Origin of the sequence: Acidovorax sp. FHTAMBA (assembly GCF_038958875.1) — a bacterium.
Classification (GTDB): Bacteria; Pseudomonadota; Gammaproteobacteria; order Burkholderiales; family Burkholderiaceae_C; genus Acidovorax.
On the sequence record NZ_CP152407.1, the window covers coordinates 460359 to 575701 of the forward strand.

At 62.4% G+C, this 115343-nt stretch carries 101 protein-coding genes, 4 pseudogenes and 1 riboswitch (1 of these 106 only partly in view); of the genes and pseudogenes, 59 read left to right on the forward strand and 46 right to left on the reverse strand.

The features are described from left to right. Positions 1–123: 123 nt before the first annotated feature. The 5 genes from AAFF19_RS02100 to AAFF19_RS02120 all read left to right on the forward strand — a co-directional run bounded on the left by AAFF19_RS02100 (position 124) and on the right by AAFF19_RS02120 (position 6381). On the forward strand, positions 124–1392 hold the full coding sequence (locus AAFF19_RS02100) for a hypothetical protein (RefSeq protein ID WP_342721171.1): 1269 nt from the start codon (positions 124–126) through the stop codon (positions 1390–1392). Positions 1393–1438: 46 nt separating this feature from the next. Continuing rightward, positions 1439–2503: a homocysteine S-methyltransferase family protein gene (locus AAFF19_RS02105; protein ID WP_342721172.1), complete on the forward strand. Its 1065-nt coding sequence runs from the start codon at positions 1439–1441 to the stop codon at positions 2501–2503. Between the two features lie 284 nt (positions 2504–2787). Continuing rightward, positions 2788–3732: a tRNA 2-thiocytidine(32) synthetase TtcA gene (gene ttcA / locus AAFF19_RS02110; RefSeq protein ID WP_342721173.1), complete on the forward strand. Its 945-nt coding sequence runs from the start codon at positions 2788–2790 to the stop codon at positions 3730–3732. 35 nt (positions 3733–3767) lie between these two features. Then, entirely contained in the window at positions 3768–5207 is a 1440-nt protein-coding gene (gene yegQ / locus AAFF19_RS02115) for a tRNA 5-hydroxyuridine modification protein YegQ (RefSeq protein ID WP_342721174.1), read from the forward strand. Between the two features lie 40 nt (positions 5208–5247). Next, on the forward strand, positions 5248–6381 hold the full coding sequence (locus AAFF19_RS02120; RefSeq protein WP_342721175.1) for a hypothetical protein: 1134 nt from the start codon (positions 5248–5250) through the stop codon (positions 6379–6381). A gap of 300 nt (positions 6382–6681) precedes the next feature. Here AAFF19_RS02120 and AAFF19_RS02125 read toward each other — a convergent pair whose 3' ends face one another. Then, positions 6682–8001 (reverse strand): Glu/Leu/Phe/Val dehydrogenase, encoded by a 1320-nt coding sequence (locus tag AAFF19_RS02125; RefSeq protein ID WP_182119295.1) that lies wholly within the window; start codon positions 7999–8001, stop codon positions 6682–6684. A gap of 361 nt (positions 8002–8362) precedes the next feature. Here AAFF19_RS02125 and AAFF19_RS02130 point away from each other — a divergent pair, with 361 nt between their 5' ends. Beyond that, positions 8363–9262, forward strand: a complete 900-nt coding sequence (locus AAFF19_RS02130; protein ID WP_342721176.1) for a hypothetical protein — start codon at positions 8363–8365, stop codon at positions 9260–9262. A gap of 40 nt (positions 9263–9302) precedes the next feature. Further along, a complete protein-coding gene (locus AAFF19_RS02135; RefSeq protein ID WP_342721177.1) occupies positions 9303–10466 on the forward strand; it encodes a zinc ribbon domain-containing protein in 1164 nt (387 codons plus the stop codon). Between the two features lie 54 nt (positions 10467–10520). Here AAFF19_RS02135 and AAFF19_RS02140 read toward each other — a convergent pair whose 3' ends face one another. Together AAFF19_RS02140 and AAFF19_RS02145 are read right to left on the reverse strand one after the other, a co-directional pair. Next, the gene (locus AAFF19_RS02140) at positions 10521–11417 is read right to left on the reverse strand and encodes a PPK2 family polyphosphate kinase (protein ID WP_182119292.1); all 897 of its coding nucleotides are present in this window, start codon (positions 11415–11417) and stop codon (positions 10521–10523) included. Positions 11418–11620: 203 nt separating this feature from the next. Beyond that, entirely contained in the window at positions 11621–12574 is a 954-nt protein-coding gene (locus AAFF19_RS02145; RefSeq protein ID WP_182119291.1) for a LysR family transcriptional regulator, read from the reverse strand. A gap of 74 nt (positions 12575–12648) precedes the next feature. Between AAFF19_RS02145 and AAFF19_RS02150 the strand changes: the two genes are divergently transcribed. The 4 genes from AAFF19_RS02150 (at position 12649) to AAFF19_RS02165 (ending at position 17966) form a co-directional block, all read left to right on the forward strand. Beyond that, complete coding sequence (locus tag AAFF19_RS02150) at positions 12649–13104, forward strand: PACE efflux transporter (protein ID WP_008903710.1); 456 nt, start codon at positions 12649–12651, stop codon at positions 13102–13104. A gap of 58 nt (positions 13105–13162) precedes the next feature. After that, a riboswitch (S-adenosyl-L-homocysteine riboswitch) is annotated at positions 13163–13262 on the forward strand. Between the two features lie 27 nt (positions 13263–13289). Continuing rightward, positions 13290–16031 carry a methionine synthase gene (gene metH / locus AAFF19_RS02155; protein WP_342721178.1) on the forward strand — a complete coding sequence of 914 codons (2742 nt, stop codon included), beginning with the start codon at positions 13290–13292 and terminating at the stop codon, positions 16029–16031. Positions 16032–16331: 300 nt separating this feature from the next. Next, positions 16332–16616, forward strand: coding sequence for a helix-turn-helix transcriptional regulator (locus tag AAFF19_RS02160; RefSeq protein ID WP_008903708.1), 285 nt, complete (start codon positions 16332–16334; stop codon positions 16614–16616). 3 nt (positions 16617–16619) lie between these two features. Beyond that, positions 16620–17966 (forward strand): type II toxin-antitoxin system HipA family toxin, encoded by a 1347-nt coding sequence (locus AAFF19_RS02165; protein WP_237707200.1) that lies wholly within the window; start codon positions 16620–16622, stop codon positions 17964–17966. A 216-nt stretch (positions 17967–18182) separates the two neighbouring features. On the opposite strand, the gene AAFF19_RS02170 is transcribed toward AAFF19_RS02165, so the two are convergent. From AAFF19_RS02170 to AAFF19_RS02180, 3 genes are all read right to left on the reverse strand, one after another. After that, entirely contained in the window at positions 18183–20309 is a 2127-nt protein-coding gene (locus AAFF19_RS02170; RefSeq protein ID WP_342721179.1) for a TonB-dependent receptor, read from the reverse strand. Further along, a complete protein-coding gene (locus AAFF19_RS02175; protein WP_182119289.1) occupies positions 20306–20836 on the reverse strand; it encodes a shikimate kinase in 531 nt (176 codons plus the stop codon). The genes AAFF19_RS02170 and AAFF19_RS02175 overlap by 4 nt, the downstream gene beginning before the upstream one ends. A gap of 105 nt (positions 20837–20941) precedes the next feature. After that, a complete protein-coding gene (locus tag AAFF19_RS02180; RefSeq protein WP_342721180.1) occupies positions 20942–22087 on the reverse strand; it encodes a serine hydrolase domain-containing protein in 1146 nt (381 codons plus the stop codon). Positions 22088–22350: 263 nt separating this feature from the next. Between AAFF19_RS02180 and AAFF19_RS02185 the strand changes: the two genes are divergently transcribed. Further along, positions 22351–23280 (forward strand): YihY/virulence factor BrkB family protein, encoded by a 930-nt coding sequence (locus tag AAFF19_RS02185; RefSeq protein WP_342721181.1) that lies wholly within the window; start codon positions 22351–22353, stop codon positions 23278–23280. Between the two features lie 54 nt (positions 23281–23334). Here AAFF19_RS02185 and AAFF19_RS02190 read toward each other — a convergent pair whose 3' ends face one another. Further along, entirely contained in the window at positions 23335–24111 is a 777-nt protein-coding gene (locus AAFF19_RS02190; protein ID WP_008903702.1) for a ferredoxin--NADP reductase, read from the reverse strand. A 246-nt stretch (positions 24112–24357) separates the two neighbouring features. On the opposite strand from AAFF19_RS02190, the gene AAFF19_RS02195 reads away from it, so the two are divergent. The 4 genes from AAFF19_RS02195 (at position 24358) to AAFF19_RS02210 (ending at position 29137) form a co-directional block, all read left to right on the forward strand. Next, positions 24358–25563: an ABC transporter substrate-binding protein gene (locus AAFF19_RS02195; RefSeq protein WP_342721815.1), complete on the forward strand. Its 1206-nt coding sequence runs from the start codon at positions 24358–24360 to the stop codon at positions 25561–25563. Positions 25564–25695: 132 nt separating this feature from the next. Further along, a complete protein-coding gene (locus AAFF19_RS02200) occupies positions 25696–27603 on the forward strand; it encodes an ABC transporter permease (protein WP_342721182.1) in 1908 nt (635 codons plus the stop codon). After that, positions 27600–28385, forward strand: a complete 786-nt coding sequence (locus AAFF19_RS02205; protein WP_342721183.1) for an ABC transporter ATP-binding protein — start codon at positions 27600–27602, stop codon at positions 28383–28385. Before AAFF19_RS02200 ends, AAFF19_RS02205 begins: the two co-directional genes overlap by 4 nt. Positions 28386–28387: 2 nt before the next feature. Then, complete coding sequence (locus tag AAFF19_RS02210; protein ID WP_342721184.1) at positions 28388–29137, forward strand: ABC transporter ATP-binding protein; 750 nt, start codon at positions 28388–28390, stop codon at positions 29135–29137. 507 nt (positions 29138–29644) lie between these two features. On the opposite strand, the pseudogene AAFF19_RS02215 reads toward AAFF19_RS02210, so the two are convergent. From AAFF19_RS02215 to AAFF19_RS02230, 4 genes and pseudogenes are all read right to left on the reverse strand, one after another. Beyond that, positions 29645–29755: pseudogene (locus tag AAFF19_RS02215) on the reverse strand (glyoxalase); the annotation flags it as partial. A 124-nt stretch (positions 29756–29879) separates the two neighbouring features. After that, positions 29880–30341 (reverse strand): VOC family protein, encoded by a 462-nt coding sequence (locus tag AAFF19_RS02220; RefSeq protein WP_342721185.1) that lies wholly within the window; start codon positions 30339–30341, stop codon positions 29880–29882. 14 nt (positions 30342–30355) lie between these two features. After that, positions 30356–30733, reverse strand: coding sequence for a VOC family protein (locus tag AAFF19_RS02225; protein WP_342721186.1), 378 nt, complete (start codon positions 30731–30733; stop codon positions 30356–30358). 93 nt (positions 30734–30826) lie between these two features. Continuing rightward, positions 30827–31708, reverse strand: coding sequence for a helix-turn-helix domain-containing protein (locus AAFF19_RS02230; RefSeq protein WP_342721187.1), 882 nt, complete (start codon positions 31706–31708; stop codon positions 30827–30829). Between the two features lie 100 nt (positions 31709–31808). Here AAFF19_RS02230 and pobA point away from each other — a divergent pair, with 100 nt between their 5' ends. The 5 genes from pobA (at position 31809) to AAFF19_RS02255 (ending at position 35990) form a co-directional block, all read left to right on the forward strand. Further along, entirely contained in the window at positions 31809–32981 is a 1173-nt protein-coding gene (pobA, locus tag AAFF19_RS02235) for a 4-hydroxybenzoate 3-monooxygenase (protein ID WP_342721188.1), read from the forward strand. Positions 32982–33507: 526 nt separating this feature from the next. Beyond that, a complete protein-coding gene (locus AAFF19_RS02240) occupies positions 33508–33798 on the forward strand; it encodes a hypothetical protein (RefSeq protein WP_342721189.1) in 291 nt (96 codons plus the stop codon). A 118-nt stretch (positions 33799–33916) separates the two neighbouring features. Beyond that, a complete protein-coding gene (locus tag AAFF19_RS02245; protein WP_008903690.1) occupies positions 33917–34276 on the forward strand; it encodes a helix-turn-helix domain-containing protein in 360 nt (119 codons plus the stop codon). Further along, complete coding sequence (locus AAFF19_RS02250) at positions 34273–35589, forward strand: HipA domain-containing protein (RefSeq protein ID WP_008903689.1); 1317 nt, start codon at positions 34273–34275, stop codon at positions 35587–35589. Before AAFF19_RS02245 ends, AAFF19_RS02250 begins: the two co-directional genes overlap by 4 nt. A gap of 239 nt (positions 35590–35828) precedes the next feature. Further along, positions 35829–35990, forward strand: a complete 162-nt coding sequence (locus tag AAFF19_RS02255; protein WP_342721190.1) for a hypothetical protein — start codon at positions 35829–35831, stop codon at positions 35988–35990. Positions 35991–36108: 118 nt separating this feature from the next. Here AAFF19_RS02255 and AAFF19_RS02260 read toward each other — a convergent pair. From AAFF19_RS02260 to AAFF19_RS02285, 6 genes and pseudogenes are all read right to left on the reverse strand, one after another. Beyond that, positions 36109–36288: pseudogene (locus tag AAFF19_RS02260) on the reverse strand (tannase/feruloyl esterase family alpha/beta hydrolase); the annotation flags it as partial. 106 nt (positions 36289–36394) lie between these two features. Next, entirely contained in the window at positions 36395–38113 is a 1719-nt protein-coding gene (locus AAFF19_RS02265) for an acyl-CoA dehydrogenase family protein (RefSeq protein WP_342721191.1), read from the reverse strand. 281 nt (positions 38114–38394) lie between these two features. Further along, a complete protein-coding gene (locus AAFF19_RS02270) occupies positions 38395–39387 on the reverse strand; it encodes a tripartite tricarboxylate transporter substrate-binding protein (RefSeq protein ID WP_342721192.1) in 993 nt (330 codons plus the stop codon). A gap of 71 nt (positions 39388–39458) precedes the next feature. Further along, positions 39459–40244 (reverse strand): SDR family NAD(P)-dependent oxidoreductase, encoded by a 786-nt coding sequence (locus AAFF19_RS02275; protein ID WP_342721193.1) that lies wholly within the window; start codon positions 40242–40244, stop codon positions 39459–39461. Between the two features lie 22 nt (positions 40245–40266). Beyond that, a complete protein-coding gene (locus tag AAFF19_RS02280) occupies positions 40267–42162 on the reverse strand; it encodes a feruloyl-CoA synthase (protein ID WP_342721194.1) in 1896 nt (631 codons plus the stop codon). A gap of 164 nt (positions 42163–42326) precedes the next feature. Then, positions 42327–43112, reverse strand: a complete 786-nt coding sequence (locus AAFF19_RS02285) for a crotonase/enoyl-CoA hydratase family protein (RefSeq protein ID WP_342721195.1) — start codon at positions 43110–43112, stop codon at positions 42327–42329. 160 nt (positions 43113–43272) lie between these two features. Between AAFF19_RS02285 and AAFF19_RS02290 the strand changes: the two genes are divergently transcribed. Then, on the forward strand, positions 43273–44196 hold the full coding sequence (locus AAFF19_RS02290; RefSeq protein WP_342721196.1) for an amidohydrolase family protein: 924 nt from the start codon (positions 43273–43275) through the stop codon (positions 44194–44196). On the opposite strand, the gene AAFF19_RS02295 is transcribed toward AAFF19_RS02290, so the two are convergent. Both AAFF19_RS02295 and AAFF19_RS02300 read right to left on the reverse strand, forming a co-directional pair. After that, positions 44197–44706, reverse strand: a complete 510-nt coding sequence (locus AAFF19_RS02295) for a MarR family transcriptional regulator (RefSeq protein WP_342721197.1) — start codon at positions 44704–44706, stop codon at positions 44197–44199. It abuts the gene before it with no gap. 161 nt (positions 44707–44867) lie between these two features. Continuing rightward, positions 44868–46259, reverse strand: a complete 1392-nt coding sequence (locus AAFF19_RS02300) for a YifB family Mg chelatase-like AAA ATPase (protein WP_342721198.1) — start codon at positions 46257–46259, stop codon at positions 44868–44870. Between the two features lie 40 nt (positions 46260–46299). Between AAFF19_RS02300 and AAFF19_RS02305 the strand changes: the two genes are divergently transcribed. From AAFF19_RS02305 to AAFF19_RS02320, 4 genes are all read left to right on the forward strand, one after another. Further along, positions 46300–48192, forward strand: a complete 1893-nt coding sequence (locus AAFF19_RS02305) for a hypothetical protein (RefSeq protein WP_342721199.1) — start codon at positions 46300–46302, stop codon at positions 48190–48192. Then, positions 48119–50470, forward strand: coding sequence for a hypothetical protein (locus tag AAFF19_RS02310; protein WP_342721200.1), 2352 nt, complete (start codon positions 48119–48121; stop codon positions 50468–50470). Before AAFF19_RS02305 ends, AAFF19_RS02310 begins: the two co-directional genes overlap by 74 nt. Then, positions 50460–51170 carry a hypothetical protein gene (locus AAFF19_RS02315; protein WP_342721201.1) on the forward strand — a complete coding sequence of 237 codons (711 nt, stop codon included), beginning with the start codon at positions 50460–50462 and terminating at the stop codon, positions 51168–51170. The genes AAFF19_RS02310 and AAFF19_RS02315 overlap by 11 nt, the downstream gene beginning before the upstream one ends. Before the next feature lie 389 nt (positions 51171–51559). Then, positions 51560–52420: a site-specific integrase gene (locus tag AAFF19_RS02320; RefSeq protein WP_342721202.1), complete on the forward strand. Its 861-nt coding sequence runs from the start codon at positions 51560–51562 to the stop codon at positions 52418–52420. 393 nt (positions 52421–52813) lie between these two features. Here AAFF19_RS02320 and AAFF19_RS02325 read toward each other — a convergent pair whose 3' ends face one another. Continuing rightward, positions 52814–54751, reverse strand: coding sequence for a phospholipase D-like domain-containing protein (locus AAFF19_RS02325; protein ID WP_342721203.1), 1938 nt, complete (start codon positions 54749–54751; stop codon positions 52814–52816). Positions 54752–55203: 452 nt separating this feature from the next. Between AAFF19_RS02325 and AAFF19_RS02330 the strand changes: the two genes are divergently transcribed. The 5 genes from AAFF19_RS02330 to AAFF19_RS02350 all read left to right on the forward strand — a co-directional run bounded on the left by AAFF19_RS02330 (position 55204) and on the right by AAFF19_RS02350 (position 59892). Continuing rightward, positions 55204–56709, forward strand: coding sequence for an AAA family ATPase (locus AAFF19_RS02330; RefSeq protein ID WP_342721816.1), 1506 nt, complete (start codon positions 55204–55206; stop codon positions 56707–56709). 1 nt (position 56710) lies between these two features. Then, a complete protein-coding gene (locus tag AAFF19_RS02335; RefSeq protein ID WP_342721204.1) occupies positions 56711–57691 on the forward strand; it encodes a hypothetical protein in 981 nt (326 codons plus the stop codon). Positions 57692–58257: 566 nt separating this feature from the next. Beyond that, the gene (locus AAFF19_RS02340) at positions 58258–58482 is read left to right on the forward strand and encodes a hypothetical protein (protein ID WP_342721205.1); all 225 of its coding nucleotides are present in this window, start codon (positions 58258–58260) and stop codon (positions 58480–58482) included. 53 nt (positions 58483–58535) lie between these two features. Further along, positions 58536–58862, forward strand: a complete 327-nt coding sequence (locus tag AAFF19_RS02345) for a helix-turn-helix transcriptional regulator (protein WP_342721206.1) — start codon at positions 58536–58538, stop codon at positions 58860–58862. After that, positions 58807–59892, forward strand: coding sequence for a reverse transcriptase family protein (locus AAFF19_RS02350; protein WP_342721207.1), 1086 nt, complete (start codon positions 58807–58809; stop codon positions 59890–59892). The genes AAFF19_RS02345 and AAFF19_RS02350 overlap by 56 nt, the downstream gene beginning before the upstream one ends. Before the next feature lie 217 nt (positions 59893–60109). On the opposite strand, the gene AAFF19_RS02355 is transcribed toward AAFF19_RS02350, so the two are convergent. Beyond that, positions 60110–62860 carry a DNA methyltransferase gene (locus AAFF19_RS02355; RefSeq protein WP_342721208.1) on the reverse strand — a complete coding sequence of 917 codons (2751 nt, stop codon included), beginning with the start codon at positions 62858–62860 and terminating at the stop codon, positions 60110–60112. Positions 62861–63103: 243 nt separating this feature from the next. Here AAFF19_RS02355 and AAFF19_RS02360 point away from each other — a divergent pair, with 243 nt between their 5' ends. Continuing rightward, positions 63104–63283, forward strand: coding sequence for a hypothetical protein (locus AAFF19_RS02360; RefSeq protein WP_342721209.1), 180 nt, complete (start codon positions 63104–63106; stop codon positions 63281–63283). 423 nt (positions 63284–63706) lie between these two features. Here AAFF19_RS02360 and AAFF19_RS02365 read toward each other — a convergent pair whose 3' ends face one another. Continuing rightward, positions 63707–64516, reverse strand: coding sequence for a helix-turn-helix domain-containing protein (locus tag AAFF19_RS02365; protein ID WP_342721817.1), 810 nt, complete (start codon positions 64514–64516; stop codon positions 63707–63709). Positions 64517–64708: 192 nt separating this feature from the next. Next, a complete protein-coding gene (locus tag AAFF19_RS02370) occupies positions 64709–65086 on the reverse strand; it encodes a helix-turn-helix transcriptional regulator (protein WP_342721210.1) in 378 nt (125 codons plus the stop codon). Positions 65087–65133: 47 nt separating this feature from the next. Between AAFF19_RS02370 and AAFF19_RS02375 the strand changes: the two genes are divergently transcribed. Genes AAFF19_RS02375 through AAFF19_RS02385 form a run of 3 tightly spaced genes read left to right on the forward strand, consistent with a single transcriptional unit; the run spans position 65134 to position 67347 of the window. Then, positions 65134–65451, forward strand: coding sequence for a DUF4031 domain-containing protein (locus AAFF19_RS02375; protein ID WP_342721211.1), 318 nt, complete (start codon positions 65134–65136; stop codon positions 65449–65451). Between the two features lies 1 nt (position 65452). Then, positions 65453–66676 (forward strand): nucleoside triphosphate pyrophosphohydrolase family protein, encoded by a 1224-nt coding sequence (locus AAFF19_RS02380; RefSeq protein ID WP_342721212.1) that lies wholly within the window; start codon positions 65453–65455, stop codon positions 66674–66676. After that, a complete protein-coding gene (locus AAFF19_RS02385) occupies positions 66673–67347 on the forward strand; it encodes a uracil-DNA glycosylase (protein ID WP_342721213.1) in 675 nt (224 codons plus the stop codon). Before AAFF19_RS02380 ends, AAFF19_RS02385 begins: the two co-directional genes overlap by 4 nt. Here the strand turns inward: AAFF19_RS02385 and AAFF19_RS02390 are convergent. From AAFF19_RS02390 to AAFF19_RS02430, 9 genes are all read right to left on the reverse strand, one after another. Then, on the reverse strand, positions 67317–68180 hold the full coding sequence (locus tag AAFF19_RS02390; RefSeq protein WP_342721214.1) for a hypothetical protein: 864 nt from the start codon (positions 68178–68180) through the stop codon (positions 67317–67319). The genes AAFF19_RS02385 and AAFF19_RS02390 overlap by 31 nt on opposite strands. A 3-nt stretch (positions 68181–68183) precedes the next feature. Then, positions 68184–68822 carry a C1 family peptidase gene (locus tag AAFF19_RS02395; protein WP_342721215.1) on the reverse strand — a complete coding sequence of 213 codons (639 nt, stop codon included), beginning with the start codon at positions 68820–68822 and terminating at the stop codon, positions 68184–68186. Continuing rightward, positions 68819–69853: an ImmA/IrrE family metallo-endopeptidase gene (locus AAFF19_RS02400; protein ID WP_342721216.1), complete on the reverse strand. Its 1035-nt coding sequence runs from the start codon at positions 69851–69853 to the stop codon at positions 68819–68821. The genes AAFF19_RS02395 and AAFF19_RS02400 overlap by 4 nt, the downstream gene beginning before the upstream one ends. Beyond that, on the reverse strand, positions 69850–70215 hold the full coding sequence (locus AAFF19_RS02405; protein ID WP_342721217.1) for a helix-turn-helix transcriptional regulator: 366 nt from the start codon (positions 70213–70215) through the stop codon (positions 69850–69852). The genes AAFF19_RS02400 and AAFF19_RS02405 overlap by 4 nt, the downstream gene beginning before the upstream one ends. After that, positions 70212–70493, reverse strand: coding sequence for a hypothetical protein (locus AAFF19_RS02410; protein ID WP_342721218.1), 282 nt, complete (start codon positions 70491–70493; stop codon positions 70212–70214). Before AAFF19_RS02410 ends, AAFF19_RS02405 begins: the two co-directional genes overlap by 4 nt. Positions 70494–71322: 829 nt before the next feature. Further along, positions 71323–71595, reverse strand: a complete 273-nt coding sequence (xseB, locus tag AAFF19_RS02415; protein ID WP_342721219.1) for an exodeoxyribonuclease VII small subunit — start codon at positions 71593–71595, stop codon at positions 71323–71325. Beyond that, positions 71592–73316 (reverse strand): exodeoxyribonuclease VII large subunit, encoded by a 1725-nt coding sequence (xseA, locus tag AAFF19_RS02420; RefSeq protein ID WP_342721220.1) that lies wholly within the window; start codon positions 73314–73316, stop codon positions 71592–71594. The genes xseB and xseA overlap by 4 nt, the downstream gene beginning before the upstream one ends. 625 nt (positions 73317–73941) lie before the next feature. Further along, positions 73942–74391 (reverse strand): HAD domain-containing protein, encoded by a 450-nt coding sequence (locus AAFF19_RS02425; protein WP_342721221.1) that lies wholly within the window; start codon positions 74389–74391, stop codon positions 73942–73944. Positions 74392–74468: 77 nt separating this feature from the next. After that, positions 74469–74975: a hypothetical protein gene (locus AAFF19_RS02430; protein WP_342721223.1), complete on the reverse strand. Its 507-nt coding sequence runs from the start codon at positions 74973–74975 to the stop codon at positions 74469–74471. Between the two features lie 66 nt (positions 74976–75041). Here AAFF19_RS02430 and AAFF19_RS02435 point away from each other — a divergent pair, with 66 nt between their 5' ends. Continuing rightward, on the forward strand, positions 75042–75344 hold the full coding sequence (locus AAFF19_RS02435; RefSeq protein WP_342721224.1) for a helix-turn-helix transcriptional regulator: 303 nt from the start codon (positions 75042–75044) through the stop codon (positions 75342–75344). Between the two features lie 182 nt (positions 75345–75526). Here the strand turns inward: AAFF19_RS02435 and AAFF19_RS02440 are convergent. Further along, positions 75527–75724: pseudogene (locus AAFF19_RS02440) on the reverse strand (magnesium chelatase domain-containing protein); the annotation flags it as partial. Between the two features lie 213 nt (positions 75725–75937). Here AAFF19_RS02440 and AAFF19_RS02445 point away from each other — a divergent pair. The 6 genes from AAFF19_RS02445 (at position 75938) to glcF (ending at position 82033) form a co-directional block, all read left to right on the forward strand. Continuing rightward, on the forward strand, positions 75938–76669 hold the full coding sequence (locus AAFF19_RS02445; protein WP_008903678.1) for a TorF family putative porin: 732 nt from the start codon (positions 75938–75940) through the stop codon (positions 76667–76669). A 44-nt stretch (positions 76670–76713) separates the two neighbouring features. After that, positions 76714–77052, forward strand: coding sequence for a P-II family nitrogen regulator (gene glnK, locus AAFF19_RS02450; protein ID WP_008903677.1), 339 nt, complete (start codon positions 76714–76716; stop codon positions 77050–77052). Between the two features lie 36 nt (positions 77053–77088). Further along, positions 77089–78519 carry an ammonium transporter gene (gene amt, locus AAFF19_RS02455; RefSeq protein WP_182120902.1) on the forward strand — a complete coding sequence of 477 codons (1431 nt, stop codon included), beginning with the start codon at positions 77089–77091 and terminating at the stop codon, positions 78517–78519. 212 nt (positions 78520–78731) lie between these two features. After that, entirely contained in the window at positions 78732–79874 is a 1143-nt protein-coding gene (glcE, locus tag AAFF19_RS02460; protein WP_342721225.1) for a glycolate oxidase subunit GlcE, read from the forward strand. A 41-nt stretch (positions 79875–79915) separates the two neighbouring features. After that, positions 79916–80725, forward strand: a complete 810-nt coding sequence (locus AAFF19_RS02465) for a YoaK family protein (RefSeq protein ID WP_342721226.1) — start codon at positions 79916–79918, stop codon at positions 80723–80725. Between the two features lie 45 nt (positions 80726–80770). Continuing rightward, positions 80771–82033, forward strand: a complete 1263-nt coding sequence (gene glcF, locus AAFF19_RS02470; RefSeq protein WP_342721227.1) for a glycolate oxidase subunit GlcF — start codon at positions 80771–80773, stop codon at positions 82031–82033. Positions 82034–82046: 13 nt separating this feature from the next. Here glcF and AAFF19_RS02475 read toward each other — a convergent pair whose 3' ends face one another. From AAFF19_RS02475 to AAFF19_RS02485, 3 genes and pseudogenes are all read right to left on the reverse strand, one after another. Beyond that, positions 82047–83789 carry an EAL domain-containing protein gene (locus AAFF19_RS02475; protein WP_342721818.1) on the reverse strand — a complete coding sequence of 581 codons (1743 nt, stop codon included), beginning with the start codon at positions 83787–83789 and terminating at the stop codon, positions 82047–82049. Positions 83790–83822: 33 nt separating this feature from the next. Next, positions 83823–83870: pseudogene (locus AAFF19_RS02480) on the reverse strand (hypothetical protein); the annotation flags it as partial. 682 nt (positions 83871–84552) lie between these two features. Then, positions 84553–85566: an ABC transporter substrate-binding protein gene (locus AAFF19_RS02485; RefSeq protein WP_342721228.1), complete on the reverse strand. Its 1014-nt coding sequence runs from the start codon at positions 85564–85566 to the stop codon at positions 84553–84555. A 152-nt stretch (positions 85567–85718) separates the two neighbouring features. Here AAFF19_RS02485 and AAFF19_RS02490 point away from each other — a divergent pair, with 152 nt between their 5' ends. From AAFF19_RS02490 to AAFF19_RS02545, 12 genes are all read left to right on the forward strand, one after another. Then, positions 85719–86537, forward strand: a complete 819-nt coding sequence (locus AAFF19_RS02490; protein WP_342721229.1) for a ProQ/FINO family protein — start codon at positions 85719–85721, stop codon at positions 86535–86537. Positions 86538–86681: 144 nt separating this feature from the next. Further along, positions 86682–87323 carry a GyrI-like domain-containing protein gene (locus tag AAFF19_RS02495; protein ID WP_342721230.1) on the forward strand — a complete coding sequence of 214 codons (642 nt, stop codon included), beginning with the start codon at positions 86682–86684 and terminating at the stop codon, positions 87321–87323. Positions 87324–87371: 48 nt separating this feature from the next. After that, complete coding sequence (locus AAFF19_RS02500) at positions 87372–88106, forward strand: YafY family protein (protein WP_342721231.1); 735 nt, start codon at positions 87372–87374, stop codon at positions 88104–88106. Positions 88107–88181: 75 nt separating this feature from the next. Further along, complete coding sequence (locus AAFF19_RS02505; protein ID WP_342721232.1) at positions 88182–88421, forward strand: hypothetical protein; 240 nt, start codon at positions 88182–88184, stop codon at positions 88419–88421. Between the two features lie 197 nt (positions 88422–88618). After that, positions 88619–91171: a type VI secretion system tip protein TssI/VgrG gene (tssI, locus tag AAFF19_RS02510; protein WP_342721233.1), complete on the forward strand. Its 2553-nt coding sequence runs from the start codon at positions 88619–88621 to the stop codon at positions 91169–91171. 10 nt (positions 91172–91181) lie between these two features. Further along, the gene (locus AAFF19_RS02515; RefSeq protein WP_342721234.1) at positions 91182–91652 is read left to right on the forward strand and encodes a DcrB-related protein; all 471 of its coding nucleotides are present in this window, start codon (positions 91182–91184) and stop codon (positions 91650–91652) included. Positions 91653–91793: 141 nt separating this feature from the next. Continuing rightward, positions 91794–96488: an RHS repeat-associated core domain-containing protein gene (locus AAFF19_RS02520; protein WP_342721235.1), complete on the forward strand. Its 4695-nt coding sequence runs from the start codon at positions 91794–91796 to the stop codon at positions 96486–96488. A gap of 4 nt (positions 96489–96492) precedes the next feature. Further along, on the forward strand, positions 96493–96813 hold the full coding sequence (gene imm45, locus AAFF19_RS02525) for an Imm45 family immunity protein (RefSeq protein ID WP_342721236.1): 321 nt from the start codon (positions 96493–96495) through the stop codon (positions 96811–96813). A 225-nt stretch (positions 96814–97038) separates the two neighbouring features. Continuing rightward, positions 97039–97848, forward strand: coding sequence for an RHS repeat-associated core domain-containing protein (locus AAFF19_RS02530; RefSeq protein ID WP_342721237.1), 810 nt, complete (start codon positions 97039–97041; stop codon positions 97846–97848). Positions 97849–98156: 308 nt separating this feature from the next. Beyond that, positions 98157–98576: a hypothetical protein gene (locus tag AAFF19_RS02535; RefSeq protein WP_342721238.1), complete on the forward strand. Its 420-nt coding sequence runs from the start codon at positions 98157–98159 to the stop codon at positions 98574–98576. Between the two features lie 50 nt (positions 98577–98626). Then, positions 98627–101095 (forward strand): RHS repeat-associated core domain-containing protein, encoded by a 2469-nt coding sequence (locus AAFF19_RS02540; RefSeq protein ID WP_342721239.1) that lies wholly within the window; start codon positions 98627–98629, stop codon positions 101093–101095. Positions 101096–101105: 10 nt separating this feature from the next. Next, on the forward strand, positions 101106–101426 hold the full coding sequence (locus tag AAFF19_RS02545; protein ID WP_342721240.1) for a hypothetical protein: 321 nt from the start codon (positions 101106–101108) through the stop codon (positions 101424–101426). 651 nt (positions 101427–102077) lie between these two features. Here AAFF19_RS02545 and AAFF19_RS02550 read toward each other — a convergent pair. The 6 genes from AAFF19_RS02550 to lplT form a co-directional block, all read right to left on the reverse strand. Then, on the reverse strand, positions 102078–102560 hold the full coding sequence (locus AAFF19_RS02550; RefSeq protein WP_342721241.1) for an OmpA family protein: 483 nt from the start codon (positions 102558–102560) through the stop codon (positions 102078–102080). A gap of 68 nt (positions 102561–102628) precedes the next feature. Continuing rightward, complete coding sequence (locus tag AAFF19_RS02555; RefSeq protein ID WP_342721242.1) at positions 102629–103117, reverse strand: hypothetical protein; 489 nt, start codon at positions 103115–103117, stop codon at positions 102629–102631. Further along, on the reverse strand, positions 103108–103659 hold the full coding sequence (locus AAFF19_RS02560) for a hypothetical protein (RefSeq protein WP_342721243.1): 552 nt from the start codon (positions 103657–103659) through the stop codon (positions 103108–103110). Before AAFF19_RS02560 ends, AAFF19_RS02555 begins: the two co-directional genes overlap by 10 nt. Positions 103660–103883: 224 nt before the next feature. After that, positions 103884–104369 carry a glutathione peroxidase gene (locus tag AAFF19_RS02565; protein WP_342721244.1) on the reverse strand — a complete coding sequence of 162 codons (486 nt, stop codon included), beginning with the start codon at positions 104367–104369 and terminating at the stop codon, positions 103884–103886. Positions 104370–104422: 53 nt separating this feature from the next. Then, positions 104423–105319, reverse strand: a complete 897-nt coding sequence (locus tag AAFF19_RS02570) for a DMT family transporter (RefSeq protein ID WP_008903664.1) — start codon at positions 105317–105319, stop codon at positions 104423–104425. A 287-nt stretch (positions 105320–105606) separates the two neighbouring features. Then, complete coding sequence (lplT, locus tag AAFF19_RS02575; protein WP_342721245.1) at positions 105607–106911, reverse strand: lysophospholipid transporter LplT; 1305 nt, start codon at positions 106909–106911, stop codon at positions 105607–105609. Between the two features lie 157 nt (positions 106912–107068). Between lplT and alr the strand changes: the two genes are divergently transcribed. Next, complete coding sequence (gene alr / locus AAFF19_RS02580; RefSeq protein WP_342721246.1) at positions 107069–108184, forward strand: alanine racemase; 1116 nt, start codon at positions 107069–107071, stop codon at positions 108182–108184. A gap of 226 nt (positions 108185–108410) precedes the next feature. After that, positions 108411–109232 (forward strand): hypothetical protein, encoded by an 822-nt coding sequence (locus AAFF19_RS02585; RefSeq protein ID WP_342721819.1) that lies wholly within the window; start codon positions 108411–108413, stop codon positions 109230–109232. On the opposite strand, the gene AAFF19_RS02590 is transcribed toward AAFF19_RS02585, so the two are convergent. Continuing rightward, positions 109221–110108, reverse strand: a complete 888-nt coding sequence (locus AAFF19_RS02590; RefSeq protein WP_342721247.1) for a LysR family transcriptional regulator ArgP — start codon at positions 110106–110108, stop codon at positions 109221–109223. The two genes, AAFF19_RS02585 and AAFF19_RS02590, sit on opposite strands and share 12 nt — an antisense overlap. 77 nt (positions 110109–110185) lie before the next feature. On the opposite strand from AAFF19_RS02590, the gene AAFF19_RS02595 reads away from it, so the two are divergent. Beyond that, the gene (locus AAFF19_RS02595; RefSeq protein WP_342721248.1) at positions 110186–110794 is read left to right on the forward strand and encodes a LysE/ArgO family amino acid transporter; all 609 of its coding nucleotides are present in this window, start codon (positions 110186–110188) and stop codon (positions 110792–110794) included. 88 nt (positions 110795–110882) lie between these two features. Next, the gene (locus AAFF19_RS02600) at positions 110883–112463 is read left to right on the forward strand and encodes an ABC transporter substrate-binding protein (RefSeq protein WP_342721249.1); all 1581 of its coding nucleotides are present in this window, start codon (positions 110883–110885) and stop codon (positions 112461–112463) included. 75 nt (positions 112464–112538) lie between these two features. Here the strand turns inward: AAFF19_RS02600 and AAFF19_RS02605 are convergent, their stop codons facing one another. The 3 genes from AAFF19_RS02605 to hpaI form a co-directional block, all read right to left on the reverse strand. Continuing rightward, positions 112539–113162 carry a glutathione S-transferase family protein gene (locus tag AAFF19_RS02605; protein WP_342721250.1) on the reverse strand — a complete coding sequence of 208 codons (624 nt, stop codon included), beginning with the start codon at positions 113160–113162 and terminating at the stop codon, positions 112539–112541. A 73-nt stretch (positions 113163–113235) separates the two neighbouring features. Continuing rightward, positions 113236–114213 carry a 2-dehydropantoate 2-reductase gene (locus tag AAFF19_RS02610; protein WP_182121047.1) on the reverse strand — a complete coding sequence of 326 codons (978 nt, stop codon included), beginning with the start codon at positions 114211–114213 and terminating at the stop codon, positions 113236–113238. Between the two features lie 42 nt (positions 114214–114255). After that, a complete protein-coding gene (gene hpaI / locus AAFF19_RS02615) occupies positions 114256–115086 on the reverse strand; it encodes a 4-hydroxy-2-oxoheptanedioate aldolase (protein ID WP_182121046.1) in 831 nt (276 codons plus the stop codon). A 115-nt stretch (positions 115087–115201) separates the two neighbouring features. Here hpaI and radA point away from each other — a divergent pair, with 115 nt between their 5' ends. Continuing rightward, positions 115202–115343 carry the 5' end (the start) of a DNA repair protein RadA gene (radA, locus tag AAFF19_RS02620; RefSeq protein ID WP_008903653.1) on the forward strand. It continues 1238 nt past the right edge of the window, so 142 of the gene's 1380 nt are visible here — the first part of the coding sequence; the start codon lies at positions 115202–115204; its stop codon lies off the right edge, out of view.

Below are 115343 nucleotides of genomic sequence, written 5' to 3' on the forward strand. Positions count from 1 at the left end.
AGCAAAAAAAGGCTCTTCTTCCTCTTCATTGATTTCATGCGGCCTCTATTCACAGAGTGCGCTGCCGTGGCTTAAACGTGTGCACTTTCCCGGCGTTGCGCGCTCGCTGAAGAAAGGTTTCACATGAACAACATCGCTTCGTTTGCGCGTCAGGCGCAAACCCACCTTCAAACGATTGCAGGCGCCGACCGTGCCAACGTCAAGCGGTCTCACGTCTATGAACTGATGGCCGCTGCGCTGGGGCTCGGCTCCCATGCCGCGCTGAAGGCACATGGTCTGCTGTGTCCCCTGCCATCGCAGCCGCTGCTGGCGCACTACGGCAACTTGCATCCCGGGCCTTGCGCGGCGCGGGCCGAGGCGTTGGGCATGGCCCGTGAGCGCAGCGGACCATTGGCACAGGCCCTGTGCGCGGACATGGCAGCGCATGCGCTGGGCCTGGTGCCATGGGAAGACATCCTGGAGGCCCTGCTTTCTGGCAGCCGAGAGTTGTACCGCGAAACGCCGCGCGACGATGCGTACTACGAGGCACTGGAAGCAGCGCTGGAGAACGACCCCCACGCCTGGCCAGAAGATCCGGAACCCTTGCGCCTAAATAGCCCCTTCGTGTGCCAGGCCTTGCAAAAGGCAGCTGAGCAGGGCGAGGGGCGCGCCCACTTGGCGCTGGGTCTTCTGATCGAGCGCGGTGCCCGGCTGGACGCAGGGCACCACGACGGATGTGACGATCAGGATGACGATGACTATGAAGACATGGACGACGTCCCCGATTCGCGGGCTGGCTTGTATTGGTACGAACGCCAGCAAAAGGGCGAGGTACTGACAGGCGTCGAGTTGGAATGGGCCGAGGGTTATGCAGAGCGCGTCCAGCGTCGCGCTGCGGCGTCGCGCGAGCGGGCCGCGCGCAGCAGCTCTGCCCGGGACCACTTCAACGCCGCGGCCGCATTGGGCCAGCACGATGCGTTGCTGTTGCTGGCGGACCGCTATGGCGACGACAGCTTCTTTGATCTGCAGGCGCCGCAGGTTCGTGCCGACCCTTTGTGGATCGCCGACCTCGCGCAGCGCGTAGGCCGCTACGAATGGACGTCTGCCTGGGTGACCTTGGCGGCCGAGCGTGGCGACATGCGGGCCATGCGCGAGCTGATGGAATCGTGGCACGCGGACGATCCGCTCAAGGTATGGACTTGGTTTCACTACGCCAAGTTGCTGGGTAAGGATCTCACCCAAGGCGACTACCGGGCTATTCACGAGGATGGCTCCAGCTACGACGACGATGTGGGTGGTCCCATGTTCGTAGACGGGGTGGATGGCATCGAACTCCCCACGGCGGATGAATCCGTGCGCCAAGAAGCTCTGCGGGCGGTGCATTCCTTGTTCGCACACATGAAGGCAAATTAGTCCAGGGTAGAAAGCCGTTTAGCCCGGCTTTCTACAATAGCGCCCTATGCAAGCCCTTCACTACACGCGCGCCGCGCAACTGCCCGCCATCCTCGCCCAACGCATCGTCATCCTCGACGGCGCCATGGGCACCATGATCCAGCGCTTCAAGCTGGGCGAGGCGCAGTACCGGGGCGAGGGCTACAGCGGGCCCGATGGCGCGGGCGACCGGTTCAAGGACTTTCCGCGCGATGTGAAGGGCAACAACGAGCTGCTCAGCATCACGCGGCCTGACGTGATCCGTGACATCCACGAGCGCTATCTGGCCGCCGGCGCCGACCTGATCGAAACCAACACCTTCGGCGCTACCACCGTGGCGCAAGAAGACTACAAGATGGCCCACCTGGCGCGCGAGATGAACCTGCGCTCGGCCCAGCTGGCGCGTGCCGCCTGCGACAAATACAGCACGCCCGACAAGCCCCGCTTCGTGGCCGGCGCCCTGGGCCCCACGCCCAAGACGGCCAGCATCAGCCCCGACGTGAACGACCCCGGCGCGCGCAATGTCGACTTTGAGCAGCTGCGTGCGGCCTATTACGAGCAGGTCGAGGCGCTGGTGGAAGGCGGCGCCGACGTGCTGCTGGTCGAGACGATTTTTGACACGCTCAACGCCAAGGCCGCGCTGTTCGCCATCGACGAATTTTTTGAAAACAGCGGCGAGCGTCTGCCGCTCATCATCAGCGGCACGGTCACTGATGCCTCGGGCCGCATCCTCTCGGGCCAGACGGTCACGGCCTTCTGGCACAGCGTGCGCCATTCCCGCCCGCTGGCCATTGGCCTCAATTGCGCCCTGGGTGCCACGCTGATGCGCCCCTACATCCAGGAACTGAACCGCGTGGCCGAGGACACCTTCATCAGCTGCTACCCCAACGCCGGCCTGCCCAACCCCATGAGCGACACCGGTTTTGACGAAACGCCCGAAATCACCAGCCGCCTGGTGCACGAGTTCGCCGCCGAGGGGCTGGTGAACATTCTGGGCGGCTGCTGCGGCACCACGCCGGACCATATTGGGGCGATTGCGAAGGCGGTAGAGAACGTGCCCACGCGCAAGATGTTCTATCCCGCCGAAGCCTAGAGTAGCTGCCCCCCTGAGTCGCCTGCGGCGCCTTCCCCCAAGGGGGACGCCGCCAGCGCGGCGGGGCGGCCCTTGCGCGGCGGCCTTTGGTCTGGGCCGCGCCGGTTTCGCGCGCTGCAGGTTTTGCAACGCCCACCCAAGGGTGAGAGATTCGCGCTGAATGAACGGTTTGTAGGAAAATTGGCACCTGGCGCTTGATGGTCAAGCGCCAGGTGCTATCTAATTAATAGCAATTGTTGCCGCTCTGAAGTGCGGCAACGCAGTGCCGTTCCAGGCAGCCCACCATGATCGACAACGCTATCTTGCCCGCCGACACGGCACCTGCCGACGATGCTGCTCAAAAAGCCGCCGCCCACGCCGCGCTCAAGCTTGAAAAGCGCCTGGTTCGCCAGGTCGCCCAGTCCATCACGGATTTCGGCCTGATCGAAGACGGCGACAAGGTGATGGTGTGTGTGTCTGGCGGTAAGGACAGCTACGCCATGCTGGACGTGCTGCGGATGCTGCAGCAGCGCAACGGCCACAAGTTCGAGCTGATCGCCGTCAACCTGGACCAGAAGCAGCCGGGCTTTCCGGCCCATGTGCTGCCCGAGTATTTGACCCAGGTCGGCGTGCCTTTCCACATCGAAACGCAGGACACCTACAGCGTCGTCAAGGAGCACATCCCCGAAGGCAAGACCATGTGCAGCCTGTGCAGCCGCCTGCGCCGGGGCATTCTGTACCGCGTGGCCGACGAGCTGGGTGCCACCAAGATCGCCCTGGGCCACCACCGCGACGACATGCTGCAGACGTTCTTCCTCAACATGTTCTTTGGCGGCAAGCTCAAGGGCATGCCGCCCAAGGTGCAAAGCGACCGGGGCGACCACCTCATCATCCGCCCGCTGGCCTACGTGGCCGAAGACGACCTGACCCGCTGGGCCGAGATCCGCAACTTCCCCATCATTCCCTGCACGCTGTGCGGCAGCCAGGAGAACCTGCAGCGCAAGCAGATCGGCCAGATGCTGCGCGACTGGCAGCAGCTCTACCCTGGCCGCATCGAGAACATGGCGGTGGCGCTGCGCAACCTGGTGCCCTCGCACTTCATGGACCCGCGCCAGTTCGACTTCAAGGGCCTGGTGCCCAACGGAGTGCAGGACGCCGATGGCGACAAGGCGTTTGATGCCGAAGAGTTCCCTGCGCAGGCCGTGGGCATGCTGGCGGGCTTGCCGCTGATGCCCGCCATGCCCCGCTGAACCTGACACCGACGATTTTTAGATTGGGCCACCCCATGACCACGCTCAAAGCCCCCGAACTCCTCCTGCCCGCTGGCTCGCTCGACAAGATGCGCGCCGCCTACGACTTTGGCGCCGACGCGGTGTACGCAGGCCAGCCGCGCTATTCCTTGCGTGCGCGCAACAACGAGTTCCGCCTGGAGCAGATCAAGCAAGGCATTGACGAGGCGCACGCGCGCGGCAAGAAGTTCTTTGTCACCAGCAACCTGATCGCGCACAACGACAAGATCCGCACCTACCTGCGCGACATCGAACCCGTGATCGACTGCCAACCCGACGCCCTCATCATGGCCGACGCGGGCCTGATCATGATGGTCAAGGAAAAGTGGCCCGAGCAGGTGGTGCACCTATCGGTGCAGGCCAACACCACCAACTGGGCGGCGGTGAAGTTCTGGCAGAAGATGGGCGTGGAGCGCATCATCCTCTCGCGCGAACTGAGCCTGGACGAGATCGAAAAAATCCGCCAGGAATGCCCCGACATGGAGCTGGAAGTGTTCGTGCACGGCGCGCTGTGCATTGCGTATTCGGGCCGCTGTTTGCTGAGTGGCTACTTCAACCACCGCGACCCCAACCAGGGCACCTGCACCAACGCCTGCCGCTGGAACTACGCCACGCACGACGCCGACATCGACCCCACCACGGGCGAGGCCATTGCGCAAAAGATGGAAGGCGACTTCAACTTCGAAGCCGCGCAGCAAAAGGCCGAACAAGCCTTTGCATCGACCACCGGCAGCGGCGAGCGCCACCCCAAGGCCGACAAGGTGTACCTGATCGAAGAGGCGGGCCGCCCAGGGCAAATGATGCCCATCATGGAAGACGAGCACGGCACCTACATCATGAACAGCAAGGACCTGCGCGCGGTGGAGCATGTGGCGCGCCTGGCGCAGATCGGCGTGGACTCGCTCAAGATCGAAGGCCGCACCAAGAGCCTGTACTACGTGGCCCGCACCGCCCAGGTGTACCGTCGCGCGATTGACGACGCTGTGGCCGGCCGCCCCTTCAACCCCGAGCTGCTGATTGAGCTGGAAGGCCTGTCCAACCGCGGCTATACCGGCGGCCTGCTGGAGCGCCGCCCGAGCAACGACTACCAGAACTACATCAACGGCCACTCGGCCACGCAGCGCAGCCAGTATGTGGGCGAAGTGCTGAGTGCCGAGGGTCAGGCCGAAGTGGGTTTGCAGGGCGACTGGGTGCAGGTGGAGACCAAGAACCACTTTGCCGTGGGCGACCTGATTGAGGTGGTGCACCCGAGTGGGAATGTCACTGTGCGGCTGCAGGAGATGCGCAACGTGGAAGGCCAGAGCGTGGCCGTGGCGCAGGGCAGCCCGGTGCGAGTGTGGATACCGCTGGCTGGGCGGTATAGCGGGGCGTTGTTGGCGAAGGTGATGGAGTCGCAGCCTGTTGTGGGGAATACTGAGCCTGCGATGTTGGCCTGAACGGTCTGTTCACTGCGGTTGATTCGCTTCAGAATCCCGCATGGCCCTCCCCATCGACCCCTCTCGCTCCGCCTTGCCTCCCGTGGCCCAGTTCCTCGCCGAGGCGGCGTCGCAGCGGCAGTCTGCTTTGCTGGGGCCGGATAAACCCGGGCCTGTCGCAGCGCCCGCTCCGCTTTCGGGGGCCGACCCCAGCGCTCCGCCGCCTTCGGTCGCATCCCCCAGTCCGCCCGCCGGGCCGCTGCCCACACCGGCCGACAAGGCAAGCATTTCACCGCAGGCGCGCGAGCAGTTGGCTGCGGGGTTTGACCCACGGGGTGGCGGCGCAGCCAATAGCGGTTTGCAGGGCGCGCGGGGTGATGGCGCGTTGCGGGCGGCACCTCCGGCGCTGCCCAGCGGTGCTCAAGCCGCGTCGCAGCCTTCAGGTTCGGCCACCACGTCGGGTGCGTCGGCGCTGCGCGGTGCGGCCTGGCCCACGTCAGGGCTGGGCGCACCGCTGCTGCGTCTGGTCAGCACGCTGGTGGCGCAGGTGACGGCGCAGGCGGGCGTTCCGCAGCGCGTGGTGGCTGCGCAGCCCTGGCCCATCGGGATGGCCCAGGCGCTGGAGAGTGGCGCGCTGGATGCCGATCAGCCCCCGCTGCAGACCTGGCTGGTGCGCCAGGGCGTGGTGTTGACGCCCGAGGGGCCACGTGGCATGGCGCTCACCTTGCGCGCACCGGTCCCGTGGCTCGCTGCGCAGCAGGCGCAGACTGCAGGGTTGGGGGCAGCGGCGCAGACCAGCGCCGCGGGTGCGTTGCAAGTGCCCTTTGCCGGTGGCGGGCAGGCGCTGCAATCCAGCGTGATGGCCCTGGTGCTGCAGGGCATGGAGGCGGCTGCGCCGCGCACCAGTGCGCTGCTGGTGCTGGACCTGCAACCGCAACTCGCCGCCACCGTTTATGGGCGCGAGATGCTGCAGCAGGCGACCACAGGCCGGCTGGACCCCTGGACGCAGATGGCCGTGCTGCAAGCCAGCGGCCAGGTGCCGCGCGAGGACGAGCGTGCGCGCAATGGTGCGTCGGGCCTGTGCGATACAGTGGGCTGCCCTTACGCCGCGCGGGCTGCGTGCGTGCAGCCGTTCTGCCTGGCGATGCACGGGGTTCTGCCGCCCGAGCCGGTGGGGCCGGTGCTGCCGGCCTGACCACGCAACAAACAACCGTGCCCACAAAAAACCGCCAGGGCCGGATCGCGGCGGCTGACGGTGGTTTGTGGTCCTGTCTGCCTGAATGAGGTGATAGACCCCTCCTGATGCATATCCCTACCGTTCGGGCTGAGCCCGTCGAAGCCTTGCGCGGCGCTTCGACAAGCTCAGCGTGAGCGGTTTGTGTGGCGCTGACAACGCAAAGGGAGCGTCGCCAAAACCAGCGCACCCGTGGAACTGGCTCTGCCAGGCCACCGGGTGCGTCCTCCTCCGGGGGAAGCGGCGCAGCCGCTCAGGGGGTCAGGGATACAGCCCGCGCATTTCGCGCGCATGCAGGATGCGCTGGCAGGCCACGATGAAGGTGGCGGTGCGCAGGCTCACCTTGTGCTCCTGCGCCACATTCCATACGCCCGCGAAAGCCTCTTGCATGATGCGCACCAGGCGCGCGTTGATCTCGTCCTCGCTCCAGAAGAAGCTGGAGAAATCCTGCACCCATTCGAAGTAGCTCACCGTCACGCCGCCCGCGTTGGCGATCACGTCGGGCAGCACCAGCACGCCCTTGTCGTGCAGGATGTCGTCGGCCTCGGTGGTGGTGGGGCCGTTGGCGCCTTCGATCACCATCCTGGCCTTGATCTTGCCCGCGTTGTCCTTGGTGATCTGGCCTTCCAGCGCGGCGGGGATCAGGATCTCGCAGTCCACCGCCCAGAAGTCGTCATTGGCCAGCGCCTCTGCGCCGGCAAAGCCGCCCACGCCCCCGCGTTGCTTCACGTGGTCCAGCAGGGCGGCAACGTCGAGGCCGTTCTTGTTGATGATGGTGCCGGTGTGGTCCTGCACGGCCACCACCTTGGCGCCCGCATCGGCAAACAGCTTGCCCGCAGTACCGCCCACGTTGCCAAAGCCCTGCACGGCGATGCGCGCGCCTTCAATGGGCAGGCCGGTCAGCTTGGCGGCTTCCACACCCACGGTGTACACCCCTCGGCCCGTGGCCTCCACGCGCCCCAGCGAGCCGCCCAGGTCCACCGGCTTGCCGGTGACCACGCCGGTGGCGGTGGCGCCCACGTTCATGGAGTAGGTGTCCATCATCCAGGCCATGATCTGGCCGTTGGTGTTCACGTCGGGTGCGGGGATGTCCTTGGAGGGGCCGATGAGCAGGCCGATCTCGCTGGTGTAGCGGCGCGTCAGGCGCTCCAGCTCACCCATCGACAGCTTCTTGGGGTCCACACGGATACCGCCCTTGGCGCCGCCGTAGGGCACGTTCACCGCCGCGTTCTTGATCGACATCCAGGCCGACAGGGCCATCACTTCCGACAGCGTCACGTCCTGGTGAAAACGCACGCCGCCCTTGCCGGGCCCACGGCTCAGGTTGTGCTGCACGCGGTAGCCCTCGAAGTGTGCGATGGTGCCGTTGTCCATCTCGATCGGTACGTCCACGATCAGGATGCGCTTGGGGCGCTTGAGCGTCTCCACCCAGCGGGCCAGATTGCCCAGGTACGGCGTGACACGGTCCACCTGCTGCAGGTAGTTGCCCCAGGGGCCGAGGTGGGTGGCGTCAAGGTAGGACGGCAGGGTGTGCGCAGCGCTGGCGGGGGTGGTGCCGGCGGCGCCTGTGGATGAAGACATGTGAAATTCCTTGTGGGATCTGTTCAAGCCACAAAGCTTATGCCTGCCGCCGCAGGCTGTCTAAGGCCGGAGTGTTTGCGGGTTATGCGTTTACAGCATGGGTCTGGGGGCTGGCGGCCACTGCGCACCTCAGCGCTGCGGGTGGACAGCATTGCGCCGGAAACCTGCGTGCGCTGGCAACACGGCTCACGCCACGCTTGCGCTTGTTACCAATCCCTAACATTTGGTCGATAGACTCCACCCGCCCCGCGCGGACTGCCCGGTGCGGTGAACCGGTGCGCACAGGGCTCCATGCCGCGTGCCTTCTCTTTGTCTGACTCCAAACGACTTTGACCTGGCTCTTGGGCCACAAGGGGATTGAATGAGTGTGATCTGTCCGGCCTGCACGGCCGTCAATCGGGACGGTGCCCGGCATTGCAAGAGCTGCGGAGGCACGCTGGGCGCGTTGCCGTTGCCAGTGCCCGCGCCCGCGCCCGCAGAAGCGGCCGTGGAAGCGCCGGTTCAGGAGCCCGTGCCGCCGCCCGCTGCCGCACCAGCACCAGCACCAGCACCAGCACCAGCAGTGTTCCCCGGAGCGCAACAGCCATCTGCTGGGCTACAGCCAGACGCGCCACTGAGCGTGGAGGACCTCGAAGAGACCCTACCCGCCCGCCGCCCGACCGCTCTGTATGCCGGGGTGGCAGTGGCCGGTGTTGCGCTGGTGGGCGCGCTGGCCTGGTGGCTGCTGCGCGATGCGCCGGCGGCCGCTTCGGTGCCGGTGGCAGCTCCTGCGGAGGCCACCGCCCCCACGGTGGCCCGAACGCCCGATGAAGACATCATCACGGAGGCGGCCGAACCCGCAGGGCCCGCCCCGGCAGAACCGGCGGTTGCGCTGGTACCCGACCCGGCGGTGGCCGCGGCGCCCTCTGCAGTGGCCAGCGCCCCTGCCCGCCCTGCACCTCCGCGGCCCCGGCCCGCCCCTGGCGACAGCAACGATCCTCCCTGGCAGCACCCGGGCTCGCGCGCACCGGCACCGGCCAGCCTCTCGGGCCCCGCCGCAGCAACGACGCCCGCTGCGGCGCCGGTGGCCGCCGCGCCCCTGCCGCCGCCCGACCCGCTGGCCCCGTTGCGCGCCGACCTGCGCCAGTGCGATGGCGAGGCCCACATGCTGGGCAAGGGCATGTGTGTGGTGCGCGTGCGCCACCGCCACTGCGGCAACCACTGGGGCAAGGTGCCCGAGTGCCCGCTGGGCCAGCGCAACGACGAGCTCCACAACAACTGATCCGCATTCACATCACAACAACGACGACGAGGGAAACACCATGAAAACACCGCTATGGAATGCAGACGGCCAATACTCCATCTTTCGCCTGCCCGAGGCGCTGACCTGCTGGCCCGCGCTGGGCGTGATGGCCGCATCTTTTCTGGCGGCTGCACTGGTCTTTGCGCTCGGCGGCTTCATGGCCCGGCTGGGCTGGGTGTTTCCGCTGGTGATGTCCATCGTGGCGTTTGTGATTGCGCTGGCGGGCACCAGCGGCGCTGGCATCTGCCTGACCGACCTGGCGCGCCAGCGCCCCTACCGCAGTCCCACCCGCTACCTGGTGGCCGGGCTGGCGTGCCTGCCCAAGTTGCTGGGCGCGGGCCTGCTCATGGTGCTGGCGGCGCTGGCCGTGCTGCTGTGCCTGGCCGTGGTGTTTTTTGTGTGCAAGATCCCGGTGCTGGGGCCGGTGCTGCTGGTGGTGGCGGTGCCGGTTGCGGTGCTGGTGGTGGCCGCCGCCCTGGTGGCCTGGTATGTCGCCACCTCCATCGCCGGGCCCGCCATCTGGGACGGCGAGCGGGTGCTGCATTCCCTGTCGATCGCCTGGCACATCACGCGCCAGTACCCGTTTGCCGCCATCGGCAAGATCGTGGGTGGCGTGCTGCTGTGTGCGGTGTTCGCCTCGATGCTGATGGGGGTGGTGTCGTTTGCCGCCTTCACGGTGGCGGGCGTGGGGGCCTCCGTCATGGGTGTGGGCATGCAGTTTCACCCGGGCATGCTGGCAGGCTACGGCATCGGCGGCCACATGGTGGGTGCAGGCATCGGCTTTTCGCTCGTGTTTGCGCTGGCCACGGCCTTTGTGTTGCTGTTGCCGCTGATGGTGGGCGTACTGACCTGGTGCGAGTTTTCTGCGCGGGTCGATCTGCACAAGCTCCGCGAAGCCACTGACGAGAAGCTCCAGGACGTGAATGCCAAGGTTCAGGAGATGAAGGACAAGGCACGCGCCCCAGCGGCCGATGCGGTCCCCGTGCCGGCAGCATCGGCCCCGGTGGTGGCGCCGGTTGCTGCACAGGCAGCAGGGTCCGTGGAGGCGGCCGCCGGGTTTGCCGCCGCAGCAGCCCCTTCAGCCCCTTTGGCCCCGGCAGTCACCCCCACCTGCCCGCAGTGCCGTGGCGCCGTGGAGCCCACAGACCGCTTCTGCGATCACTGCGGGCACAAGCTCACTTGAGCCGATCGCACCCCCGCCGTAACTCGCAGCCCCTGACGGGGTATGAGAAAAGCCTCACTCCACCGTGAAGTGCTCCAGCGCCGAATCCCCGGGGGGGTAGCGCAAGTCCAGGTTCTGCAGCACCTCGCGCAGCACCGTGGCAATCATCAGGTTGCGGTGGGTTTTGGAATTGGCGGGCACGATGGTCCAGGGCGCCCACGGGGTGTGGGTGGCGTTCAGCAGCGTGTCGTAGGCGCGGCGGTAGTCGGCCCACTGCTTGCGCACCTCGATGTCGCCCATGCTGAACTTCCAGTGTTTGGTAGGGTCGTCCAGGCGCTCCTGCAGCCGTTCGCGCTGCTCGTCAAAACCGATGTGCAGCAGGAACTTGAGCACGATGGTGCCCGTCTCGCTGAGCATGCGCTCGAAGTCGTTGATGTGCGCCAGACGCTGCTGCTGCTGCGCGGGCGTGATCCAGCCGTTGACCACGGGAACCAGCACGTCTTCATAGTGGCTGCGGTTGAACACGGTGATGTCGCCCGCCTGCGGCACCTGCTGGTGAATGCGCCAGAGGTAATCGTGGGCGCGCTCGGTCTCGGTCGGCGCCTTCCAGCCCACGGCGTGCACGCCCAGTGCGCTCATGCGGCCAAAGACGCCGCGGATGGTGCCGTCCTTGCCCGAGGTGTCGGTGCCCTGCAGCACCACCAGCAGCTTGTAGCGGCGGTCGGCGTAGAAGAGGTTCTGCAGCACATCCAGCTCCTCGGCCAGGGCTTCGACGGCGGCCTTGTCATCGGTCTTGTTGCCGCCCGAAAACGGCTTGGCAGCGGGGTCCAGCGAATCCAGCGAGAACAGCGTTGCTGCCTTGCCGGGCTCGCCCGGCAGGCGGGGCGCGCCGGGCTGGCAGCGCGCCCAGCGCTGTGCAGTGGTCTTGTCGCGGGCAGAAAAGATGGCGGCGGGCGAGGCGGTGTCTGGCACAGGGACTCCTTGAAGTGATGGCGGTGCCGCATCAGCGCACGCGGCTTGTCAGCGTACACCGCGCACCACGCGGTCGGCCAGCGGGTTTGTCGGCACAGTACGCTCACCGTTCGGGCCCGGGGCGCCTGTATTTGCTGCAAAAATAATAGCTTATGGCGCTTGCTGGATATGCGCTGGAGGCACTTTTGACCAGATTTTTTACGTCAGCCTGCCATGCCATCCGGCGTGTTCCGCCGTGCCGCGCTGTCCCGCATCAGCGCCACAAAGCGGGCCGCGCCCAGGCCCAGGGGCCGCTCCTTGGACCACACCACATCCACCCACAGCGCAGTGCCGTTGCTCAGGTTTTCAAACGGCATCTCGATCAAGCGGCCGGCCTCGATGCGCGGCTGCACCAGCGCGCGCGGCTGCCAGCCCCAGCCCAGCCCGGCTTCGATCAGGCCCAAGGCGGCCAGGTGGTTGTCGGTGCGCCAGTGGTGGCGGGCAAACACGAAACGCGGGTCGGTCTGCGCCAGGTCGCGGCTGGCCACCACGATCTGGCGCGTGGTGGTCAGGTGCTCCTCGCGCAGCATGGCGCGCTCGGGCGGCGCGCCACGCGCAATAGCCGAGGCGCGTGCGTCCTGCAGCACCGCGTGGTCGGGCGCCATCACGGCCACCAGGGTTTCGGTGCCCACTTCCTGAAAACCTTCGCGGCCGTCGATGCTGGGCCGCTCGAACACCAGCGCCAGCTGCGCGCGGCCGCTGTGCAGCAGCGCCAGTGCGTCCACCTGGGGGGCGGCCAGCACCTCGATCTGCAGCAAGGGGTGCTCCTGCGCCAGCGCCGCCAGAGGCTCTGTCCAGCGGGCGGCCAGCAGCTCGGGGGCAATGGCCAGCGTCAGCCGCTCCTCCAGCCCCTGCGTGAGTGCCAGCGCCTGGGCGTTGAGCTGCTGCAGCTGTCCCGCCAGCAGCCGGGCCTGGGGCTCCAGCGCGCGCGCCGCCGCCGTGGGCCGGGGCTCGCGGCCGCTGCGGTCAAACAGCTGCACATCCAGTTCCGCCTCCAGGTGGGCAATGGTCATGCTCACCGCCGACGGCACCCGCGACAGCGCCCGCGCTGCGGCCGAAAACGAGCCGTGGTCGAGCGCCGCCAGAAACACCTGCACGCTGTCAGAAGAGAAGGCCATGGGCGTGGGTTATCAATAAAACTGAAATAAGCTGACTTTATATATCAGCTACAGGCACATACAGTGCAGGCCTTATGGATAAGCAACCCACCCTTTTCGGCCTGCAAGGCGTCAAGCGCCGACTGATATATGTGAGCCTGTACGAGCTGATCGCCATTGCCGCTGCCACGGCCGGTCTGGCCCTGCTGAGCGGCCAGGGCGCGGGCCACTCGAGCGTGGTGGCGGTCGCAGCCTCGGTGATTGCCATCGTCTGGAACATTGTCTTCAACTGGGCGTTCGAGCGCTGGGAGGCGCGCCAGCCGGTGCGCGGACGCAGCGTGGCGCGGCGCGTGGCGCATGCCATCGGGTTCGAGGGGGGGCTGGTCTTCACGTTGGTGCCGCTGTTTGCCTGGTGGTTCGACATCACCCTGTGGCACGCGTTCGTGATGGACCTGGGCCTGATCGTGTTTTTCCTGTGCTACACCTTTGTCTTCAACTGGGTGTTCGACCACCTGTTTGGTCTGCCGGCATCGGCCCTAGGCGCCCACTGAAGTGGCCCGTGCGCCGCGCCTTTGCCGCGCAGTGATGGCAAGCCGGTAAAATCCGGCGCTGCCCAAGGAGCGTTGCAGCGGCCCCCCAACCGGGTGGCCGTCAGGCTTGGGTACCGAAAGAGCCCCCGCAGGCCCCACCGCAACGACGCTCACCTGTTCTTCTGCTGTTCCTACAGGTGAGCCTTATGTCCGCTATCCCGTTGCCCCCACCCATGAAGCTGTCCGGCCTGGAGCCTGTCTCCATCGGCGAAGGCACGCTGTTCGTCAACATCGGCGAGCGCACCAACGTCACCGGCTCCAAGGCGTTCGCGCGCATGATCCTGAACGGCCAGTACGAAGAAGCCCTGGCCGTGGCGCGCCAGCAGGTGGAAAACGGCGCGCAGGTCATCGACATCAACATGGACGAGGCCATGCTCGACAGCAAGGCCGCCATGGTGCGCTTTCTGCAGCTGATCGCCTCCGAGCCCGACATCGCGCGCGTGCCCATCATGGTCGATAGCTCCAAGTGGGAGGTGATCGAGGCCGGGCTGCGCTGCATCCAGGGCAAGGGCATCGTCAACTCGATTTCTATGAAGGAGGGCGTTGACGAGTTCAAGCGCCAGGCGCGGCTGGTCAAGCGCTACGGTGCGGCGGCCGTGGTGATGGCGTTTGACGAAAAGGGCCAGGCCGACACCTACGAGCGCAAGATCGAAATCTGCGAGCGCGCCTACCGCGTGCTGGTCGACGAGGTGGGCTTCCCGCCCGAAGACATCATCTTCGACCCCAACATCTTCGCCGTGGCCACGGGCATTGAAGAGCACAACAACTACGCCGTCGATTTCATTGAGGCCGTGCGCTGGATCAAGCAGCACCTGCCGGGCGCCAAGGTGTCGGGCGGCGTGTCGAACGTGTCTTTCTCCTTCCGTGGCAACGACCCGGTGCGCGAGGCCATCCACACCGTGTTCCTGTTCCACGCCATCAAAGCGGGCATGGACATGGGCATCGTCAACGCGGGCATGGTGGGCGTGTACGACGACCTGGAGCCCGTGCTGCGCGAGCGCGTGGAAGACGTGGTGCTCAATCGCCGGCCTGATGCCGGCGAGCGCCTGGTCGAGATCGCCGAAACCGCCAAGAGCGGCGCCAAGGACGAGAGCAAGAAGCTCGAATGGCGTGGCACGCCGGAGCACCCCAAGACCGTGGGCGAGCGCCTGTCGCACGCGCTGGTGCACGGCATCACCGACTTCATCGTCGAGGACACCGAAGAAGCCTACCGCGACATCCTGGCCAAGGGCGGGCGCCCGCTGCACGTCATCGAAGGCCCGCTGATGGATGGCATGAACGTGGTGGGCGATTTGTTTGGCGCGGGCAAGATGTTCTTGCCCCAGGTGGTGAAAAGCGCGCGCGTGATGAAGAGCGCCGTGGCGCACCTGCTGCCCTACATCGAAGAGGAAAAGCGGCAGATGGAGGCCGCCGGTGGCGACGTGAAGACCAAGGGCAAGATCATCATCGCCACGGTGAAGGGCGACGTGCACGACATCGGCAAGAACATCGTCACCGTGGTCTTGCAGTGCAACAACTTCGAGGTGGTGAACATGGGCGTGATGGTGCCCTGCCACGAGATCCTGGCCAAGGCCAAGGAAGAGGGTGCGGACATCGTCGGCCTGTCGGGCCTCATTACCCCCAGCCTCGAAGAAATGCAGTACGTAGCCGGCGAGATGCAGAAGGACGCGCATTTCCGCACCAAAAAAATCCCCCTGCTCATCGGCGGCGCCACCTGCTCGCGCGTGCACACGGCCGTCAAGATCGCCCCGCATTACGAAGGCCCCGTGGTCTACGTGCCCGACGCCTCGCGCAGCGTGAGCGTGGCGCAAAGCCTGCTGGGCGATGGTGTCGAGAGCTACGTGGCCGAGGTGAATGCCGACTACGACAAGGTGCGCACCCAGCACGCCAACAAGAAGGCCACCCCGCTGTGGCCCCTGGCCAAGATCCGCGCCAACAAGACGCCGGTGGACTGGAGCACTTACCGCCCCACCGTGCCCCGCGCACTGGGCCGCCGCGTGTTCAAGAACTTCGACCTGGCCGAGCTGGCCCGCTACATCGACTGGGGCCCGTTCTTCCAGACCTGGGACCTGGCCGGCCCGTACCCCGCCATCCTCACCGACTCTGTGGTGGGCGTGGAAGCCACGCGCGTGTTTGCCGACGGCCAGGCCATGCTCAAGAAGATCATCGAAGGCCGGTGGCTCACGGCCAGTGGCGTGATGGCGCTGCTGCCCGCCAACACCGTGAACGACGATGACATCGAGTTCTACACCGACGACACCCGCACCGAGGTCGCCATGACCTGGTACGGCATGCGCCAGCAGGCCGAAAAGCATGTGATCGACGGCGTGACCCGCCCCAGCCGGTGCCTGGCCGACTTCATCGCGCCCAAGAGCAGTGGCATTGCCGACTACGCGGGCATGTTTGCCGTGACGGCGGGCCTGGGTGTGGAGAAGAAGGAAAAAGCCTTCATCGACGCGCTGGACGACTACTCGGCCATCATGTTCAAGAGCCTGGCTGACCGCCTGGCTGAGGCCTTCGCCGAGGCCCTGCACCAGCGCGTGCGCACCGACCTGTGGGGCTACGCAGCGGCCGAGCAGCTGAGCAACGACGACATGATTGCCGAGAAGTACCAGGGCATCCGCCCCGCGCCCGGCTACCCCGCCTGCCCCGACCACAGCGCCAAGACAGACCTGTTCCGGGTACTGAACGCCGAAGAGATCGGTATGAGCCTCACCGAAAGCCTGGCCATGATGCCGGCTGCCAGCGTGAGCGGCTTCTACATCGGCCACCCTGACGCCGTGTATTTCAACGTCGGCAAGATCGGCGAAGACCAGTTGCACGACATGGCGCTGCGCCGGGGGATGGACGAGAAGGTGCTGGCGCGGCTGCTGGCGCCGAATCTTTAGACTGCTATTGAATCAATAGCTGTTGGCGCAATCTGGATAAGCGCTGAGGCCGTATTTGATCCGATTTTTTCACTTGCTCTGGGTGAGCCATGCTCGCCGGGCTGGCGAACGGCACATCGTAGAGCCCGCACCGTATTGGATCACTGAAAACAACTGTTGATTTGTGAATTGAAAAAACAGTCTTTTGATTGTGAAACAACAATTACTAAGCTGTTTTCTTCAAATACAGCTTATAGTGCGTGCCTCCAGCCATAAGGACTTGGCGAGGTTCAATTTGCGCAAGTCCAACCCGCCGCGCCCATGGAAGACTTCACCGTTCGCACCACCGAGCAACTGCCCCAGTTGCTCAAGGCTTTTCGCAAGGCGGCCCACCTCACGCAGGCTGATGTGGCCATGCGCCTGGGCGTTACCCAGCAGACGGTTTCAGCGCTGGAGCGCAACGCCGAGACGGTGAGTGCCGCGCGGCTCATGAAGCTGATGAACATCCTGGGGGTGGAGTGGGTGCTGCGTGCAAAGCCTGGCGCTGCATCGGGCCCCCCATCAGACCCCACCGCACCCACGTCAGGCAGCTCCGCAGACTGGTAAGTCATGAACACGCCCGTACGCAGCAGCAAGTCCCTCGGGTTGTGGATGAATGGCCACTTCGTGGGCACCTGGAGCCTTGAGTCCGGTGGTGATGTCTTGCAGTACGACAGCGAATGGGTGGCATCGCCGCTGCGCAGGCCGTTGTCGCTCTCGCTGCCTTTTACGCCGGGCAATCGACCCCACAAAGGTGATGTGGTCCGCTTCTATTTTGAGAACTTGCTGCCCGACAGCAAAGACATCCGCGAGCGCGTTGCGCGCCGCTACCAAGTGGGGTCTACCGACGCCTACACGCTGTTGCGCGAAATTGGCCGCGACTGCGTGGGCGCGCTGCAGATCGTCCCGACAGGCGGTACACCGCCCACCGACCTGCGCGTTCAGGCTGAGCCGTTGAGCGATGCCCAGGTGGCGCAGGTGATTCGTTCTACCGTGCAACCCGCCGCCTATGGCGACAGAGAGGTGCGAGACGACTTCCGTATCTCCATCGCGGGCGCACAAGAGAAAACGGCGCTGACCTTTTGGCAAGGCCGCTGGTGCCGACCGCTGGGCGCAACGCCCACCACCCATATCTTCAAGCTGCCCATGGGTGTCATCGGCAACCTGCTGCTGGACATGCGCCACTCGGTCGAAAACGAATGGCTCTGCGCCCAGCTGGTGGCGGCCTTTGGGTTGCCCGTGGCGCACTGCGAGATGCTGCAGTTCGAAGACCAGAAAATTCTGGGCGTGGAGCGCTTCGACCGGCGTTGGGGACAAGGCGAGCAACTGCTGCGTTTGCCGCAAGAAGACATGTGCCAGGCCACAGGGACCTCGCCGGTGCTCAAATACGAGGCCGATGGCGGGCCTGGCGTGGACCGCATCATGGCGCTGCTCGACGGGTCTGCGGAGCGCGAACGGGACCGCTACCGATTTTTTATGGCGCAGTTGTTGTTCTGGATGCTGAGTGCCACCGACGGGCACGCCAAAAATTTCAGCCTTTTTTTGCGTCCGCAGGGAGCGTTTGAGATGGCACCGTTGTACGACGTGCTCTCCGTCTACCCCATGCTGGGGGAAGCCCCAGGAAAGCTTTCAGCGCACCGCGCACGCATGGCCATGGCGGTGCGCTCCAAAAACGCGCACTGGCAGGTGAACAAGATTTTGCTGCGCCACTGGCAGGCCGTGGGCGCCCGCTACGGCATCGTCTCCCCCAGGGGTTTTGGCGTGGACGACCTCATCGAAAAAGCCGTGCAACACACCCCCGCGGCGGTGCAGTTGGTGCAAACGCAGTTGCCCCAGGGGTTTCCTATGGAAGTGGCAGAGCCGATTTTTAACGGCCTGCTGGACGCAGCCCAGCGTTTGGGCCGGGCGTTCGGTTGATCAGCACCCCCGGGAGCACCCTGGCTTCGACACGCTCAGCCCGACACGGATCATGGGGTCGCGTTCAGCCAAATCTTGCTGCGATTTTGCAAAAATGATAGCTGTTCGCGCTTGTGGAATAAGCGCTAGATGCCAATTTGGACTGCATGACGGACTTTCCTCGGAAATCTCCCGCAACACCCCTCTAACCGTCGGGCTGAGCCTGGAGACACCCCCTCAAAGAAACTGCGCCCGAACCCCCACCATCAGCCGCCGGCCTGCAGCCGGCTCAAAGAATCGGCCGTTGCCGTCGTTCACGATCAGCGTGCCCGCGTAGCGGCGGTTGAACAGGTTGTCCACCCGGGCCCAGACCTGCCAGCGCGTGCTGCCCGGCGCCGCGCTGCCCAGTTGGTAGCCGGTGTGCAGGCCCGCCACGGCGTAGCCGGGGGCCGAGGCGGTGTTGGTGTCGTTGGCAAACACCGCGGCCGCAAGATGCAGCGTGCCGCCCAGCTGCCAGCGCGCGGTGGCCGCGTAGTCCGCCGACAGCAGCGCCGTGTGCCGCGCCGTGCCCGGCAGCCGGTTGCCCGCAGCCACAGCCGCACCGCCCGCACCGGCAAAGGGGTTGCCAAAGTAGGCGTCCAGGTAGGTGTAGCTGGCCCGGTGCGTCCAGGCGCCCATGCTGGCGCGCCATGCCAGCTCCAGGCCACGGCGGCGCACGTTGTCCACGTTTTGAAAGACCGAGCGGCCACTGACGGTCTCCACCGGCACGATCTCGCCCTGGCTGCGGGTATCAAACCATGCCAGATCCAGTTGCTGGTTCTGGCCGCGCCACTTGGCGCCCACCTCCCACTGGCGGCTGCGGGCGGCAGAGAGGCCGAAGTTGGGCCCGGTGTTGCTGCGGCTGTAGGCCATTTCGGCAAGCGTCGGCGTCTCGAAACCCCGGCCGACGTTGGCGTAGAGGTTGAGCGTGTCGGTGGCGCTCCACACCAGCCCTGCGGCCGGGCTGGTGTGGCGCCAGGTGCGTGCGCCGCTGTCGTCGGGGTTGGCGGGGGTGATGAAGCGGTCGTTCACCTGCACGCGCACCTGGCTCGCCCGCACGCCCGCCACGGCGCGCCAGCGCGGTGTGATCCACGCGTCGAGCTGGGCGTGCAGATCGGTGTTGGCGGCGCTGTCGCGTTCGTTGCGCCGCAGGTCGCCCCGGGTGCCACCCTGGTTCACGAAGCCCTGGCGGCGTTCGGACATCCGGTTCGCCTCCAGGCCCACCGTCCAGGTCAGCGGCAGGCCCGAATCCGTGCGCAGCGCACGGGTCCACGCCAGGCCGACACCGTGGTAGCCCCGGTCGAGGTCCACCACGCCGCCCGCGCTGGTGGCGCCTGTCCCGCTGAAAGACAGGTACTGCGTCAGCTGGCGGGTGCCGCCGTAGGCGCGCAGCTGTACGCTGTCGGTAGGGTTGAGCTGGCGCTCCAGCACCACACCCAGCTGGTTTTGCGCCACCGCCTTGCGGGTATCGAAGGCGGTGGCCACGGCGGCCACCTGCCGTGGCGCGCTCTGGAACTGCAGCAGATCGAGCCCCAGCGGGTCTTGCGCCAGCGGCTGGGCGTACAGGTTGAGCAAGGCGGTGATGCGGGTGCGCCCATCGGGGCGTGCCACCAGCTTGCCGTTGAAGTGGGTGCGCCGCGCCGCGCTGTGGTCGCGCCAGCCGTCCGTCTCCAGGTGTGAGACGCTCACCAGCCCGCCCAGAGCCTGGTCGCCCACGTCCAGCGACGCATCGACCAGTCGCAGGCCATAGGATCCCCGTGCCACGCCAGCTTGCGCCGCACCGCCGGGCTGAGGGTCGCGCGTGGTGACCTGCACCACGCCCCCGGCAGCATTGCCATACAGCTGCGCCAGCGGCCCGCGCAGCACCTCGACCAGTGCGGCCGAGGGCAGGTGGGCCGTGGCGGCCTGGCCCTGGCCGTCGGGCATGCTGGCAGGGATGCCGTCCACCAGCACACGCACCCCACGCACGCCAAAGGTGGAACGCGCACCAAAGCCCCGCACGGCAATCTGAAGGTCTTGCGCGTAGTTGCCACGGTCTTGCGCCACCACACCCGCCTGCCCGGCCAGCAGTTCTGACAGGTGCACCAGCGGTGTGGTGGCCGCAAACCCCTCCACCGCCACGCTGGTGTGGCTGGCGGCGCTGTCAAACTGGCGCTGTGCCTGGGCGCTATCGATCACTTCGACGGTGGCCAGGGCCGGAGTGAGGGCGCCGGGTGCATTGCCGCCACCCTGCGGCACAGGCACCTGGGCCTGCACGGCCGCGCAGGCGCCGCCTGCCAGCAGTGCCGCGAGGAGGCCCTGGCGGCGCCAGCGCGCTGCGCTCACCCCTGGGCCCCTGCCGCCATCTCCAGCTGCATCATGATCATGTTGACCAGCGTGTGCACGGTAGGGCGTCCGGTTTCGATGATGTAGTGCGCGGTTTCACGGTAGAGGCTGTCACGCACGGCGTAGAGCTCGCGCAGCTTCTCCAGGGGGTTGCCGCCCTGCAACAGCGGGCGTGTGCGGTCGTGCTTGACGCGCCGGTAGATCTCTTCAGGGGCGGCACGCAGGTACAGCACATTGCCAAACTGGCGCAGGACCTCGCGGTTCTCGGGGCGCAGCACAGCGCCGCCGCCGGTGGACAGGACCATGCCGCCCGGCTGCGCCGCCACTTCGGCCAGGGCCTCGGACTCCAGGTCGCGAAAGCGGGCCTCGCCCTCGGTCTCAAAAAAGCTGCGGATGCTGGTGCCGATGGACTCTTCCAGCAGGTGGTCCAGGTCGATGAAGGGGACGCCCGCCCGGTGGGCCAGCTGTCGCCCGATGGTGGATTTGCCCGAGCCGGGCATGCCGACCAGAGCGCAGCGAATCTGCATAGATGTTGTCCTGTGTACGTGCGGCGCGTGGGGTGTGGGCCAGTGTGTGCGTGCCTGCATCCGCCGCGCGCTGCCCAGTGTAAGGGCGGTGCCGCGCCCAGGCGGTCACAGCGCGGCGTAGACCAGCGCCGGGTACAGCTCGCACAGCATGCGCAACTGGCCGGGCGCCTGGGTGAGCAGGATGGCGAAGAGGTCCTGGGCGGGATCGACGAAAAAGAAGGTGCCGCCCAGCCCGCTCCAGCTGTAGGTGCCTGCCGATCCGGGGCTGGTGGCCAGGCCGGTGGCCTCGCGCACCGCCACGCCCAGCCCAAAGCCGTAGCCCGCGGGCAGGATGTCGCCCGCCGTGGGGATGCTGCCCAGGTGGTCGGCGGTCATGAAATCCACAGTGGCGCGGCTGACCAGGCGGATGGCGCGGCCGTCCGCTTCGCGCAGCGTGCCCCGGCCCAGCATGAGCTGCAAAAAGCGCGCGTAGTCCCCCGCAGTAGACACCAGCCCGCCGCCCGCGGATTCAAATTTTGGCGCCGCAGAGACATCGATCAGCGCCACCTCGGCACCGGTCTGCGGATCGCGCGCAAACGGCTCGGCCAGGTCGGGCAGGCGCTGGGGCGGCACCACGAACCCGGTGTTGTGCATGCCCAGGGGTTCCAGGATGCGGCGCTTCAGGATTGCGCCCAGGCTCTCGCCCTCGATGACCTCCAGCACGGCACCCAGCACATCGGTGGCGCGGCTGTATTCCCAGCGGCTGCCGGGCGTGTGCACCAGTGGCAGCGGGCCCAGTGCGGCCACCAGTTCGGCATTGCCGTGGCGCCGCGAGCCCACGCGCGCCGCCCGGTACTGGTCGGGCACGGTGCCCGCCTCCCACGCGTAGCTCAGCCCGGCGGTGTGGCGCAGCAGGTCGTGCACCGTGGCTTCGCGCGTTGCGGGGCGAGTCGTGCCGGTGGCTTCGTCATACACCCTTTGGTTGGCAAATGCGGGCAGGTAGTGCGCTACGGGGTGAGACAGCAGCAGGCGGCCTTCTTCCATGAGCATCAGGGCCGCGAGCGAGGCCACCGGTTTGGTCATGGAATAGATGCGGAACACGGTATCGGGCGCCATGGCGGGCGCGCCTGCCCCGGGCCGCTGGGCCCCCACGGCTTCGTGCAGCACGGTATGGCCCTGGTGGTGCACCAGCGCCACCGCGCCGGGCAGCAGGCCTTGGTCAACGTGGGACTGGAGCGCGGTGCGCAGGCGGGCAAAGGCGTGGGGCTGCATGGGTGGTCTCGGAGGTGTTTTGAAAACACATCAGCGTAGCAGCGTGGCCGGGGTGGTGGTCGTCACCTGTGCAACAGGCGCAACAGGCGCAACAGGCGCAACAGGCGCAACAGGCGCAACAGGCGCAACAGGCGCAACAGGCGCAACAGGCGCAACAGGCGCCGGCAACGGAAAGACGGGCCATGCGCCTGTGGGAGCACGCCTACCCGCATTGCAGCGGATGGAGGGTGGACGCGGCAGCACCCGCACCGTAGTCTGTGCGCATGTCCGAACACTCGTTGAAAAAACGCGCCGTGCAGCTTGTGCAACCCGTGTGGAAGCTGCTGCAGCCCTTCTGGCGCGCCACCACGCTCTGGCTGGATGCCGACGGGCTGCGCATGAGTGCTGCCATGTCGTTCTACGGCATGCTCAGTCTGGCGCCCCTGCTGCTGCTTTTGGTGGGGGTGATGGGCTGGTGGATGGACCGCAGCTACCTCGAAAGCAACCTCATTGCCCAGGTGCAGGCCGTCATGGGCCAGCAGGTGGCCGACGTGGTGCGCCAGGCCATGGCCAGTGCGCAGGCGCCCGCCGAAGGGCGACTGGCCTCGGTGGTGGGTTTTGTGGTGCTGGTGTCGGGCGCCACCGGGGTGTTTGTGGAACTGCAGTCGGCGCTGGCGCAGCTGTGGCGGGGCGATGAGCCACCACCCCAGCGGGCCGCCTGGTGGCGCATGGCATCGCTGCGCCTGCGCGGGCTGGGCTATGTGCTGGCGCTGGGTTTTTTGCTGATGGTGTCGCTGGCGATGTCCACCCTGATCAACCTGCTGGCGGGCTGGGCGGGAACGCGCCTGTCGATGGCGCCCCTGGCACCCGTCATGCAGCTGGTCAACGAAGTGGTGGCCTTCGGCTTTGCCGTGGCACTGTTTGTGGGCCTCATGCGCATTGGCGTCGGTGCCAAGCCACCCTCGCGCTGCATCATGGCCGGCGCCGTGGTGGGCGCCACGCTGTTCACCGTGGGCAAGCAGCTGTTGGCCTGGTACCTGTCTACAGCGGCCGTGGTATCGGCCTATGGCGCGGCGGGCTCGCTGGTGGTGCTGCTGATGTGGATCTACTTCTCGTCGGCCGTGCTGCTGTTTTCTGCCAGCTGTGCACGGGCCTTTCAGGAGGAGCTGGGCGCACCGGCCACGGTGCGGCAGCGCCCGCCGGTGGCTCCATAGCGGCCAAGCCCGTTGACACCGCTGTATGCAGGCGACGGCGGTGCCGCCGGGAGATCACTGCTCGGCAAAAGCGCGTTCAATCACGAAGTCGCCCGGCTTCGTGGTGTTGCCTTCCTTGAAACCGCGCTCTTCCATCATGTGCTTGAGGTCGCGCAGCATCTCGGGGCTGCCGCAGATCATCACGCGGTCTTCGGCCGGGTTGAGCGCGGGCAGGCCCAGGTCGCGGGCCAGCTGGCCGTTCTCGATGATCGTGGTGACACGCCCCTGGTGCTTGAAGGGCTCGCGCGTCACGGTGGGGTAGTACTTGAGCTGCTTGGTGACCATCTCGCCCAGGAACTCGTGCTTTGGCAGTTCCTGCGTGATGTAGTCGTGGTACGCCAGTTCCTTCACTTCGCGCACGCCATGCACCAGCACCACCTCTTCAAACCGCTCGTAGGTCTCGGGATCGCGGATCACGCTCAGGAACGGGGCCAGGCCCGTGCCGGTGGACAGCATGTACAGGCGCTTGGCAGGCAACAGGTAATCGATCAACAGGGTGCCGGTGGGCTTCTTGCCCACCACAATGGTGTCGCCCACCTGGATGTGCTGCAGGCGCGAGGTCAGCGGGCCATCGGGCACCTTGATGGAGAGGAACTCCAGGTGCTCCTCGTAGTTGGGGCTCACGATGCTGTAGGCGCGCAGCAGGGGTTTGCCGTTCTCGCCGCGCAGGCCGATCATCGTGAAATGCCCGTTGGAGAAGCGCAGCGCGGTGTCGCGCGTGGTGGTGAAGGAAAAAAGGCGGTCCGTCCAGTGGTGGACAGTCAGGACGCGTTCATCGAGAAAGGCGCTCATGGTGCTTGGATCGGGCAAAAAATGAACAATGGAAAAGGGCTGGCAGGGGCAGCCGCGCCCGGGCGCTGCGCGTGCGGGCGCAAGGCAAGGGGGATGGCCGCCGGTGGACGGCGCAACCCCGTATTGTTCCGCATCTTCCATAACCTGCCGTTATTTGGCGATTGCAGGCCGCCTTGCACAAATCCTGCGGGCCGCCCCGGTGTGCCCTACCATCGCGTCAACCCTCTTTTCTGGAGCTTGCGCATGATGCTGCGACGACCCCGCCTGCTGCAGTCCGCCACTGCAGCCACGATGCTGGCTTTTCTTGTGCCAGTGCACGCCCAGGGCGTGATCAAGATCGGCGAAATCAACAGCTACAAGGCGCAGCCAGCCTTTCTGGAGCCCTACAAGAAAGGCATGGAGCTGGCGGTGGAGGAAATCAATGCCTCGGGCGGGCTGCTGGGCAAGAAGGTCCGGCTCGTCATCCGCGACGACAACGCCAACCCGGGCGACGCCGTGCGCGCCGCCGAAGAGCTGGTGTCGCGCGAAAAGGTCGATGTGCTCACGGGGTCGTTCCTGTCGCACATCGGGCTGGCGCTCACGGACTTTGCCCGCCAGAAGAAATTTTTCTTCCTCGCCAGCGAGCCGCTGACGGACAAGATCGTCTGGCAAAACGGCAACCGCTACACCTACCGCCTGCGCCCCTCCACCTACATGCAGGTGTCGATGGTGGTGCCCGAGGCCGTGGCCCTCAAGAAGAAGCGCTGGGCGCTGGTGTACCCCAACTACGAATACGGCCAGTCGGCCGTGGCCACGTTCAAGCAGCTGCTCAAGGCGGCCCAGCCCGATGTGGAATTTGTGACCGAGCAGGCGCCGCCCCTGGGCAAGGTCGATTCCGGCAGCGTGGTGCAGGCCCTGGCCGACGCCAGGCCCGACGCGATCTTCAACGTGCTGTTCGGTGCCGACCTGTCCAAATTCGTGCGCGAGGGCAACACGCGTGGCCTGTTCCAGGGCCGTGAGGTGGTCAGCCTGCTGACCGGAGAGCCCGAATACATGGACCCGCTCAAGGACGAAGCGCCCAACGGCTGGATTGTTACCGGCTACCCCTGGTATGGCATCCAGACGCCCGAGCACAAGACCTTCTACACCGCCTACCAGGCCAGGTTCAAGGACTACCCGCGCCTGGGCTCCGTCGTGGGGTACAGCGCCATCAAGTCGCTGGCCGAAGGCATGAAGAAGGCGGGCTCCACCGACACCGAAAAGCTGGTGGCCGCGTTCAAGGGCCTGCAGGTGTCCACGCCGTTTGGCCCCATCGTGTACAGGCCCGAAGACAACCAGTCCACCATGGGCGGTTATGTGGGCCGCACCAGAAACGAGGGTGGCAAGGGCGTGATGGTGAATTACCGCTACATCGATGGCGCGAAGGTCCAACCGTCGAACGACGAAGTCAAAAAAATGCGCGCGGCCGAGTGACATCCGCCTGAGACGCTTCGCGTCTTCCCCCTTCTCTCGCGCTGCGTGTGGGAAGGGGGACGCAGCCCTCGTTGTGGCCGCGCCGGTTTCATGGGCTATGGGCGGTGCGCAGGTTGCGCCGCGGAGACTGAGATGGGTTTTTCGGGTTTTGTCGTTCAGCTGCTCAACGGTCTGGCGGGGGCCTCCTCGCTGTTCCTGGTGGGGGCCGGGTTGTCGCTGATCTTCGGGGTGACGCGCATCGTGAATTTTGCCCACGGCTCGTTCTTCATGGTGGGCATCTATGTGGCCTATTCGCTGGTGGCCCAACTGGGCACGGGCCTGGGCTTCTGGCCAGCGCTGCTGCTGTCGGCCGTGGCCGTGGGCGCGCTGGGGGCAGTGGTGGAGGTGGTGCTGCTGCGCCGCATCTACAAGGCGCCCGAGCTGTTCCAGCTGCTGGCCACATTTGCGCTTGTGCTGGTCATCAAGGACGCGGCCCTCTGGATCTGGGGGCCCGAGGAACTGCTGGGCCCGCGCGCACCGGGCCTCTCGGGCTCGGTCAGCATCCTGGGGCGCCAGTTTCCCTCGTATGACCTGTTCCTCATCGTGGTGGGCCCGGTGGTGCTGGGCCTGTTGTGGCTGCTGCTCACCCGCACGCGCTGGGGCACACTGGTGCGCGCCGCCACGCAAGACCGCGAAATGGTCAGCGCCCTGGGCGTGAACCAGGCCTGGCTGTTCACGGCGGTGTTTGCGCTGGGCGCGCTGCTGGCGGGCCTGGGCGGTGCGTTGCAGCTGCCGCGCGAGCCCGCCACGCTGGAGATGGACCTCAACACCATCGGCGCCGCGTTTGTGGTGGTCGTGGTGGGCGGCATGGGCTCCATTCCGGGCGCCTATGTCGCGGCCCTGTTGATCGCCGAAATCAAGGCCATCTGCATCTGGCTGGGCGTGGTGGACATCTTCGGGTTCAGCGTGTCGTTCTCCAAGCTCACGCTGGTGGTGGAGTTTCTGGTGATGGCCGTGGTGCTGGTCTGGCGCCCCTGGGGCCTCATGGGCAAGCCGCAGGGCGTGAGCCGCAACACCGGCCTGCCCGAGGCGCCCCTGCGCCAGCCCGAGCGCTGGTTCAAGCTGGGTGGCGCGGCGTTGGTGGCGGTGCTGGTGCTGTTGCCGTTGCTGACCCCGGGATCGCCCTACCTCACGGTGCTGATGATCGACCTGCTGATCGCCGCGCTGTTTGCGGCCAGCCTGCACTTCATCATGGGCCCGGCGGGCATGCATTCGTTCGGCCATGCGGCCTACTTTGGCCTGGGCGCCTATGCCGCGGCGCTGCTGGTGCGCTCGGCCGACATCCCCATGGAGCTGGCGCTGGTGCTGGCGCCGCTGGCGGCGGCGGCGGGCGCGCTGCTCTATGGCTGGTTCTGCGTGCGCCTGTCGGGCGTCTACCTGGCCATGCTGACGCTGGCGTTTGCCCAGATCACCTGGGCCATCTGCTACCAGTGGGACGGCTTTACGGGCGGCAGCAATGGCCTCACGGGCGTGTGGCCGGCCGAATGGCTGTCAGACAAGCGCAACTACTACTACCTCACGCTGGCCCTGGTGGTGGGCGGTGTGCTGTTGTTGCGCCGCGTATTGTTCTCGCCATTTGGTTATGCGCTGCGGGCAGGGCGGGACTCGGTGCTGCGCGCCGATGCGATCGGCATTGACGTCAAGCGCATGCAGTGGGCTGCCTTTGTGATTGCCGGGCTGTTTGCGGGCCTGGGCGGTGCGCTGTTCGCGTTCTCCAAAGGCAGCATCTCGCCCGAGACGCTGCACGTGAGCCGTTCGGTCGATGGCCTCGTCATGGTGCTGCTGGGCGGCATCCAGACGCTGGCGGGCCCGGTGTTGGGTGCCGTCACCTTCACCTGGCTGCACGACACCGTGGCGCGCAACACCGACTACTGGCGCGCCATGCTGGGCGCCATCATCCTGATCCTGGTGCTGCTGTTCCCGCAGGGCATTGCAGGCGGCATCCAGCAGCTCTTTGACAACAGGCGCGCAGCGAAGAACATGAAGGAGGGCAAGGCATGAGCCTGCTCAAAGTCTCTGGCCTGGGCAAATCCTTTGGCGGCGTCAAGGCGGTGGATGGCATCCACTTCGAGCTGGCTGCCGGCGAGCTGCTGGCGCTGATCGGCCCCAACGGCGCGGGCAAGTCCACCACCTTCAACATGGTCAACGGCCAGCTGCCTGCCGATGCAGGCTCCATCCAGCTCAATGGCCAGGAGCTGGTGGGCCGCAAACCGCGCGACATCTGGCGCATGGGCGTGGGCCGCACCTTTCAGATCGCCGAAACCTTTGCATCGCTCACAGTGGTGGAGAACGTGCAGATGGCGCTGATCTCCCACGACAACCGCCTGTTTGCGATGTGGCGCAAGGCGGCAGACCACAAGCGCGACGAAGCCCTGGCGCTGCTCGACCAGGTGGGTATGAAGTCGCAGGCCGACCGCCCCTGCAGCGTGCTGGCCTATGGCGATGTGAAGCGCGTGGAGCTGGCCATCGCCATGGCCAACAGCCCTAAGCTGCTGCTCATGGACGAGCCCACCGCCGGCATGGCGCCCCAGGAGCGCCACGAGCTCATGGCGCTGACCAAGCAGCTGGTGATCGACCGCAACATGGCCGTGCTGTTTACCGAACACAGCATGGACGTGGTGTTTGCCTATGCCGACCGCATGATCGTGCTGGCGCGCGGGCGCCTGATTGCCGAGGGCAAGCCGCTGGGGCTGCGCGACCACCCCAAGGTGCAGGAGGTGTACTTCGGCACCGGCAAGACCTTCGAGAAGAAAACGGCAGCCGCTGCCCCACAGGCCGCATGAGCATGACGACGACAACCAACGAACCCCAACCCTTGCTGCTGCAGGCCAAAGCGCTGCAGGCCTGGTACGGCGCGGCGCAAATCCTGTTTGACGTTCATCTCGACGTGCGCCGCGGCGAGGTCGTGGCCCTGATGGGCCGCAACGGCGCGGGCAAGTCCACCACGCTCAAGGCGCTGATGGGCCTGCTGTCCAAGCGCAAGGGCAGCATCCAGTTCATGGGCAAAGACCTTTCCAGAACCGACCCGCACGACGCCGCGCGCCTGGGCCTGGGCTTTGTGCCCGAAGACCGCCGCGTGTTCACCGACCTCACGGTGATGGAGAACCTGGAGGTGGGTCGCCAGCCCGCCCGCCACTGGCCCGACGGCACGGCCGCGCCGGTGTGGACGCCCGAGCGCCTGTTCAAGCTCTTCCCCAACCTGGGCGAGATGCGGGAGCGCCCCGGTGGCCGCATGAGTGGCGGCGAGCAGCAGATGCTCACCGTGGCCCGCACGCTCATGGGCAACCCGTTTCTGGTGCTGCTCGACGAGCCCTCCGAAGGCGTGGCCCCGGTGATCGTGGAGCAGATGGCGCACATGATCCTGGAGCTCAAGGAGCAGGGCGTGAGCATCCTGCTCTCTGAGCAGAACATGCACTTTGCCGAGCTGGTGTCCGACCGAGCCTATGTGCTGGAGCGGGGCCAGATCCGCTACCAGGCCAGTATGGTCGAGCTGTCGGCCAATGAAGAGATACGCAGGGCCTATCTCAGCGTCTGACGCTAAACCTTCTTTGCCCGTGCATGCGGGGCTGATGTCCTGAGGAATTTATGGTGTTTTTGGTCTCTAGCGCTTGATGGGTATGCGCTAGCAGCTATCAAAACAGGAGTTGCGGCGTGCAGTGTGTGTTCAGCACGCTGCACAGGCACCTGCGGTCAGAGGCGGCACGCACCTGAACACCGCGCCAAAGCAGCGCCCCCAAAAAGCACCACCATTGCCCCGCACATCGCCGCATTGCACCCGCGCCACGTCGGCACAGTGGCAGGGGGCTTTTTCCACGGGGGACGAGGCCCGCGCGCTGCGGCCTTGCAGCCAAAGCCTGGCCCCAGCCATCCCGCAAGGAGAACACCATGTCCCAGAGCGAAACGGATATCCATTTGATCGTGCTGCGCTTGCTGCGCGAGGGCTATGCCGCGCTGAGCGCAGCCCAACGCAGGGTGGTCGATTCCCTCATGGCGGTGTGCTGAGGCGCTTGGCGGCGGCGTTGCGGCCGCCTTGCCCGGCCCGTCAGAACGTGATCTTCACCGACGGGGCGCTGCGCTGCGCCTCGCCGTGGTACACGGCCTCGATGTTGTTCCCATCCGGGTCCAGCACAAACGCCGCGTAGTAGTCGGGGTGGCAAGAGCCTGTTCAAAGTCTTTTTGGAGATCGCATTGGAGTGCAATCGGGATGAGAGGATGCTTCGGGTGCGCTGTATGGGCTCGTGCCCATGCAAGCAGCCGGGGCGTCCAATCGCCCGATTTCACTCCAACCCTTCGGGCAAGTGCCTTGCCGGGCGGTCTGCGGCGTTGCGGCGCTTGCCGATAGCACGGGCTATCGGCGGCGCACCGCGCCTTGCATTCCATCCCGGCAAGGTACTTGTGCGACTCCAAAAAGACTTTGAACAGGCTCTTCGCTCGCCGGGCGCGCCGTTGTCAGTGCCGCCGTGGGCCAGTGCGGCCTGGTAGAAGGCGTCCACCATCGCCCGGTCCTGGGCTTGAAAAGCCAAGTGCGTGCGGCCGGTCAGGTGGCCTTGCGCGGCAGGGCTGTCGGCCGACGACACAAACAGCTCGTCCGCCCAGAAATAGCCCTCGTCGGCGCCACCCATCGGCACCTTCAGCGCCCCCAGCGCGGCTGTGTAAAACGCCTGGCTGGCCGCCAGATCGCGCACCACGAGCTGTATGTGGTCAATCAGGCGGCCCCGGTGCAGTTCCTGTGTTTCCATGCCTTGTCCCTTCTTCAAGAAAGTGCGTGCAGACCCACGCGGTTGCCATCCAGGTCATGGATGTGCGCAAAAAACCCCATGCCCGGTGGCAATGCCTGGCGGGGCAGTGCGACCTGGCCGCCATGGGCTACGGCGCGCTCCAGTGCGGCGTCGAGCGAGGGCGAAGCGTCCAGGTACACCAGTGTGCCGCTGCCCGATACCTGCTGCGCCGTCGGGCCCATCATCAACGCGCCGCCCACGCCGTCTGCAGCGCCGTCGTAGGGAAACACGGCACCTTCACTGAGCCCCATGTTCTCGCGGTGCAGGGGCTGGCCCAGCACGGCTCCATAAAAAGACTGGGCGCGGTCCAGCTGGGGGGTGGGGATTTCAAACCAGGTGATGGCGTTTTTCATGCAAAAGCTCCTTGTGTGTGCCAAGTCAATAAAGAAGCCTTGATGGTCGCGGCGGCCTGCTGACAGCGCAGTGTCAGCAGCGTGTCATCGGGCTCATGCGCTGCGGCCCGGGCTCGATGCCGCAACCTGCGCGCGAAAGCTGCGGGGCGACAAGCCTGCGTCGCGCGTGAAGGCGCGGGTGAAGTACGCCGGGTCGGCATAGCCCAGCGTGTAGGCAATGGTGGCCACGCCAAGGTGCGTGTAAGCCAGGTTGCGCCGCGCCTCCCGCATCAGCCGCGCTTCGATCAGCCGCTGGGCCGATGCGCCTGTGGCGGCCCGCGCCACGCGGCTCAGGTGCGTGGGCGACACGGCCAGCGCCCGCGCGTAGTCCGCCACCTGCCAGTGCTCCAGAAAATGCGCTTCGATCAGCGCCTCCAGCCGCTGCACCAGGCTGGACTCTGGCGCTGCCGCGTCGCCCGGGCTGTGCTCTTCCATCGCGCGGGCCACCCAGCCCAGCAGCGTGGCGCTCAGGCCGCGCAGCACCAGCGCACGCGCCTTGGCCCGGCCCGAGAACTCCTGCCAGACCTGGGCCATGGCCTGGTGCAGCTCCGGCGGCGCAGGCGCCACGGCAGGCCGCGCCAGGTCGCGCCGCACATCGCCCACGCGCACAAAAATCTCGTCCATCAGCTCGTCGGCCAGCGTGGCCACCCAGCCCTCGGTGTGCTGCGTGAAGCGGAACGCATGCACATGCCCCTGCGGTACGTTGATGAGCATGCCGGGGCGCAGCACATGCCGCTCGCCATCCAGATGCGCAACACCGCCGCCCGCGGTGATCAGCAGTACCTGGTGCAACCGCGTGTGCCGGTGCGGCGCCAGCTCCCAGTCGTGCAGCGCCGATCGCTCGGCAATCGTCTCGCAGTGCAGCACATCGGGCAGGTGCTGCGACTCGCCAAACAGGCTGTACGAGCGAATGCCGTCGATGTTCGAAAAGTGCATGTTCTGGCTCCATCCGTCCATTCAAGACGGCGACTGTGCCACGTATCTTTGCGGGGCTGTTTTGATCAATGTCATGAACCACCATCCCCCGGAGACATCCATGAAAACCCAGGTTTGCATCATCGGCGGAGGCCCCTCGGGCCTCATGCTCTCGCAGCTCTTGCACCTCAAGGGCATTGAAACCATCGTGCTGGAGCGCCAAAGCCGTGAATACGTGCTGGGCCGCATCCGTGCCGGCGTGCTGGAGCACGGCTTTGCCGCCCTCATGCGCGAAGCCCAGTGCGGCGAACGCATGGACCGCGAAGGCGAGATCCACGACGGCTTCATCATCGCCCACGACGGCAAGATGGACCGGGTCGATTTGCACAAGTACAGCGGCGGCAGCTCGGTGGTGGTCTACGGCCAGACCGAGCTGACGCGCGACCTGTACGAAGCGCGCGACCGCATGAAGGGCATCGTCATCCACAACGCCGAAGACGCGCAGCCGCACGACCTCAAAAGCGCCAACCCGTTTGTCACCTACCGCAGCGGCGACGAAGTGGTGCGCATCGACTGCGACTTCGTCATCGGCGCCGACGGCTTCCACGGCGTGAGCCGCAAGTCCATCCCGCGCGACGTGCTCAAAGAGTATGAAAAGGTCTACCCCTTCGGCTGGCTGGGCGTGCTCTCGCGCACCAAGCCCGTCTCGCCCGAGCTGATCTACGCCAAGCACGAACGCGGCTTTGCGCTGTGCTCGCTGCGATCGCAGGTGCTGAGCCGCTACTACATCCAGGTGCCGCTGACCGACAACGTGGAAGACTGGTCCGACGAAGACTTCTGGGCCGAACTGAAACGCCGCCTGCCCGCCGAGGTGGCCGCACAGCTCACCACCGGCCCCTCCATCGAAAAGTCCATCGCGCCCCTGCGCTCCTTCGTGGCTGAGCCCATGCGCTACGGCAACCTGTTCCTGGCGGGCGACGCCGCCCACATCGTGCCGCCCACGGGTGCACGGGGCCTGAACAGTGCCGCGTCGGACATCTACTACCTGTACCACGCCATGCTGGCCCACTACCAAAACGGCGACAGCACCGGCCTCGACAAATACTCCGAGAAGGCCCTGGCCCGCGTGTGGAAGGCCCAGCGCTTCTCTTGGTGGATGACGACCATGCTGCACACCTTCCCGGATTCCATCCCGTACGACCAGAAGCTGCAGGACACGGACCTGGCGTACCTGTTCTCGTCCGAGAAGGCGCTGGGGTCGCTGGCGGAGAACTATGTGGGGTTGCCGTTTTGACACTCCGGTGGCGCGCATGGGTGTGTCGCCTGCTGGGGTGATGGCGCTGTTAAGTGCCTGGTAGAAACGCATCGAAAAATCAAAGGCTTGCAGGGGATTCACCCTTGCAAGCCTTTCTATTTGCTGGTATCGCTCCTGCGAGCACTTTGTGTACTCAGCGCACCATAGGCCCATCGAACAGGATTGCATGAGTCCATTCGTTATGGCGGGGGTTGTGTACCGCAATTCGACGAACCTGCTTGGCTGCTTGAGGCTGGTCGCGGACATGCGGTGCCTGTAAACGAATGAGGACTGTCAGCACCATTGCTTCGGTCACGAACATCCAGTGCGATGCGCATCGTGACACCTAGTCGTCTTCGGGCATGTTGTCAAAACCCATGGGGGGCTCCCAGCACGCCACTCATCCCAAACCGGTATAGGGCGAAGACTTTTTGACGTTCGGCGCAATGCTCTGGGACAGACCTCGCAGCTAAAAAGCCCCCCAGTAGGGTTTGCTCTGCGCAAGTCGTGACAAGAGACTGCAGCCATGAACTTCAAGCCATTCATCCGTACCCTGCTCCGCATCGCAAAGGCCTTGTCGAAGGGGTTCCTCGTGTCTTTGCTCATCGGATTCGTCATGGTGACGACGGCCCAGCTTCTGGGGCGGGAGACGGAGTTCTCACTGTCACTGTTTCACGGATTGAGCTTCAAGTCTCAACCGCTACAACTTTCTGACCGGGTGGCCCAGGCGGATAAGCCTGTGCCCGCGTGTGCACATTCGGATCCTGGGGTAGTGAATTGCGCCCGAGCGGAAGATGCCAAGCCCCGGCGGCAATAGAAACTTATGTTTCGATTTTTGAGTCGTAACTGGAAATTTGGTAAAAATATCAACGATCATTTCGTTTTCTTGTATTCACTCCATCTGCGGCATAAAATCGAAACCAAAGCTTCGATTTATGAAAAGAATCCCCATTCAAAGCGTTGCGGCCTTTGGCCAGGTGGTGCGCGCTGTGCGCAAGGCCGGTGGTGTGCGCCAAGACGACGTGGCGGGCAGCGTGGGTGTCAGCCACGTTTACTTGCGCGACCTGGAGCACGGCAAAGAGACGGCGCAGATGGGCCGCGCGCTGCAGGTGCTGGCCGAGCTGGGGATCCGCATGGAACTGGAGATCCCGGACGAAGCCTTTGAGAGATTGCAAAGCGACGCCGTACGACTCGCCGCCAAGAAGACCGCCTTTGAACAACAGGCTCAGCAGTCGCAGGAACTGATGCGTGCCGCAATCAAGCGTAAGAGCGAAGAAGAGGACGGCAACCCATGAGCCAGCGACAGTTGCAAGTCCAGATCAACGGTCAGCTGATTGGCTCGCTGTTTGACCAGAACAACGTGTGGGGATTTCAATACGCTGAAAGCTGGCTGCAGCAGCCCAAGCCCTTCGCGCTGTCTCCGGCGCTGCCCCTCGGCCCCGAGGTTTTGCTGGACGGCGCCACGGTGCGGCCTGTCCAATGGTTTTTCGACAACCTGTTGCCCGAGGAACGGCTGCGCGAGGTCATCGGCAAAGAAGAGGGTGTTGAGGCAGCCGACGCATTTGGCTTGCTGGAGCGGCTGGGGTCGGAGTCGGCAGGCGCCCTGGTGCTGCAGCCGCCGGGAGCCCCCGATGCGCCCCAGGGGGCTGTAGAGCTGACCCGAGAGGCGTTGTCTGCACGCATCCGCAACTTGCCAAGGGCGTCCCTCACCCACCAGGCCCCCAAGCGCATGTCGCTGGCCGGGGCTCAGCACAAGATGGTGGTGGTTTTTGACCCGGGCACCGGCCAGCTGATGGAGCCCCTGAAAGGCAGCCCATCCACCCACATCCTCAAGCCCAACTCCACCGCCGATGGATTCCCCCATTCCGTGGTGAATGAGCTTTTTACGATGCACCTGGCAGGTGCCTTGGGGCTCAAGGTGCCGAAGGTATCGCGCCTGTATGTCCCGGAGCCGGTTTACATCATTGAGCGCTTCGACCGTAAGACGACATCAGGCGGGGAGATACAGCGTGTTCACGCGCTTGATGGCTGTCAGTCCCTCAACGAAATGGCTTACGCCAAGTACCGTAGCGCTACCTTCGACAAGCTGCTGCAGCTGATTGAACTGTGCCGCAACAGGGCCGCTGCGCGCCTGGACGTGTTTCGCTGGATCATGTTCAACACGCTCGTTGGCAACTCCGACTGCCACCTCAAAAACATCTCGTTCTTGATCGACGACGAGGGCACGCGCGTTGCGCCCTTCTACGACCTGCTGTGCACTGCCGTGTACCACACCAAATCCATGGCCAATGAGCAGGCTGTGTGGCCTGACGAAAAGCTGGCCATGCCCATCGTGGGGGCCCATTTCTTCAGCGGCGTGACCCGCCCCAGGCTGATCGAAACAGGCGTCGCCCTGAAGCTCGGCAAGAAAACCGCTGAGCGGGAGATCAATACCATGGCGGGCAAGCTCGCCCAGGCCGCTGACAGCGTCATCCAGGCCATGGAGGCCGAACACGACAACTCGCCGCAAATGGGGCAAGCCCCGGCGGCCACGCGAGGCGCTGAAGCGCACCTGCTGAGGGCCATTCGGCATGTGGTCATCAAGGACATGCTCGCCTTGGTGCGCTGATCGGCAGGCAGTCGCTCTGCACAGCGAACTCCATCTGCTACGGAAAATTTAGGCAGAACTGATGCTTACGCCCGCACGGCAGGCCCGATAGCATAGCGCCAAGTTTTCAGATCATTTGCCCAATGTGTCGATGTGAGATTCGACGATGGCTTGAACACGATGAAGCTGCCGACGCAGCGTTTTGAGGCCGCGCACTTCACCCGCGATAGTGCCAACTAACAGCCAGGAAAATCTCAAAGATGGATTGGGTCCCGATAGTCTTCATTGTGTTCAAGGTGGCCGTGTTCGGCACCGGCATGTTCTTCGCCATCAAGTGGCACTACGACCAGGGGAAGAAGGCGAAAGAAGAAGCCAGCAGATCGCCAGTGCTGGCTGAACGCACACCGGGCGCATCGGAGTAGGTGGCTGATTTCCTGCGACAGCCTGCGGACCATCAGACTTCTACCTACCTGTATCGCGCTATGGTGGCCTGCAATCAAAGCGGCGACAGCACAGCGGCCTGGAGCGGTTGGCGGACTAGCTGGCGGGCAGCTTGCTGTTGACCACCTTGGCCCTCGCGCTGCGAGCCTTCGCCGTTACGCCGTTGGACACCTTGCCTTGTTCCACCCAAGCCACCAGCGGGGCCAGCATGTCGAACTGGTCGGTGGCGGGGCCGCCGGAACAGCGGTTCATGCCGGGCACCAGGAACAGGCGCGCAAACGCACCGACGTTGATGGTGTGGTGGGCCAGCTGGCCTGCTTGCCGGGCTGTGGGTGCACAGGGTGCAATGATTGCTATTGAATAGATAGCTGATCGCGCTGATCCATCAGGCGCTAGCGGCCTCTTTGGTTCTAAATTCAAGCGCCTGTGCAATGCCCCGGCGCAGGATGCCCGTGCGCAGGTCGAATTCGGGTAGCACCCACTGCGCAAAGGCCTGGGCTGGTGCGCTCCAGCGGTCGGGCGCGGTGTTGGGCGCGGTGCGGTGGGCGGCGCTGATCTGGGCCCAGGCCCATTCCAGCAGCACCAGCGCCACGGCGCGCAGGTAGTCGTCGGCCACCCAGTAGGGCAGCTCGGGGTCGGTCTGGGCGGCGATCGCCAGGGTCTGTGTGATCTCCACCAGCGCATGGCGGCGTGCACTGGCAGCCGGGCTGGGCGCTGCGCCGGGCAGGCTGCCCAGCAGGGCGCCCAGGCCATGGCCGCCATCGGCCAGCACCTTGCGCACCAGCAGGTCGATGGCCTGGATCTCGTTCGTGCCCTCGTAGATCATGGCCACGCGCGCGTCGCGGACGATCTGCTCGATGCCCCATTCGCGCACGTAGCCGTGGCCGCCAAACACCTGCAGGCAGGCGCTGGCGCCGTGGAAGCCTTCGGTTGTGAGCGCGGCCTTGAGCACGGGCGTAGCGAGCGCGCACCAGCGTTGCGCAGCAGCGCGCTCGGCCGTGTCGGGGTGGTGCTTGGCCACGTCCAGTTGCAGGGCCGTGTGGTAAGTCAGTACGCGCCCGCCGTCGATCCAGGCGCGCTGCGTGTGCAGGATGCGGCGGATGGCGGGGTGGTCTTGAATGAGGCTGGTGTCCTTGGCGCCGGGGGCGCGCATCTGGCGGCGCTCTGCGGCGTAGGCACTGGCTTTTTGCCACGCGGCCTCCAGCAGGCCGATGCCTTGCAGGCCCACGTGAAGGCGTGCGGCGTTCATCATCACGAACATGGCGTTGAGGCCCTTGTTCGCCTCACCCACCAGCCAGCCGGTGGCGTCGTCAAAGCGCATTACGCAGGTGGGGCTGCCGTGCAGGCCCATCTTTTCTTCGATGCGCTCGCAGACCACGGCGTTGTGGCTTCCATCTTGAAGAATCTTGGGCACCAGGAATAGCGACAGGCCCTTGGGCCCCGCCGGTGCATCGGGCAGGCGCGCCAGCACCAGGTGGACGATGTTGTCCGTCAGGTCGTGCTCACCGCCGGAGATGAATATCTTGCTGCCGTTCACCCGCGCGCTGCCATCGGGCTGCGGCACTCCGCGGGTGCGCACCAGGCCCAGGTCGCTGCCGGCGTGGGCTTCGGTGAGGCACATGGTGGCCAGCCATTCGCCGGTGGCGACCTTCTCCAGGTACTGCGCCTTCAGCGCATCGCTGGCGTGGTGCCTGATGCATTCGTACGCGCCGTGCAGCAGGCCGGGCGCCATGGTCCAGCCGTGGTTGGCACCGGCCAGCCATTCGTACAGCACGCATTCCAGCACGGCGGGCAGGCCCTGGCCGCCGTCCTCCGGCGCGCAGGCCAGCGCGGGCCAGCCGCCTTGCCAGAAGGCTTGGTAGGCATCGCGAAAGCCCGGCGGCGTGTGCACCTGGCCTGCGTCAAAGCGGCAGCCCACCTCGTCGCCTGTGCGCTGCAGCGGGGCCACGGCAGTGTCTACAAACCTGGCGGCTTCGGCCAGCACCTGGGCGGCCAGGTCGGCATCGGTGTCGGCAAACGGCGCCAGCGCCTGCCACTGCGCGGGGGCCTGCAGCACGTTGTTCAGCAAAAACTGGATGTCGGCGAGTGACTGGCGTGCGGGCATGATTGCTCTTAATGTGATAGCTGCTAGCGCATGATGGATAAGCGCTGGAGGCTGTTTTGATTGAATTTTTGAGCTGAGTCGGCGGGCCGCTCGCCTTCGGCCCGAACGGGTGATGGGGTTCGCGTTAAAAGCGCTGCCACGCCTGTGTCCGTGGATACCGGCGCGCCCCAAAGCGAGGGCCGCCGCGCAAGGGCCGCCCTGCCGCGCTGGCGGCGTCCCCCCTCCCACGCGCCAGCGTGAGAGAGGGGGTGAAGGCGCGCAGCGCCTCAGGGGGGTGACCCTCAGCTTTCCGAAGTGAACCCGATCTGCTTGACCAGCGGACCCCAGCGTTCGAACTCGGCCTTCTGGTCGGCCAGCATTTCCTGCGGGGTGCTGCCGTGCGCCACCAGGCCCACGATGCCCAGCGCATCGATCACGGTCTTGTCCTTGAGGGCGGCCGTGATGGCTGCGTTGGCGCTGGCCAGTGTGGCGGCCGGGGTCTTGGCCGGGGCGTAGAAGCCGAACCACTCCTCGGAGGTCACATCGGGGTAGCCCAGCTCGGTGAAGGTGGGCACATCCGGCAGGTAGGGCGAACGCTTCTTGCCCGACGAGGCCAGCACGCGCACGCGGCCGGTTTTCATGTACTGCAGGTAGTCGCCGCTGGGGTTCATGGCGGCAGCGATCTGGCCGCCCACCAGGTCGGTGATGCTGGGCACGGTGCCACGGTAGGGCACGTGCTTGAGGTCCACATTGGCGCGGATGCCGAGCAGGGCGCCCAGCAGGTGGGGCATGGTGCCCGCGCCGGGCGTGCCGTACATGGCCTTGTCGGGGTTGGCCTTGGCCCACTTCAGGAAGTCCGCCAGCGTTTTCACTTCAGCGGGCACGGCAGGCCCCACCGCCAGGCCGTGGTGCATGATCGCGCCGATGGAAACGGGCGTGACTTCCTCCGGCTTGTAGCTGAGCTTGGGGTAGATGTGGGGGTACACCGCCAGGGCCGACACGGGCGCCAGCGTCAGCACCGAGCCATCGGCCGCAGAGTTTTTCAGCGTTTCCACCGCAATGCGGCCGCCGGCGCCGGGCTTGTTCTCCACAAAGCCGGGATTCTTGCTGTAGGCCGTTCCGCCCAGCTTCTCGGCCACGCGGCGCGCCACGCTGTCGCCTGCGCTGCCGGCGGGAAAGCCATACATGATCTTGACCTGGTCCAGTGCCTGGGCAAATGTGGTCAGGGGGTAGAACGCCCCGAGGGCCGCGGCCGAGCCGAGGGTTTGTACAAAGTGGCGTCGGGTGCTGGTCATGGCAGTTGTCTCCTGGTGGTTTTTTGATGCGCGATGGCGGGGAAAGGGAAAAACGGAAAAGGCGGGATCGGTCAGCGCGGCGCCATGCGCAGGGCGCCGTCCAGGCGGATGACTTCGCCGTTCAAGTGCCCGTTGGTGACGATGTGGCAGGCCAGCTCGGCAAACTCTTCGGGCTTGCCCAGGCGTGGCGGAAAAGGGATGCTGGCCGCCAGCGACTGCTGCACGGCTTCGGGCAGCTCTTTCATCAGCGGCGTGGCAAACAGGCCGGGTGCCACGGTGCACACGCGAATGGCGTGCTGCGCCAGGTCGCGCGCCATGGGCAGCGTCATGCCGGCCAGGCCCGCTTTGGATGCGCTGTAGGCCTGCTGGCCCACCTGGCCGTCAAAGGCCGCAACCGAGGCGGTGAACATCATCACGCCGCGTTCGCCGTTGTCCAGCACGGGCAGCTTGGCGCACGCTGCAGCAAACAAACGGCTAACGTTGTAGCTGCCGATGAGGTTGATGTTGACCACGCGCACAAAGTCTTCCAGCGGCGCAGCGCTGCCGTCGCGCTGCACCACGCGCTTGGCGCTGCCGATGCCGGCCACGTTCATCAGGATGCGGGCGGGGCCGTGGGCGGCGGCTGCCCGGTCGATGGCGGCGGTCACGCTGGCCGCATCGGTGATGTCGCAGGCGCAGGCCACGGCGCTGCCTGCGCCGAATTCGGTGTTGATGGCTGTCGCCACTTTTTCAGCCAGCTCGGCATTGCGGTCGAGCACGGCCACATTGGCGCCCCGGCAGGCCAGTTCGCGTGCGGTGGCCTCGCCGAGGCCCGATGCGCCACCCGTCACGAGGGCGGCTTGTCCTTGAATCTGCATGGTGGAATCCTGGTGGTGGCGCTCAGGCGCCGGGTTTGAGGATGTGGGGGGCGGTGTCGTCGTGCAGGGCCTGCACCAGCGCATCGCGGTGCTTGAGCACGGCGCGCTGGTTGACGGAGCCCTTGTCGGTGATCTCGCCCTTGTCGATGGAGGGCGGCTCGGCCATCAGCAGCGCGCGCGCCACGCGGCTGGCGCTGCCGGTGGATTCGCGGGCCATCTGGTCCAGCACCGCCTCGATGCGCTGGCGCACGGCGGGGTGGGCCACCACGTCGGCCAGGGGCGCGTCGGGGCCGAGGCCTGCAGCCTCCGCCACGGCGCGGCAGGCGGGGGAGGGGAACAGCAGGGCGCCCACTTCCTTCATGTTCAGGCCGGTCAGCACCACGTCCTGGATGTAGGGCGCGCCCGCCACGATGATCTTGGCGCGCATGGGGCCCACGCTCACGAAGGTGCCGGTGGAGAGCTTGAAGTCTTCGGCAATGCGGCCGTCAAACGCCAGTCCCCGGTGGATGTTGTTCTCGTCGATCCACTTCACGGCGTCGCCGGTGCACAGGTAGCCTTCGTCGTCAAACGCATCGCGCGTGGCAGCGTCGGAGCGCCAGTAGCCGGGCGTCACGTTGGGGCCGCGGTAGCGCACCTCGGTCTTGCCATCCACCTCCACCAGCTTGAGCACCATGCCGGGCACGGGCGCGCCGATGTGGCCGGAGCGCACGTCGGGGCTGTTGCAGAACATGGCCGAGGGGGCGGATTCCGTCATGCCCAGGCCCGTGCACATCACGATGCGCTCGCCAATGGCGGCCTCTTGCGTGGCGTGCAGGCTGTCCCACACGGGCTGGGCCAGGCCGGCGCCGGAGTAGAAGAACAGGCGCACGCGCGACAGCAGGTTGGTGCGCAGCTGGGCGTCGGTCTTCATGGCCTCGGCAATCATTTCAAAGCCCGTGGGCACGTTGAAGTACACCGTGGGGGCGATCTCGCGCAGGTTGCGCAGCGTTTCGCCAATCAGTGCGGCCGTCGGCTTGCCGTCGTCGATGTACAGCGTGCCGCCATGCATCAGCGTGAGGCCGAAGTTGTGGTTGCTGCCGAAGGTGTGGTTCCACGGCAGCCAGTCCACCAGCACGGGCGGGGCCTCGGCCAGCACCGGCAGCGACAGCGTGATCTGCTGCAGGTTGGCACACCACATGCGCTGGGTGTTGATGACCGGCTTGGGCATCTTGGTGGAGCCGCTGGTGAACAGGAACTTCACGATGGTGCCGGGGCCGGTGGTGTGCATGGCTGCGTCCACCGCCGGGGTGGGGGCGGTGGCCTTAAGGCTGCTGAACGTGCCGGTGGTGCGGCCCGCGATGGCGCCCTGGGCCAGGATCACTTCCACATCGGCGGCCACCGTGGCGGTGATGGCGCGGCCGTAGCGCGCGCCGTCGGCCGCAAACACCAGGCCGGGCGTGAGCGTGTCGATGACGTGGCGCAGCTTGTCGTAGTCCTGGCTCACGGTGGCGTAGGCGGGCGACACGGGGCAGTAGGGCACACCGGCGTAGATGCAGCCCAGCGCCAGCAGCGCGTGTTCGATCGTGTTTTCACTCAGCACCACCACCGGGCGCTCTGCGCTCAGGCCGCGGTCCAGCAGCGCCTGGCCAATGCTGCGCGCGGCGTCGAGCGCCTGGGCGTAGGTCACGTGCTGCCAGTCACCGGTCTCGCCGCCACCGAGCTGCTCGCGCCGCGCCAGAAAGCTGCGGTCCGGCGTGGCCTCGGCCCAGTGCACCAGGTAGTCGGTCACACGCCGTGCGTAGGCGCCCAGGGGCAGGTCGGCCTGCAGGTAGCGCACGCCCGCTGCGCCGTCGCGCAGGCTGACGCGGGTGACGCCGAAGGTCACCGGGCGGTAGCGGGGCAGGGTGGACGAAGGGGGCGTGTGGGGCAGTGCGCTCATGGGGAATCCGGGGTGGTTGGGGCAGAGGGCTGCAGGCGGTTCGTATGGACCCGCGTCGAATCCCTACAGGCCGTTCGGGCTGAGCTTGTCGAAGCCTGGTGCCGCGCTAGGGCAGGCTCAGCGTGAACGGGTTGAGGTGTTGAACGCAAGGGATACCTCGTCACTCAGTCCTGCTTGCGGACCTTGGCGGCGCGGCCTTCGAGGAAATCGGCCAGGCGCGCCTTGGCCTCGGGCGCACTCTGCGCAATGGCGGCCATCATGGCTTCGGTGAAGAAGCCCTGGTCGGCGGGCTGCTCGGCAATGCGGGGCAGGGCGTGCATCAGCGCGTAGTTGGTCAGCGGGGCGTTTTCTGCCACACGTTTGGCCAGCTCCAGGGCCTTCTCGAACGCCTTGCCTTCGGGCACGAGGTACTGCGCAAAGCCGACCTTTTCACCGTCCTGCGCGTTGTAGACGCGGCCGGTCAGCATCATGTCCGTCATGCGCGCGGCGCCAATCAGCTTGGGGATGCGCACCGCACCACCACCGCCCACAAAGATGCCACGCGAGCCTTCGGGCAGCGCGTAGAAGGTGGATTCGTCGGCCACGCGGATGTGGCAGGCACTGGCCAGCTCCAGCCCGCCGCCCACCACGGCGCCGTGCAGCGCTGCGATGACCGGCACGGGGCCGTACTGCACACGCTCCAATGCGGCATGCCACATGCGCGAGTGGTGCAGGCCCTGGCCGGCGTCGCGTTCTTTCAGCTCCGACAGGTCCAGCCCGGCGCAGAAATGGGGGCCGTCGCCATCGATGACAGCGGCGCGCACGGTGCTGGGCATTTTCTCGAACAGGTCGCGCAGCGCGAGGATCAGGCCGTCGTTCAGCGCGTTGCGCTTGGCCGCACGGGTCAGGCGGATCACGGCCACTTCCTGCTGGTCGCCGGTGAGTTCGAAATGGATGTCTGGATGGGTCATAGAGGCTTTCGTGTTGGTTGAATTGTGGTTATAGTTCATAACCAATTCAAGCAAGCAAAGCCCGTTTTTTATTGGTGTTTACCCTTGATCTGCGTCACGTCCCGTGGCGCATGCTGGCGGCATGGACCAACAAAACAGGGTGCCAACCCAGGAGACACGCATGGACCACGCAAACCTGATTGCGATCGACATCCACACCCACGCCGAAGTGAGCTGCTGGAACCCGTTCGACAACTACGGCGAGGAATACGACCGCGCCGCCGACAAGTACTTCAAGAACGGCCGTCGCCCCACCATTGCCGAAACGGTGGCGTACTACCGCGAGCAGAAGATTGGCCTGGTGATGTTCACCGTGGACGCGGAGTCCAAGATGGGCCGCCGCCGCATCCCCAACGAAGAGATCGCCGAAGCGGCCAAGGCCAACAGCGACATGATGACGGCCTTCGCCAGCATTGACCCCCACAAGGGCAAGATGGGCGCGCGCGAGGCACGCCGCCTGATCGAGGAGTTCGGTATCAAGGGCTTCAAGTTCCACCCCACGGTGCAGGCCTACCACCCCTACGACAAGATGGCCTGGCCCATCTACGAGGTGATTGCCGAATACGGCATGCCCGCCATCTTCCACACCGGGCACAGCGGCATCGGCAGCGGCATGCGCTGCGGCGGTGGCCTGCGGTTGGAATACTCCAATCCCATGCACCTGGACGATGTGGCGATTGACTTCCCCGACATGCAGATCGTGATGGCGCACCCGAGCTTTCCGTGGCAGGACGAGGCATTGAGCGTGGCCACGCACAAGCCCAATGTGTGGATCGACCTGTCGGGCTGGAGCCCCAAGTATTTTCCGAAGCAGCTGGTGCAGTACGCGAACACGCTGCTGAAAGACCGCATCCTGTTCGGCAGCGACTACCCGCTGATCACCCCCGAGCGCTGGATGAAGGACTTCCAGGAAGCGGGCTTCAAGCCCGAGGTGATGCCGGGCATCCTGAAGGGTAACGCCGTGCGGTTGCTGGGGCTGGACAAACCGCAGGGTGCGGCAGCAGCGGCCACCGCGCCTGCCCCCATGCCGCAAACCCCTGCCTGATCAGTCGTAGATCTTCTGCAGCAGACGAATCAGCGTCTTGCGCTCAGTGGCGGTGAGGCGTCCGCTGGCGTCCTGCTCCAGTTGGGCCACGGTCGCTTCGGCTTGCGCCGTCAGATCGGTGCCTTCGGAGGTGAGGTGCACGCCCATGGCACGGCCGTCGCTCGGGTGCGGCCGGCGCTCGATCAGGCCGCGCCGCTCCAGCGCGGCGATCAGCCCCACCATGTTGGGCGGCAGCACATTGAGCGTGGCGCACAGCTGGCGCGAGGTGATGCCCGGGTTGTGCGCCACCAGCGACAGCACCGAGAAATCCACCACCTTGAGGTCGTACACCGACATGCGTTCCATGAACACTTCGATGATGGCCAGCGCCGCGCGGCGCGTGTTGTAGCCCACCAGCGTGCGCAAGAAGGTGGTGTCCACCTGGTCCACCGACTCGGCGGTGGCAGGCATCAGGGTTTCAGCAGGGGCCGTGGACGGCACGGTTTTCGGGTGGGAGCGAACGCTGGGCATGGGGCAATTGTGACGGGATGGGCTCAACGGCACGGTGCCGGGCAGGCCGACAAAGGGCGTGGCGCCAGGGGTTGGATAAAAAATTTGAAGGAAATCGGCCTCCAGCGCTTGACCAGTATGCGCTGGCAGCTATCAATTTGATATTGGTGGTTGCCCTCGAATCACACGGGGCTGCGCAGCACCCGGCGGTACTGCACGGCCTCGGCCACATGGCTCACCTGCGTGGTGGTGGCACCCGCCAGGTCGGCAATGGTGCGTGCCACCTTCAGCGCGCGGTGCGTGCTGCGTGCCGACCAGCCCAGGCGCGCGGCGGCGGTGTTGAGGAACTTGGCGGCCGCGTCATCCAGCAGCAGGTGGGTGTCGATGGCCTGCCCCTGCAGCGCCTGGTTGGTGGTGCCCTGGCGTGCCAGCGCCACCGCCCGTGCGCGCGCCACGCGCTCGCGGATGGCCCCGGTGGCCTCGCCGGCGGGGGCTTGCACCAGCTGGTCGGCGGGCACGGCCGGCACCTCCACATGCAGGTCAATGCGGTCCAGCAGCGGCCCGCTGAGCTTGGACTGGTAGCGGTTGATCTGATCGGGCGTGCAGCGGCAGGCGCGCTGGGTGGAGCCCAGGTAGCCACACGGGCACGGGTTCATCGCCGCAATCATCTGGAACCGGGCTGGGAAGTCCGCACGCTGCGCCGCCCGGGAGATGGTGATGTGGCCGGTCTCCAGCGGCTCGCGCAGCGCTTCCAGCGCAGCGCGCGGGAATTCGGGCATTTCGTCGAGAAACAGGACACCGTTGTGCGCCAGCGATATTTCGCCCGGCCGCGGGGGCGAGCCGCCCCCCACCAGCGCCACCGCACTCGCCGTGTGGTGCGGTGCTGCCGTGGGCCGCTGCCCCCATCGGTCGGTATGAAAGCGCCCGGCCAGGCTGGCAATGGCGGCGCTCTCCAGCGCCTCGTCCACGGTCATGGCGGGCAGCAGGCCGGCAAATCGCAGCGCCAGCATCGACTTGCCCGAGCCTGGCGGCCCGGCCATCAGCACGCTGTGGCCGCCCGCGGCTGCGATCTCCAGCGCGCGTTTGGCGCTGGACTGCCCCTTTACGTCGGCCATGTCCGGCCCTGCGGTGCTGGTGGCCATGGGGGTGGCCTGCAGGCGTGTCCAGCCGTCGTTGGCCACATCGGCATCGCCCGCCGCCACGCTGCCCGGCGGCAGGAAGGCGCGCACCACGTCCAGCAGGTGCCGCGCCCGCACCACCTGCGCTGCGGGCACCAGTGCGGCCTCTTCGGCGCTGCCCGGGGGCAGCACCAGCTGCGCGGTGATCTGCTGCGTCTGCAGCGCCAGGCTGGTGGCCAGTGCGCCGCGCACGGGGCGCAGCTCGCCCGACAGCGACAGCTCGCCCGCAAACTCGTAGCCCGCCAGCCGCGCCCCGTCCACCTGCCCGCTGGCGGCCAGGATGCCCAGCGCTATGGGCAGGTCAAACCGGCCGGAATCCTTGGGCAAATCTGCGGGGGCGAGGTTGACGGTACTCGACGATGTAGCCTTACGGAAATGTACAGGGTAGATTTTCAAATGAAGTTGTCATCCAGACCTACCTGGCGCAGGAGGAGTAGTGCGTTTTAGATTCCACGTTCAACATAAGCTGCATCAGACTGTTTACAAAAAGATTGAAGAGGTTGACGTGGCGGACTTCAAGGTTCCTGTGGACTCTTGGGTGGCCGCTGCATTAGGCCGGGCAGCTGCTGCGTCAAGCCTTCAGCCGTTAGAAATTTCGATAGTCTCAAAGTATCGGAAAGTTTTGTGCGCTCTAGCAAATTCCGCGGAGTGGTTGCGCTGCGCAAGTATTTCGCCAGAGGAGCTTACGGTCGAAAGTCTTGTCGATGCAATCAGGTGCATCGATGCATATGTGTCCACTCTAGATAATTCAACCGCAGCTGGTAAATCTCAGACTTCCTATCATTTGAGGCGACTCCTGGTTGATTTTGCGAAATATTATGAAGTTCCGAGAGTATCCCGCCTGAGGGTTATCTATCGAACTCCGCATGTTTCGCGATCCCCAGGCCGGAAAATGATAAGTGACTGGGCGTCTTCGGGGAGTGACGTGCCGTACCCCATTGGCGCCACTTCATTTAATTCACCCAGTGAATTGCGTGAAAAAATTGCAGCGAAAATTTCAGGAACGTTGGGCGAAATAAAAATAGCTGCAATGCGCGAAATCAATGATATCGAAGAAATCTATCACAGGTATGAGCGATTGTTCGGTTCATCTGAGGTTTCGATGGATATCGTTGAGCGGCTTCTTGAAGGTTTAGCAAATCGAAAACAGCCTTCAAATGCGAAGAAATTTACCGAATGGATTCATTCCCTTCCAATTAATGTTTTGGCTGCTGCATACTGGAAAATATCTCAGGATGCGCTAAGGGGGGAGCTTGAGGGCTTGAGTCAATTCAGGTGTTTAAGAGCGCCTGAGATTATTGAATATATTAAAGAAAAATGCCTGCGTGGCTGTCGGATTGATCTTTTTGCAGAGTTTGTTGGAAACAGAATTATCGATCAAAGAGGTATGCTAGGCTGCCTAATTATTCTGCAGATTCATACCGGATGGAATGTTAATTCTGTCCTTGAGATGGATGCAGATGGTATTCAGAAGAATAATAATGGAGGATACTTTATCCAAGGATATAAGAGTCGTACAGCAGAAGACACTCCATTTGTGGAGGTTTTGGCATCAGATTCTGAAGCTATCCGAGTCATTCAAATTTTGCTATCACGACTTAATGCTATGAAAGTGTTGGGTTGGGTATCTTCTAGCGAGAAGAGGTTGTGGCTCAACAGTCGCTGGGCACGGACCGGGAAGAGTCATCCATTTGTGGGATGGGGCACTCTCCTATCAATGTTTTGCAAGAGACACGGCTTAGTACAGTTTTCGTCAGAGCAACTCAGAGTAGAAGTCCTTGCAAGTCACGGCATTGTCGCCGGCGGGCTGGAGGCGGCGAGACATGTTGCGGGTCATGCAAGTATCAATACCACCGCTATATATCTGGACCAGTTGTTACTTCAGCGCCTAAATTCATCATATGCACTTGAGTTTGAGCGGCGGTTGGAAAAATCCGTTCGCTATCGAATGGGGCAAGTGCAAGAAATGAACAGCGAATCAGACCTTCTGTATGCCATCGGCGATGGTACGAGTTGTGCAGATCCCTTCAATCCTCCAGAGCCTGCGTTTATTGAGCACGGTGTCTGCTCAGGCGCGGGGTGCCATCGCGGTGAAGGGTGTTCGCACCGCCGTATCTTGATTGATCGTACCCGCATGGAAGAAGCGTTCCGAACTAAACGCTTCTATGACGAATGCTGGCGCGACTTGTTAAGTTCTAACAAAGAGTATTTTTTGAAAATACATATCCCTGCCATGTTGGTTAATACGGCGCTGATTGGCATTATTGAAAATGGGGCTTACAGACACATTGCGAAAGCAGTTAGAAAAGAAGTTTATGAAGGGCGTTGAGATGAGGCTCAATCGAATAGGGCATAGTTTGCCAGATAAAGAGCTGGAGATGGTGGATTTTGCGCTTGAAAGTCCCGTTGTCTACAGGGGTGGGAAAATATTGGCAAAAATATATGAGGCGAGAGAAGATGAGGCGGGTTATATTGAAATTGATCCCTCGCATTTTTTCCTGCCCCCTGCTCCATTTGCTGATGGAGTAATCTCCTTGGCCGAGCGCAGTGATCTTGTAATGGCTGCCTTTCTGGCGGTTCGCACATATGCGGAGAGACAAGAACCAAGTAAATCGACGCATATAAATGTAAAGAAAGCTTTTCGTGTACTGGCGAAGACTTTCGAGTTTGCTTGGCTTCGAGGTTACTACAGCCTCCAAGACTGGTCGCCGGAATTGACGGACTCACTACCTAAGCTATTGGGTGAAGGCGGATGGGCAAAGGCTCTAAATATTTCTGAGCGTGTGAGTAAATTGATTGAAGGAGATCCAAAAAATTTAGCTGAGAAATACATCGGTCAACGGAGGACTAAGGCAGATGAGTATTCGATAAGGGGGAGGCTGCAGATTGATTTAGGTACGAATATCATGCAGGCTGAATTAGATTCGGTCCGTGATGTTCTTTCTGAAGCAATGGGTCAGCCACTGACTGGGAGCAGTCCCTCTTCAAGAAGGGTACGGTCCGCAGCAACCTCTGGAATGCTGGTCTCCGCCTTGCGTGAGCAACTCGCTTGGATAAATCTTCTTGCTGAGGCGGGGAGTGGCCAATTAATTACCTACGCGCCCTATCCGTCCCCGGTAAAAACCGCTGAAGAGTATGGGCGCGGGAATTCCGGACGGACACCAAATATCACACCAACCCAGGTCGCTAAACTATTGGCTGAAGGGCTGCGTCTTTCCGAAGAAGCTAGCGTCCATATTCTTGCTTTGTTAGAAGACGTTGTGGTGCGAATGGAGGGGGATGCTTTGAATGGACAGGGCGTGTCGCGCAAGTCTGCGCTCGCAGCTCTAGAGTCATCCGCTCACAGGCTTAGGTTGCGCGACGCGTTTGGGATGGATATCACCGGTCTTATGCCAACACAGGCTACTCCTAAGGAACAGTCGTTGGATGGCGCTCTGGAAACCTTGTACTCGGGATGCTTCGCCCTAATCGGGCTTATGAATGCACGCAGAAAGGACGAGGTCCAACATAGGAAAATTGGTCTTACCCGAGCATCGTTGGAAGTGGTGGATAAATCACTTGATTTGTATATGTGCTCTTTTTATATGCAAAAGACGCACAAGCTGCATGTACCAATGTATGTTGGGCGGGCTACGGTGAACGCAATTCACTGTCTTGAGCATCTCGAGAGCTTGACCATGCGATTGGCATTGGCGGTTGGCGGAGAAGACCGTGTGCTAGCAGATTCTGACCGTGCGCTCTTTCGCCAGCCGAACCTGCAGTTCGGGACAAAGCGTGCTCATTCACGAGTTTGGTTTGAATTCGGAACCGGTCGAACTACCGAAGGGTTCTTCAAGAGGGCATTCGGTGAATTTGCTGAGTTCGACCGAATTACCTCCCATATGTTTCGCCGTGGATATGGATTGCTGTTCATCTATCGGTTCGAAGGTCCAATATTGGCATTGACCCAAAAGTACGGACATTTGGATCCAACTGACACCATCACTTATTTAGTAGATCCAAGGCAAGGAGGGGGAGGGCCTAAAGTTAACCAATTCGCTCGAATGTCTCCTGAGCAAATACAAGAATCTATAAATGAAGTCCAAGGAATTGAACGAGAGATACGCTCGGTAAGCGATGAGAGGCTCCAAGAGATGGTTCGTCAATTAGTCGATGGAAAAAATGTCGGAGGTGGGGCTTTTCCAAAGCTCATCCGACGACTTCATCAGCGCTTTTCCTTACGCACAGATTATGGCAATATGGAGCCGGACAAGCAAGGGTCAGTTGTCGCAGATCTTCTGAAATCGAGAGGCCATCAGTTTCGTCCGTATTGGCATGGTAACTGCTGCGCGCCAAGTGAAGCGCTTGCTAAACGTGCGCACTGTAATAACAAGGAAGGCAGGGGAACACGTCGAGAAAACGCTGGACCGATCATCTGCGCTGGTTGCCAATATCACCATATTGTTGCGGATCACATTCGCTCGCTCGAAGGGTATGCTTTGTCGATTCGTGCTCGTTTAGTCGATGCAGAATCTAGCGCATTAGCGCGTGCTCGTTTAACACCCGTTTTAGAAAATTTGGAGCGTGTAGTTGTCTTGCATCGGCGTAGGATGGAGCATGCCAATTAAACGCAATCTGCCTTCGCAATCTGCGACTGGCTATAAGCCGCTAGTGGCCTTCGGAAACGAAGAAGCAGCAAAGCAGAACATTGATCTGAAAATATCATTCCTTACAGATTTTTGTGCCGCTCGTTCAAATCACTTAGCAGCTCAAAAGCTAGCCGTTGGCAGTTTGTCGAAAGTTTTGAGTGAACTCGCCGATGAAGACTTTCTTGCACTAGCACTTTCACTACCTGACAGCAAACGAAAGTTCAATGCATTTGAGTGCGCTGATTTACCTGCCAAGCTGCGAGTCCTTGTACCTGCGTTCCGATCCAACAGCGCAGAAACACTAAGAAAGGACTCTGAGCGAACGGCGGCAGTCGAGAGAGTGGTAAGGCTTGTCTCCGAATGTCGCGAAGCCGGCAAACCATCGAATAAAAAGGTTGAGAAGGTAGCTGCGCTGAAGCGACAACTAACGATAGAAATTCGACTGCGCAAAATAGCCGAAGAAAACATATATACCCAGAAGAAAATCATTGAGCGGCTTGAAGAGAAGGTAGTGAGCTTTGATAATCGCTACGCGGCACTACACCGTCAATGCGAGGAAACAACTGAGTCTCTTAGAAGGGAAATCAGGCAGTTGCTATTAAAGGGCAGCGTTACGGCATCAGAAACAGCTCTAGCTGTTTCGCCATTGAGGCCGCGCCGCCAAGGGAAGTTAACGTGACTCGGATATTTAAAGGTGGGGCAGGACCACCGATAGTTATTTACGATTTGGTACTCGAAGTAGTTGTTGCCGAAGCGACGGACTACGCGTTTCATCTCCTCGTGCATGAGGGGCTATCAGGGACGACTGTCGATACGACCACTAACCACATCGTTCGGTTTGCTAACTTCATTTTGAGTGAACCAAGGCGGGGAGTAAGGCCATGCTCCCTGCGAGAGGCATTGCACGGCCTGACCAATTCACGGGTCAAAGCTTTTCGAGATCGTGAGCTTAAATCGGTAACGTTCAATTCCAGATCGCGAAAAAAGGAGCGTAAGGCTAAAGCGACTGTGAATGCTCGACTTGCTGCCGTTTATCGTTGGCTTTGGTGGCTGCGAGGAGAAGGATTTGTGTCCGAGAACGTTGTCGGACCAAAAGATTGTGCGGTTGAAATGGGGACGCTTGGCAATCAGGAAATACCAACGCGTAGAAACAGGCGGAAAAATTACTTACGCGAGAGTCGTAAAGTCGCCTCAAGGGAGCGGTTGAGCATGCCTTTGCTTTATCCCGATGCGGAAGGTCGGGGAAGGCTGAAAACGGGTTTCGTTCCTTCGAGGGATTTTGTAGATATGGTAGTAGAGTGCCTGATGAAAAGGGAGTCGAGTCAGTACCGAAATCTAAGGGACGCGCTAATCGTCGATCTTGCCGTTGAAGTAGGGTTGCGAGTGGGCTCGATTGCTTCGCTCAAAGTCTCAGACTTTGATGAAAGATTGATCGAGAACACATTGGAGTCAACGGTGTCCATCACACCATCAGTGCAGAAGTTTTCCTACGAGAATTCTTTCGACGTCCCCGTTTGGTTAGCATTGAGAGTGTGCTCGCTGATCAGAATTCGGGACGAGTACGCAAGGGCCCGTGGCGCTATGGCCGCCCTGAGTCATCAGCATATCTTCGTTTCGGACCGCACTTTCGGCCCACTGAAATCACGCTCGATATCACAGTTGCTTAGTGAGATTCTTAGCTCCCTGGGGGCGCCTAAGGGGACGTCAATTCACGCGTTCCGTGGACTGTTCTGCACTGAGGAAGTTGAACGAGAAATAGCGCATAGAGTCGAGAAAAAAATGGACACCTCAGCTGCTTCCGTATCGGCAGTGATTGCCATGCGCATGGGTCACGCAGATCCGAACTCTTACTTTTCCTATGTTTCGCGTGCAATGTCTCGACGCGCTGCGCAGGATAGGGCAAAGCGATTAATTTCGACGCAGAAGTGACGCAGTAACCCCCGGGGGGTTAGTGGGTCACTTCTGCGTGGAAATCAACATTCTTGGCTTGACCATTGGCTCACGGGGGCACCACAATGAGCGATCGGAGGCCTCTCGATACACCTGGAGAACGAGGGCAGTAAGCTTGTTACCCAGTAGTGTCCCGTAGCGCCCATAGTAGGCACTAAAACAGCAATCTCTCCCGGCGATCTAGACATTTTCACTGACTGAAAAGTCTCTTGTACAGCGCAGATCGGGCATCCTTTTCACCAGTGAGATCAGGCATCATGCTCGTCGTCAGACCGTGGCGGATCACGATTCGAAGGGAGTTGGCCGGACCTCAATGACCCACATCAGGGCTGGACACTGAAACGATCGAGCCGTTGTCTCCACCGGTTGCACCTAGTGCTCACCCAGAAGGTAAGTACGGATATCTGACGGTCCTGGCGCCATATACTTGTCCTGCCAAGTGTCGTTCTCTTTGAGAAAACCCTTGTCAACAGCCTTCTCAACATTCTTGCCTGCAAGTTCGGCTGCACGTCGAATCTCCTCCTGGACGGCACGAAATCGGTAGTGCTCGTGAACGTCCAACACATGCACCGCGTAGGCACAGGCGAGGGCCCTATTGCCTCGAATGATTGCCATATTCTCGTCATTGGCGTAGGAAGCCTTAAATCCAAGGTTGTGGCTGCCAGTCACCACCACGCAGTCTGCTTCTGACATGGGATCGATCACCACCACTTTGTCGTGCACGATGGCGTGGCCGATCTTCAACAGTTCTCTGTCGAAATTTCCCACGGGATCCCGCAGCGCAGCCGCGCGTACCATCAACACGTTGGGCGCTCCGGCAGGTGTGTAGATGGCGGGAAGCGTCACCTTCGGGTCCTCAGGGTCGCGCGGCTGGTAACCCGGCATGGCAGTGGGATCACTGATTACTCCAGCGATGAACAACCCCGGTTTGTGGCGCCCGAAAGCCAAAGCCGCAGAGATGGCGGTGTTAGCGTCCTCCTGCTCCTCTGCCGTGCGCCCCGGATTGAAAACAAGAAAGAAGATCGCGTGCTTTGCTTTGGCCATGAGATCGAACAAGATCTCCAAGTCCGGAGGAACAGTGCGGGTGGCCGCTGTTTTCCGCGTGGGTGTGTTGGGCGAGAACCAAAGCTGCACCTGCGTAGCTCCGTGGTCAAGAACCGCTTCTGAAGGCGTGCTGTTTTCCTTTCGCAGATCGCCCCCCTGGTTGGCGTTGTTCGCCTTGGACAAGGGATCGGGCACGGGCTGCTTGTCCTTGTATAGATGGTTCCAATAGGTCAGGTAGTGACTCGCAACTTCGCTGGAACGAAACACGACTGCATTGTTTGTCTGAGCGCACAAGCCCGTGGGCGTCCAGTTGGTACTTCCTGTCCATACGGCCTGAGGCTGATCGTCGACCACCAACACGGCGAACTTGTTGTGCCCGATGCCTGAAGAAGTGTTGAACATCCGGTCTTGCATGCTCCGCGTCTTTAGCTTCTTCGTTCCAATGGCAGTGCGCAGCCGCTGGCGAGCTTCAGCGTTGGTCACGTCCCACTCACCGGTTTTCTCGTCCTTACCTGCTGTGGAAAGAATGAGATGCAATCGCTTTGAATGTTGCAACAGCAAGTCAATCAATTCGGGATCGCTGAGCTCATACAGTGCGGCATAGATCGTTCCGCCTTCAGCCTCTGCCCGTTCGAACAGCTCGCGCAGCAGCGGCAAGATGTCTCCAGCCAGATACCGGCGAAGAGGATCTCCGACAGTCTCGATGCGCTTGCGCACCACCGAAGCACTGGGCATTTTTCCCTTGGGCGTGCGCAGCTGCTTGCGCAGATTCTGTGTTGACAGGATACCGTTGTTGAAACCGATACTGATTTCGCCCAGATCATTGGACGCCACGATCTCATTGGTTTCAACCGCTTCGCCATAGAACGCCAAAGAAATCTTTTTTCCCTTGTACTTTCCAGGTTGTGCGGTATCTGTTGCTGGCACAGGCTTCATTCCAGCCTTCATAGGTCCAACGGGCTGGATCTCGTACTTGACCCGCAGTGGGCCACTGCGGGTCATCAGCGTATTGCGGCTCTTGCGCAAGGTGAGGTCACGCCACGAGAATTTCTGAATGGGCCAGACGCTGGTGTCTTGTTCCTCCCAGTCCGGATTGGACTGGGACTCAAAGGCGACCCAGGTTGGTAGCACACGACGTTCACCCGTGTCGACAAAGATACGGGTGACCATGAATCCCAAGCATCCCTCAATCTTGCCATCGGTCTCCCAGGCTAGGTAGGCCACCTCGTCATTGCAAAATGTTCTTGCCTTGATGATCTCAGCCATGGGTGTACCTCGTTGTAGTTCAGGATAGCCAGCATGAGACGGCAGAAAATCGACAGTGGCAAGTCAAACTTGCGCACCGGCCGAAATGATGTTCTGAGCGGCCGGGCGCGACCAATGGGCAGCCTTTTCGCCTTGTGACAGAGCCTTCCGCTTTGCTAAACCCTGACTCGAAACACGAATGACTGGCAGCCAACTCCCGGTACTCAGCGTTTGTCTCGGAGCGCTACTACAGCTCACAAGCCGCGGCTATCGAGCACAATCCAAGAGCATCGCGCCTAGCGTGCGGAGACGACAGAAAGAGGTGTGAATTGAGAAGCGACGGGTACGCACGAGACGAGGTCCTATTTGCCGGATCTCAAAGTCTGATCGAGCCAGAAGGGCGGTACCAAGACTGTCTGGTCATCGTCCCCCGTGGAAATGACCGCCGCGTCGAAGGAGGCTATTTGGTTGATGTGTGGGTATTTCCGGTAGGTCATTTTGGCGAAGTTTTGGATCGAGTAGGTGGCAAGTTGTTCTTCGTTCTAGAAGATCAGAGACCCGACGGCCCGCTAGAACTTGAATCAAGTTCACTAGTCGCGTGGATCTCAGGCCAAAGCCAGCTGCAAGCCGCCGACGATTTCGTAGCGAAGCTCGGCGACTTCGTGTTGTCACTATCAGATCGCGACGCCTACCGGAAGATAGCGTCCGCATTAGCGGGAGCTGCACAGCGCCTGCTAATGAAAGCGCACGATATCGCCGTGCTGAACGCCTACCATCCCAATTCTAAAAGCCTGACCCGAGCCAGAGCGTTCGCAACATTTCGCTCGATCCTCCTTAAGGGCGACGAAGAACTATTCGCCTTCGTATCCATTCGCTCTATCTTGAACTTGGCGTTGAGTGGATCGCAGCTGAAGAATGCTGCATCTATTGAAGCGGACGTTCGGGTGGCTGCAGGCCTCGAGCTGCCTGTTTCATTGAACTTTGGAGAAGCACTCCATTCCCTGAACCCAATCAACGTAGTTATAGGCTCGAATGGTCAAGGGAAAACACGTCTACTCCTCGGGCTCGCGCAAGCCGCTGTAAGCCGAATGCTATCGATGCGCGACGATGTCGGCGCTGAGTTATTGCAACCAGATTCACTTAAGGTGGTTGCATTTACCTACGAGCCCTCGCACTGGAGTCGATTGAGAACCCACGGTATTGAAGTGGTGTCAATGGGCATTGACTCTGCTTCTTGGCGGCGCGTCACGTCGTTGATCCATCAAATTGCATCGAGTGACGACGGGCAGGACAATCTTCGTCAAATCGAGCTAATACTCGCCCAATTCATTCCCACCGACGAACTCTTTCTGCCGCTCATAGCCCGCGAGGTGGATGGCGTCGAGAGAATTCAATTCCGTGAGTTCATCGAGCGAATGAGCGCTAATCTACTGGCAGGGGTAGATCTGACGAAATCTCCGATCATGGAGGCGCCGACGAAGGGCACTTACTCGCTGAGCTCGGGGGAAAAGAGTCTTCTAAGCTTTTGCTTATCGACGTTCCTCCATACCCGCGGTGGAGCACTCGTTCTCATTGATGAGCCTGAAAATCACCTGCACCCGGCCTTCATTTCTCTGCTCGTGAAGACTCTTGTCAGCACGCTGGTAGCAACGGAATCGCGGGCTGTGGTCGTCACTCATTCACCGTTTGTTGTTAGAGAAGTGGATCGCAGTTCAGTGTTGATCTTGAAGCGAAACATGGAAGATTTGCCGGAGCTGTATCGCCCTTCTCTCCAAACCCTAGGTGGCGACATCTCCATGATCGTGGACCACGTATTTCAGGACGGAAGCATCAAGAAGGCTTACGAGCGCCGTATCGACGCGGTCATCGCCGAGAGAATGGCAGAGGGCGCCCAGATTGTGACAAATGATCTCGTGGTGGATTTGGGCAATGACGGCGCGCGCTATCTGCACGCACAAGCAGCTCTGGCAGGTAACTGAGATGCCCACCTATCTCGGTCTGGCGCGAACTGCACAGGAAGACTTGGCTGCAGTTCAAACCTACATCTCCAAGCAAGGCAGTGGGTGGCAGGACATCCAGCGAGTGTTTGCCAGAGTCGCAAAGATGTTTGCGCTCTACTCCGAAAGCTACGCTGAACCCGGCCGTATGCTCCTCAGGGCATCTGAACTCGAGTTTGCGCAGGCAATGTACCGGCTCTACGACTCAGACGCCAACTACTTGCGTTACAAAAATGCGCCTCGCAAGCCGGGCTATGTTGGATGCTGTCCCTATTGCGGAATAAAGGGGTCAATGACCGTAGATCACTACCTTCCACGAAACAAGGAAGCGTTTCCCCATTTCTCAGTTCTTTCCGCCAATCTGGTGCCTGCCTGTAGTGGCTGCCAGGGGCACAAACTCGCCTACTACGCACCTTCGACCGGGAGGGTCGTGCGCAACTGGCGGCGGCAAGTAAAGTCAATAGATCGGTTGCAGCGTCCGTATCGATTTAGAACAAGCGAGAAACGGATTCTCCATCCTTATTTTGATCGTTGCCTGGCCGAGCAAGTTCTCATCGCGCACATCGAAATCGATGCGGGAGGTACACCGTCACTTGTGTCGATTACGCCCCGACTTAATTTGGCTAGATCGACCCGGCGCTCTATCGAGTTTCATCTCGAACGTCTTCACGTGCTCGAGCGCGCCAGGGGCGAAGTGGGGCACCTTCACAACGCAATTTTGAAGGGTATCAAGGGTGTACTGACACCGACCGAATTGCTCGAAAATTTGGAGACTCAGCTTGCCTCGGCACAAAGTCGCGGCGGAAGTCCAAACTTCTTCGACGCACTCTACTTGCGAGCGCTGATCCTCAGGAAGGATCTGCATTCACAACTGCTACACGAGGCCGCAGTTCCGAAAGCAGAGTTAGTGCGCGTCAGCCAAGTTCGTCGAGTAAAGATCCCTGCTCGTCGCGGACGTCGATAGACGGGCGAATGTCGGCCGCTTAGGCGCGAGGATACTGGGGCTGCTCCAGCTCACTTGCCCTGTTGATTTCCATGCAAAGCTGACCCACCGGGGGTTAGTGGGTCACTTCTGCGTGGAAATCAACATCCAGACCCTACCGAAATGTTACATTTTGACTCCTTAAATATTCACTGACAGTGAAGTTTTGAGGTGAAAAGTCCGGATTATGTGGTTCAATGCATCAACGGCGGGGGGAAACATGGCCCCGGCGCGGTTCAGTAAGTTTGTGATTTCTCTAACCCAGAAGGTAGAAGGCTCAGTGGTTGGGTGCCAGTGATGGCGCCGCTTCGTCAGGCAGTTGATGAAGCAAGAACGCAGCTCGCAGTCAGACGGCGGCGAGCGGACAGCGAAGGTCCCAGACCCGCAGCGATCAGCGCTAGGTGCTCAAAGCGCAGTGCGATTGGTCTAGGTGGGGACGTTCGATAGTCAGCGGCAACTGTGGTGGGCTTGGTGTCGAGTTGGCTCCTTTACGGCGCTGCCTTGAATGGGGACGCAGGGCAATTCCGCTCTGTATAAGGAGAGTCCACATGGACAAACAAACTTGTGAGAACCACATCGCGGTCCTGAAGAAGGTCCGTGGTGCTTGCGATAGCCAACTCGACGTAGGTGTTAAGGCTGAATTGGATGCGGTAATCGAGGCGCTTGAGCGTTTCGAACCGGACCATGGCGCTGAACGGGCAATGAGGCTCGCGCAGCGCGCACTTCAGATCATCGCGGTGATTGTCAAAATCATGACGAACATCGGAGGCTGATGTGATGCCAAACACCCCAGGCCCATTCTTTGTTTTTCTAGGTTGAGGCATAAATGGACATCGGCAACGCAATCCAGTTGGCGAGGAAGAAGCGAAAGCTCTCGCAAGCGGAATTGGCCGAGCGCGCGGGCATTTCTGCGTCCTATCTCTCCATGCTCGAACGAAACCGGCGCGACCCCCCACTATCGACGGTGAGCCGCATAGCTAAAGCTCTGGTGATGCCCGTCGAGATACTGTTTTTCCTAGGGGCCGAAGGTAGCGAGCTGGGGCGACTGGACCGAGATCTTGCTGGCCAGTTGGCATACACCGCCTTGGAGCTACTGAATGAGCCTGTTCCTCCTCAAGCCAAGTTACCCGCACAAGCCGATCTGGAGTCTTGAGAATCTCGCTGATTCACTGCGCGTGAGCAGCGCAGAGTTGAAGGCCATCGCAGCTCTTGCAGATCGTTCCTACACCCGAGTCCAGTTAGAGCCCGGCAGCACCCGCGAGGTCTTCTCCGCCAGGCCACGGCTTAAAGAAGTTCAAAACCGTATCAAACTCGCAATCCTGACGCGTGTGGCATTTCCTCGCTACTTGACCGGGAGCGTCAAGGGACGGGACTACATCACCAACGCGCAACTGCATTCGGGTGCCAGGATTCTCATCTGTGAAGATGTCACCAAGTTCTTTCCCTCGGTCAGCGCAGAAAAGGTCTTTGACATCTGGAGGCACTTTTTCGGGTTCTCGGATCAGGTTGCACACCTGTTGACCCGGCTGACCACGAAGGCCGGTTCACTGCCTCAGGGCGCGAGCACCAGCAGCTACCTGGCGAACCTTGTGCTTTGGCGCGAAGAACCGTTGCTTCAAGCGAAGCTGGCCGCCCATGGAATTACCTACTCGCGCTACGTTGACGACATGTCCATGTCGTGCAAAAGCAAGCTCAGTACCGAGGAAATCGAGCATGTGATCGCCGATGTCTACGGCATGTTGCGAAAGAACGGGTTATCCGCAAAGCGCAAGAAGCACGAAGTATTCACTAGCTCGGAACGGATGATCGTGACCAAGGTGGTGGTGAATGCCAAACCATCCTGGAACGGACAACGCCGCGCAGCCGTGCGGACGCAAGTCCACGTGCTGGAACAGCGAGTGTCTTCAGGGGAAACCGGCGCAGAGCTGTACAAGTTCGTTGACAGGACCGGCAACCTGGTTGGGCAACTGGGACGGTTTCACAAGCGCGAGGCTGAACTTCTGCGGCAAAGGGTTCGAAGGGCGCGCGAGATCCTTCAATCAAGAGGTATGACGTTCACGACTACAGCCTCGACCCAGCCTCATACTGATGCCGACCCTCCCTCGTTCCCCTGGGAATCTTCGCCCCAATCATCCAATAACCGCGCTAGCCGCTCAATGCGGTGGCGGTGCGGCATGGTGTGACCGCCCCTCCCAGTCCACTTCGATGAAAATGGTCGGCTATATAGTACGCTGTGTAAATTCCATTTAGATTTGCCACGCCTGTTCCTCTTTGCTTTGAACGGCATTTTTCGCGGAAGCGTTTATAACGCTTTCCCCCTGTAAAAGCAGGCTTCTTCGATACGTTCTAACTCAGCACGAAAGGCTAGTTTCGGATCAGTACTAGTGCGACGACCTTCTGTCAGGCATCGGTTTTGCCTGCTTTCTTTGCGGGAGCCATCGTGTCGAGTGCCGCCTTGTGCTTCGCATAACGCTCAAACAGGAAGGCCACGCGCTCAGCCTCCGTCTTAAAGACCGTCCTCCCGTAGGCAACATCCACAGCCTTGTCTAGCTTCTGATGAGCCTTCAGGAGCTCGGCTGGCATTGCCAACGGGTCATACATCTCCGCAAGTGTGGCTTTTGAAAAATTTGCCCTTGTGTCAAGGACTACCTGTGCCGCAGCTTCGATGGCTGTACGCTGCTTTTCGGTTGGCTCTGGCCAAGGAAAATTGTTGTACACGATGCCCGCCGAATATCGGTAGTCGCTCTTTATCCGCCCGCAGACGGTACGCACCCAAGCCATGTGCATGAGAGAGGTGAGAACACCGAAGTGGTACGGCGTGGCCTCTGGAATGACGTAAAGCTGATTTGAGGCTACAACCTTCGGAGGTAAGAAGGCGATTGGTATGTAGAGCCTTTTTTCAGACGATGCTGTCGGCATGGCCAGGTAGGGTTTGCTGGGCTGCCGAACCTCAGCAAACAGTGTTGGGGTTGTCGCCAAGCTCTTCGTTGTCTCTCTATCGCTGCCACTCCTCCATTTTCGAACGGCTTCAACGCGCCGATAAATCGGCGGAAGACTACGGAGCTCACCTGGCGCAGCGTCCTGCAGCCACAAGCACCACCGTGGCTCGCTGTGTAAGAACTCTCTTCCTCCGATGAACTCCCGAATGAATTTCTTGGCTCCAGGGGACTCGGCAAGGATTGCGGCCTTGTCGTTAGCGAACAGCGTGAAGTGCCCATCGTCAAGGGCAAAACTTCCATAGTTCACTTCGGGTGAGGAGAAAAGCGGTTCACGACGGTTCTCCAGCAGCGTAATGGCAGCATCCACGAGGTACGGATTGAGCCTGGCCACAGTAATTTCAACCGGCTCGGAGTTTGGCTTTTCGTACTCAAAAAGCCGCTTCGTCGGGACTGATTGCCGCCCGAAGCCGATGATGACGCAGTGCACCGCAGCTTTTCCCTTCGCTTCGCTTGACCACTCGAACGTGCGGTGGGCAAAGTTGATGGTGACACCTCGCCTCAGAAGGTCTCCCCATAAAACTCCGACTTGTTCTCCCTGGGTGATGGAATTTGTAGACACTAACGCGGCCAGAATCTGGTCGTTCTGAACCATCATTTCCGCAGCTTTTCGGTACCAACAGGACACGTAGTCAAGGATGCCGGCACCTTTCAAGCTGCCAAAGGTAGCCAAGACTTCCGCCTTCTGAAGGCTGGTCTGCTCCTTCTTCCCAATGAAGGGCGGATTGCCGACGATGTAGGTGAGGTCCTTGGGCTTAACGACTGTCTGCCAGTCGATGGCCAGGGCGTTACCGTGAACGATGCTCGGTGCCTTTTTCAGCGGTAACCGGGCGAAGTACTGGCCGAACTCTTCAGAGACGCACAGGTTCATCTGGTGGTCGGTCATCCACAGGGCGACCTGGGCAATCTGTGCTGCGAACTCCTCAATCTCGATGCCGTAGAACTGGTCCACGTCCACGAACATGATTTGGCCAATGTCGAGCAAGCTGCTGGTAGACGCCTTGAATGTTTCGCGCAGGACATCGAGCTCTAGAAGACGGAGCTCGCGGTAGGCGATGACGAGGAAGTTTCCGCATCCGCAGGCGGGGTCAAAAATTCTGATGCTGCCCAGCTTCTCGTGGAAGGCCAACAAGCGCTTCTTGTCGCGCTTAACGCGCTCGAATTCTTCCTTCAGCTCGTCAAGGAACAGAGGCCGGAGAGCCTTGAGAATGTTGCCTTCGCTGGTGTAGTGGGCCCCGAGGTTGCGCCGCGCCTTCTTGTCCATGATGGACTGGAAGAGCGCCCCAAAGATGGCCGGCGAAATCCGCGCCCAATTCAGCGTCGTGCAGTCGAGCAAGGTCTCGCGCATCTTCGAGTCGAACGAGGCCAGCGGTAGCGCTTCCTCGAACAGCTTGCCGTTGATGTATGCGAAGGCCGCCAGTTGATCGTCGAGATTCTTTAGCCTTTTGGCCTGTGGTGTGTTGAGGACCTGGAACAGATTGGCCAGCAGGGCCGCCAGGTCGGAGCCGTCTTCAGCGGACCTAAGCTCTATCAACTCCTTAAACTGCTGCCGCTCGAAAATCGCGTTGTCCTCGGCGAACAAACAGAACAGCAAGCGCACAAGGAAGACTTCGAGGGGGTGCCCCTCGTAACCGATGGCCTTCAACTGGTCATGTAGCTTACCGAGCTTCTCGGCCGCCTTGATGTTGACCGGGTCTTGCTCGCCGAAGCTGCGGGTTTCATAGCCAGCGATGAAGCCGAAGAGCCGTACGTTCTTGTGCAGCTCCTTGAGGGTGAATTCGTGTTCGTGACCTTCGTCGAGGTCATACAGCCGGAAACGGCCAAAGTCTGAGACCAAGACGTAGCGGGGGAGGTCACGCTCCTTCAAGCCGCTGAAGTAGTCCGTGGCCTGGGTGAACGCACGGTCCAGGTCTTTACCCAGTGACTTGTGCTCAACCAGGAGCACCCCCTTCCACAGAAGGTCGATGAAACCGCCCTTCCCGTCTGACTTCTTGACCGGTGTTTCGAAGGATGCGGTGCGGCGCCGGGTGATGCCGAAGACATTGAAGAAGGCGTCCCAGAAGCTCTTGGCTTCAGCGTCCTCCGAGGCCTCCCCTTCCCATTCCTTTGAAAATGCAACAGCTCGTGTTCGTATCTCATTCCAGCTCAGCGGCATGCAGTCTTTCTCTCAATTTTTATAGCCTGTGTGCAGGGACGCGGCCACAGGTATTTTGCTGTGTGTCAGGGCGAGCCCCTTGGTGCTGCGCACCAAAGGTCGGACAACAGGTTCCGGTACGCCCCCCCCGAGCATCGAGGCAGGTCGCGGCCCTGCGGGTAACCAAAAGACCATATCGCAGAACCACGTTGGACTCTCTGACCAGCACTGAGGTATCGCAAAGCAGTCGTTGGTGAACGCAACATGATTATGGACGTGCTGGCGCGCGAGCAAAAATTCATCAACTCCTCTGTGCAAGAGCGCCCCCATACCGAGCTTAAAAAGCTCAACGACATCCGCTTCGCAATCCCATTCAGTATTCCCGACATCCTGCGCGGGATGTTCAACTATCTGAACGAGAAGCGCGCGGTTATGAAAGACTAGGTTTAGGCTACCCGGTTGCTGGACACCGGCCGGCGAGCGGGGACAGGTCAGGGCAGTCGGAACAGTGGGACACGGTTCGGACCATTTGCAACCGGCTGCGGGACTTGCTTCCGGAAGAGCAGCAAGGTAATTGAGGAATGCAGATATTCACCAGGCTTGACTGATTAGACCGGCCGCACTTTGCAGAAGAGATCGTTCGAGCCGTTCAAGTGGCGACGCTGTTGACGATAAGCAAACTCGAGGGAGTGATCAGCCAGTGAGCTCGACGGCGCTCACCGAGCGTTCTTGGCGACAAAGGTCCGCCCAACCCGTGAACCTCGAACGACTCACAACAGCCTGAAGCAGTCAATGGCTAGTCATCTGGACGTACATATCGTCGCCGCTGAGTACATAGTTGGGACAGTCCGGCCCACCATTCGCCGTTTACTGCTGATTGAGCAGTGCCAGCGCCTTGCGCTTGCCCAGCTTGAGCACTGCAGCGATGCGCTCCAACTGCGCGGCCCGTGGATGGACTTGGCCGGTCTCCCACTTGTAGACCGACAGCGAGGAAGCACCCAGCATTTGGGCCATCTGTTTCTGTGTGATGCCGAGTGCCGCGCGTTTCTCGATCAACACCTGAGCATCGAACTGGAGCTGCTTTGATCTCTTGGGAGTGGCGTCTTCTGCCACTGCCTTGACTTTGGGCGCATCCGTTGCCTTGACCTGCCGTTGAGTGGCTTTGAGCTGGGAAGTCAGTGCCTTGACCTCTCGCTTCAGAGCTGCGATCTCTGAGCGATGGCCATTGATCGCTTTGCGCATACCCTGAAGTTCAGGCTTGAGCTCCCTGCGAGCCATACGAACAACTTCAGCGCGAAAGGCATTGGAAAACGTATTCATAGGCCCAATGGTAACTATCGCGACCGGCTGCTCCTGGCCGCTTGCGGCCGTTGACGGAGGATACCTGCTGCAGGTGTTCATGGTGCCGGACTGACGGGTCATCATCACCGGAATGCCCAAAGTGGTCATGTAGCCAGACTGAGTGTTCAAGTGAACCGGAATACGCAACCGCTCAAGGGCCACGCGCTGGCGGGCCTCACGCAGCCAGCGGTGCACCATGTTTGGGTTCAGGCCGTGACTCAAAGCCACGGCTGACACTGAGGCTCCCGACTGGCGTGTTTGCTCCAGGACGGCGTCCTTGAACTGCCCCGTGTACTCGCGCCGCATTGGGCGCTCATCTATCGACACTCGATCCATCGTCTCCACGATCCTCCATCGTGGGGACGATGCACGATCACGTCGAAAGCTTCAAGATGGGATGGCCGGACGCATACACTGCAGCGGACGTGAGATCGGCCTGGCGCCCTCAACACCGACTCTCTCTGCAACAGACAGTTCGGCCAACTGCCTGGTCAGGTAGACCAGCGACTCTTCGGTCTCGCGTTGGACTTAGCTCCGCTCCGAAGGCGACAGACGTTTCTTTGAGTGACTTGCCGCTGCCGATCCTTCCAGCAAGTCAAATAGCTGCGCGAATGCTGGGACGCTGCTCGGCAGTGATTTCAGTATGGCCTCGAAACGTCCAGTCAAGGCATTGTGGTCGCGCGGGTGATCCGTAACACCAGGGTATGCGATATCCAGAAAATTGCACAGCTTTTGCACATTCTTGCTGTAGGTTTTGAAATTGCCGCGTTCGCAGCGACTGATCTGCGAATGGTGCACGCCGGTTGCGCTACTCAATTCGGAAATGCTGAGAAATGATCGCAACCTCGCCGCCTTTAGTCGTGCACCAATGGTCTCAGATTGAGTTGGTTTGATCTTCTTGCGCATTGTGTGAATTATGTGCAAAAATTACAAAATAGGGTGGGAATTGAACGATGACTGTTTACGTTGACAATGAGCGCATTCAGTGGCGCGGCAAACTGTGGTGCCACCTTGTCGCGGAGTCTCTCGACGAACTCCACGCTTTCGCTACCACTCTTGGACTTCAGCGCCGTTGGTTTCAACACAAGGCGTCCTATCCGCACTACGATGTGACTACTGCCGTTCGGGAGCGCGCCCTGTTGCTTGGCGCACTCCCGGGTACCAAGGAGCAGATCATCACCAGTGCAAAACTCTTGCGAACGGAGCTCAAGGTGCAATCAACACTGGCTGCAGAGAATGCTCATTCCACGCGTCAGCTGGAGATCGCCTGATATGTCGCCTCTCCAAATCAAAGAACCTCCTCTTACCGTGGCTGAATACTTTGAACGGGCAGGCGATACGGATCGATTTGGACAAATGCCCGATGGGCTGACCCAACTGGGCTTCGGGCTCTTCGGAGAAGTGGGTGGCTTGCTCGCAGCTCTGAAAAAGTCTCGCAGAGACAAGCTGAAGGAACCCAAAACGCAGATTGCAGGCGAGGAAATCGGCGACGCCCTCTGGTACCTCGTGAGCTTGGCGACCCACCGCAGCGTCGCACCTGATGTACTGGCGACGTCCTGCATGATGAGTCTGCGCGATCGCCTTAACGAAGCTCCGCTGGTGCCCAAGCCTGGCGTGACTTTCGAGGAGATTGACGGTCTCGTGGAGGTCCATCATGCGGAACTCCAGGACCAGAAAGAAAAGCTGCTTCGCGCATTGGCTGGGAGTTGTGGCCAGTTGACGGAGCATACTCAGGAGGAGTTGGAGGCTTTCTCGCCAGAAGCGGTCGCCAAGTCGTTAGGCGGACTGATGGCCCAGCTCGCGCTGATCGCATACTGCTTTGAGCTAGAACTCGCCGATATTGCAAGGGAGAACCTCGGAAAAATTAGGGACCGCTGGCCGGGTAAGGATCCAGAGTTCAATCGGCTGTTCGATGCGACCAACTGCGAGGAGTATGAACGCTTTCCCCGCCAGTTCGAGATCGAATTCGTTGAGCGTCAGGTGGGGTCGCGAAAGGTCGTTGTACAGCGGATGGGCGGCGTCAATATTGGTGATCCGCTTACCGACAACAGCAACGTTCCAGACGGGTACAGCTTCCACGACGTTTTTCACCTGTCCTATGTTGCACATCTAGGCTGGTCACCCGTCATGCGGGCACTTCTCAAGCTCAAGCGAAAGTCTCGCTCTGAAATTGACGAGAATGAGGACGGAGCACGCGCGATCATCATTGAGGAAGGCATTGCCACCTGGATCTTCAACCACGCAAAGGAACGCAAAGATTTCTTCGAAGGCGTGGCAAGGGGAGAGCTGGAGTTTGGCCTGCTCAAGCAGGTGCGCAGCATGGTGACGGGATACGAAGTAGCCGAGTGCCCGACATGGCAATGGGAAATCGCTATTCTTCGCGGCTTCGAGGTGTTCCGGCAGCTGAAATCTGCAGGTCGGGGTATCGTGAAAGTTGATATGGAAAATCGCTCTCTGGAATTCGTCCTTGATCGGGAAGTGAAAGTGCCAGCATGACTCCCACCAGTTTTGTCCAAGCCCTCGCTGCAGTGAAGCTGCCGAATGTGTTCAACCCCTACGCCGACATCTGTGAGGTGCATGATCGGTCAAATGCGGCGGCCATGCGTCGTCGCGGGCTACGAACGCTTCTCACTGCGGCGCAGGCGATAGGTATTGACACCCTCTGGATGGGGCGCGATCTCGGCTACCGAGGCGGCCGTCGTACTGGCTTGGCCCTCACTGACGAAATGCAGCTGATGCAATTCCCGTCTATTTACCCGGGTGCTGAGCCTGAGAAGTCCACCCTTGGCCCTGCCGTGGCCGAGCGGACTGCGGCCGAGATATGGGCTGTTTTGGCGCAGCTGGATCTGCCGCCGTTACTGTGGAACGTGTTCCCTTTTCACCCACACGAGCCGGGCAACGCCTTTACGAACCGCAAGTTCACGGCTGCGGAATTGCGCGTTGCGGATGGGTTGAATCGTCAGCTGATCGCTTGGCTGGGCATTCGGCGCATTATCGCGATCGGTCAGGATGCAGCACACTATGCCGCGCAGTTCGGTGTCCAGGTGGAGTGCGTCCGGCACCCCAGCTACGGCGGAGTGACAGAATTCCGCGACGGCATCCGTCGTTTATATGGGTTGCCCCGCCCCCCCGTGGCTCACGCCGGAGAGCAAACCTCGCTGCTCTGAGCAACTGCGGTTGCAGGTTCCGCCGGCGAGGTTTTCATGGCCGCCTCAACCCCGGCGAGTACTGCCTTACCAGAACCGACACCGCCCCAGCTTTCGTAGTCGAGGTGAGCATCCGTTGAGATGCATGTCAGCCTCCCTGCGGGAATCCCCGTCTCAGCCGAAACGAAGCTCAGCAGATAGCTCAAACCCACCAAGTTACCGAGTGCTCGCTGGGCATAGTAGTGTGAGCGATAGATGGCCGTGAGCTCCAAGCTTCGCTTTTTGACAAGCTTGAAAGTGAGGTGGCTGAGGCAGGGAAAATTTGAGACCATCGCCCCATCGCGAGCCGCGCCGTACAAAGGAACCTCACAGAATGCGCGGTCCTCATCGATGTCGGAGACGTCATGCACGCCCAATTCGTAGTTGGAAGTGTATGCCTTCCCGGCCCCTGCCGCACGTCGCAGCTTTTGAGTAACCAATTCCAGCGGGTTGATTATTGAGCCAGGCGTCTTGCCTGCTCGTCGCATAAGGCGCATTGCATAGGTTCCCCAGGTACCTGGTTCTTGGGCTCGATCCATGATCGTAAGAAACCTATCGGTGAGTTTCTCCGCTCCCACCTTTTTGTACAGCGCATAGGGGAAAATTGTGCCCGCCACCGTCTGAACACTTAGATTCTGATGCCTGCGGAGGGCATCATCAACGACGCCGATTGCTACGCGCTCGTTAGGCAGGACAGTCATCGGGTCCGCGATCTCCAAGAGGATGTTTCTGTCACGCCGGTCATGCCGCTCCAGATGACGCATCGCTTGGAGCCAGGCTGGAACGATTCGATCTTCGGTAATGATTCCACTCATTTCCTATCTCCCAAAAGCTTCTAGAACGTGCAGATCGACGAAATCTTCCGGTAGCCAAGCGTGCCCATCCACGCCCCAGCCCACCCCCCAGCTATTGCGGATCAGTAAGTAACGCTTGCCCTCAACGTCCATACCCCATCCCACAGCGAGCAGTGCGTGGTACGCGTCGGGAATGACGCTTACCTGATGGACTACAACGCCGGCAATAGGTGCGAACAGGCCTTCAGTGACGCGAACCACCAAACCAACTATCTGGTTGTTGGACAGGCCATCAAGGATCACCTGCATGGTGGGCTGATGCAAATTGATCGAGCTGCAGTACAGGTGTTGCCCTTCGGGGCAGGCGGGCATGCCGACAATGACAGGGTCGTTGAGTTGATACGGGAAATGCTCATCCAGAGGTTGTCCAGGCATTTTGGTAACCGTGATGGCATCAACCGATCGCAAGCCTTCGCCGATCTTCCATCCGGGAGAAATGGACCCTGCCGCCTGGTACAGAAATTCAGCGCTGAGCACGCTAGGCGCGGAGCTCTCCGCGCGATTGAGATCCGACATGGCGAAAGCCATGCAGGTGCTGCGCTGCCCTTGAGACCGAGCCGGTCCCAATGACGTGGAAAGGTCTACGACAGGTCGAATACTCATCCTTGCAGGGCCTCCTGCAGATGACGCTGTCGCGTTCCTAGACTGAGGCCATCTGGAAGTACCTCATATTTCGCGCGCAGGCTCAAGTGTTCAAGTTCTGCTCCGGGAGGCTCCCAGGGCCTGCGTTCGGCCAAGGCCACCGGGAGTGTATGTGTGCTTTCCGTACTAGCCTCTGTCGGTTCCAGTACGTACTGCATATCGCGCTGCGCACCTGTCACGACCGGCCCTGCAGGTTTGGCCTCATGACTCACGTCTCTGAGCACGGGGCGGATGGTGAAACCCGCATCTGCCGCCTCATCCATTGTCCAGACATAGCCCGCCCCCGCATGGCTGGGGAGACGCAGGAGAAAGCGATCCGTTGCACGAGGCTCGATCACCACATCGCGATCAGAAGGGTCCAGGAGCCAGACATCGCCGCCGTTACGGGGCATCTCGATGGCACCGGCTAGAGTTGCTTCTTTCACTGCCCTAGGCTGCACCCTGTTCATGACTGTTGCCGCGTTAGGCGCCAGCCAATTGAACTGTTTGAGCTGCCACACCATCGCTTGGTAGCTCACTCCAAGACGCAGCGAGAGTTGGTAGACGATCTCAGCATGTTGTAAATGGCTTCGCCCCCATCCTTTGCGCTGCATGACATGGAGCAGCAGCCAGCGCGGCATCAATAGCTTGAACGCAAACTCGTTGGCTGCCTGCTCGTGGGGCGCCGCCTTTTCGCCGTACTCCAGGTGCTCATCCGCCGTGGTGTCATGCCCCAGGAAGTAGTGGCCCAGTTCGTGCGCGCAGGTGAGGTGCAGCAGGCCTACGGGGCGCCGTGAATTCACCAGGATGCCCGGCATTCCGTTGGGCTGAAGAAATGCCCCGAGTAACTTTTCCAGAGGCCGCATCATCACTGGCACCCCACCAGCCTCGGCTATCGCCACGGGATCAACACGCGTATATCCGTCTTCCTGAACGCGTCGCTTTGCTTGCGCACCGTCAAGAATCTCTGCGGCGCGCTTGGAAGCATCCAGAAGTTGATCGCGCAAACTCATTTGCTGCTCCGTGAGCCTTTGTTGCTGGCGGATGTCCGCAGAAATTCTGCAAAACGCGCGACTTCTTCCAGGTCCTTGCTAGATAGTCCATGTAGTGCTCGGGCGGCGAAGGCAACTTTTGTTTCTGCTGCAGGTGCTTCACCTCTCAGGAGATAGTCCACCGTTTTCCCGTACAAGCGGGCTAACTGCTCCAGTTCTAACGACTCGACCTTACGCACGCCCGACTCAATGTTACTGATGGCCGGGCGAGATAGATTTAGCGCGCTCGCCACTTCTTCTTGAGACAGTCCGAGATACTCGCGGGCCTCGCGCAGCCTGCTGGCCATCAGTGCCCGCTGTGTACTTTGATCGTCAGTGCTCATTTGCTGTGCTCCTTGACGTATTGGATGACACGAGTACTCAAGTCATCCATGAATTGCTTCATGCTGTCGTAACCGCCGCGGCGAATAACTTCACCGGTGGGAAGTTCCATACCCACAATTTTCTCGATATCGATCAATGCGGAGACAGCAGTCATGGAGTCCATGGCCGCGACCAATCCATCAATAGACGTGGACTCGGCATCCAAACCGAGAGACTCCTCCTCCCAGAATTTCTCAAGCGACTGTCGTATCTGGTCAACTGTGTCACTTTCGATCATTTTGAGCTCCTGGAAGGTGTTCGTTATCCTCACACTGGTTGTAATAATATCGTACATACTGGATATGTCAACAGTAGTGCAGTTTTGCGAGCTTTGATAGTCTGCACGCTTAACTTGTGGGTCTAAAGGGGCGAACTGCCGCAACTGGGGCCTCGACGCTGTGGTCAAAGATACCGCGGCAGCGCTGGTCCACCATTCCTGGGAACCCGAGACGCTCAAACCTCGGCTGCAGAGCGCAAGCGCCTAGATGTCCGGCAAAGCTCGTCGTCGTAGGCGCACTGCGGGCTCTGTAGTTCCTCACTAGTCCTAAACTAGCTTTGAAGAGTCGCTCAATCCGACCGACACCCTGGTCGCGCGTGGCCAAGTGCTTTTGGCGGTCCACCGGCCCAGATAACGAGTTCCGGCATGTATATCTATTTCACGAACGACCGCCCAGCCAGCGATGTGCTGGTGGAGCCAACCGTCGAATTGCATCACTGGCGCATTTTGAGGCGGGGCAGCGGCACCTTGCACATAGCGGCGCAAGTCGCTTCAGGATCGTTTCGAGTCACCTCTTCATTGATCGGCATCGACCTCGCGCAGAGGACCGTCAGGACGGAATCAGGCCGAATCTATCGCCTGTGTACGCCACCAGAGGACGAGTCAAGTTTGCGCACAATGATGACCGTCAACGCGTCGCGTGACCTCGTGCACATATCTGACGACATAAGTGATGTGATCTGGGGCGCAGTCACATCTGGTGCCTGGCCAACGGGCATGAAAGGCCTCTTACCGCCATCTCCATAGACCTTCGGTGAGTTCGTTGATGAGGTGCGGTCATGCTCTCCTTTCAGAACGGAATGTCATCGGGTTCCTGACCAGGGGCCGGGATCTTGGTCGCGGCTGGCTCTGAAGTTACGGTGGTCCCCGTCGTCGCCCCACCCAGGGCTTTCTCCAGCGCCTTCTCCACCGCATCAATTCGCGTCTGGCAGACCTTGTAGGCCGCCACAGATTCCTCCACGATGCTCAGCAGGTCATCAATGTTGGGTTCTGTCTGTTTTCGCAGAGTCTGGGCATGTCGCTGCAGTACTCCGTACGATTCTTTGAAAGTGTTGTCGCTCATGGCTTGCTGTCCTGGGTGAGCTCTGCGGCCCGTATTCCGTCTCTGAACTGGATGGTGATATGAGTCTCGGCGCTGTTCGCACTGGTAATGGCCTTGCCAGAAGCATCGCGCGCTAGCACGAATCCCCGACTCAATGTCTTGTCCGGCCCTTGCCCGGCGATCTCGCGCATTAGAGCCTGGGTGTCTGTCCTTGCGTCCGCGAGGACCTTGCGTGCTTGGGAGACTAGGTCTTCGAAGTTGTGGGCGGTGCTGTCCTTGACGTAACGCACATCGGCTGCAGCTCCGTGGATCACAATGTCCTTGTGGGCTTGGACTTGGTTGCGGGCGACCTGAAGTATCTGCTTGGACTCAGCACGGATCTCGGAGAGCAGGGCCGGAACCTCGCTGCGTGCTGTGCTCAGTTGCTGCGCTGCCAGGCGACGCACTTCGTAGAGGTGAGTTGTAGCCTGCTCTGCCGCCGCATGAAGGGCCTGAGCTGAATTCAAGCGGGTCTGGGCCAACAGTTCCGACGCCCGCTGGCGGCTGCGGGCAATCTCCTGGCGTGCACCGGCTTCTATGGCAGTGAAGTGTTCAACAACGGTGGGCCGGGCTCCGCCCACCGTACGGGTGACCTCCTGGATGATTTCTGCGTACAGACCCTTGGCTTCCTGGACCCGTTGCAGGATCAGTCGCTCGATACCGGCAATCACCTTGGAGGGCGTGTCAAAGCGAATGTTGGCGACCTCATCCAGTACGCTGTTGTCCCGTTCATGCCCAATGCCTGTCAGGACCGGCACATCGGTCTCACAGATGGTACGCACCAGCGCGTAGTCATTGAGCCAGGCCATGTCATTGATGGCCCCGCCACCCCGGATGATCGCCACGGCATCGGGGAGACCGCCAGCCTCCCGCATGCGCTCTACGGCACCTAGCAGTTCCAATCGAATCTGAGCCGCGGCACCGTCCCCTTGGAAGCGACTGTGCACATAGACGAACCGGCAGATGCTCAGGCCTTCCAGCCTTCGTGCCTCCGCCTGGAAATCCCCTAGCCCAGCGCCACCCTCCGGAGCAACCACCAGGACCAAGTTGTAGTCCCAAGGAGTCGGCAACTGTCGGTTGAGATCGAACAGTCCTTCGAGTTGGAGGCGTTCACGGATCTCACGCTTACGCGCCTCAAGATCGCCGAGGGTGTAGTTCGGGTCAATGGCATCTACTTCCAGGCTGAAGCCGTGCTGGGGTTTGAACACCGGTCGCGCCCGAACAAGCAGCTTGATCCCAGGCCCGACCTGAGCTCCGGTAGCGGCCTCAAACTGGGGCAGTATTCGGCTCGCAGTGCTCGACCAGATAATGGCAGTGGCCTTGGCGGTGATCACCCCGGATGTATCCCGCTCGGAGACCTCCAAGTACACATGGCCACCGCGCACCCGCGTGTCCACCACCTCCACTAGGACCCACACTCCTGACTTGAAGGCTTGGGCCACTGCCGTCGAGACCCCCTGCAGCAGCTGGGACAGCGGCATCCCCCGCTGGCTCAATGAGACCGGGGCTGTAGCGGGGGGCGGCACCACAAGCGAGGATGAAGGTGTAGGGGCTGAATGGTCAGCTGGCAGCCACTGGGCAAAAGGGGCCAGTTCACGACCTTGGGGCACATACCACTGGCGGCGACTGGGATCCCACCGGGCGCCCAGGGCTTTGACGCGATCTTTATCGGCGAAGGAGGAGACGAGATAGGTGCCGCTCATTGGTTGGAAGAAGCAGGCGCAGAGATCTCTCGCGCGCCCGTACGCCAGGATGCCAAGTCTTTGAACTCGCGCGAGCAGCCAGAGCACACCAGTCGGTCGGCATATCTCATCGCTCCAGCGGCATCGCGTTCGACCACCCGACGGTAGCTCGTGGCTCCACAGAGGCCGCAGCGGTTCAACTGAATTGGTTGGGCGGAGGGCATCGGCAATAGGGGTTGGCTTGCCACGGGCAGTTGCCCGTGGCTGCAGTCAAAGAATTGTGCAATAAAGGCGCGCCGTCAGGTTGAGCTTGCGTGGTTAAGCGAATCACAGGCTGGTGCAGGAGTTGATGCGGAAGAGGAAACCGCTTGGCGGTGCGCGTTCGTGTGTCCGGACTTCTGTTCAATCAGCAATTGAACAGTTTTGCGGTCAACTTCGCGTGCTGCAGGCCGGGATTCCAATGATGCCTGGAAGTAACTTAACTATAGATTCGACTATCAATCTATAGTTAAGTTGTGTATTTTGGCCCGCCGTGGGTCACTGGGCAGCATTGTCAGAAACCGCTTCAGGAAAACATCCTGGTTTTTTTCGGTGCAGTGTTGACTACACTAGATCGGGAACAACAGGAACTTGGGCGCAAGTTGGCTTACAAGTTGCGCAATCGCTCGATCAGTTCATCGGCTCTAGCTGTGGTTATGCCGGTCTTGCCATCCACGAGAAACAAGGAGCGATTGAATGGTCGGAAAAGCCATGCGCGGTCGTCCAAAGCCAGCCATGGAAAGATAGCGCGGTCATTCCTACGCAACCATGCGTAGCACTCCGCTTCGCGCTCATAGCTCAGCAGTGAACTGGGGACGTCTGCGAGACTGCTAAATTTCCCCGTAGTGCCAACAATTCGGTGCGCCATGTTCGGCGAGAAACGTGAACGCAAGCCATGGAATGGCACAGTGAGGCGCCAAGTGCTTGTGATCACGACCTCGCAATCAGGTACTTTATGCAACACCTTCTCAAACACAGGTAGACAACAAAAGTGCCGTGAATCGTGGCAATGCTCGGGGTGCAAGACTCCATCGATATCCAAAAACAATGTGCGCAACGGGGATCCCTATCGTCCTGGATGTTGGTGGGGCTGCTTAAGGGATCGACCTCCACAACACGATCAAATGCTCTCCTTTACCTCAGTGGAACAACTCCGGCTCGATTCATAGACGGCATCTGTAGCACACGGCTTTCTCGAACACCCGAGGTGAAGGGCTCGACGGGGAACTCAACAAGGCATGCCCGCCGTCCCAGTTCGGCCAGCGGAGTATCGAATTGCGAATGTGCGTAGTGTTTGCCAGCAGCCGTCTCATAAACCAGAGCCTTGTAGCGCGGTGACTCCGGCTCTTCTGCCTCCCAAATGGTGGCAAGTTCATCAAGCATCCAAACCCCAGTCTTGTTCATCTCGCCTGGTGTCATGACCCGGGCAGATGAAACGTAGTGCTCATGCACGGTGCAGAAATTCACCAACTCAGTGACATCGTGAACCGAGCTGAGCATGCAAGTCGTTCGACCATTAAATACTGGGGCAGTCAATTCCACTAGGACGTACAACGTACGGTCTTCCAATGTACTGACTGGAATCGGCAGACCCTGACTACTTTCGATGGCGCCCTTCACCGAGGCATAAACGGAAATCATTGGAAAACTATCAAATGAACACTATAGATTGTAGTCCTATGGTATTCGTTTGACGGTAATTGGGAGATGCCCTCCCGACGCATTCCTTCAAACCACCTGCCAAAAGTGCTCAGGTTGGTTCGTACTGCGCGGGGGCTTACACAAGAGGACTTTGGTGTTGTCTCCAGCCGCACATACATGAGCGGGCTGGAGAGGGGAATCAAGAATCCCACCTTGAAGAAAGTCGATGAGATTGCTTCCGTGATGGAGGTGCATCCACTCACTCTCTTGACTCTGGCCTATGCGGAGTCCACCGAGCTAAAAGATGTGCGTGAACTCCTCCAAGTGGTTCAGCAGCAGGTGGTGGATCTTCGAAAACAAGGCGTTTAGAGGGCCCGCAACGGCCGGTGCGTAAATTCAGTCCGTGACCGGCATGCCCTCTGACACGGTGCCACTTATCCACAATCGGCGAGCCGCGGGTAGTTATCCACAACAACTGCGTTGATATCAAGCTGGTTCGAGAGTGTGAAATTACCTTGCACACATCGCTAAAAAAGTGCTTGACTACATTTAATGCGCTTGTTGTGCGGGAACTCCAGTCCTGCGTTCTGCAGCGCAGAGCGCACGCGCTCGCGCGCCTCTTTCACCTCCACCTCGGCCAGGCCCACCAGCGTGAAGCTCGGCAGACCATTGGCCAGATGCACTTCCACGGTGACGGAAGGCGCCTGCAGCCCCAGAAGGGCGCGGCTTTGCACCAAAGCAAGACTCATGAAGCGGTTTCTCCCCAGATGGGTGCGTTTTATGGTTTTTTGACACCGCGTGCCGGACAGGCGCACCAGCAAGGTGCGGCAGAACCGGGCGCGCACCGCCACTGTAGCGGGGTTCGCTGTAACGCAACGCAACGGGGAGCGGGCCATGCACCGGCGCGTGGCACGGTCCGTGCTTAAAGGGCTTGTCCCTACTTTGTCCCACCCGGAGGAAACATGACCCGCGCCATCATCAAGACCCTCGGCGTTGCCCTTGTGGCAACCCTGCCCCTGCTGGCCCACGCCCAGCTCAGCGGCAACGTCAGCCTGACCACCAACTACAAGTTCCGGGGCCAGGACCAGGATGCCTCCAGGTCCAAGGCCGTCAAGCCCGCGCTGCAGGGCGGTTTTGACTACGCCTTCGGCGACACCGGCTGGTATGTCGGCAACTGGAACTCCAGCGTCGACTGGCTTGCCAACAACTCGCTCGAGGCCGACCTGTACGGCGGCTACAAGTTCAAGGCCGGCGATGTGGACCTGGACGTGGGTGCGCTCACCTACATCTACCCCGGCAACAGCTCCGGCAACACCACCGAGCTGTACGGCGGCGTGAGCTTCGGCCCTTTCAGCGCCAAGTACTCGCACACCGTTTCCAAGGACTATTTCGGCTGGGCCGGCGCCAAGGCAGGCTCGGGCCTGAAGGGCCGCAACACCGGCTACCTGGGCTTCACGTTTGCGCACGAAGTGGCGCCCAGCATCACGGTCAAGGCCACGGTGGGCTTCACGCGCTTTTCCAGCGACATCAAGGACCAGGGCGTACCCAACTACATGGACTACAGCGTGGGCGGCGCGTATGACTTCGGTGACGGCCTCTCGCTCGGCGCGGCCGTGGTGGGCGCCAACAAGAAGGCCTACTTTGGCGATGTCAACAAGTCGCGCGTGATCGTCACGCTGACCAAAACCCTGTAAGCAAACCCCATGGGCGCGCTGCGCCCGTTCCGGAGGAATCGAAAATGAAAATGGTGACAGCCATCATCAAGCCCTTCAAGCTGGACGAGGTGCGTGAAGCGCTTTCGGACATCGGCGTGCAAGGCATCACAGTGACCGAGGTGAAGGGCTTTGGCCGCCAGAAGGGCCACACCGAGCTGTATCGCGGTGCCGAGTACGTGGTGGACTTTCTTCCCAAGGTGAAGATCGAGGCCGCCATTGCCGACGACCTGGTGGACCGCGTGATCGAAGCGATCGAAAGCGCCGCCCGCACCGGCAAGATTGGCGACGGCAAGATCTTCGTGACCCACCTGGAGCAGGTGGTGCGCATCCGCACTGGCGAAACCGGCAAGGAAGCCCTGTAAAGGCCCGGCCGCAAACCATCCAAGAAGAGAAACGCCATGAAAAAACTGTTTGCTTCCTTCATTCTCGGGCTCAGTCTGCTGTCCTTCGGCTCTGCAGCCCTGGCCCAGGCGCCCGCTGCGCCTGAAGCTGCTGTGGCAGCCTCGGCCGCCGCCGAGGCTCCTGCTGCCGCACCCGCACCGGCCCCGGTTGCTGCCCAAGCGGCTCCGGCCGAGGCGCCTGCTGCCGCTGAAGCGCCTGCGCCCAAGATCGACTCCGGCGACACCGCCTGGATGCTGACCTCCACGCTGCTTGTGATCCTCATGACCATCCCCGGCCTCGCGCTGTTCTACGGCGGCCTGGGCCGCAGCAAGAACATGCTGTCGGTGCTGATGCAGGTGTTCGTGGTCTTCTCGCTGGTGTCGCTGCTGTGGGCCATCTATGGCTACAGCCTGGCGTTCTCGGGCGAAGGCAAGTTCCTGGGCGGGCTGGACAAGATCTTCCTCAAGGGCGTGAACCAGGAGACTTTTGGTGCGCTGGCCACCATTCCCGAGTACGTGTTCATCGCGTTCCAGGGCACGTTTGCCGCCATCACCGTGGCACTGATCGTGGGCTCGTTTGCCGAGCGCATCAAGTTCGCCGCCGTGCTCATCTTCTCGGTGCTGTGGTTCACCTTCAGCTACGTGCCCATGGCCCACATCGTGTGGGGTGGCGGCCTGCTGGCAGCCGATGGCGCGCTGGACTTTGCCGGCGGCACCGTGGTGCACATCAACGCCGGTATCGCCGGCCTGGTGGGCGCGTACATGGTGGGCAAGCGCATCGGTTACGGCAAGGAAGCCCTCACGCCCCACAGCCTGACGCTGACGATGGTGGGTGCCTCGCTGCTGTGGGTGGGCTGGTTCGGCTTCAACGCAGGCTCTGCCGGCGCTGCCAACGCCAACGCCGGTCTGGCGTTCATCAACACCGTGCTGGCCACTGCAGCCGCCACGCTGTCCTGGATCGCCGGCGAAGCGCTGCACAAGGGCAAGGGCTCCATGCTGGGCGCGGCCTCTGGTGCGGTGGCGGGCCTCGTGGCCGTGACGCCAGCGGCCGGGTTCGTGGGCCCCATGGGTTCCATCGTGATCGGCCTGATCTCCGGTGTGGTCTGCCTGTGGGGTGTGAGTGGCCTCAAGCGCCTGCTGAACGTGGACGACGCGTTTGACGTGTTCGGCGTGCACGGCGTGGGCGGCATCGTGGGTGCCATCCTGACCGGTGTGTTTGCCGCGCAAAGCCTGGGCGGCACCGGCGGCCTGGCCCCCGACACCTTCGCCATGGGCGCCCAGGTGTGGATCCAGGTCAAGAGCGTGCTGTTCACCATCGTGTGGTCTGGCGTGGTGGCCTTCATCGCCTACAAGATCGCTGATCTGCTGGTGGGCCTGCGTGTCTCGGAAGAAGCCGAACGCGAAGGTCTGGACATCACCTCGCACGGCGAGACAGCGTACAACCGCTGATCCTCGGCCCTGCGCCCAACGCGCTGCGGTGTCTGGTGGCACCGCAGCGTCGCAAGAAGAACCAGCGAGTTGCTCCCCCTGGGGATTGAACGGGCCCGCCGCTACACACGGCGGGCTTCTTTTGGTCTGTGGGGGGGCTCAGCCATTTGCACGCGCGCTGTTCAAAAAATTCACACCCCCGCCACGCCACCCTGAACACGGCTGCCGCTACGATGCAAGGCATGGACCTTGCCCTTGCCCAGATCACCGACCGCGTGCGCGCCGCTGCCGCCGACCAGACACCGCTGCGCCTTCGGGGGGGTGGAACCAAGGATTTCTGGGGCCATGCGCTCCAGGGCGACGTACTCGATACCCGCGTGCTGCGCGGCATCCTGAGCTACGAGCCGAGCGAGCTGGTGGTCACCGTGCGCGCGGGCACGCCGCTGGCCGAGCTGGAAGCCGCGCTGGCCGAGCAGGGCCAGTGCCTGCCCTTCGAGCCCCCCCATTTCGCAAGGACCCCCGCTGAGGGAGCCACGGTGGGCGGCATGGTGGCCGCAGGCCTGTCGGGCCCCGCGCGTGCCAGCGTGGGGGCGGTGCGTGACTATCTGCTGGGCGTCACGCTGCTCAACGGCCGGGCCGAGCTACTGACTTTTGGCGGCCAGGTCATGAAAAACGTGGCCGGGTACGACGTGTCGCGCCTCATGGCAGGGGCCTGGGGCACGCTGGGCTTGCTGACCGAAGTGAGCCTCAAGGTGCTGCCCGTGCCGCCCGGCGAGGCCACCTTGCGCTTTGACGACTGCAACCAGGCCGACGCGCTGCGCAAGCTGCACGCCTGGGGTGGCCAGCCCCTGCCGCTCAATGCCAGCTGCTGGGTGAACGATGGCACGGCGGGCGCGGGCACGCTGTATGTGCGCCTGCGTGGCGCCGTGGCGGCGGTGGAGGCCGCATGCCGCAGCATGGGCGGCACGCGGCTGGACAACGCCACCGTGGCCCCCGACTGGGCAGCCTGCCGCGAGCAGACCTTGCCCTGGTTTGCCGCCCGTGCCCAGCACCCGGACCATGCCCTGTGGCGCCTGTCGGTGCCCGCCACGGCGCCGGTGCTGACCCTGCCTGCCGGTGCGCAGCCCCTGGTGGAGTGGCATGGCGCCCTGCGCTGGGTGCAGGCGCCTGAATCCGCAGGTGACGCACTGCGCGCCGCTGCCGATGCAGTGGGTGGAAGTGCTTCTGTTTTTGTAGCTGCTGGCGCAAGTGGGACAAGCGCTGTAGGCCAATTTGACCTCAAATCCCCGGCGCTGGAGCAGATCCACGCCCGGCTCAAGCGCAGCTTCGATCCGGCGGGCATTTTCAACCCCGGCCGCATGGCGCCGGGCTGGTGACAGCGGCTGCCGCGCACCGCCGGGCCCTTTTCACGCATCTCATGCGACGCTTGCGCCACCTCACCGGACACCGCCGCACGGTCGCCAGCAACCGGGTGCTTGGCCTGCTGCTGGCCTTCAATGCCGGAGCGGTCAATGCCGGGGGCTATCTGGTGGTGCACCTGTACACCTCGCACATGACGGGCTTCGTCTCCATGCTGGCCGACAACCTGGTGCTGGGCAACATGGCCTTGGTGCTGGGCGCCGTGGGGGCGCTGCTGGCGTTTGTGAGCGGCGCTGCCACCACCGCCGTGATGGTGAACTGGGCGCGCCAGCGCAAGCTGCACAGCAGCTACGCACTGCCGCTGCTGGTGGTGGCAGTGCTGATGCTGGTGTTTGGCCTGGTGGGCGCCATCACGCTCAACTGGCGCACGCCGTTTGCCGTGCCCACCACCGTGTTGCTGCTGTCTTTCATCATGGGCCTGCAGAACGCCACCGTGACCAAGATGTCCTCGTCCCAGATCCGCACCACCCACATGACCGGCGTGGTGACCGACCTGGGCATCGAGCTGGGCAAGATGCTGTACTGGAACCGCACCGGCACCGCCCCCGAATCGCAGGTGCGCGCCAACCAGGCGCGGCTGCGGCTGTTTGCGGGGCTGCTGGCCATGTTTCTGGTGGGCGGCATTGCGGGCGCGGCGGGGTTCAAGCATGTCGGCTTCGTGTTTGTGGTGCCGCTGGCGCTGGTGCTGCTGGCCCTGTCGCTGCCGCCGCTGTGGGCCGACCGTGCGCGCTTGCGCCATCCGCTGCGCAAGCTGCCGGCATCGGGCCTGCCGCTGGACCCGCCGCCCGACCCACCGGCCATGCGCTGAACCTGCTTTGCTCCCCCCATTTGGTACCCGTCCAGGCCGCACCCCATGCAAACCCAACTCTCCCCCGAATACGCCGCCCGCGCCGATGGCCTGGAGGCCGAAGCCATCCTGCGCAAATGCGTGCACTGCGGCTTTTGCACCGCCACCTGCCCCACCTACCAGCTGCTGGGCGACGAGCTGGACGGCCCGCGCGGCCGCATCTACCTCATCAAGCAGGTGCTCGAAGGCGACGAGCCCACCCGCAAGACCCAGATGCACCTGGACCGGTGCCTGACCTGCCGCAACTGCGAAACCACCTGCCCCAGCGGCGTGCAGTACGGCCACCTGGTGGACATCGGCCGCAAGATCGTTGATGAAAAAGTGCCCCGCCCCGTGGGCGAAAAAGCCCTGCGCTGGGCGCTGAAGGAAGGCCTGCCCTCGCCGCTGTTCGCCCCCGCCATGAAGGCCGGGCAAATGGTGCGCGGCCTGCTGCCCGCCTCTTTGAAAGCCAAGGTGCCCGCCGCCCAGGACGCCGGCGCCTGGCCCACACGCGAACATGCGCGCAAGGTGCTCATGCTAGCGGGCTGCGTGCAGCCCGCGATGATGCCCAACATCAACACCGCCACGGCCAGAGTGCTCGACGCGGTGGGCATCCAGACCGTGATCGCGCCCAAGGCCGGGTGCTGCGGCGCCGTCAAGTTCCACCTCAACGACCAGGCAGGCGGCATGGCGGAGATGCGCGCCAACATCGATGCGTGGTGGCCACTGGTGGAGCAGGGCGGGGTGGAGGCCATCGTCATGAACGCCTCGGGCTGCGGCGTCACCGTCAAGGAATACGGCCACATCCTGAAGGACGATGCGGCATACGCGGCCAAGGCCGAGCGCATCAGCGCCCTCACGCGCGACCTGTCGGAGCTGCTGCCCGCCATGCTGCCCGAGCTGGCCCGCACGCTGCGCGGCCGCGTGCCGCCGTCCGACGTGCTGTACGCCTACCACCCGCCCTGCACCCTGCAGCACGGCCAGAAGCTGCGCGGCGGGGTGGAGGCGCATCTGGCGCAACTCGGCTTCAGGCTGCGCGTGGCCCGCAACGAGGCGCACCTGTGCTGCGGTTCCGCCGGCACGTATTCGGTGCTGAACCCCGAGCTGTCGTACCAGCTGCGCGACCGCAAACTGGGCCATTTGAACGAGGCCTTTGGCGAACAGCCCCCGGACACCATCCTGTCGGCCAACATCGGCTGCATCACCCACCTGCAAAGTGGCACGGCCACGCCCGTGCGCCACTGGGTGGAGGTGCTGGACGAGGCGCTGGTTTCCTCCCGCCAGGGCTGACGGGCCAACGCACTCACCGCCTGGCAGCCCAGGCGCGCAGTTCGGCTTCGGGCAGGGGACGGCTGAAGAGGTAGCCCTGGAACAGGTCGCACCCCGAGCGCCTGAGGCGGTCGCGCTGGGCGTCTGTTTCCACCCCTTCGGCGAGAACGCGCAGGTCCAGCTGGTGGGCCATGGCCACGATGGCGTCGATCAGCACGGCCGGGCGCTTGCCCTCGCCACTTTGTTCGGGCGCGTCGATGTCCATGATGAAAGACCGGTCGATCTTGAGCACGTCGATGGGCAGGCGCTTGAGGTATGCCAGGCTGGAGTACCCCGTGCCAAAGTCGTCCAGCGCAAAGCGCATGCCATGGCGTCGCAACCGGGCCATTTTCTCCAGGGTCGCTTCCAGGTCGTCCACCAGCACGCTCTCGGTGAGTTCCAGCTCGAGCGAGGCCGCGCTGATGCCCAGGCGCGAGACCAGGTTCTCGACGCGGCCGGTGAAATCGGGCTCGCGGAACTGGCGAGCGCTCACGTTCACGGCCATCGTGAGGTCTCTGGCCCAGCTGCTGCAGGCCGGGTCGGTTTGCCAGCGGTGCAGGGCGCCGAAAGCTTCCTCCAGCACCCAATGGCCCAGGGGCACGATCAGGCCACTGGCTTCGGCGTCCGGGATGAACTGCGTCGGTGACACCAGACCCCGCTGCGGGTCTTGCCAGCGCACCAGCGCCTCCACGCCGACCAGTTGACCCAGCGCGTTGAGCTGCGGCTGGTAGTGCAGCACCAGAGGCACCGGGGCGGACTGGAGTGCGCGGCGCAGGTCGTTGCGCAACGCGAGGCGCTCGCTGGCGGCTTCTTGCAGTGCGTGCGCAAAAAACTGTACGCGGCTGTCACCTGCATTTTTGGCGCGGTGCATGGCCGTCTCCGCTTCGCGCAGCAGCTCGGGGGCATCACGGCTGTCATTCGGGATCATCACCACCCCCGCTCCGGCCGACAGGTGCAGCGTATGGCCTTGCACTTGCACGGGCTCGGCAATCGCAGCCAGCACTCGTTCGATGCAGCGTGCGGCCTCGGCCGACGCATCCTTCAGATCGCCCGGCAGGTCGCACAGCAGCAGGGCAAAGGTGTCGCCATCCACGCGGGCCAGCGTCTGGCCTTGCAGCTGCAGCGCGCTCATGCGCTGCGCCAGCGTGCGCAGCACGGTGTCACCCGCAGCCATCCCCAGCGAATCGTTCACTGATTGAAAAGCATCGATGTTGATGGCCGCCAAAGCTGCGTGGCGCGATTGCGCACCCGCGGTGGCAAGTGCCTGCTCCACTTGCTCCAGCAGAAAGCGGCGGTTGCTCAGCCCGGTCAGTGCATCGAAATGGGCCAGCCGCCGGATTTCCGCCTCGGCCGCCAGCCGGGTGCGGATGTCGCGCACAGCCACCGCGCGCACCTGCCGTGTGCCCAGCTGCTGCATGCGGACACTGCATTCGCAGGGGATGATCTGCCCGTTGGAGTCGATGAGGCCCACCTCCCAGATGCCCTCGGCGCCATGCGCCATGCGTTGCTGGATGACTTCAACATACGAGGGCGCCACCCACGACAGAACGGCCGTGCCAATCAGGCCGCCAGGGGCCACGCCCATCAGCCGCTCGGCGGCAGAGTTGGCATCGGTGACCCGCCCGCTCTCGTGCAGGATGATCGCCTCGAAGGAAGCGTCAGACAGCTGGCGAAAGCGGGCCTCGCTCTCGGCCAGTGCCGTGTTGCGCGCCTGGATTTCGGCCGCCATGCGTTCCATGGCGTGCCCCAGCTCACCGAATTCACCCTGGCCGCGCCACTGGGGTAGATCGGTATAGTCGCCAGCGCCGATGCGCTGCATGCCGACGCGCAATGCCGCCACCGGCCGCAAGATGCCCTGCCCTGCCGTGCCAGTTCCAGAAGACCCAGTGCGGCCAGCAAAACGGCCGCTGCGAGCGCCAGGCCTTGCCGGTGGATCTGACCCCAGGTCTGGGCGGCCACCGGGCGCAGGTCGTAGTCAATCCACAGCAGTCCCTGTCGCGTGGCACGCATTTCACCGGGCTGCAATGCCAGGGTGACGGGCGCCAGTGCGGTCAGCCGCAACTGGGCGCGATCCAGGCTCAAGAACTCCCGCTGGGCCTCGCGCACCTGGCGGGCCGATTCTTCGGTGAAACCCGGCACCAGGCCGGCGGCTGGCTGGCCTTTCCAGGCAAATCGGGTGGCTGCCACCACCTTGCCATCGGGGCCCAGGAGCGCCGCGTACGCGATCACCGGGTTCAGCCCCAGATGTGACACCACGCCCTCGGTGCCGCTGCCATCGCCGCGGCGCAGTACGGTTTCCAGCGCCCTTTGGGTTTCCAGCAGTTCTGCATGCGCCGTGCTGTTGGCAAAGTGCTCCAGCTCGCGGGTGTAGCGGTGCCGCTGTGCCACCACGAACATTGCAAACACGACCGCGCTGGCCAGAACCAGTGACAGCGGCAGCCACAACCGCAACCTGAAAACGCGCACAGGGCGCACAGGGCGCAAGGTGCTCTGGGGCGCGCTCATCGGGTGTTGCCGCGCACAAAGCGGTCGTCAATGAGCGACGCCGCATCCACAGCGCGGTGCAGCAGGCCCTGTTCACGCATGTTGGCAGCCAGGCGCTGCGCTGACTTGGCCAGCCGGGCCTCGGGCCCGCTCAGCAAGGTGCGGTTGGCGGCTGCGTCGGGCAGCTCGATGCCACCCAGTGCCGCATCCATCTCGGCAGGCGTCAGGCCCAGGCGCGGTGTCATGCGCTGCAGCGCGTCTTCCCGGGCAGTGGCCAGGTGCCCCAGTGCACGCTGGTGGGCTTGCAGCAGCTGTGCAATGTGTTGCGAACAGCAGTCCAGAGCCTCCTTGCGCGCCACCAGCACGTCCACGATTTCTCCGGGTATCTCTCGGCTGTCGAACAGGACCTTGGCACCGCTTCCGCGCAGCACCTGCAGCACCGGGTCAAACGTCACCAGCGCATCCACCCGCCCATCGCGCCAGGCCGAGAGGTGTTCATCCATCGGCAGGGGCACGACGGTGATGTCCGCGGATGCGAGCCCCGCCTTGCGCAGGGCCGCCTGCAGCATGTAGGCTCCAACGGCGGTCTGCTCCACACCCACCTTGCTGCCGCGCAGGTCGCTCAGGTCGGCCAGGCCAGGGCGCACCACCAGTGCGTCGGCACCGCTGGATACATCCATCACCCACACCACTTTCAGCGCAATTCCCTCCTGGGCCAGCGTCAGGGCTTCGTCCAGTGTCAAACCGGCCATGCCCAACTGCCCCGTGCGCAGCGCATCCATGCTCTGGGTGGTGGACCCCAGCTCCACCAGCCGCACCGGCAGACCGTCGTGCAGGCCCAGGTCGCGCGCCAGGTACAGCGGCTCGTAACCCGTCCAGGTGTTGGTGCCCACGGCAAGAGGCGGGTCGTAGCGCGGGCCGCAGGCCGTCAACCATGCCGCACTACCTGCCAGGGCCAGGATGGCGCAGAACCTGCGCCACCCGATGCAGCGCGCCAGGGGGTCTGCGGGGAGGTGCACAGAGGGGGGCATGGCCAGAATGGTAAGCGAGTGTGACGAAGTGTGTGCACCCCGCATGCGATCAGCCGGGAGGGGGGCTTGCCCGGGCCTGAACGGAAATCTGGGATGATCCGGGATTGTCCTTCCCGCCCTGCAGCAGCGCCTGCCGCTTGATTGCCTAGACCATGTCCGTCGATTCTTCGCCTGCCTCCCCCGCTTCTGATCCCGCTCCCGCATCTTCGGATGCTATTGCTGCTGCCGGTGCTCCCCGTGATCCCCGTGCACGCCGAGGCGGTCGGCGCAAGCCGGCGCACGAGGCGGGCAACGGCGCCAAGGCGGGCCCTGCGGCCGGTGCCGCCCCGTCGCAGTCCAAGGCGCCGCACCCTGTTCTGGAGCAACTTGCCGGCTTTTACCCGCACCTGTTCGGCGCGGTGTTCCGCCCGCTCAAGCGGGGCATCTTTCAAGACCTGCTGGCCGCCCACCCGGACGTCTTCGAGCGTGATGCGCTGAAGGTGGCGCTGGGCCTGCACACCCGCTCCACCCGCTACCTGCAAAGCGTGGCCGCGGGTGACAAGCGCCACGACCTGCAAGGCGAGCCAGTGGAAGACATGGCGCCCGAACACGTGCACCACGCGCTGCTGGAGGTCTATCGCCGCCGCAAAGCCCGCAGCACGGAAGACCTGCTGCCCAAGCTGCGCAACCGCATGATCGCGGCGTTTGAAGCCTCGGGCCTCACGCGCGAGGCGTACACCGAGCTTGTGCACGGCCGCGACGACGCCGCCAACGCCCTCCTGGAGGAGGCCTTTGCCGAATGGTCTGCCCGCAACGCCAAGGACGAAGCCCTGCTGCGCGCCTTTGAAGCCAGCGGCCAGACGCTGGAAGCCTTTGCCGACATGTACGGCATGGTGGCCCGCACCGTGGGCCAGCAGCTCGAGCGCGCACGCCGGCGCCAGGCTGCGCAAGCGCAGGCAGCGGCTGCTGCAACCACCGAACCCGCCCAGTAGCCCAGCACCCGCTGCCCTGCGGGACGTGTGGGCCACAGGCGACACCGCGCAAGCCGTGCCGTGCTGCTGACACCAGGTTGTCAGCAGCACGGCGCGAGCATCCCTCTCCCGTTCCCCCAAACAGAGAGAGAAAGCGAAACGCCCATGCAAACGTCTACCGCCACTGCCTTCCCCCCGGCCCAACTTGCTGCCGACCCCGCTTCCGGCCCCCACACTGTTCACATCGACGCTTTCCAGGTCACCGGCCTGTCTGTGCGCACCCGCAACAGCGACGAGAACGACCCCGCCACCGCCCGCATCGGCTCTCTGTGGGACCGGTTTTTCAGCCAGAGTTGGGAGCGCCACCTGCCCGCCGCCGGCCATGACGGGCGCCTCTTCGGCGTCTACAGCGCGTACGAGTCCGACGCCCACGGCGCTTTCGACGTCACCGTGGGCGTGGCCACCGACCCTGGCGCGAACTCAGGCGCGGGGGGCGATGCGGGCGGCGAAAAGATCCGCATAACGCCCGTGTTGGCCGGCACCTACCTGGTGTTCACCGGCGCGGGCCCCATGCCGCAGATGGTGATCGACACCTGGGGCGCCATCTGGGCCTACTTTGCGCGCAATCCCCAGGTGCAGCGGCGGTTTGGCACTGATTTCGAGGCCTACAGCGGCCCCGACCAGGTGGCCATTCACATCGGCATCGTGGGCGATGCGAGCTGTTGCATGCAGCAAAGCGCAGCCACCACGGAGCCCCCCTGTGCACAGCAGGCAACTCATGCAAAAATGATAGCTGCCAGCGCTTGATGGACAAGCGCTGGGGCCAAAAAACACCAAAAGTCTCACCTCCCCACCATGCGCCGCGCTGACCGCCTGTTCCAGATCGTGCAGCTCATCCGCGGGCGGCGCCTGTCCACAGCCGCCTTCCTGGCCGAGCGGCTGGAGGTGTCGGCTCGCACCATCTACCGCGACGTGGCCGACCTGCAGCACCAGGGCGTGCCCATCGAAGGCGAGGCCGGCGTGGGCTACCGCCTGGGCGCCGGCTTCGACCTGCCGCCCCTCATGTTCAGCCAGGGCGAGGCCAACGCGCTGGTCGCCGCCGCCCGCCTGGCCCAGGCCTGGCTGGACACCGGCCTGGCGCGCGAGGTGGAAGGCGCCCTGGGCAAGATACTGTCCGTGCTGCCCCCCGCCGCCCGCGTGGCCGCCGAGGCGCAGGCGCTCTACGCCCCCGCCGTGGGCCTGGGCCCCCGCGCGCTCACCACCCTGCAGGCCCTGCGCGAGGCCGTGCACACGCGCAACATGGTGCACATTGATTACGCTGACGTGCAGGGCCGCCCCACCCAGCGCCGCCTGCGGCCTCTGGGCTGCTTTTACTGGGGCAAGGTCTGGACCCTGTCGGCCTGGTGCGAACTGCGGGGCGACTTCCGGGGCTTTCGCATCGACCGCATCGTGGACCTGGTGGTGCTGGAAGAACACTTCCAGTCCGAGCCCGGCAAGACCCTGGCCGACCTGCTGCGCAAGGTGGAGGCGGAGATGGCGGACTGCGGGCCGGAAGGGGAGGCGGCGCGTACACCGCCAGCGGCCCCCTGATGGCGGCCGTTCCATGAATCCCACCAATTTCCAGTTTCCTCTTTCCCGTGATGTGCTGGGGCAAGGACGCTGCCAGTGACACGTTCTCTGATTGCCGTCGGTTTGGTTGCGGCCGGCGCCTTGCTTGGCGCTGCGACCACCGCAGAACTCAACGAGGCTCGGCCCTTGCTCGGCCCAATGGCCGTGGATGTTTCGCGTTTTTTGAACCGGGCTGCGCTGGCATTGGCCGTGACGCTGGTTTGTGGCCTTGGGAGGTTACCTGAGCGTCATGTCCTGGGCGTGATCGCTATTACGCACTCACCGGTTATTGGCTGAGCGCACGCTCATAACCCATAAATCGCTCGATATTCACACGTTGTTGCAAAGCGTCTCCAATCAGCGGTATTGGTAACCGATGTTACTTTTTGCGGTAATTTTGCTGAATTAATCGCGCTGACTGTCAACAGAAAATACCCGGGCCGCCGCTATCATGCGCTCCACTTTGCACCAACCGGCCGGACAGTCAGCAGCACATGAAACGTCGCGTCACCATTCAAACCCCCCTGGGCGACCAGCTCAAATTCAGGCAACTCCAGGGCAGCGAAGAGATCAGCCAGCTGTTCACGCTCGATGTGGACCTGCTCAGCGAAAGCAAAAGCATCGATCCCAAGGCGCTGTTGGGCAAAAGCGCCACCATCGTGGTGGAAACCGAGGGCGGCGGCACGCGCTACATCGACGGCATCGTCACCCGCTTTGGCATGCAGGGGCAGGACCACCGCATGTATTCGTACCGGGCGCGCCTGAGCCCATGGCTGTGGCTTGCCACGCGCAAAACCGATTTCAAGGTATTCCAGAACAAAACCGTTCCAGAAATCATTGAAGAGGTTTTGGGTAAATACGGTTATCCGCTGGATAAAAAACTCAACCGCAGCTATCGCACCTGGGATTATTGCGTTCAATACAACGAAAGCGACTGCCAGTTTGTGTCGCGCCTCATGGAGCATGAGGGTATTTATTATTACCACCAGCACTCAGCCGGCCAGCACGTGCTGACGCTGGCGGACGATATTGTCGCGTCTCACAGCCCTCTGCCCGGCGCGGCATCCATCCCCTTCTACCCGCCTGAAAAGGCCGCCATTGCCGACCGCGAATGTGTCTACGCATGGGAATTGGCAGAAGAAATCAAGTCGGCCAGACACTTTAATGACGACTATGACTTCAAGAAGCCCAAGGCCGATTTGTCGAATATGCGCAAAGACCCACCCGGCCACGCGCACGACAGCTACGAAGTCTACGAATGGCCGGGCGGCTACACCGAATATGCCGACGGTGAAACCTATGTAAAGGTGCGGCTGCAAGAAAACCTCACCCGCCAGAGCGCGGTGCAGGGCAAGTCAAGCTGCCGCGCGCTGGCGCCCGGCTACACCTTCAACCTGGAGAACTACCCCCGCGGCGACCAGAACCAGCAGTACCTCATCACGGCGGTGCAGTACCACTTCCAGGAGAACCCCGAGGTCAGCAGCGTGGCCAAGCCCACGCCCAAAACCACCAAGGAAGAGGTGGGCTCCATCCAGCGCTTTGTGCTCAAGGCCCAGCCCACCAGCCTGCCCTTCACCCCGCCCCGAGTCACGCCCAAACCCCGCAGCCTGGGGCCACAGACGGCTGTGGTGGTGGGCCCGCCCGGCGAAGAAATCTGGACCGACAAATACGGCCGGGTGAAGGTCCAGTTCCACTGGGACCGCATCGGCGCCATGGACGAAAACTCCAGCTGCTGGATCCGCGTGTCCCACCCCTGGGCTGGGGCGCGCTACGGCGGCATCTTCACGCCCCGCATCGGGCAGGAAGTCATCGTGGACTTTCTGAACGGCGACCCCGACTACCCCATCATCACCGGCCGCGTCTACAACGCCGACCAGATGCCGCCATGGGAACTGCCCAAGCACAAGACGCAGTCCGGCTTTCAGACCAACTGGAGCAAGGGCGGCGGCGGCAAACACATGCTGCGGTTTGAGGACCAAAAGGGCATCGAGCACATTGAGCTCTCTACTGACCATGGCAATACGCACTTGCACATGGGCTACCTCATGAACCAGAGCAGCGAGGCCAAGCGCAGCTATGGCTTTGAGCTGCGCACGAATGAGTGGGGAGCGATTCGGGCAGACAAGGGGTTGTTGATCACGACCTATACGCAAGACTTCAAGCAGAAGGTGGCGCATGACAACCCGGATGGGTTTGACGGCCTGGGCGAAGGCCTCGCCAACACGGCCGCGTTGATGGAAGAAGCAGGCGAGGCCGTGGCCGCCATGAACAGTGCCATCGAAGCCATCAACGGCCTCAAGACCTCGCACATGATGGAGCTGAGCTCCGGTATTGCTGCAATGACAGGCGGCAAGGCAGCCATGGCCACGTTGTCGAAAGCGGCAGCCGCCATTGCTGCGCTTGCAGGCGGCGGCGGGGCCGGAGGTGGCGCAGGCGCCGAGACGCTGATGCCCACCAACACCGACCCAGCCATGCCGCAGTCGCAGGCACTGCGCGAGCTCTCCAAGGACATCAGCAAGCCCGTGGTTTCCATCGTGAGCCCTGAGGGTCACTCGATGATCAGCCCGAAGCCAATCGTGATCAGCTCCGGGCAAAGTGCATCCATGCATGCCAAGGAGCACATCACCTTGTCCACGGGGGCACAACTCACGCAGCTTGCGAAAGGCGGCATGCTCACCCACGTGTCGGAAGGCGGGCAGCGCAATACGGTGGCTAAAGGTGACGTTGCCTCTGAGGCACAGACGGGCAACATGAACCTCACGGCGCAGCAAAACATCACGCTCGCCTCCAAGCAAGACACAGCCACTGTCGTTGGTGACCAGAACGTCAACATCCAGGCCACCAAGGACTCGGTCCTCGTCAAGGCAGCCAAGCACATCCGCCTGCAGGCGGGCGAGAGCATCACGCTGACGATTGGCGAGGGCGAAGGCGTTGCGTCACTCAAGCTCACCGACAAGGGTGAGGTGGTGATCAAGGGCAAGAACGGCTTGATCAAGCTCAGTGAGTTGCTGGACGTGCATGGCGCGCCCATCCAGCTCAACTGCTAGGCGATGCCTTTTGCTGAACGCTGCTGACCAACTAATTTTTAAGCAATTTATGCAGTTTCATATCAACGAAGGCTCATTTACCTTGCCGGGTGGCATCCAGGACAACAGCATGAACATGCTGCTGACAGGGAGCAGCGGACTCAATTTGAGTCTGATCATGACCCGCGATCGCCTGGAGGCCGGTGAAACGTTTGATCAATTCGTAGAGCGGCAGATCAAAGCTGTGACTTTGCAGGTGAGCGACTACCGAATCGGTGAGCGCCATGTGCAGAAGTCTCAAGACAGCGCTGAAACGACGGCTGTTGAACTGGCTCAGCAGTTCAAGCAAAACGGGCAAACCATCTATCAGCGGCAACGCACATGGCTCCTGCCAGATCGTGTACGAGTCCTTGTGATGACAGGAGCCTCGACCGTCCCCATCACAGAGACGCAGAAGAAGCAGTGGGCGTCAATTTGTGCCAGCTTTCAGCCGCGCACCTAGTGCTGACCACGCGGCTTTCGTGCTGTCCTCGGCCCTTCCAGGTGCAGCGGAGTTCTGCTGGTTTGTAGCAGGCCCGCCCTTTAGAAACCCCTTCCAGCCAGACTTCTTGTCGAGCTGCGTTTGTTCAGTGGCGCTTTTCCCATGAGTCAGTACCCACCCGCTGCCCGCTTGGGCGATCCGATTGCGCATAGCAATGCCAATGCGCGTCTTTTGGCCAAAGTCGTGGGTATCGCTGCTGGCGCGGCTGTATTGGGCGCACTGTGCGCTGGCACGATTGCAGCGGGCGTTACAGCGGGTTTGGCGGCAGTGGGCACCGTCGCCACTGGTGGGCTTGCCGCACCGATTCTTGCGGGTGCAGTAGTACTGACAGGCGCGTTGGCATCTGCTGCCGTTGCATACGCGGGGGGCTCCATTGGCGAAGAAATTGCGGATTGGTTGGTACCCGAAACCTGGGAGGTTACCGGGGAGATTGCCACAGGCTCTGCTGATGTCTTTGTCAACAGCATACCGGCGGCCAGAGCAACCAACGCTGTACCTCTCGATGAGGTGGTCTGCGGCAAACACACGGTCACTCCCGTCAACTTGATTGCTCAGGGCGCGGCTGTAGGGCCTAAAAAAACCGTCATCAACGCGGCACTGGCCGCTCGCAAGGGTGACAAGGTGGTGTGCGGAGCAACCATTCATGAGGGCTCTCCCAACGTTTTTATCGGAGGAGAACCGGAGACCGTCCGCGAGTTCGATAGCGAGGTGAATCCGCTCCTGCAGGCAGCATTGTTTGTGGTGCAACTGCGTAACCTGCGCCAGAACGCCAAATGTCTTTGGAACTTGGTGAAAGACCCGAAGGCTCTGATCAAGAGCGCCGACTGTCTGATAAAGGCTGGACAGGCCGCAGTCGGCGCAGCCATGGCGATACCAGCAATCCTGAGCAACCCCGTTCATGTCGCTACGGGCGCCAAGTTGTTGGCGGGTGAAGAGGACCTCGACTTCGTTTTGCCAGGTGCGCTTCCTGTGGTGTGGCAGCGTGTTTACAACAGCCTTGATCTGCGCCCTGGGGGCATGCTTGGCGAGGGATGGAGTACCCCGTACTCCATGGAACTGCACCTTGGCCATGGAGCCCAGGGGCAGGAGCAGGTGGTTTTTTTTGACGCAGATGGTCGGGATATCACCTTCGATGCGCCCGTGCCTGGAGAGGGTACGTTCAGTGTGGCCGAGGGCATTGGAGTGCAACGCACGCCCGGCGGCGAATATGTTGTGGTTACCGCTGATGGGCGATACCAATGGTTTGCACAAGTCCACCCCGGGCGTCCACGGGTTCTCAGTCTGCTGCGGGTGGAAGATCACAACGGAAACTACCACTCCCTGCGCTACGACGACATGGGGCGTTTTACGCACATGGCCGATAGTGCGGGGCGCCTGTTAGAGCTGCAGTATGCGGACGGTACGAATCGACTGCGGCAAGTGGTTCTTCGCGGCGGCGCAGAAGGAGAAACGCCGCACGTGCTGGTGCGTTATGAGCATGACAGCTCCGGTGGTTTGGCGCAGGTGCAAGACCGCTCAGGGCAAATCAGCCGCAGGTTCGCCTATGCCGGCGGCAGGTTGGTGAGCCACCAGCTACCCACGGGCCTGACGTGCTACTACGAGTGGGCTGAGTTCGGGCATCCGATGGGCACCCGTCACGGACCGCATGCTCGCGTCGTGCGGCACTGGACCGACGATGGCGAAGAATACGTGTTCACCTACCAGTTCCATGCAGGCGGTGGTGGAACAACGACCGCAAAGGATTCTTTATCGCGGACTCTTCAGTGGGAATGGAACAGCGACTATGAACTTACGCGCCACGCGGACGCTTTGGGTTCAGTGACGGTTCAGACCTGGAGTGAGACCAAGCATCTGCTGAGCCATGTGGACCCTTTGGGTCGCACTACCACTTACAGCTATGACGACGCGGGCAATCTAGTTGCGGAGACCGACCCCTTGGGACGTGTCCAAAGATGGCGCTGGAGCCCAGCACCCGCAAGCCTGCTGATCTCGACATCGGACGCTGCCGGGGCTGCTTGGACTTACCGATATGACGATGCTGGCAACCTAACGGCTGAGATTGATCCTCAGGGGAGCATCACCCAATACGCGAACAATCCCCAGGGCGTGCCTGTGGTGATAACCGACGCAAATGGAGGACGCAAGCAGCTTCGTTGGGACAGCCGGTCGCTGCTGACCGAGTACACCGATTGCAGCGGCAAGACGACCCGCTTTGAGTATGACAAGTACGGCTTTCTCGAGTGCGAGATTGACGCCATGGGGCATCGCACCGCGCTGCAGCATGACCCAAAAGGCCGGCTATTGAGGCTGACACTGCCCGATGGAGCCGAGTACCGATACAGTTACGACGCTGCGGGCCAATGCGTCCTGGCCGTTGACGCGCTGGGTCACAGTACCAGCTACAGCTATAACCAGCGCGGCCATCTCACCGGCCGCAGCAAAACCGTAGGCAGCCTGAGCAGCAACATTCAGCTGGGCTACGACACAGCAAGGCGCCTGTCTGCCCTGATCAACGAAAACCGCCAGGCCTACCAGTTCACCTACGACGCAGCCGACCGCCTGGTTACAGAGACCCGCATCGATGGCACACGCCAGGTGCTGTACTACGACGCTGCGGGCCAGGTCACCGGCGTCACCGAGCACCCCATGCCCATGGGGCAGGGCGACGCGGTGCCTGGCCTCAGCGAGGTGCAGCCCATACACACCCAACTGGTGCGCGATGCGGCCGGCCAGCTCATAGAGAAAAACATCTTCACCCCCGGCGTCGCGACCGGAACGCCCCATGCCGCCCCGCCCGTGCTGCAAGCGCGCTTGGCATACAGCTACGGCCCCACCGGCCACATCTTGCAAGCCCAGCAATTCAGCGCACAGGGTGAGCTGCAATCCCGCCAGACATGGCAGTACGACGCATTGGGCCAGGTGCTGAAGGAAGAGGCCGAGCACGCGGTGCAAGGCCGCCTGCACAGCAGCACGTTGCAGTACCAATACGACGCCTTGGGCAACCGTACCGCAACCCAATTGCCCGACGGCCGCACCCTCAACCACCTGTACTACGGCAGCGGCCACCTCCACCAGATCAACCTGGACGGCGCCGTGCTGGCCGACATCGAACGCGACGACCTGCACCGCGAAGTCCTGCGCACGCAAGGCCGCTTGGCCAGCCGCTTTGCCTACGACCCCGTCGGCCGCAAAGCGGCCACCTGGGTGCGCCCTGCCATGCTGCGCGTGGGCCACGGTATCGGCAACGACCAAAACTCCAGCGCCGCTTGGAGCCCCCAAAGCGCAGACTGGACCCAACGTCTGCAGCACCGCAACCCCGAAGACACCCTGCTCAAACGCTACGGTTACGACAAGAACGGCGAACTCACCAGCGTAGAGCACAGCCAGCAAGGCCAAACCCGCCACCAATACGACCAGGCCGGCCGTATCACCCACACGCTGGCGACCCAGCCCGAGCGCAGCGAACACTTCCACTACGACCTGGCAGGCAACCGCATCAGCGCTCTGGAAGAAAGCAACCTCAGCACCCAGGGCCGAGGCTGGGTGCAATACAACCGCGTCAAAGTGCTGCAGGACAAGCGCTACGACTACGACGGCTTTGGCCGCCTGATCAGAAAACGCATAGGCAGCCACACCGAACAGCACTACCGCTACAACCACCATCACCAACTGACCCAGGTGGCGGTAGTGCGCGCAGGCAAAGACGGCCAACCCAAAAGCCAGGTCTTCAGCTACCAATACGACGCCTTGGGCAGGCGCATCGCCAAGACAGACAGCTTCGGCACCACCGTGTTCACTTGGGAAGGCATGCGGCTGCTGCAGGAAAGCAGGGGCCAGCACACCAGCACCTACATCTACGAGCCGGACAGCTACGTGCCCCTGGCGCGCATTGATGGAAGCGGCAGCGTAGAACCCCACCCAGCCGCAGCACATGCGCTGAGCGCAGGCGGAGACGCCAGCGAAGGCAAACAGGCCAGCATCCCCACGACCAACCCAGGCTGGAGTGACCGGTTCAATGCAGGGGCTGCAGCCAACGACGGCTCAACCAACACCCCGGCAACGGCGCAGGCCAAGACAGCAGCCACAGCCACGCAGACAGCGCAGGTCTATTACTTCCACACCCAGCCCAACGGCCTGCCGGAAGAGCTCAGCGACAACAACGGCCACCTGGTGTGGACAGCGCAATACAGCACGTGGGGCAGCACGGTGCGGGAGGAATGGCAGAGCTACGACGAGGCGGGAAGACCTGTTCAGCGGCTGGAGCAGCAATCACCGAGCCAGACCGTGCAGATTCAGCAGAACCTGCGGATGCAGGGGCAGTACCTGGACAGAGAGACGGGGCTGCACTACAACACGTTCCGGTACTACGACGCGGACTTGGGGGCGTTTACGACGCCGGATCCGATTGGGCTGTTGGGTGGATTGAATCTTCACCAATATGCGCCCAACCCGATCTCTTGGATTGATCCTTGGGGGTGGAATGCGAAGCCAGAAACGGCTGCCGATTTCGAGTCCAGAATTTCACGTATGCCTGCATCTGAAAGAGTGGGAGCCGTTCGTGGAAAAATAGAAAAAGTGGCGCGCAGAAATGGTTGGGAATATGATCAAAAAATGAGTCAAACTAATGGAAGGGATGTGTACCGTACAAAAGATGGCTCTTACAGAGCGGCGGATACACAGCATGGACGAATCGAACACACCGATAGTCGTGGGAGGCACATGGGGGAATATGATATTGATGGTAAAAATACAAAGCCAGCGGATGGTTCTGGCCGTCATAATTTAAAATGCAGATGAAATTATGCAAAAATTAATAAACTTAGATTCTGACTTGGAGCGTGGAGCTGTATTGAGATGTTTCGGGAGCTATCCCTATGAGGAAATTGTCGACTTCATGATCGTAGAACTTCCCTTCAATGGTAGGCGGGAGTATGCGTTAATGGTTATATCTGGATATAAGGCGGGATTGATTTTTGTAATTTTGCCTGATGAGTCTTATGTTTTTGGTGAAAACGGGGGGGGGGTAAACGTTGAATGGTTGAGGGCCAATTGGAGTAAATGGGGATATTTTGAATGTCCGGTTGAACAGGTTCAGGTGTTTACAAATTTCCCGAAGCTATAAGCGATATAAATTAGTCGGTAACCTGAACCAAAATTCTGCAGCCACACCGAGCAGCACTACCGCTACAACCACCAGTTGCCGCGGTCAGCGCTCAAAAGCAACACGCCGATGCAGGTAATGAAGGACTTGTACTAGACGCACCCGCATCTGTTTCACAAGCGACCATACGATCGTCCGGGATGTGACAGGCAGGCGCGTCGCCAAGACAGGAGCTTTGGCACCACCGTGTTCACCTGGGAAGGCATGCGGCTGCTGCAGGAAAGCAGGGGCCAGCACACCAGCACCTACATCTACGAGCCGGACAGCTACGTGCCCCTGGCGCGCATTGATGGAAGCGGCAGCGTAGAACCCCACCCCGCCGCAGCACATGCGCTGAGCGCAGGCGGAGACGCCAGCGAAGGCAAACAGGCCAGCATCCCCACGACCAACCCAGGCTGGAGTGACCGGTTCAATGCAGGGGCTGCAGCCAACGACGGCTCAACCAACACCCCGGCAACGGCGCACGCCAAGACAGCAGCCACGCAGACAGCGCAGGTCTATTACTTCCACACCCAGCCCAACGGCCTGCCGGAAGAACTGAGTGACAACAACGGCCACCTGGTGTGGACAGCGCAGTACAGCACGTGGGGCAGCACGGTGCGGGAGGAATGGCAGAGCTACGACGAGGCGGGAAGACCTGTTCAGCGGCTGGAGCAGCAATCAGCGAGCCAGACCGTGCAGATTCAGCAGAACCTGCGGATGCAGGGGCAGTACCTGGACAGGGAGACGGGGCTGCACGACAACACGTTCCGGTACTACGACGCGGACTTGGGGACATTTACTACGCCGGATCCGATTGGGCTGCTGGGTGGGCTGAATCTGCACCAGTACGCACCCAACCCTATCAGCTGGATTGATCCATGGGGATGGGCGCGGGACTGTGGACAAGGCGTCCGTAGAACTAAACATACCCCTAACAGGCTGCTGAAATACTGCTGGAGAACTCAAAAAATGACGGCTTTGAGGGTGCCTCACCCCTTACCGGGTTCGAAATAATCGCTTGTAGGCCGTTTTACGCGGTCGATGTTCTTGGCTGCCGATGGGCAAACCAGTATTTCAGCAGCCTGCTAATGCTACGCCGCATACTAGATATACTCGAACAAATAAAAATGGGAAGGTTGATGTGCTCGATTATCACCCAGGCGGCCCCAATGCTGTGCATAAATCTGATTACTGGAAAGTGTATCGTGACGGAGAGGTGCAGGGGAGAATAGGACATGGCGGGTTCAGTCGGTATGACAAAATTAAAGATAGTCCGGTCTATGTGGATGGGCAGCTGAAAAACATGCCAAATTAGGATATTTATGTGGTTGAATGATGAAATTATTCCAGGCAAGTCCTTGGGTGGAGTTTGTCTGGATGAGAAGGTGGACTTTGCTGTCGAGCGCTTCTCTCTGCATTACGATGTGAAAGTTGGCGACGGAGTTGTGAAATTTAACGATGATTTAATTATATTGGGATATGATAAAAATAGATTGATTTATTCTGTCATGTGTGGTGTTGGGTATCCGCATAGATTTTCTGGAAAATTGTGGGCTGGAATGACAGTTGCTGAAGTTGTTGAAAATTCAAGAACTCAGGTCGCGTGGGGTGGATGCGTTATTGTTGATGGCATCAACGGCATCGGGCTTCCGTTGCCGAGCGGTCTAGACGATTTCGAAGTTCTCACTGATTTTCTCGAATTTGATTATGTATTTCCTAACCTCTCGGTTTTTAGGCTATAACGGATAATAAGGATGTTGCAGGCTGGAGCTAAACTTACGGTCCAGTTGTTGTGAACATCCAGCTGGGCTACGACACAGCAAGGCGCCTTCGCACCCTCGTCAACGAAAACGGCCAGCACTTCGGCTTCCAATACGACGCGGCCGACCGCATGGTCGAAGAAACCCGCGTGGGCGGCCAGCGCGTCACGGTGGAATACGACGCCAACGGCTGGCCCATTGCAGTAACCCACCACCCCGGCGCGGGCGACCTTGCCGCAGGCCTTCCCAGCGGTGAACCGCAAAACCAGCCCCTGCGCACCGAGCTTGTCCGCGACGCAGCCGGGCGCCTGGTCGAAAAACGCACCGCCGCCCACCACTACCACTACGCCTACGACCCGTTAGACCAGCTCGTGCGCGCCCAAAAGCTGGCAGTGCAGGCAGACGGCAGGCTCAAGCCCCTGCACACCAGCACCTTTGCCTACGACAAGGTTGGCAACCTCATCGAAGAAACCGCTACGGACGAAACCACCGGCCAAAGCCACACCCTGCGGCACAGCCACGATGCCCTGGGCAACCGCACGCAAACCCAGCTGCCGAGCTTGCCAGGCCAGCCCCACCTGCAAAGAGCGCTGAACTACCTGCACTACGGCTCGGGCCACCTGCACCAAATCAACTACAGCCAGCGCGACACCCAAAACAACACCCAAGGCCCTGACGCCCTGGCCGTGCACCAGCTCATCAGCGACATCGAACGCGACGCCCTGCACCGCGAAACCCACCGCACCCAGGGCCAGGTGCAAACCCGCTACGCACTGGACCCCCTGGGCCGCAGGCAAGGCGCCTGGAGCCAGCCCATAGACCAGCGCAGCCGCCCCTACCAGGCCAGCGACACCCACTGGCAGCGCGCCGTGCTCAGCGCAGGCACGCCCGAGCAAAACCCCTTTGACGGCTTGATGAAAGCCTACGCCTACGACAAGGTGGGCGAGCTGCGCCAAAGCCGTCACAGCCTGCACGGCGACATAGCCCACCAATACGACGCAACCGGGCGCATCGAACACACCGTGCGCCAGCTCTTTGGTGCGGACCAGGCCCACCGCCAAGCCCAGCCAGCCGCGGCCAACAACGAGCGCTTCCAGTACGACCCCGCCGGCAACATCCTGGACAGCCACCGCCAAGCCGAACTGGCCCAACGCACCCAGCACCTGCAAGAAGGCTACGTGCGCGACAACCTCGTGCGGGTGTACGAAGACAAACGCTACGCCTACGACGGCCACGGCAGGCTGATCCAAAAACTCAGCGGCAAGCACACCGCACAGACATTCGAATGGGACGAAGAAAGTCGCCTTACGGCAGTCACCACGACCCGGCGCCCCGACACCGAGCACGAGACGACGCAGACCACCCGGTTCGACTACGACGCCATAGGCCGGCGGATTGCCAAACACGACAGCTTTGGCACCACAGTCTTCATCTGGGAAGGCATGCGCCTCATCGAAGAGCGACGAGGCAGCGCCGCCATTAGCTACGTGTACGAGCCCGACAGCTATGTACCGCTGGCGCGCCTGGATGCGGATGGAGAAAGAACCGAGCAGGGCGGGCTGGGCACCACCCAAGATGCGCAGCAGCCGAGAACATCAAAAACCATAGCTGCCAGCGCAGACCAGCAAAGCGCTGGGGGCCAAAAACACCCAAACTATTCCCAGCAACCGGCCAACGATGCATTGGAAGCCGAATACTGGCAAGCGCTCAACCCCAAAGAAACAGCGGAAAACACCGGCACCGACGGCCCCAGCGCAACCTCCAAGCTGTGCGAGGTGTACTGCTTCCACACCGACCAAGTAGGCCTGCCCGAAGAGCTAAGCAACGCCCAAGGCCAGATCATCTGGCAAGCCCAGTACAAGACCTGGGGCGGCACGGTAGAAGAACGCTGGGAAGCGAGACGCCTGCACGGAGCCAAAGTGCAGGGGCAGACGGAAGGGGATATCCCACGGGGAGACCGACAAGAACAGAACCTGCGCTTCCAGGGCCAATACCTGGACCGTGAGACGGGGCTGCACTACAACACGTTCCGGTACTACGATGCGGATATTGGGAGGTTCATCAGCCCGGACCCGATTGGGTTGGAGGGCGGAATTAACTTGGGAAGTTACTCGCCGAATCCGATTGGTTGGATTGATCCTTGGGGGTGGGCTTGTATCCCCAACAAGGTTAGCGGGACCGCTCGGGAAGCGCGTGTTGGAGGGAAGCTTGAGGCAGTATTCGGAAAACCTAATGTCCTGCGAGAGAGATACTTGCGTGATGCAAATGGAAAAATTGTTCGAGATCCCAAAACCGGCGAGGTACGAAGAGTTGACTTCGTAGTTAAGGGAGCGGACGGTAAAGGAAAGGCTGTGGAAGTTACTAGCAAGACTGCCGATAAGTCAGCGCAGTTAGATAAGGAAGCTCGAATTCGTGCGGCCGGAGGTAAATATGTTAGAGATCCAAAGACTAAACAGCTAATTGAGGTTAAGGATGCCTCCAGGGTGATTCGAGTTGATTGATTGGAGATATATGGATAACTATCTTGTTTGGCCTTCTGTAAATGATATTTACAAATCTTCAAAAAATACGGCTTGGAGAAAGCAAGTTCTTGAAAAAAGGGTTGTAATAATGCAATTCTTAAAAAATAATAACTTGCTGCGAGTAGAGCCGTTTGATGCTAATGGTGAATTGAAGTTGGATTTGGTACTTATGCGATCTGATGTGACTGACGACGGGGATGCTATGTTTGAAAAAGTAATTCCTAATTGGCAAAAAGCGCGAGATAAAGATGGAAAAATCAACAATTTGGAAATTTTAGAAAAAGGGCTTAAAAAGATAAGAGAGAAGTAGGTGGTGCTTAAGCCGCCTCACAGCAGTCACCACCACCCGGCGCCCCGGCACCGAACACGCAACCACCCAAACCACGCGGTTCGACTACGACGCCATAGGCCGCCGGGTAGCCAAACACGACAGCTTTGGCACCACAGTCTTCATCTGGGAAGGCATGCGCCTCATCGAAGAGCGCAGAGGCAGCGCCGTCATCAGCTACGTGTACGAGCCGGGCAGCTACGTACCGCTGGCGCGGCTGGATGCTGAGGGAGAGAGAACAGAACAGGGTGGGCTGGGCACCACCCATGATGTGCAGCAGCCACAAACATCAAAAACCATAGCTGCTAGCGCAGGCCAGGCCAACGCTGGAGGCCGAAAAGACCCAAACTATTCCCAGCAACCGGCCAACGACACATTGGAAGCGAGTTACTGGCAAGCGCTCAACTCCAAGGGCACAGCGCAAGGTACCGGCACAGGAGGGCCAAGCGCAAACGCCAAGCTGTGCGAGGTGTACTACTTCCACACCGATCAGGGGTGGGCCTGCCCAAAGAGCTCAGCAACGCCCAAGGCCAGATCATCTGGCAAGCCCAGTACAAGACCTGGGGCAGCACGGTCGAAGAACGCTGGGAAGCACGCCGCCTGCACGGAGCGAAAGTGCAAGGGCGCGGCGAATTATTTCGCCACCACCTTCACGGCATGGAGCGACTGCATGGTGTTGAATTTCACCCGGATGTTTTTGGCAGGCACCCCAAGGCGCACGAGTTCGTTGCGGGCTGCGGTGGCGCGCATGAGGGCGATGTCGCGGGCGTCGACGGGGGCGTCTTTGCGGTTGCAGTAGCCGGTGATCTCCAGACGCTCGTCGGGTGTTCTGGTTTCGGCAAGCCGCGCGAGCAGCGACAGGGTTTGTTCAGATAGCTTGACCTGGGCGGGGCTGAACTCGGCCACGATGCCGTCTTCGGGCAGGCGCGGTGGTTGCGGTGTCGGCTCGGAGGCCGCCTCTATGGCCGGGGGTTGGGGTGACGCCTCCGGAGGCGCTGTGGTTTCTGCAGTTTTATCTGCCTCTGCTGTGGTGGAAGGAAGACATGCGCAGCCCGACAGGGTAACGATGGCAGCGGCAAGCAGGCTCAGCGACAGATGGCGTGTAGAAATGATCATGATATTGGTGGTAGTGGAAAAAAAGGAGAGGTGGCTCGTGGTGCGCGGCGCCCAGCACCGTTGCGCTGCTACGGCGACAACTGCCAGAAAGTCACCTGGACGAACTTGGCGTCGTTCGCCCAGGGGTCCCAGATGGTCTTGTCCCCCTTGCTCATGGCGCCGGGCCAACTGCCCAGGGATGTGGACATGGCCCGCGCATAGCTGCCGCGTGTGCGCAGTGTTTCCACCGTGCCGTTCTTGGTGTAGCTGTAGCCGCCAGCGGGTATGTCGCCCCCGGGGTACACCACGATCACATGGCCGTTGGCGGACTCTTTCTTTCCGCCCACCACCAGCACGCCTTCACGGGCAAGGCGGCCCACCTGGCCGGAGTCCACAGTCTTCCAGTGCGCCTGTCCGCGCAGGTGCTCGATGAGTGCGTTGGCGTTCAGCCAGGGCTGGCTGGGCAGATACTGCTGGATGACATGCCACACCGCATGGCTGCACGAGTTCGGGTGAAGGTCGTAGGCCGTGTCACAGGCCTGCTTGAGTTTGCTGACAGAACTGGCATCTACGGGCACGGGGTCTGGTCCTCTGAAGGGGTTGTGGCGGATGTGGAAGAAGGATGGGGGCGGTAAGCCCCTGCCTTGGCGTCCCAGCGCAGGGTGGGCAGGCGGTAGTTGCCGCCCACGGCGGGCGAAAGCACTTTCAGGCGCAGCTCTTGGGGCAGCCCATGTCGCCATCGACCTGCGCTGACCACCAGCTCCTGGGGCGGGTCTACAGGGAACAGGTGCGGAAGACGGCCTACGCACCGGCCGGACGCATCCACCAAAACGGGCCGCGGGAAGTTCTCCCAGGGTGCGTCGGCGGGAAGGCTTTTGTAATGATCGTCAGTGAAGACGCTGATCAGCCGCATACGGGCGGGTTGCCCGGGGCGTGCAAGGTCGCAGACCCTGACAGCAGCGCGGTAGTGCTCCATCTCACCGGGCAGGGGTGTGCCGGGGGGCGCCGATTTGCACTGGGCGGCAGACAAGGTGATGAAGCCGCTGGCGGCGTGCGCGGAACACGCGACAGCCAACAGCGGTGCGAGCAAACACGCCCGCAGGGCAGGTGCAGATGTCAAAAGGATTCTCCCCCGGCAGCAAAAATAAGCGAGCGGGTGATCTGGCGTCACCCTGAACGACAGCGAGTGTCGCCGCAGATTTTTGCAATTCAGGGGCAGATGCAGCGTTTGGCAACCGCTTGCATCACCTTTAACAAATCACAACAGATGGCCCAGGCCACCCGCCCGCCGTCGTGACGCATGCGGGCGGTTGCTGTTGCAGTTGCCGTGAAGTGGCGCGCGGGTTAACCCAGCGCCGCCTCAATGTCCCCCGCCAGTTTTTTGGGCGCATCCTGCGGTGCATACCGGCGGATGACGCGGCCATCCTTGCCGACGAGGAACTTCGTGAAGTTCCACTTGATGGCCTTGCTGCCCAGCAAACCAGGGGCTTCGGCGGAGAGCCATTTGTACAGCGGCGAGGCGTCGGCCCCGTTGACGTCGATCTTGGCCATCATGGGAAAGCTCACGCCATAGTTCAGCTGGCAGAAGCTGGCGATCTCGTCGTTGCTGCCGGGGTCCTGGCTGCCGAACTGGTTGCAGGGAAAGCCCAGCACCACCAGCCCCTTGTCGGCGTACTGCTTGTGCAGCTCTTCCAGCCCACCGAATTGTGGCGTGAAGCCGCAGGCGCTGGCAGTGTTCACGATGAGCAGCACCTTGTCCTTGTACTGCGACAGGGGCACGGTTTGCCCGTTCATCTGCTGGGCTTCAAAGTCGTAGATGCTGGTGGGCATGATGAAAAACTCCTGGTTGGGATGACGCGCCATCGTAGCGGCTGCGCTCCCAGTTAGTGCGCGGCACCACCGGGTCGGCGAAACTGCAGTGCGGCGAGCAGCGATGCCAGCAGGATCATCCCGCCGCCCAGCACGGTGCGCGTGCTCAGGGTGGATGCACCCAGCAGGGCCGATGACACGCTGGCGAACATCACCTCCGACAGCATGACGAGCGCCGTGGTGCCCGCGGCCAGGCGTGCGGCGCCAAACTGCAACGCCCAGTTGCCCAGCATCAGCAAACCGGCCAGCAGCAGGCCGGTGACCACCCAGGTGCTGTTGGGCGCCGGAAACGGCTCCACCACTCCCAACTGCAGCCCGACGCCGGCCGCCACCAGTGCCATGAGCGTGCAGCCGCCGAACATGGTGACCATGCGGGCCGGCCCCGGCACGGCGTGCAGGCGGCGCAGCGTAACATTGGTGAGTGCAAACATGAATCCGCCCAGCAGGGCCAGGCCGTCGGCCAGGCTCAGGTTCTGCAGCAGGCGCGCGGCGGGCGCGGCCTCGGGCAGCAGCACCAGCACCACGCCCGCAAAGGCCAGCGCCAGGCGCAGCAGTGCCGCCGGCGTGGGTCGCTCGCCCAGAATGCGCCAGGCCAGCAGCACGGCCCAGGCGGGCATCAGATAGAACAGCAGGATCACGCGCACCACGTCGCCAATGGTCACTGCCCAGTTGAAGGCCACGTTGTTCAGCCCCGAAGCCAGCGCCAGCAGCCACAGCTGCGGGTGCGCGCGCATCTGCTGCAAGATGCCCGGCCGCCAGGCCAGCAACGCCACCAGCACCACGGCATACATGCAGGCCGTGGCCCACAGCGGATGCAGCCCCGCCTGGTACATGCGCTGAAACGGCCACCACGCCAGGCCCCAGACGAAAGCATTGAACAGCAGGGCGGCAAAGGGCAGAGGAGAATGCATTGAGAGTGAAAACAGGCTCTAGCGCTTGATGGATGAGCGCCAATAGCTATCAATTGTGTAGCAAATAGTTCCATGCAGCACAGCCATTAAAACTGGCACGCTCCCCTACCAGTGCACACGTGGAACTGGCTCTGCCAGGCCACGGGGTGCGTCCACCTCCCGCGCAGCGAGAGAAGGGGGAAGGCGCGCAGCGCCTCAGGGGGAGCCTTCCGTGATTCCGGGCCACCGGGTGCGTCCCCCTCCGGGGGAAGCGGCGAAGCCGCACAGGGGGGCCTCGCAATCAGAAGTCAGTGGTGCGTATCGTGCCGCGCAATGTGCAGAAGGTGGTTCACTTCGTCGCGGTAGTGGATGCAGTTGCGCTGGTGCCAGCGGCGGATGACCCACATGATGCCCGCCACCACGAGCCCGAAGGTGATGATCGCGCCAAACACCGACAGGCCCAGCTTGAGCGACAGGCTGTAGAACGCGCCCAGGCCCAGGATGCAGGCCTGCTCATTGAAATTCTGCACCGCAATCGAGCGGCCCGCGCCCATCAGGTTGTGGCCCCTGTGCTGCAGCAGCGCGTTCATCGGCACCACCAGGTAACCCCCCAGGCCACCGAGCAGGATGAGGAAGGGAATGGCCACCCAGATGTTGCTGATGAACACCATCAGGATCAGCAGCAGCCCCATGCCGATGCCCAGCGGAATCACCTTGGTGGCCATGTCCAGCCGCATGCGCATGGATGCCACCACCGCCCCCACGGCCGTACCGATGGCCACCACACCGGTGAGGGCCGATGCCTGCGTGGTGTTGTAGCCCAGCGCTGCAGAGGCCCAGGCCAGCACGATGAACTTGAGGTTGCCACCCGCGCCCCAGAACAGCGTGGTGGTGGCCAGTGAAATCTGGCCCAGCTTGTCGCGCCACAGGCGGCCGTTGCAGGCCCAGAAATCCGGCAGCAGGCTCAGCGCGTTGGACAGCACGGAGCGCGACGCATCAGCGCGCAGCGGGCGCATTTCCACACCGGTGTGGGGGATGCGGGTGTTGAACCAGGCGGCCACGGCGTAGACCACGATCAGCGCGGCGATGGCGGCCTCTGCCGCCGTGTCCACACCGGTGTCGAGCCCCGGGACATCAATGCTCAGCAGCAGCGCCGACAGCTGCAGGCCCACCAGCTGCCCGCCCAGCAGTACCCCCAGAATGATCGAGGCAATGGTGAGCCCCTCGATCCAGCCGTTGGCCTTGACCAGCTGCGATGCCGGTAACAGTTCGGTGAGGATGCCGTACTTGGCGGGCGAGTAGGCTGCAGCGCCCAGCCCCACCACGGCATAGGCAATGAGCGGGTGCGAGCCGAACAGCATCATCAGGCAGCCCACCACCTTGATGGCGTTGCTGACAAACATGACCTTGCCCTTGGGCAGCGCATCGGCAAAGGCGCCCACGAAGGGCGCCAGCACCACATAGAACAGGGCAAACATGGGCACCAGGGCAGCGCGCTGCCATTCAGGGGCACCTTCTGTGCGCAGAAGCTCCACGGCGGCCACGAAAAGTGCGTTGTCGGCCAGCGAGCTGAAAAACTGCGCCGACATGATGGTGTAAAAACCGCGCTTCATCGAATGGCTGGAGGCTGCATCAGTTCGGCTGATGCGCTGTTAAATATGGATACGCTCGCTAGTGACGGACGGTTATATCACGCGGATAAACGGCCGCAGTGCCAGAATCCTGTGCGTATTCCCCGGTAAACCGCTCGTTTGCACCTGGTTCTTTTCCATGCCCCGTCCTGTCCACGCCACCATCCACACCGCCGCACTGCACCACAACCTGGAGCGCGCGCGCCGGTCCGCGCCGGACGCCAGGGTCTGGGCCGTCGTCAAGGCCAACGCCTACGGCCATGGCATCGAGCGGGTGTACGAAGGCCTGCGCGGTGCCGACGGCTTTGCGCTGCTGGACCTGGCCGAGGCCGAACGCGTGCGCCAACTGGGCTGGCGCGGGCCGATCCTGCTGCTGGAAGGCGTGTTCGAGCCCCGCGATCTGGAGCTGTGTTCCCGCCTGGGGCTGTGGCACGCCGTGCACTGCGACGAGCAGATCGACATGCTGGCGTCGCACAAGACCCAGGTGCCGCACCGGGTTTTCCTCAAGATGAACTCGGGCATGAACCGCCTGGGTTTCACGCCCCAGCGCTACCGCGCGGCGTGGGCGCGGCTCAATGCGCTGCCGCAGGTGGACGAGATCTCGTTCATGACCCACTTCAGCGACGCGGACGGCCCCCGGGGCGTGGCCCACCAGATCGAGGTGTTCAATGGGGTGACGCAGGACCTGCCCGGTGAGCGCAGCGTGTCCAACAGCGCCGCCACGCTGCGCCACCATGCCGATGCGCGCCTGCGCTCCGACTGGGTGCGCGCCGGGATCGTGCTGTACGGCAGCGCCCCGGATTTCCCCGAAAACGATGCGGATCACTGGTCCCTGCAGCCGACCATGACGCTGGCCACCCGCCTGCTGGCCGTGCAGCAACTGCAGGTGGGCGACACGGTCGGCTATGGCTCGCGCTTTACGGCCGAAGGGCCGATGACCATCGGGGTCGCAGCCTGCGGCTATGCCGACGGCTACCCGCGCCATTGCGACACCGGCACCCCGGTGCTGGTCAACGGGGTGCGCACCCGGCTGGTGGGCCGCGTGAGCATGGACATGGTCACCGTGGACCTGACGCCACTGCAGCAGGCGGGTGTGGACGTGGGCTTTGGCAGCGAGGTCACGCTCTGGGGGCGGGCTAGCAATGGTGTGGTGCTGCCCATCGACGAAGTGGCGCAGGCGGCGGGCACGGTGGGGTACGAGCTGATGTGCGCGCTGGCGCCGCGCGTGCCCGTGGCGGTGGATGCGCCTGCCTGAAACGCCAGGAAGTTCACGGTCTGGCAACCCCCGGGGATCGCGCAGGGAGCCCTGCGCCGTGCCCGTGGTGTGAAATGTGCGCATTCACAGTCCTTCACGCTTTTTTGCCAGCGCTCCCTCCATGGCCACGACCCCTCACAAACGCAGCAGCAACAGTACCCACAGCACCGCAAAGAACAGCCGCAACCGCGAGGCGCAACGCAGCTCCAGCTGGCGATCGGTGCGCATGCCGCACCACGGCACCGTGGCGCGCACCCTGCAGCAGCGCTACAGCCTGCGCTGGCACGGGCTGCTCATTGGCAGCTTCACGCTGCTGATCATGTGGTCCACCTCCCATGTGCAGATGCTGCTGGGGGTGGAGTCGCTGGCGCTGCGGTACCTGGTCACGCTTTCGGTGGGATACCTGGGGTATCTGCTGGTGCTGCGGGCCTGGGCGGCGAGGCTGGTGCGTCAAGGCCGAAACGCGGGCAAGTCCGGCGATAACAGCCACGGCGATGTGAGTCTGGATCTGCCGGACCTGCCCTGGCCGCGCGGCGGGTCGCCGGGGGGTGGCGGCCAGATGCCGCTGCCGCGCACCGGCGGAGGCGACTTTGGTGGGGGCGGCGCGTCGGGCGACTTTGGCGGCGGGTGGGTGCAGGGGCTGTCCGGCAGTGGTTCGGGCAGCGAGACCGGCGTGCTCGGGGATGTGGCGGGGAGCGCCGCCGAGGCCATTGGCAGCGCCGACGATGGAGCCATCGTGGTCGTGCCGGTGGTGGCCATCTTTCTCATCGGCGCGGCGCTCATCTTTGGCGCGGGCTCGCTGGCCATGCTTTTCTTTGGCTGGGATGTGCTGCTCACCGTGGCCGTGGAGCTGGCTTTTTCGGTGGCCACGGCGCGCGCTGCGGTGGGTGTGGAGCGCGAGGGTTGGCTGATGGCCGCGGTGCGGCTCACCTGGAAACCGCTGCTGGGTGCGCTGATCTGTGCCGTGGTGCTGGGGGCCACGCTCGACCATTTCCTGCCGGGTGTGCAGTCGCTGCCGCAGGCGGTGCGCTTTCTGTCAGCCCCGTAGGGCGGCGGCCGAGGCGTGCCGCACGGCCTCGGTCATGTGGTGCAGCGCCTGCACGTTCAGGCGCCAATACTGCCAGTACAGCGGCACATCCACGGGTTTTCCGGGAATCAATTCCGCAAGGGTGGCGCGCTGCAGGTCGTTGTCCGCAAGGGGGTCGGGGACCATGCCCCAGCCCAGGCCCGCACGCGCCGCCATCACAAAGGCATGCGCCTCGGGCAACCAGTGCACGGGTGGTGCGATCTTGCGGCGCGTGATGCGCCCCACAAACCGTGCCTGCAGGGCGTCCTTGCGGTTGAAGACCAGCATGGGCGCCTGCGCGAGCGCGGCGGCATTCACGCCCTGGGCGAAGTGGCGTTGCATGAACGCAGGGCTTGCCAGCGCCCGGTAGCGCAGCGTGCCCAGCGGCAGCACCTTGCAGCCCTGTACGGCCTGCGGGTCGGCCGTGACGGCGGCCATCACGCGGCCTTCGCGCAGCAGGTTGGCCGAGTGGTCCTGGTCTTCCACATGGATGTCGAAGGTGATGCTCTGGCCTTCGGCCGCCTGGGCCATGGCGTGGGGGAACCAGGTGGCCAGCGAGTCGGCGTTCACCCCGATGGCCAGGCGCGTGCAGGTGTGCTGCCCGCCGCCGAGCGTGGCCAGCGCGTCGGCCTCGCTCAGCGCAATTTCGCGGGCGTGCCGGTACAGCGCCTGCCCCGCCTCGGTGGCCGTGCAGGGCGTGGCGCGCCGCACCAGCACCTGGCCCACACGCTCTTCCAGCAGCTTCACGCGCTGCGACACCGCCGAGCGCGTGATGTGCAGCACGGCGGCGGCGCGCTCAAAGCTGCCCTCGTCGATCACCGTGGCAAAGGCGTTGAGCTGGGCGGAGTCAAGAAGCATGTGGCGTTAGAAATACTGACGGATCGTTAAAAAGTATAGCTGGCGCCACCCCCGTGCCGTGCCCACAATGCGTGCCCATGAGCACCACTGCGTTTTTTCATGGGTTCACCTCCACCGCCATTTTGATCATGGCCATCGGCGCACAGAACGCGTTTGTGCTGCGCCAGGGCCTGCGGCGCGAGCATGTGCTGCCCGTGGTGCTGGTGTGCGCGCTGTCTGATGCGGTGCTGCTGCAGGTGGGCGTGTGGGGCATGGGCGGCGTGCTGCTGGCGCGGCCCGAGTGGGCGCAGCTCATGCGCTGGGCGGGCGCGCTGTTTCTGCTGGCGTATGCCGTGCAGACGGCGGCGCGCGTGCTGCGCCCCGGCCAGCTCCTGGTGACTGCTGGCGGTCCCGGGGCCAGCCTGCGCACCACGCTCGCCACCGTGATGGCGCTGACCTGGCTCAACCCGCATGTCTACCTCGACACCGTGGTGCTGCTGGGCACCATGGCCACGCCCTATCCCGCCCTGGGCCGCGCGACGTTTGCAGCGGGCGGCGCATTGGCCAGCGCGTTGTGGTTTACAGGGCTGGGGCTGGGCGCGCGCTGGCTGGCACCGCTGTTTGCCACCCCGCGTGCCTGGCGTGTGCTTGACGCGGTGACGGCCACCACCATGCTGGTGCTGGCAGGGGTGATGGCTCTAAGCTAAGAAGAATAAGTTCGTTTTCTAAAAGCGCCGCTTGGGGGATAGTCTGACCATTCAGCATTAATTGGCGTTTTTGCCTATCCTCCCGTCCATGCGCTTCAAACACCTTCTCCTGGCCGCCGCCGTTGTTGCGGCCCTGCCCCTGGCCGTACAGTCCGCCACCTTCCGCTGGTCCCGCTCGGTGGACATTTCCACCTGGGACATCCACACCCAGAACGTGGGTGTGAACAACACCATGCACGGCGCGGTGTACGACACGCTGGTGGAATACAACAGCAAGACCTTCAAGCCCGAGCCCTCGCTCGCCACCGAGTGGAAGCTGATCAAGCCCACGCAGCTGCGCCTGACCTTGCGCAAGGGCGTGAAGTTCAGCGATGGCAGCGAGTTCACCGCCGACGACGCCAAGTTCTCGCTGGAGCGCGCCAAGGCTAAAAGCTCGAACTTCGCTGTTTATACCCAGGGCATTGACCGTGTGGAAAAGGTCGATGCCTACACCATCGACATCCACTCCGACCTGCCCAACCCGGTGCTGGTGAACCAGCTCACCGAGCTGCGCATCATGAGCCGCGCCTGGGCCGAAAAGAACAAATCGGTCGAGCCCAAGGACATCAAGACCAAGGACGAAACGTACGCCCACCGCAATGCGCTGGGCACCGGCCCCTACCAGCTCAGGCAGTGGACGCCTGACCAGCGCGTGGTGCTGGAGCCCAACCCCCACTGGTGGGGCAAGGGCAAGTACCCCACCAACCTGACCGAGATCGTCTACACCCCCATCAAGGCCGATGCCACGCGCACAGCGGCGCTGCTGTCGGGTGAGGTGGATTTTGTGATCGACCCGAGCCTGCAGGACCTGGCGCGCATCAAGCAGACGCCCAACCTGCAGGTGCTCGAAGGGCCCGAGTACCGCACCATCTTCCTGGGGCTGGACCAGTTCCGTGACGAGCTGCCCGGCTCTGACGTGAAGGGCAAGAACCCGCTGAAGGACCTGCGCGTGCGCAAGGCGCTGTACCAGGCCATCGACATCCAGTCCATCCAGCGCGTGGTGCTGCGTGGCCTGGCCCAGCCCACGGGCACACTCATCGCCAACCAGGTCAACGGCTGGACCAAGAAGGCCGATGTGCGCTACCCCTACGACCCCAAGGCCGCGCAAAAGCTGCTGGCTGAGGCGGGCTACCCCAACGGGTTTGAGGTGGACTTTGCCTGCAGCGCGGGCCGCTATATCAACGACGAGCAGCTGTGCCAGGCCATCACGTCACATTGGGCCAAGGTGGGCGTGAAGGCCAAGCTGCGCTCGCTGCCGTTTGCCACCTACTTCCCGATGATCCAGCGCAACGAAGCCAGCATCTACCTGCTGGGCTGGGGTGTGCCTACGTTTGACGCGTTCTACAGCCTGCAGTCGCTGGTGCGCACGACGGGCGCGGGTGGGGATGGCAACTTCAACCTGGGCCGGTTCTCCGACCCGCAGATGGATGCGCTGATCGAGCGTGTGAAGAAGGAAACGGACACCGCCACGCGCAACGGCCTGATCGAGCAGGCGCTGATCAAGGAGCATGAACTGGTGTCGCACATCCCGCTGTACAACCAGGTGATTCCGTGGGCGGGCACCAAGAAGGTGGACATCATCCACCGCGCCGACAACCGCATCGACTGGCGGTATCTGAAGGTGAACTGATCCCGGTTGCCAGCAAAAAGCCCCGGTGCTTTCAGTCAGAAGCGCCGGGGCTTTTTTGCGTCCGCAGGTGGCGTATCAGGCCAGTGCGCGATGCACGGCGGGGCGCTGCAGCATGCGCTTCGTGTGCGCAAACGCCTTCGGGAACTGGGCGATGTCCACGCCGTCGCTGTGCAGCCAGGTGCCGATGGTGAACAGGTAGCCGTCGGCCACGGTGTACTGTCCGCCCATCACCCAGGGGCCCTGGTCCGCCTGCGGCAGGTAGTGGCTTTCGATGAGGTGGAAGCACTCCGTCATGTTCTGCGGCACCTTGCGCTGCATGGCCGCCTGGGCCTCTGGCTCGTCGGCCCAGCGGCTGGCGCGGGGGCGGTGGGCATGGGCGATGTGCACGGTGGACGCAAAGTAGCTGTGGAACTCCTGCATCCGCGCAAAGCCATGGGCGTCGGCGGGTGCCAGGCGCGCCTCGGGAAAGCTCTGCGCCACATAGGCCAGCAGCGCCGGGGTTTCGGTCAGCGTGCCGTGCGGCGTGACCAGCGCGGGTACGCGGCCCTTGGGGTTTACCGCCAGGTATTCGGGCGTGCGTTGCTGGCCAGCGCCGAAGTCCACGCGCACCAGGTCGTAGGGGGCGCCCGCTTCTTCCAGAGCGATGCGCACGGCCTGAGCGCAGGTGCCAGGGGTGTAGTAAAGCGTGAGGTTGGACATGGGATAAATGCTACAAAAATACTAGCTGTTAGCGCATCATGGATAAGCGCTGGCGGCCAATTTGGCTCAAAATTCAGTACAGACCGCGTGTGCGGGCCATCAGCCGCACCAGGCCCAGCAGCGTATCTGTATGCGGAGTGGGTGTGTGGGTGATCTGCCCCAGCTCGCGCACGGCGCCCACCAGGGCGTCGATCTCCAGAGGCTTGCCCGCCTCCACGTCCTGCAGCATCGAGGTCTTGAACGCGCCCAGCTTGCGGGTCACGGCGTGGCGGTCCTCGGGTTGCTGGTCGATGGGCAGGCCCAGCTTTTCGCCGATGGCCTTGGCTTCCAGCATCACCGCGCTCACAAAGCCGCGCACCAGGTCGTCGTCCAGGATGCGGTCGGTGGTGGCGCCGGTGAGGGCGCTGATGGGGTTCATGGTCAGGTTGCCCCACAGCTTGAACCAGATGTCCTTCTGGATGCAGTCGCTCACCTCCACATCGATGCCGCCGCGCTGCAGCGTGTCTGCGAGGGCCTGCAGGCGCGGGCTGCGGCTGCCGTCCGGCTCGCCCACGATGAGGCGGTTGCCGAAGTGTTGCTTCACGAACCCTGGTGCCTCCAGCGAGCAGCTGGTGTGCACCACGCTGCCCACCACGTGGTGCGCCGGGATGGCCTGGGCAATCACGCCTCCTGCGTCCACCGATTCGAGGGCATGGCCCTGCGCCGCGCCGCCAAAGCCGTCGAGAAACCACCAGGGCACACCGTTCATGGCGGTGAGCACGATGGTGTTCGGCCCAATGAGCGGCGCCAAGGCGCGGGTCACGTCGGGCAGCCCCGGGGCCTTGACGGCGATGACCACCAGGTCTTGCACGCCGAGTGCTGCCGGGTCGCTGTGGGCGGTGACGGGCACCTGCGCCAGCGTGCCATCGGCGCGCCGCATGCGCAGCCCTTCGGCCTGCAGGGCGCGCAGTGTGTCGCCACGCGCCACCATGCTGACCGGGTTGTCCGCCTGCGCCAAGGCCACGCCCAGCCAGCCGCCGATGGCGCCAGCGCCGTAGATACATGCTTTCATGCTTATCTGTCCTTAAGGGTCTGGGTCTGATCGCAGGGCTGTTCAATACCCTGCGGGCCGCGCCGGGGCGGCGTTCTCGGCGCTGCGGTAGCGCGCCAGCAAGTCTTGCGCAGCGCTCACCAACAGCATGGTGTCCACACCCACGGCCACAAACAGCGCGCCTGCGGCCAGCCACTGGCGCGCCTGCGACTCGGTGGTGGCCAGAATGCCCGGCGCCTTGCCCGCACGCAGGATGCGCGCGATGCCGTCGTGGATGGCGGCCTGCACGTCAGGGTGCCCCGGGTTGCCGGGGTGGCCCATGGAGGCCGAGAGGTCCGCCGGGCCGATGAACACGCCGTCGACACCGGGCGTCGCAGCAATCGCATCCAGGTTGGCCATGGCCTCCACCGTCTCGGCCTGCACCAGCAGGCAGATCTGCTCGTTGGCCTCGTGCACATACTGCGGGTACGCCTGCCAGCGCGACGAGCGGGCCAGCGCGCTGCCCATGCCGCGCACACCCTCCGGCGCGTAGCGCGTGGCGCGCACCAGCTGCCGGGCCTGCTCGGCGGTGTCCACCATGGGCACCAGCAGCGTCTGCGCGCCGATGTCCAGGTACTGCTTGATGAGGGCCGTGTCGCCCACCGGCACGCGCGCCACGGGGTGGGGCGCCTTCGCGCCGGGCGGCAGGGCGCTGGCGGCGCTGGCGATGGCCTGCAGCTGGTGCAGGATGGAGCGCAGGTCGTTGGGCGCATGTTCGCCATCAACCAGCAGCCAGTCGTAGCCGGTGCCCGCAAGCATTTCTGCGCTGTAGGCGTTGGCCAGCCCGAGCCACAGGCCGATCTGTGCCTGGCCCTGGGCCAGGGCCTGTTTGAAGGGGTTGTGAGGTGTCTGCAATCTGAGCTCCGTACGACATTGCCAAGCCCGCCATCGTACGGGCTGTTGCCAGCCCGCGTGGGCCTGGCCGCTATAGTCAGCTCCCCGGTTCCAGGGGCATCCAACCACATCTGACATGGCCAAAGACAAAACCACGTTCACCTGCACCGAATGCGGCGGCACCAGCCCGCGCTGGCTGGGCAAATGCCCGTCCTGCGGCGCCTGGAACACGCTGATCGAACAGGTGGCCGAGGCCGGGCCGGGCAAGAACCGCCTGA

Coding starts and splice junctions, on each gene's coding strand:
- AAFF19_RS02100 (WP_342721171.1), top strand. CDS start 124: ATGAACAACATCGCTTCGTTTGCGCGTCAGGCGCAAACCCACCTTCAA.
- AAFF19_RS02105 (WP_342721172.1), top strand. CDS start 1,439: ATGCAAGCCCTTCACTACACGCGCGCCGCGCAACTGCCCGCCATCCTC.
- ttcA (WP_342721173.1), top strand. CDS start 2,788: ATGATCGACAACGCTATCTTGCCCGCCGACACGGCACCTGCCGACGAT.
- yegQ (WP_342721174.1), top strand. CDS start 3,768: ATGACCACGCTCAAAGCCCCCGAACTCCTCCTGCCCGCTGGCTCGCTC.
- AAFF19_RS02120 (WP_342721175.1), top strand. CDS start 5,248: ATGGCCCTCCCCATCGACCCCTCTCGCTCCGCCTTGCCTCCCGTGGCC.
- AAFF19_RS02125 (WP_182119295.1), bottom strand. CDS start 8,001: ATGTCTTCATCCACAGGCGCCGCCGGCACCACCCCCGCCAGCGCTGCG.
- AAFF19_RS02130 (WP_342721176.1), top strand. CDS start 8,363: ATGAGTGTGATCTGTCCGGCCTGCACGGCCGTCAATCGGGACGGTGCC.
- AAFF19_RS02135 (WP_342721177.1), top strand. CDS start 9,303: ATGAAAACACCGCTATGGAATGCAGACGGCCAATACTCCATCTTTCGC.
- AAFF19_RS02145 (WP_182119291.1), bottom strand. CDS start 12,574: ATGGCCTTCTCTTCTGACAGCGTGCAGGTGTTTCTGGCGGCGCTCGAC.
- AAFF19_RS02150 (WP_008903710.1), top strand. CDS start 12,649: ATGGATAAGCAACCCACCCTTTTCGGCCTGCAAGGCGTCAAGCGCCGA.
- metH (WP_342721178.1), top strand. CDS start 13,290: ATGTCCGCTATCCCGTTGCCCCCACCCATGAAGCTGTCCGGCCTGGAG.
- AAFF19_RS02160 (WP_008903708.1), top strand. CDS start 16,332: ATGGAAGACTTCACCGTTCGCACCACCGAGCAACTGCCCCAGTTGCTC.
- AAFF19_RS02165 (WP_237707200.1), top strand. CDS start 16,620: ATGAACACGCCCGTACGCAGCAGCAAGTCCCTCGGGTTGTGGATGAAT.
- AAFF19_RS02175 (WP_182119289.1), bottom strand. CDS start 20,836: ATGCAGATTCGCTGCGCTCTGGTCGGCATGCCCGGCTCGGGCAAATCC.
- AAFF19_RS02180 (WP_342721180.1), bottom strand. CDS start 22,087: ATGCAGCCCCACGCCTTTGCCCGCCTGCGCACCGCGCTCCAGTCCCAC.
- AAFF19_RS02185 (WP_342721181.1), top strand. CDS start 22,351: ATGTCCGAACACTCGTTGAAAAAACGCGCCGTGCAGCTTGTGCAACCC.
- AAFF19_RS02190 (WP_008903702.1), bottom strand. CDS start 24,111: ATGAGCGCCTTTCTCGATGAACGCGTCCTGACTGTCCACCACTGGACG.
- AAFF19_RS02195 (WP_342721815.1), top strand. CDS start 24,358: ATGCTGCGACGACCCCGCCTGCTGCAGTCCGCCACTGCAGCCACGATG.
- AAFF19_RS02200 (WP_342721182.1), top strand. CDS start 25,696: ATGGGTTTTTCGGGTTTTGTCGTTCAGCTGCTCAACGGTCTGGCGGGG.
- AAFF19_RS02205 (WP_342721183.1), top strand. CDS start 27,600: ATGAGCCTGCTCAAAGTCTCTGGCCTGGGCAAATCCTTTGGCGGCGTC.
- AAFF19_RS02210 (WP_342721184.1), top strand. CDS start 28,388: ATGACGACGACAACCAACGAACCCCAACCCTTGCTGCTGCAGGCCAAA.
- AAFF19_RS02220 (WP_342721185.1), bottom strand. CDS start 30,341: ATGGAAACACAGGAACTGCACCGGGGCCGCCTGATTGACCACATACAG.
- AAFF19_RS02225 (WP_342721186.1), bottom strand. CDS start 30,733: ATGAAAAACGCCATCACCTGGTTTGAAATCCCCACCCCCCAGCTGGAC.
- AAFF19_RS02230 (WP_342721187.1), bottom strand. CDS start 31,708: ATGCACTTTTCGAACATCGACGGCATTCGCTCGTACAGCCTGTTTGGC.
- pobA (WP_342721188.1), top strand. CDS start 31,809: ATGAAAACCCAGGTTTGCATCATCGGCGGAGGCCCCTCGGGCCTCATG.
- AAFF19_RS02240 (WP_342721189.1), top strand. CDS start 33,508: ATGAACTTCAAGCCATTCATCCGTACCCTGCTCCGCATCGCAAAGGCC.
- AAFF19_RS02245 (WP_008903690.1), top strand. CDS start 33,917: ATGAAAAGAATCCCCATTCAAAGCGTTGCGGCCTTTGGCCAGGTGGTG.
- AAFF19_RS02250 (WP_008903689.1), top strand. CDS start 34,273: ATGAGCCAGCGACAGTTGCAAGTCCAGATCAACGGTCAGCTGATTGGC.
- AAFF19_RS02255 (WP_342721190.1), top strand. CDS start 35,829: ATGGATTGGGTCCCGATAGTCTTCATTGTGTTCAAGGTGGCCGTGTTC.
- AAFF19_RS02265 (WP_342721191.1), bottom strand. CDS start 38,113: ATGCCCGCACGCCAGTCACTCGCCGACATCCAGTTTTTGCTGAACAAC.
- AAFF19_RS02270 (WP_342721192.1), bottom strand. CDS start 39,387: ATGACCAGCACCCGACGCCACTTTGTACAAACCCTCGGCTCGGCCGCG.
- AAFF19_RS02275 (WP_342721193.1), bottom strand. CDS start 40,244: ATGCAGATTCAAGGACAAGCCGCCCTCGTGACGGGTGGCGCATCGGGC.
- AAFF19_RS02280 (WP_342721194.1), bottom strand. CDS start 42,162: ATGAGCGCACTGCCCCACACGCCCCCTTCGTCCACCCTGCCCCGCTAC.
- AAFF19_RS02285 (WP_342721195.1), bottom strand. CDS start 43,112: ATGACCCATCCAGACATCCATTTCGAACTCACCGGCGACCAGCAGGAA.
- AAFF19_RS02290 (WP_342721196.1), top strand. CDS start 43,273: ATGGACCACGCAAACCTGATTGCGATCGACATCCACACCCACGCCGAA.
- AAFF19_RS02295 (WP_342721197.1), bottom strand. CDS start 44,706: ATGCCCAGCGTTCGCTCCCACCCGAAAACCGTGCCGTCCACGGCCCCT.
- AAFF19_RS02315 (WP_342721201.1), top strand. CDS start 50,460: ATGCCAATTAAACGCAATCTGCCTTCGCAATCTGCGACTGGCTATAAG.
- AAFF19_RS02325 (WP_342721203.1), bottom strand. CDS start 54,751: ATGGCTGAGATCATCAAGGCAAGAACATTTTGCAATGACGAGGTGGCC.
- AAFF19_RS02335 (WP_342721204.1), top strand. CDS start 56,711: ATGCCCACCTATCTCGGTCTGGCGCGAACTGCACAGGAAGACTTGGCT.
- AAFF19_RS02340 (WP_342721205.1), top strand. CDS start 58,258: ATGGACAAACAAACTTGTGAGAACCACATCGCGGTCCTGAAGAAGGTC.
- AAFF19_RS02345 (WP_342721206.1), top strand. CDS start 58,536: ATGGACATCGGCAACGCAATCCAGTTGGCGAGGAAGAAGCGAAAGCTC.
- AAFF19_RS02350 (WP_342721207.1), top strand. CDS start 58,807: ATGAGCCTGTTCCTCCTCAAGCCAAGTTACCCGCACAAGCCGATCTGG.
- AAFF19_RS02355 (WP_342721208.1), bottom strand. CDS start 62,860: ATGCCGCTGAGCTGGAATGAGATACGAACACGAGCTGTTGCATTTTCA.
- AAFF19_RS02360 (WP_342721209.1), top strand. CDS start 63,104: ATGATTATGGACGTGCTGGCGCGCGAGCAAAAATTCATCAACTCCTCT.
- AAFF19_RS02365 (WP_342721817.1), bottom strand. CDS start 64,516: ATGGATCGAGTGTCGATAGATGAGCGCCCAATGCGGCGCGAGTACACG.
- AAFF19_RS02370 (WP_342721210.1), bottom strand. CDS start 65,086: ATGCGCAAGAAGATCAAACCAACTCAATCTGAGACCATTGGTGCACGA.
- AAFF19_RS02375 (WP_342721211.1), top strand. CDS start 65,134: ATGACTGTTTACGTTGACAATGAGCGCATTCAGTGGCGCGGCAAACTG.
- AAFF19_RS02380 (WP_342721212.1), top strand. CDS start 65,453: ATGTCGCCTCTCCAAATCAAAGAACCTCCTCTTACCGTGGCTGAATAC.
- AAFF19_RS02385 (WP_342721213.1), top strand. CDS start 66,673: ATGACTCCCACCAGTTTTGTCCAAGCCCTCGCTGCAGTGAAGCTGCCG.
- AAFF19_RS02390 (WP_342721214.1), bottom strand. CDS start 68,180: ATGAGTGGAATCATTACCGAAGATCGAATCGTTCCAGCCTGGCTCCAA.
- AAFF19_RS02395 (WP_342721215.1), bottom strand. CDS start 68,822: ATGAGTATTCGACCTGTCGTAGACCTTTCCACGTCATTGGGACCGGCT.
- AAFF19_RS02400 (WP_342721216.1), bottom strand. CDS start 69,853: ATGAGTTTGCGCGATCAACTTCTGGATGCTTCCAAGCGCGCCGCAGAG.
- AAFF19_RS02405 (WP_342721217.1), bottom strand. CDS start 70,215: ATGAGCACTGACGATCAAAGTACACAGCGGGCACTGATGGCCAGCAGG.
- AAFF19_RS02410 (WP_342721218.1), bottom strand. CDS start 70,493: ATGATCGAAAGTGACACAGTTGACCAGATACGACAGTCGCTTGAGAAA.
- xseB (WP_342721219.1), bottom strand. CDS start 71,595: ATGAGCGACAACACTTTCAAAGAATCGTACGGAGTACTGCAGCGACAT.
- xseA (WP_342721220.1), bottom strand. CDS start 73,316: ATGAGCGGCACCTATCTCGTCTCCTCCTTCGCCGATAAAGATCGCGTC.
- AAFF19_RS02430 (WP_342721223.1), bottom strand. CDS start 74,975: ATGATTTCCGTTTATGCCTCGGTGAAGGGCGCCATCGAAAGTAGTCAG.
- AAFF19_RS02435 (WP_342721224.1), top strand. CDS start 75,042: ATGCCCTCCCGACGCATTCCTTCAAACCACCTGCCAAAAGTGCTCAGG.
- AAFF19_RS02445 (WP_008903678.1), top strand. CDS start 75,938: ATGACCCGCGCCATCATCAAGACCCTCGGCGTTGCCCTTGTGGCAACC.
- glnK (WP_008903677.1), top strand. CDS start 76,714: ATGAAAATGGTGACAGCCATCATCAAGCCCTTCAAGCTGGACGAGGTG.
- amt (WP_182120902.1), top strand. CDS start 77,089: ATGAAAAAACTGTTTGCTTCCTTCATTCTCGGGCTCAGTCTGCTGTCC.
- glcE (WP_342721225.1), top strand. CDS start 78,732: ATGCAAGGCATGGACCTTGCCCTTGCCCAGATCACCGACCGCGTGCGC.
- AAFF19_RS02465 (WP_342721226.1), top strand. CDS start 79,916: ATGCGACGCTTGCGCCACCTCACCGGACACCGCCGCACGGTCGCCAGC.
- glcF (WP_342721227.1), top strand. CDS start 80,771: ATGCAAACCCAACTCTCCCCCGAATACGCCGCCCGCGCCGATGGCCTG.
- AAFF19_RS02475 (WP_342721818.1), bottom strand. CDS start 83,789: ATGGAACGCATGGCGGCCGAAATCCAGGCGCGCAACACGGCACTGGCC.
- AAFF19_RS02485 (WP_342721228.1), bottom strand. CDS start 85,566: ATGCCCCCCTCTGTGCACCTCCCCGCAGACCCCCTGGCGCGCTGCATC.
- AAFF19_RS02490 (WP_342721229.1), top strand. CDS start 85,719: ATGTCCGTCGATTCTTCGCCTGCCTCCCCCGCTTCTGATCCCGCTCCC.
- AAFF19_RS02495 (WP_342721230.1), top strand. CDS start 86,682: ATGCAAACGTCTACCGCCACTGCCTTCCCCCCGGCCCAACTTGCTGCC.
- AAFF19_RS02500 (WP_342721231.1), top strand. CDS start 87,372: ATGCGCCGCGCTGACCGCCTGTTCCAGATCGTGCAGCTCATCCGCGGG.
- tssI (WP_342721233.1), top strand. CDS start 88,619: ATGAAACGTCGCGTCACCATTCAAACCCCCCTGGGCGACCAGCTCAAA.
- AAFF19_RS02520 (WP_342721235.1), top strand. CDS start 91,794: ATGAGTCAGTACCCACCCGCTGCCCGCTTGGGCGATCCGATTGCGCAT.
- imm45 (WP_342721236.1), top strand. CDS start 96,493: ATGCAAAAATTAATAAACTTAGATTCTGACTTGGAGCGTGGAGCTGTA.
- AAFF19_RS02535 (WP_342721238.1), top strand. CDS start 98,157: ATGTGGTTGAATGATGAAATTATTCCAGGCAAGTCCTTGGGTGGAGTT.
- AAFF19_RS02545 (WP_342721240.1), top strand. CDS start 101,106: ATGGATAACTATCTTGTTTGGCCTTCTGTAAATGATATTTACAAATCT.
- AAFF19_RS02550 (WP_342721241.1), bottom strand. CDS start 102,560: ATGATCATTTCTACACGCCATCTGTCGCTGAGCCTGCTTGCCGCTGCC.
- AAFF19_RS02565 (WP_342721244.1), bottom strand. CDS start 104,369: ATGCCCACCAGCATCTACGACTTTGAAGCCCAGCAGATGAACGGGCAA.
- AAFF19_RS02570 (WP_008903664.1), bottom strand. CDS start 105,319: ATGCATTCTCCTCTGCCCTTTGCCGCCCTGCTGTTCAATGCTTTCGTC.
- lplT (WP_342721245.1), bottom strand. CDS start 106,911: ATGAAGCGCGGTTTTTACACCATCATGTCGGCGCAGTTTTTCAGCTCG.
- alr (WP_342721246.1), top strand. CDS start 107,069: ATGCCCCGTCCTGTCCACGCCACCATCCACACCGCCGCACTGCACCAC.
- AAFF19_RS02585 (WP_342721819.1), top strand. CDS start 108,411: ATGCCGCACCACGGCACCGTGGCGCGCACCCTGCAGCAGCGCTACAGC.
- AAFF19_RS02590 (WP_342721247.1), bottom strand. CDS start 110,108: ATGCTTCTTGACTCCGCCCAGCTCAACGCCTTTGCCACGGTGATCGAC.
- AAFF19_RS02595 (WP_342721248.1), top strand. CDS start 110,186: ATGAGCACCACTGCGTTTTTTCATGGGTTCACCTCCACCGCCATTTTG.
- AAFF19_RS02600 (WP_342721249.1), top strand. CDS start 110,883: ATGCGCTTCAAACACCTTCTCCTGGCCGCCGCCGTTGTTGCGGCCCTG.
- AAFF19_RS02605 (WP_342721250.1), bottom strand. CDS start 113,162: ATGTCCAACCTCACGCTTTACTACACCCCTGGCACCTGCGCTCAGGCC.
- AAFF19_RS02610 (WP_182121047.1), bottom strand. CDS start 114,213: ATGAAAGCATGTATCTACGGCGCTGGCGCCATCGGCGGCTGGCTGGGC.